We start from the raw sequence: 111,704 nt of genomic DNA, 5'->3' as shown, positions 1-111,704 counted from the left end.
CTGATGTTTCCGGCGGCGACGGCCATCTTGCCGCTGTTCATCCGCATCCGCGATCTGGGGCTGCTCGATACCTATTGGGGCGTGGTGCTGCCGCAGGTGGCGTTCGGGCTGGGCATGAGCATTCTGCTGTTCCGCAATTACTTCAAGAACCTGCCCTCTGAGCTGTTCGACGCGGCCTTTGTCGATGGGGCGGGGTATCTCAGGTTCTTCTGGCATATCTCGCTGCCGCTCAGCCGGCCGATCATTGCGACGGTGGGCATCATCTCCTTCGTGGGCAGCTGGAACAGCTATATCCTGCCGCTGATCATGCTCAATTCGGAGAGCAAATATCCTTGGCCGCTGGGCATCATGGTCTATCGCGGGGAATTCAGCACCGATTGGCAGCTGATCCTGGCCTTCATCACGCTCACCATTCTGCCCACCGTGATCGTGTTCTTCGCGGCACAGAAACACATCATTGCCGGCCTCACCGCCGGCGCAGTCAAATAGTCCGCGACGGCAGCGGCGCGGCAAGAGGAGGCATTTATGGCGGGACTGGAACTAAGGAACCTCAATAAGAGCTATGGCTCGGTTTCGGTGATCGAGGATATCAATCTCAGCGTCGAGGATGGTGAATTCGTCGCCCTGGTCGGCCCTTCGGGCTGCGGGAAATCGACCATTCTGCGCATGGTGGCGGGGCTGGAGGAGATTACCGGGGGCGATATCCTGATCGGGGAGAGGATCGTCAACGAGCTGACGCCGCGCGAGCGCAATATCGCCATGGTGTTCCAGAGCTATGCGCTCTATCCGCATATGAGCGTCTATCGCAATCTGAGCTTTAACCTCGAACTCTCGGGCAAGCCCAAGGCAGAAATCGAGCGCCGAGTGATGCAGGCGGCGCGCATGCTGGAGCTGGAGCCTTTGCTGGAGCGTAAGCCCAGCCAGTTGTCGGGCGGGCAGCGCCAGCGCGTGGCCATGGGGCGGGCGGTGGTGCGCGATCCCTCCGTGTTTTTGTTCGACGAGCCGCTCAGCAATCTTGATGCCAAGCTGCGGGTGCAGATGCGGGGGGAGATCAAGGCGCTGCACAAGAAGGTGGGGGTGACCTCGATCTATGTGACGCACGATCAGGTCGAGGCGATGACGCTGGCCGATCGGGTGGTGGTGCTCAATAGAGGCGTTATCCAGCAATCGGGTTCGCCGATGGAGCTCTATCGGCGGCCGGCCAATATTTTCGTTGCCGGATTTATCGGCTCGCCGGCGATGAATTTCGTCGAGGCGGTCATGCAGGGCGGGGTGGCGCGCACGGCGGATGGCACCCATTTCGTGTTCAAGCCGGCGCAGAGCCTGGCCGAGGGGCAGGCGGTGGTGGTGGGCGTGCGGCCCGAGCATCTGCTGCTGGCCGGGGAGGGTACGGCGATTACCGGCCAGGTGAGCTTTGTCGAGCCAACCGGTGGGCAGACCTTTGTGACGCTCGATGTGAGCGGCAAGCCGGTGACTGTGGTGGTGAGCGGGGAGGAGGATGCGGCATTCGATGGCGCGCTGACCGTGCGCGCGGCGCCGCACCATGTTTATGTGTTCGATGCGGCCGGTGGGGAGCGGGTCAGCGAGAATTGACCATCCACCGGGTCATTCCGGCGTAGCCCGGAATCCATGCTGAAGGCCATCCCGACGCTGGGTGGCGTGGTGAGCCACGGACATGGATTCCGGCCTGCGCCGGAATGACCCGGTGGGTGGGATGGATTGAGCGTGGATAGCATGAGGGCGGATGGGTCGGGGAGGGGCGATGGGAGCCCGGATTTCGCAGAAGCGCTCCTACCCAAACACACTCATCGTCTGCGCCTTATCCCGCGCGATAATCGACAACATTACCGCGACGGCCTCTGTTTTATCCCCGCGTTCCATGGCGCCGACCAAGGCGTTGTGCTGGTCGACGTAATTGGCGTGGCGCTGGCGGATATCATCCTGCGGGGCGAATTTGGCTGATAGAACCATGGTCAGTTCGACGACGCCCGTCACCGAGCGGAGCAGGGCATTGCCGGAGCTTTCGGCGATGGCGCGGTGGATTTCGAGGGCGGCCAGCAGGTGGGGTTCGATGCCGTCTTCGGCGATATCCATCTGGTGGGCCCAGTATTTCATGATGCGGATGTCTTCGGCGGTGCGGCGGTGGCTGGCGAGGTCGGCGGCGCGGGTTTCCAGCGCTTCGCGGATGTCGAAGAGGCTTTCGTAGAAGCGCCGGTCGGGCTTGGCTTCGAAATGCCAGAACAGCACCTGGGGATCGAAAAAGCTCCAGCGGCTGGCGGGGGAGACCTTGGTGCCCACCTTGGGCCGCGCCTCGACCAGGCCCTTGGCTTCAAGGGTCTTTAGCGCCTCGCGCAAGACCGTGCGGGAGACGCCATAGGTTTCCATCATCACCGCATCGCTGGCCAGAATCGAGCCGACGGGAAACTTGCCCGTGACGATGCCATGGCCGATCTCGTTGATGACGAAGGTGTGGTAATTCCGTGCAGCGGATCGCCCGGAAAGCGAGCGAATAAGGCTGCCTGGCTCGATCATGCTACACTTTCTCGGGCGATTTCTCTCCGGGGGCGGAGGCCGCAAATATGATCCGCTGCAGGACGATGAACAAGAACAGCAGCACGCCGATAACGATCTTGGTCCACCAACTCGACAGCGTGCCATCGAAGATGATGTAGGTCTGAACCAGGCCCAGCAGCATAACGCCGACAAAGGTGCCCAGTACAAAGCCATAGCCGCCGGTGAGCAAGGTTCCCCCGATCACCACTGCCGAGATGGCGTCGAGCTCGACCCCCACTGCCGCCAGCGGATAGCCGGCAGAGGTGTAGAGCGAAAAGACGATTCCTGCCAAGGCTGCCAGCACGCTCGAGAGCATATAGATCTGGACAGTGGTGCGCGCCACCGGCACGCCCATGAGCGAAGCCGAGGTGGCGTTGCCGCCCAGGGCATAGACGTAGGAGCCGAAGCGGGTGCGGTGGGCCAAGAGGGCACCGATGAGGAAGATGGCGATCATCAACAGGCCGATAAAGCTCAGCCTGCCGCCACCGGGCAGGCGGATGATGAGGCCGGTCAGGAAGCTGTAGAATTCGTGGTTGATGGGCACTGAATCCTGGGTGATCACCGAGGCGCCGCCCCGGGCCAGGAACATGCCGGCCAGGGTGACGATAAAGCTGGGCACCTGGAGATAGTGGATGGTGAGGCCCATGGCGGCGCCGAAAAGCGCGGCGATGCCCAGGGCAATGATGAAGGCCAAGAGCGGGTGGAGCCCCAGCCAGGAAATCAGCACGGCGACCAATACGCCGGTAAAGCCGATGACCGCGCCGACCGAAAGGTCGATGCCGCCCGAGATGATGACGAAGGTCATGCCGACCGCGGCAATGCCCAGAAAGGCATTGTCGGTGAGGAAATTGCCCAGCACGCGGGTCGAGAGCAGGCCGGGAAATTGCAGCACGGCGGCGGCATAGGCGATGATGAAGATGATGGCGGTGGCGGCCAGGGGGCGCAGGCTGCGTTTCATTTGGGGCCGGCCTTGGTGGGAACGAGGCGCTGCCGGGTGAAGAGGCGCGCGGCAAAGGGCGACTGGATCAGCAGGATCAGGATGATCATGCCGGCCTTGACGATGAGGTTGAATTCGGGCGGGAAGCCCGACATGAGGATGCCGGTATTCATGGCCTGGATAATGATGGCGCCGACCACGGCCATGGGCACCGAGAAGCGGCCGCCCAGGAGCGAAGTGCCGCCGATGACGACGGCGAGGATGGCGTCGAGTTCGAGCCAGAGGCCGGAATTATTGGCGTCGGCGCCGCGAATGTCGGCAGCGACGACAATGCCGGCAATGGCGGCGCAGAAGCCGGAGAGCGCATAGACCAGCATCAGCAGCATGCGGCTGCGAATGCCGGCGAGGGATGCCGCGGCGCGGTTGACGCCGATGGCCTGGATGAAGAGGCCGATGGCCGTTTTCCGCACCAGCAATGTCACCAGCACCAGTAGCGTCAGCGCGATCACGGCCGCCATGGGGAAGCCGAGGAAAGAGCCGGTGCCGATAAAGATCAGCGCGGGATCGTTGAACGTGACGATGGAGCCTTCGGTGATGAGCTGGGCAATGCCGCGCCCGGCCACCATCAATACGAGGGTGGCGACAATGGGCTGGATATCGAGCACGGCGACGAGAAAGCCGTTCCAGAGGCCGCAGGCTATGCCGACGGCGAGGGCCGCGAGCACGGCGACCGGCGTAGGATAGCCTGCTACCACCATGGTGGCGGCGACGGCGCCGCAGACCGCCATGATGGCGCNCCGCGAGCACGGCGACCGGCGTAGGATAGCCTGCTACCACCATGGTGGCGGCGACGGCGCCGTTTTTTAATGATACGGCGACCACCGAGAGATCGACGCCCTTGGTCGCGATGACCCCGGTCATGCCGATGGCGAGGATCGCCACGGGCGCGCCGCGATTGAGCACGTCGATCAGGCTGCCGAACAGCCGCCCATCCTGCCAGGTGATGCGAAAGAAATTGGGAAAGAGCAGCCAATTGATGAGGAGAACTCCCACCAGGGCCAGCAATTGCGGATTGGCGAGGCGTTCGAGATGCAGCCGCTTCATGGATGGGCCTCGTCGGCGGAATTGGCGATGGCCTGCACGATGACTCCGGGATTGATGTTCTTGCCGCGCAATTCGGCCACCATTTCGCGATCGCGCATGACGACGATGCGCGAGCTATAGGCGACCACTTCATCCAGCTCGGAGGAGATGACGACCATGGCCATGCCGTCGTCACGCAGCCGATTGATGGTGCGCACGATTTCGGCGTGAGCCCCCACATCGATACCGCGGGTGGGCTCGTCCAGGATGAGGAAGGCGGGGTCGGTGGCCAGCCAGCGCGAGAGAATGACCTTTTGCTGGTTGCCGCCCGAGAGGAGCTTTACCGGCATATCGAGCGAAGCGGCGCGGATATCCATGGCCTCGCCGAATTTGCCGGCGATTTCGAGCTGTTCGTCGCGGTTGAGCGCGCGGAACCAGCCGAGCTTGCCCTGGAGCGCAATGATGATGTTTTCGCGCACCGAGAGATCGCCCAGAATGCCTTCGGCCTTGCGATCCTCCGGGCAGAAGCCAAAGCCGTGACGGATGGCGTCGCTGGCGGTGCGGATGGCGGTGGTTTTGCCCGATATTGCCAGGCTCCCCTGATCAGCCGGATCGGCGCCGAACATGAGGCGGGCCATTTCGGTGCGGCCGGAACCGAGCAGGCCGGCAACCCCGATCACCTCGCCCTTGTGGATGGTGAGGTTGAAGGGATGCACGCTTTTCCTGCGGCCATAGCCGGCGAAATCGAGCAGCACATCGGTGGTGGGCCGCTCGGGCTCGAGGTCGGTGGCGCCGGAAAAGGCGATGTCCTTGCCCAGCATGAGGCGGACCACATCGGTACGGGTGACGCTATCGAGCTGGCGGGTTTCGACCAGCTTGCCATTGCGCAGCACGGTCACCCGGTCGGAAATGGCGAAGACCTGGTCGAGGAAATGGGTGATGAAGATGATGGCAAGGCCGCTCTTTTTGAGATCGGCAATGACCTCGAACAGGCGCTCGACCTCGTTGCGGTCGAGACTGGCGGTGGGTTCGTCGAGGATCAGCACCTTGCCGGAGAGTTCGACGGCGCGGGCAATGGCGACGATCTGCTGCACGGCCACGGAATGGCTGCCGAGGTCACTGGCCGGATCGATGGCCAGATCGTAGCGCTCAAGCAGTGCGCGGGCGGATTTTTCCATTTTGCGGTGGTCGACCAGGCCGAGCCAAGTGGGCTGGTGGCCCAGGAACAGGTTTTCGGCCACCGAGCGATTGGGCAGGAGATTGACCTCCTGATAGACCGTGCCGATGCCATGGGTCTGGGCGTGGAGGGGATTGTCGAGCGTCACCGGGGCGCCATGGACGAAAACGCCGCCGGCATCGGGCTGGTAGGCGCCGGTCAGGACCTTGATCAAGGTGGATTTGCCGGCCCCGTTTTCCCCCAGCAGGGCATGGACTTCGCCGGGCCGGAGGCCGAAATCGATGGCGTCAAGGGCGGTGTGATTGCCAAAGATCTTGGTCACGCCGCGCGCTTCGAGCACGTATGGGCTGTCGGTCATACAGTTCTCCCCCGCCAGATCGCCACGCCGAATTCTCAGTCGACACCCTCCCCCCTTGTTGGGTCTGCTTTTTCGCCACAAGCGAAAAAAGCAGGGTCAGGGAGGGGGTGATTGGCCCCGATATCGGGGCTTCCGCACCCCCTCCCAGCCTCTCCCATCAAGGGGGAGGTGCCGTCCGGTGACTAGCCGAGCTACTTAAGATTAGTAGCCCAGACCCTTGCGGGTGTCATATTCGCCCTGCGGATTGTCGGCGGGGGTATAGAGCTTGGACTCGGTGATGATGAACTTTTCGGGCACCGTGCCGTCCTTGAGATAGGCGACGAGCGCGTCGAAGGCGGGGCCGGCCATGTTGGGGGTCAGCTCGACCGTGGCATTGGCTTCCCCGGCGACCATGGCGGCAAAGATGTCCGGCACGGCGTCGATGGAAATCACCTTGATATCGGTGCCCGGCTTGAGGCCGGCATCCTTGATGGCCTGGATGGCGCCAACGGCCATGTCGTCATTATGGGCATAGACAGCGCAGATATCGGCGCCGCCATTTTCGGCCTTGATGAAGCCTTCCATCACTTCCTTGCCCTTGGCGCGGGTAAAGTCGCCGGTCTGGCTGCGGGCGATGGTGATGTTGTCGTGGCCGGCAATGGCTTCCTCAAAACCCTGCTTGCGATTGATGGCGGGGGTGGAGCCGACGGTGCCCTGCAGTTCGACGACCTTGCAGGGTTCGGTGCCCACCGCCTCGACCAGCCATTCGCCGGCAACACGGCCTTCCTTGACCTGATCGGAGGCAACGGAGGTGAGGTAGAGATCTTCAGGCGCATCGACGCCGCGATCAAGCAGGATGACCGGGATTTCGGCTTCCTTGGCTTCGGTCAGCACGTCTTCCCAGCCGGTGGCGACGACCGGGGCGACCAGGATGGCATCAACGCCCTGGGCGATGAAGCCGCGAATGGCCTTGATCTGGTTTTCCTGCTTCTGCTGGGCATCGGCAAATTTGAGATCGATGCCGCGTTCTTCGGCCTGCTGCTTGGTGACCGAGGTTTCGGCAGCGCGCCAGCCCGATTCCGAGCCGATCTGGCTGAAGCCGACGACCAGGCCGTCAAGGCTATCCTGCGCGAGGCTGACAGACGTCAAAGCGGTAGCGAGGCCCGCCGCGACGGCGAGCGTTTTGATGATGTTCACGATGTCCTCCCAATGTGGCCGCCGCGGCGTATTCACCTGCGGCGATGAAGGGACGATATATAAAGTACTATTATATGTAAAGTGACTCGGAGGGGAGTTTGCGAGCGCGTGCTAAAGGGATGAAAGGGCCGAATTTTTTGGGGCAACCAGTGTTGATATCCACCACCGGGTCATTCCGGCGTAGGCCGGAATCCATGCTGAAGGCCTCCCGGCGCTGGATGTATGTGGAGGGCCACGGACATGGATTCCGGCCTGCGCCGGAATGACATTGTGCTGAGGAGGGGCGGTGATCCGGAGCGCCCGCCGCGTCTCCCTCGGGCTTGATCCGAGGGTCGCTTTCAGCGCGGTGCACGTGGCGAGTGGTCCTCGGGTCGAGCCCGAGGAAAGCGATTGTGGTTAGGGAATGGATGGTGCCCGCCAGCTTACCCGGTGTCATCCCGGCGCGGGAGTGTGGCCCGTCCCCTCAGCTCCGCCATTGCGGCATCGGTTCGGCCAGGGTTTGCAGGGTTTCCACCGGCTCGCCGTCGATGCGCTTGAGCAGGAGCCGGGTCAGTTCCATGCCGGCGCCGAAGACGTCTTCCTGGATGCTGTCGAGCGTGGGAAAGAGGGTGGGCAGGATGTCGGAGGTCTGCTTATAGACCAGCTGGAAATCGCGGCCCATTTGCAGGCCGCCATCCTGCAGGCCCCCCACCAGGGCGATGGTGCGCATTTCGCTGTCGCTGACAATGCCGTCCGGGCGGTCGGGGGACAGGGCGAGGTCCTGGCCCAGCCGGCGCACTTCGGCGGGGCGGCCCAGGGCGACCGGGCCACCCAGCACCCGCGCCGTCATGCCGGCCTGAGCGGTGACGCGGTGAAAGGTGGTGACGATATTGTGGTAATTGGTGGTGCTGTCGTCGCCGATGACCAGCAGCACATTCTTGCAGCCGCGCCCGGCCAGCCGCTCCACAGCCATGGCGGCAAAGGTTTCGGAGTGGAAATCGTGATAGGGATGGGGGCTATAAAATTCGGTGCGGCCGTGGCTGACAAAGGGGAAATCGGCATCCATCAGCATCTGCACCCGGCGGTCGCGCGGGCCGGTATGGGTGATGATGACGCCATCGGCAGTGCGATTATCGAGGATATAGCGGATGGTGTCGGTGGAGAGCTGACGCTCGAATTCGGGCATGACGGTCAGATGGTAGCGCGTATTCTTGATGGCGTGACCGATGCCCTGGATCATCTGGCGGGAAAAATCGATGGAATCCTCGGCGCCATCAAGCACCAGGGCGACCACATTGGTCTTGCCGGTGCGCAGGCGCACCCCGGCGCGATCGGGCACATAGCCCAGCGATTGCGCCGCCTCCATCACGCGCTGGCGGGTTTCTTCCTTGAGCGTGGTGCCGCCGCGCAGCGATAACGAAACGGTCGAAAGGCTGAGGCCGGTCAATTCGGCCAGCGTCTTCAGCGTAACGCGCTGATGGGTGCTGCCCGGCCGTGCGCCCGGCGGTGGCTTCTGGTTCATGGCTTATCTGTCCCCAACCTCTTTTACACCGTCCGCCCGATATTCCAAATCCTGTAAAAGTTACAACGATGCAGAATGTATTCAACAGGCCAGGCCACGCGAAGGCACTGGCAATGCCTGGGAAAAATTCGCATCCGCGCGGCCCATTAGAGCATGGTGCAATTAGAATTTGCAACGTTGCATTGCTTGTGTTTACCTTGGGCCGCGCCGGGGGAGGGTCTGGCGCGAAAGGCCGCGCAAAGTCGCGGCGCGAGCACTCGAGGAGGAGTTGATGCTCAGAAAGAATCTGCTGACGACGGTTGCCGCCATGGCACTGGCCGCGACATCAGCCATGCCGGCGCATGCCGAAGTGACGATCATGTATGCCGAATGGCTTTCGTCCCTGGTCGAGCCGGGCATCAAGAATTTCGAGGAGGCGACGGGGGAGACGGTCAACGCCATCAAGCTGCCCGGCCAGGGCTATGACCAGCGCATCGCGCTGGATCTCAGCGCCGGCACCGCAGCCGATGTGATCCAGATGGACAGCTTCATGGTGTCCGAACTGGCTTCGGCGGGCTATCTGCACCCGCTCAACGAACAGGGCGCCGGCTGGGATCAGTTCCAGTATTATCAGCCCGGTCTGCTCGAAGTGGCGTCCTATGACGGCCAGGTCTATGGCCTGCCCACCGATACCGACGTACGCATGCTGTGGTACGACAAATCCAATTTCGAAAAGGCCGGCATTGCCGTGCCGTGGGAGCCCAAGAGCTGGGCCGACGTGCTCGATGCTGCCCAGAAGCTCAAGGATGCGGGCGTTCAGTATTTCTTCCAGCTGCCGGCCGGCACCAAGCAGGCAGAGGCTGCCACCATGCAGGGCTTCTACATGCTGCTGCTGGGTGCCGACGTTCCCGAGGGCGACCGCAATCGCCTGCTCAACCGGGAAACCGGCCAGTGGATTGGCGACAGCCCGGCTATCCGCCGGACGCTGGAATTCTACAAGAAAGTCTATGGCGAGCTGGGCATGCCGGCGGACCTCAACTATGCCGCCGATCCCGGTGTGGCCGTGCGCGAGGCCCTGGCCAATGACCAGTTGGGCATTCATGCCTCGGGCTCGTGGGAAGATGCGTGCCTGTGGGATTGCAATGGCGTGAACCTGCCGACCCGCGAAGAGCGCGACGCCATGGTGGGCTGGACCCCCTGGCCCGGTTCGGGCGAGCCCGGCGCCAAGGCCACCACCAATATTTCGGGTGGCTGGACCATCGGCGTCAATGCCAAGGCGGCCAATCCGGACCTGGCCTTCCAGCTGGTGACGACCATTTTCGATGTCGAGAACTTCAAGGCCTGGACGCTGGCCAACCACCGCATGGCAGTGCGCACCGATATCTCGGAATCGCCGGAATATATGGAAGATGCCTATCTCGCCAAGGCGACGGCTCTGGCGGCTGACACCACTGGCCGCGATACGGTTCCCGGTTACCAGACGGTTTCTGCGCTCGTGCAGCAGATGACGGCCCAGATTCTGGATGGGGCCGAAGTCGAAGACGTGGTGCAGGAATATCATGATGCCCTGGTCGACGAGTTCGGCGAGGACAAGGTCATCACCTACGAATAAGCGAACCTCCCCGACGCGGCGACCCCCAGAATAGGGGCCGCCGTGACGGGGTGTTTTTGGGTGTCGTCGCGACATCCGCCCCCCACGCGCGATGTCACTCCGGCGAAGGCTGGGGTCCATCCCGAGATCCACGAAGCGGCCAAATCTCAGGATGGATTCCGGCCTGCGCCGGAATGACACCGAGTAAGTGACAGGTTCGAGCGAATGAGTTTGATGAAAAACCAGGCCAATCCCTGGCTCACCAGCAATCTGCTTGTCCTGGGGCTGGGCATGCTGCCCGCCCTGCTGCTGATCGGGGTGCTGCTCTATTTCACCGCCTGGGCCTTTGCCTTCAGCTTTACCGATCTGGCCCTGGTGGGCCGAAAATCGGTGGAATGGAGCTGGGTGGGGCTGCAGAATTTCGAGCGGCTGTTTACCCGCCGTGGGTTCCTCGAGTCCCTCTGGACCACCGTCATCTTCGTGTTCTTCTCGGCCATTGTGGGCCAATCGGTGCTGGGCTTTCTGCTCGCGGCTTTGCTGCGCGGCACGCAATCGACGATCCGCACCGTGGTCGAAGTCTGCATCATGCTGGGCTGGCTGCTGCCCGATATCGTGGCGGCGTTCCTGTGGTCGGCGACGACCTCGCAGACCGGGCTGGTCAATTCGCTGATCATCGTGCCGCTGGGCTTTCCGCCGGTCAATTTCATCAATGATTATGCCCTGCCGGTGGTGACCATCGCCAATATCTGGAAGGGCACGGCCTGGTCCTATCTGCTGTTTTCGGCGGCGCTGGATTCGGTGTCGCGCGAAGTGGTGGAGGCGGCCAAGGTGGATGGGGCGACCCCGTTCCAGCGCATCTGGCTGGTCATGCTGCCGATCATCAGGCCGCATATCGCCACCAATATGCTGTTCATCACCATCTGGACCTTCACCTATTTCCCGCTGATTTTCGCCATGACCGGAGGCGGGCCGGGCACGCAGACGCAAACGCTGGCCGTGTTCCTCTACAATCAGAGTTTTTCGCGCGGCAATCTGGGCTTTGGCAGCGCCATTTCGGTGGCCATGCTGGTCATTGTGGGCCTGTTGTCGCTGGTCTATCTGCGCATGCTGCGGGAGCCGAAATAATGGAAGCCAATCCCGCTCATTCGCGGCTCACCGCGATTGCCCTCGCCTTCATGGCCGTGATCTGGGTCAGCCCGTTTTCCTGGCTGTTTCTCAATGCCTTCAACCCGGCGGCGACGGGGAGTCTCGCCATTCCTCAATCGATAGGGCTGGACAATTTCGCCCAGGCCGTCAGCGGCAATGCCGGGCGGCAGTTCCTTAATTCCATGCTGATCGCGGCGGGCACGGCGACGCTCAGCGTCGTGGTGGGCATTGCGGCCGCCTATCCGCTGTCGCGGCTTAAAATCCCCGGCCGCAATGCGTTCCTGTGGACGCTGGTGCTGCTGCGCATGCTGCCATCGGCGGGCGTGCTGGTGCCGCTCTATTTCGCCGCGCAGCGCGGCGGCCTGCTCAACCAGTTCGGCGTGATCGTCGCGCTCACCATTTTGAACCTGCCCTTCACGCTGCTGCTGCTGAAAAACTTCTTCGATACCGTGCCGATCGAGCTGGAAGAAGCCGCCTATGTGGAAGGGGCGTCGCTGTTCCAGATCGTGACGCGGATTGTCTTGCCCATGTCACGTGCCGGTATTGCAGTGGTGTGGTTCTTCAGTTTCACGGGCGCCTGGAACGAGTTCCTGCTGCCCCTGATTTTCTCCCGCGTCGAGGCCGGCTTTCCCATGTCAGTGGGTCTTTACGCGGCCTTTGGCCAGCAGGGTTCCGTGCAATACGGGTTCCTGGCGGCCTATTCCATCATCTACGCAGCGCCGGCGGTCGGCGTATATTTTCTATTGCGGCGAAACATGAACACAGGGTTCGCCGGTGTCGGAGTTAAAGGATGACCTATTCCAATCCCCTTTCGTCCAAGCTTGGCTTGCTGGACGATGATCTCAAGATGGAAGGCAAGCTCCTCAGGCTCTGCGCCGATCTCGAAAAGAAGATTCTGACTGCTATCCCCGACGCGCCGTTCCAGTGGCATGTGCTGCGCGATGATGTGATCACCGAAGCGGCGCTCAAGGCTGACTGGCGGGGCTGGGAGAAATTCGGCTCGCATTCCGTCTGGGCCAAGAAGCAGGGCCATACCTGGTTTGCCGCCGAAGTGACCGTGCCCGAAGCTGCCGCCGGCAAGACTTTCGTGCTCAAATTCACCAGCCAGTGGCAGGACCGACCGGGCTCGACCGATCCGCAATGCCTGGCCTATCTCGATGGCAAAATCGCCCAGGCGTTGGATGGCAACCACACGGAATTGGTCATCGAGCGCAATGCCAAGCCCGGCAATAAGCATGTGCTGCTGGTCAATGCCTTCACCTTTTTCGAACGGCCCCTGGTTGGTTTCACTGTCGATTTCTATACGCGCAGTGAGCGGGCCGAAAAGCTCTATTGGGATCTGCAGACCCCGCTGGATGTGGCGACGCGCCTCTACCAGAATGATCCGCGCCGTCAGGCTATCCTCAATATCATCGACCGTTCATTGCGCGCGCTCGATCGCCGTGCCGGTTACACGCCCGCCTTCGAGGCTTCGCTGGGCGATGCCGAAAAGATTGCCGCTGAAATCTATGCTTTGGTCGATACCGAGACGCAGCCGCAGATCACCGCTGTCGGCTCCACTCACCTCGATGTGGGTTGGCTCTGGCGTGTGATGCATACTCGCGACAAGACGGGCCGCTCCTTTGCCACGGTACTCAACCTGATGGAGGAATATCCCGAATTCGTCTTTATGTATAACCAGTCGGTGCTCTTCGACTTCCTCAAAAAGGATTATCCCGAGCTGTGGGAACGCCTCGTGGCCCGCGTCAAAACCGGCCAGTTCGAGATCGAAGGGGCCATGTGGGTCGAGCCCGACGTCAATATTGTGTCAGGCGAGAGCCTGGTGCGCCAGATCATGCGCGGGCGGCAGTTCCATCTGGCTGAATTCGGCGTTGATCCCAAGACGGTGTGGCTGCCCGACACGTTCGGCTATTCGGCCAATCTGCCGCAGATCATGGACAAGTCGGGGCTCAAATATTTCGTCACCTCGAAGCTCAGCTGGAACGATACCGACCGCCATCCCTATGATAGTTTCCACTGGCGCGGCATTGATGGCACCGTCACGAAGGCCCAGCTGATCACGGCGCAGCGCTATGAGAGCGAGGCAGTCTACACCACCTATAATGGCGATCTGTCGGTCTCCGAGACCATGGGCGCCTGGAAGCGCTACGAACCCAAGGCGGTCCATAATGAAGTGGTCATGTCCTATGGCTATGGCGATGGCGGCGGCGGCCCCACCCGCGGCATGATCGAGCGCGGCATCCGCCTCGAACGCGGCATTCCCGGCGCCCCGCGCGTCAAGCTTGAAGGCATCGTGCCGTTCCTTGACCGCCTCGGCGCCAAGATGGATGCGCCCGGCAACAGGTTCCCCACCTGGAATGGCGAGCTTTACCTGCAATATCACCGCGGCACGCTGACTTCGGTGGCCAAGAACAAGGCCAATAACCGGCGGGCAGAACGCCTGCTGCGTGAACTCGAGCTGCTTGGTGCCCTGGCGCTGGCGACGACTGGCGCGCCCTATCCCAAGGAGACGCTGGCCGAGTTCTGGGAACTGGTGCTGATCAACCAGTTCCACGACATCCTCCCCGGCACCTCGATCCCCGAGGTCTATGTCGATAGCGACAATGAATATGGCAAGATTTTCTCGACCCTGGGTTCGGCCAATGGCCCCTGGCACAGTGCGGCAGCCGCGCTGAGCAAGACGGGTGGCGGCGGGCTCAAGCTCTTTAACTTCACCGGGCAGACCCGTTCGGGCCTGGTGAGTGTCGGCACTGACGCGGGCCTCGAAGGGGCTTCGCTCAGCATTGCCGGCAATCAGCACAGCCTGCAAAAGGTCACCGGTGCCGGTGGCGAAATCGCCTACGTGGCGCCGGTTTCCGATCTGGCGCCGCTGGGCTGGACCGGGGCGCAGATCGTTACCGGGGCGACGGCCAATAGCTCGCCGCTCTCGGTGTCGACGAGCCATCTCGAAAACGAATTGCTCAAGGTCACCTTCGACGCCTCGGGCGAAATCACTTCGGTGTTCGACAAGTCGCGCAAGCGCGAAACCATTGCGGCGGGCGAGAAGGCCAATCGACTCATCGCTTATGAAGACAAGCCGATGGAATGGGACGCCTGGGATATCGATCGCTATTTCGAGGAACAGTTCTGGCCGCTGGCGGATGCCAAGGCCAAGATCACTGTGACGGAAACCGGGCCGCATCGTGCTGCCATCCGCATCGAGCGGAAGTATCAGGCGTCAACCGTGGTGCAGGTAGTGTCGCTGGCGGCCGGTGCGCGGCAGGTGGAGTTCGATACCTTTATCGACTGGCAGGAGCGCCAGACGGTGCTCAAGGCGCAGTTCCCCTTCGATCTCAACACCTCGGAAATCCGCTCGGAAATCCAGTTCGGCCATGTGCGGCGCCCCACCCATCGCAATACCAGCTGGGACAAGGCGCGGTTCGAAGCTTCCATGCATCGCTGGGTCGATTTGAGCGAGGCCGATTTCGGTGTCTCCCTGCTCAATGACTGCAAATATGCTTATGATTGCCTGGAGCAATCGGTGCGGCTGACCCTGGTGCGCGGCTCGACCTTCCCCAGCCCCGATGCGGATCTGGGCGAGCATCGCCTGCGCTATGCGCTCTTCGTGCATGATGGCGTGGCCGATCTCGCCGATGTGCATCGTGCCGCCGAGCGCTTCAACAATCCGGTGGCGGTGATTGGTTCGCTGCACGCGGTGGCCGATGCGAGCGAGGATGCTGGTAGCTTCTCCTTTGCCAGTGTCGATCAGTCCAATGTGACGCTGGAAACGGTCAAGAAGGCGGAAAAGTCCGATGCCATCGTGCTGCGCGTCTTCGAGCACGCCAATATCCGTGCCGAGGCGACCATCACGTTCGGCATCCCGGTCAAGTCGGTGCGGGTGGTCAATCTGATGGAAGAGGGCGCGGGCGACGCGCTGAAGCTGACCGACAATGGCGTGACGCTGTCACTGCGTCCCTTCGAGATCGCCACGCTGCTGATCGAAACGGCCTAAGGCTATTGGCCATCCCGGCCTTGTGCCGGGGTGGCCGCTATCGAATAGGGAGGAAAATCATGGCTGATGTTACCCTGCGCGGCATCCGCAAGTCCTATGGCTCGCTCGAAGTGGTGCATGGCGTCGATCTCGACATCAAATCGGGGGAGTTCGTGGTGTTTGTCGGCCCATCGGGCTGCGGTAAATCCACCTTGCTGCGGATGATTGCCGGGCTCGAGCCGATTTCGGGCGGCGAGATTTCCATCGGCGGCAAGGTGGTCAATGATGTGCCATCGCCCCAGCGTGGCATTTCCATGGTGTTCCAATCCTACGCGCTCTATCCGCATATGAGCGTCTACGAAAACATGGCTTTCGGGCTCAAGCTCGCCAAGACGCCCAAGGCGGAAGTGGACCAGCGGGTGCGCGAGGCGGCGCGGATCCTGCAGATCGAGAATTATCTCGATCGCATGCCCAAGGCGCTATCGGGCGGACAGCGCCAGCGCGTCGCCATTGGCCGCGCCATCGTGCGCAATCCCAAGGTTTTTCTGTTTGACGAGCCGCTGAGCAATCTCGACGCCTCGTTGCGTGCCCAGACCCGTATCGAGATCGCCAAGCTGCATGACACGCTCGACGCGACGATGATCTATGTGACGCACGATCAGGTCGAGGCCATGACACTGGCTGATCGCATCGTGGTGCTGAATGCCGGGCGGATCGAGCAGGTGGGTTCGCCGCTCGAACTCTATCGCAATCCGGTCAATACGTTCGTTGCGGGGTTCATTGCCAGTCAGCGCATGAATTTCATGCCGGTAACGGCCGAGGGCAATCAGCTGCGCCTGGCCGATGGCAAAGTGCTGGCCCTGTCGCATCCGCAATTGACCAAGGCCGTCACGCTGGGCGTGCGGCCCGAGCATCTGGAATTGGCCAGCCCCGAGACGGCTCATTTCAGCGGGACGCTGTCGGTGATCGAACAGTTCGGGGAATATGCCCTGGCCTATGTCGAGCTGGCCTCGGGCGAGTTGATGACGGTCAAACTGGATGGGGCGCCCGACCTGCAATTGCATGAGCAGGTGCATATCGGGCTGCCGGCCGATGGCGTGCATCTGTTTGACGCTGAGGGCAGGGCGCTAAGGTAGCCGTTGCGCGGAGCGACGATCCGCCCCGGACAACAAACAATCACCGTCTTTCCCTCGGGCTTGATCCGAGGGCCACTCCGGCTTTGCTCAAAGTGTCGTGCCTGGCCCAGCGGGCCCTCGGGTCAAGCCCGAGGGAGGCGATTGTGGGGAGGAGGGTTGGAGACCAATTACACGCCCTATGCGCCGGCCACTCAGTCAGGTCGTTTCCGGCCGCGGCAATACCGATTTGCGCCAGATCGGCACCGGTTTGATCGGCGGGACGGCGTGGGGCCAGTCGGCGGGGCCGGTTTGCGAGAGCAATTGGACGATGGCCTCGACCATTTCTTCCACCGGCTGGCGGAAGGTGGTGAGGCCGTAGGATTCCCAGCCGGCCTGTTCGATATCGTCGAAGCCGATAATGCTGACATCCTGGGGGACACGCAGGCTGAAGGCGTGGCGCGCCGCATCCATGAAGCCAAGGGCGAGCAGGTCGGTGACGCAGAAGACGCCATCGGGACCGCCGCTGCGGCTATAGAGCTGGCGGGCGGCCTCGGCGCCGGCGGCATAGCCGGTGGGCCCGGCCTTGACGACCGATGGGGCGAGGCCATCGGCCATGGCGGCAGCGAGGAAGGCGTTTTCGCGAGCCATAAGGCTTGGCGTGCCCGCGGTGGAGGAGACCACGGCAAGCTGCCGGCAGCCGGCGCGGCGCAGCAGGTGATAGGCTTCCTGCGCGGTCTCGGCATTCTCCACGGCCAGATTGGCCGGCCCCTCGATATGGTCGCTGCGGTTGATCAGGATGACGCGCTGGCCATTGGCGACGCAACTGGCGATCAATGAGGCATCGGGCGTGCCGGAGAGCACGATGACGCCATCGGCGCGGAAATTGAGCGTCTGGCGCAGGGCATTGGCAACGCTGGCGGCGTCGCCCGTGGTGTTGATCACCATGCCGATCTTGCCGATGGTCTGGAGCTGGCGGGTCATCTCGTCGAGCAGGCGCGCCTGATAGGGCGTCGGAATCTCGGAAACGATGATGCCGATGATATTGCTGCGGTCATGGGAGAGGCCGCGGGCCAGGTGGTTGACGTGGTAGCCCAGGGCGTCGGCGGCCTCGAGCACCTTCTTGCGGGTGGCTTCGGAAACGCTGGCGCCATCGGTAAAGGTGCGCGACACGGCCGAGCGCGACACGCCCGCCAGCCGCGCCACCGTCTCGGCGCTGACGAAACCCTTCTCCCTGGTATCCATCTGCTCTCCCACAGAATCTGCACGCCCGTGCATGGCAGCTTACTAACGCGGAGGGCAAAACTTGTCCAATACTGCCGATAGACCTGCTTAGCGGGGGTTAACGGCAAGTGGGACATTGACGCGCCATCGAAAGGGCGTAGTCTTTTGCAACCGTGTGCAACATTTGGATGTGCTTTTAACAGGTTTCAATGTCGTCAACCATTCATCTGATCGACCTTTTGGGGGCCGGGGCTCTCTTGATCTGGGGGCTGCGCCTGATCAAGACCGGGATCATGAATGCCTTTGGCGGCTCGCTGCGCCAATGGATCGGCAAGGGCACGGGCAATCGCTTCAAGGCGGCCATTTCGGGGCTACTGGCGACGCTGGCGTTGCAATCGAGCACGGCCACGGCGGTTATTACCGCCTCGTTTGCCAGCCGCGGCATTATTGCGCCGCGCATGGGCCAGGCGGTGATGCTGGGCGCCAATATCGGCACGGCAATCGCCGCGGTGATCCTGTCGATGGATGTGCATTGGGTCGGCTCTGCCATGATCCTGATCGGCGTCTTGACCTATTCGCTGAGCCATTATGCCAAGGGCAAGGGGATCGGCCGGGCCGCGCTGGGGCTGGGCCTCATGCTGCTGGCGCTGCAATTGCTCGGGCAGGTGACCGAGCCGCTGCGCGATTCCGAAATGGTGATCGCCGTGCTGTCGGGGTTGGGCGATGCGCCTGTCATTGCGCTGCTGCTGGCAACGGGCCTGGCCTTCATCGCCTCGTCGAGCCTGGCGGTGGTGCTGTTCGTCGCGCTACTGGCGCAATCGAGCCTGGTGACGCCGACACTGGCGGTAATCCTGGTGGCGGGGGCAAATCTGGGCGGAGCCATCCCGCCCTGGCTGGCCGTCTCGCGCGAGGGCGTCGAAGCGCGGCGGCTGACGCTGAGCAATCTCGTGGTGCGGGGCCTGGGCGCGGTGGCGCTGACCATTTTCGCCGCGCCGGTCGCCCATGGCCTCCTGGCCATATTGCCCAATGCCCATGTGCTGACCGTGGCCACCCATATCGGGTTCAGCCTCGTGCTGCTGGTGGTATTCCTGCCGCTGCTCGATCCGGTGGCGCGGCTGACGGCGCGGCTGGTTCCGGCCCCAGCGCATGCCGAGGAAGGGCCGAGCTATCTCGACGATGGCGCGCTCGATACGCCCGCCATCGCCCTGGCCGTGGCGGCGCGGGAAACCCTGCGGGTGGGAGACCTCGTCGGCAAGATGCTGGAAACCAGCCTCAACGGGTTGATGCAGAACGATCCGGCGCTGCGCGACAAGCTGGGCGGGTTCGACGACGATGTCGATGCGCTGCAGGAAGCGATCAAGCTTTATCTCGCCAAGCTGGGGCGGGGCGCTCTCGATGCCGAGGACGACCGGCGGGCGGGGGAGATCGTCTCCTATGCCATCAACCTTGAACATATCGGGGACATTATCGACCGGGGCCTGTGCGAACAGGCAATCAAGATGGCGCAGCGCAAGCTCAAATTCTCGCCCGAGGGCCTGGCCGAAATCCAGGAAATGTACGCCAAGACCATCGACAATCTGCGGCTGTCGCAATCGGTGTTCTTTGGTCGCGACCCCGAACTGGCGCGGGCACTGATGGCCGGCAAGGTCGAAATCCGCCGGCTCGAAGCGGCGTCGAGCGAACGCCATCTGCAACGGGTGCGGGCGCTGCGCAGCGAAACGCTCGAAACCAGCACGCTGCATCTCGATATCCTGCGCGATCTCAAGCGCATCAACGCGCATCTGGCTTCGGTTGCCGTGCCCATTCTCGAGCAGATGGGCGTGCTGAGCGAAAGCCGTTTGTTGCAGCCGGCAGGTCCGGCCGCCGAGGGACATGAATAATGGGGATCAAGGCACCGGTCATGGACAAACCGGGTATTGGCGAAACGCCACTCGATTTTGCCGAGCAGTTCGCAACCCTGCCCTGGCGGATCGGCCGGGCGGGTACGCTGGAAGTGCTGCTGGTGACCTCGCGCGTCAGCGGACATTGGCTCTTGCCCAAGGGCTGGCTGATGCGCGGTAAATCGGCGATGGAATCGGCCGAGATCGAGGCCTTCGAGGAAGCGGGCATCGAGGGCAAGATGCGCGGCGATCCGATCGGCAGCTTCAGCTATAACAAGGTGCTCAAGACCGGAGAGACATTGCCCTGCCGGGTTACGGTATTCAGTCTCAAGGTTAAGAAATTGCTCGATGAATGGCCCGAAAGCTGCCAGCGCGAAAGACGCTGGTTTGACCTCAATGCGGCGGCCGATGCCGTATATGAGCCGCAATTGCGGGATTTCCTTCTCGGCCTGAGCCGGGCCGAGCCTATCGCGTTGTTGCGGTAACACAATTCCGCGTTTCCGACGCCGTTCGCTTTACCGGCATGGCGGTGCCTTCTATGGTGGTGCCGCGAGTGGGTATGGAGAGGGCTGGGGTTATGGGCAAGCTGAGGGCAATCGGCTGGTTTGGCGTGCTTGCGCTTATGGGGCTGGGTCTCGTGAATGCGCAGGCGGCGGACGTCAAAGTGACGCTGCTGGAGAATACCGACCTGCCGGGGTTCGACTATTCCATAGTTCGGGATACCGAACTTGAGGCCTGCCGCACGGCCTGCGTGGATGACAATATCTGCCGCGCCTTTACCTTCAACGCGCAATCGAACTGGTGTTTCCTCAAGGGCAATGCCGGGGAAGTGGCCGAATTCAACGGCGCCACGTCAGGCCGGGTGAGCCGGGCGCCGACGCCCGCCGCCACCGAAGCGGCTCGCCAGTCCGAGCTGCCCTTTCCGCCGCAGGACCTGATCTACCAGGCCAAGGGCTTTGCCGAATCCCTGCCCAATACCGATGCCCCGCCGCCCAAGACCAGCTATGCCGAATTGATCGCGGCCGCCGAGCAGGCCGTTGCCGACGAAAATCCGGCCGGAGCCATGGTGGCGTTCCGCCAGGCGCTGGCGATCAACAGCAATGACCGCGATGTGTGGCAGCAGCTGGCCGATGTGGCGCTGGCCCGGGCGGAAGCGGTGGCCGGACAGGCCGAGGGCGACAATAGCTATGACATGGCGACGGTGGGCATATCGGCATCCATGAATGCCTTCCTGCGCTCGACCGAGCGCGACGACCGGGCCCATTCACTGGCCGCCCTGGCCCAGGGCATGGAATATCGCAGCATGTGGCGCGAGGTGATCGCGACCTATCGCGCGAGCCTGGCACTGGCGCCCAGCAAACAATTGCAGGCGCATCTGGACGATGTGATCGCCCAGCACGGCTTCCGCATTACCAGCCATGAGGTGGATTCCGAATCCGCCTCGCCGCGCATCTGCGTGGTGTTTTCCGATCCATTGCCTACGGGCGATACCGATCTTTCCGGCTATGTGGTGGTGCCCAATGCGCCGCAGGTGGCTGTGGAGACTGAGCAGAGCCAGATCTGCATCGATGGGCTGCAGCATGGCGCCCGCTATGCCATTCAGGTTCGGGCCGGACTGCCATCGGCCGATGGCGAGACGCTGCGCAAGGACGTCAAGCTCGACGTCTATGTGCCCGATCGCTCACCCTTCGTGGCCTTTGCCAATAATGCCTATGTGATGCCGGCTGGCCTTGGTGGCGGGCTGCCGATCACCTCGGTCAATGCCGAAACGGCCGATGTGATGATCTATCGCATCGGGGACCGCTCCATCGCTGCGGCGGTGCGCGACGGGATTTTCCAGGGCTCGCTCACCGGTTATTCGGCTGAGAATGTCGCCGACCAATATGGCGAGAAAATCTGGGACGGGAAGGTCGATCTGGCCAAGGGGGCGGCCAATGCGCTGACCACCACGGCCATTCCGGTTTCCGATGTGCTCAAGGATATTCCGCCCGGCGCCTATGTGGTGACGGCCAAGGTGGCCGATAGCGAGGCCGATTATTGGGATAGCCTGGCCACGCAATGGTTCATCGTCTCCAATCTGGGGCTGACCACGATTGCGGGCGATGATGGCGTGCATGCCTTTGTGCGTGGCCTGGACGATGCCAAGCCACGCGCCGGGATCGATGTGCGGCTGGTGGCGGTCAATAATGAGATTTTGGGCGAAGCGGTGACCGATGCCGATGGCCGCGCGGTCTTCGCGCCGGGCCTGGCCCGCGGCACGGGCGGCAAGGCGCCGCAATTGCTGGTGGCCGAGACCGAGGATGGCGACTATGCCTTCCTCGATCTGTCCAAGCCCGCCTTCGACCTGACCGACCGCGGCGTTGAGGGGCGGCCTTCGCCGGGGCCGCTCGACCTGTTCGCGACGACCGAGCGCGGTGTCTACCGGCCGGGGGAAACGGTCTATCTCACCGCCATCCTGCGCGATGCGCGGGCGCAGGCGGTCAAGGACCTGCCACTGACCATTGAAGTGGAGCGCCCCGACGGCGTGGTGGCGAGCCGCGATGTGCTGCGCGATGGCGGGGCCGGTGGCTATTTCACCGCGCTGCCCATGGTGGGCGATGCGATGCGCGGCTCCTGGACCGTGCGGCTCTATGCCGATCCCAAGGGGCAGGCGCTGACCAGCGTTGCCTTCCTCGTCGAAGATTTCGAGCCCGAGCGGCTGGCCTTCGATATCACTGCGCCGGATGCGCCGGTCGAGACCGGCGTCGAGACGCCGATCGATGTCACGGCAAAGTATCTTTATGGCGCCACGGCGCCGGGCCTGTCGGTGGAAGCCGATGCGGTGATCCGGCCGCGGACAACGCTGGCGGATTTCCCCGGCTATACGTTCGGCCGGGTGGATGACACGATCGAAACCAATCGCGAGCCGCTGGGCGTAGTTGGTACCACCGACGAGGCCGGCAAGGCCGTGGCGGCGGTGACGCTGCCTGAGCCGCAATCGACGACGCGGCCGCTGGAAGCCCAGATCATCCTGCGGCTGGTCGATAGCAATGGCCGCACGGTCGAGCGTTCGCTGACGCGGCCGGTATTGGCCGATGTCGATCGGATCGGCATCAAGCCGGCCTTTACCGATGCCTCGGGCCTGGAAGAAGGATCCAAGGCTGAATTCGATATCGTGACGGTTTCGCCCGAGGGTGAAATCATCGCCAAGAGCGGGCTCAACTGGACGCTGTCGCGCATCGAAACCAATTATCAGTGGTATCGTGACGGCAGCACGTGGAAGTGGGAAGCCATTACCACGACGCGCGAAGTCGCCAATGGCACGCTCGATACCGTGGATGGCGGGCCGGCCCGGATCGGCGCCAATGTCGATTGGGGCCGCTATCTGCTCGATATCGAGAGCGAGGGGCCCAACCCGACCTCGTCGAGCTATGATTTCTATGCCGGCTATTATTATGCCGATGCTGGCAGCGATACGCCCGATACCCTGCAGGTGGCGCTGGACAAGCCGGCCTATCGCGCGGGGGAAACCGCCAATCTCAAGCTCGATCCGCAATTTGCGGGGACCGCGCTGGTGATGGTGGTGGATAACCGCATCATCGACATGGTCGCCGTCGAGGTGCCCGAGGGCGGCACAACGGTGCCGCTACAGGTCACCGAGCAATGGGGGCCGGGCGCCTATGTGACGGCGGTGCTCTATCGTCCGTCCGACGCCAATGAAAAGCGTATGCCCTCGCGGGCGCTGGGGCTGGCCTTTGCCGATGTCGAGCCGGGCGATCTCAGGCTCGCCACGACCATCGAGGCGCCCAAGGAAACGCTGCCGCGCCAGAGCTTCACCGCCACGGTCAAGCTGGGCAATGTGGCGGCGGGGCAGAAGGCCTATGTGGCCGTTGCCGCTGTCGATCTGGGCATTCTCAACCTCACCAATTTCCAGGTGCCGGCACCCGATGACTGGTATTTCGGCCAGCGGCAGCTCGGCATGGAAATCCGCGATCTCTATGGTCTGCTGATCGACCCGACCCAGGGCCTGCCGGGCGCCATGCGCTCGGGTGGCGATGGCGGGGCCTCGCGGCTGGGCACGCCGCCGCCCACTTCGGTGCTGGTGGCGCTGCATTCGGGCATTGTCGAGGTCGATGCCGAGGGCAATGCGTCCGTCACCTTCGAGATGCCGGACTTTTCCGGCACGGTGCGGCTGATGGCCATGGCCTGGACCGATACGGCCGTCGGCCATACTTCGGCCGATGTCATCGTGCGCGACCCGGTGGTGGTGACGCTGAGCCCGCCGCGCTTCCTGCGCGTGGGCGATGAATCGCGCCTTCTGGTCGAGGTCAACAATGTCAGTGGGGCCGCGGGCAGCTATGGCGTTGCCCTCAGCACCGGCGAGGGCATTGCGACCGATGCTGAAAACCAGGATGTCGAACTGGCACAGGGGGCGCGAACTTCGCTCGACCTCAGCCTTACCGGCACGGGGATCGGCGATTGGCCCGTGGTGCTGACCATTACGGCGCCCGATGGCACGGTGCAGAAGAAGGAGCTGACGCTGGGCGTGCGGGCCAAGAGCGGTCCGGTGACGACCAGCCGGGTGGTTCCCATTCCGGCCGGACAGACGGTGCGCATCGAGGACAGCTATTTCGATAGCTATATGGCCAATACCGGGGCGCTCACGCTGGCCGTGGGTCCGCTGGCGCGGCTCGATGTGCCAAGCCTGCTGCTCTCGCTTGACCGCTATCCCTATGGCTGCGCCGAGCAGACCTCGAGCCGTGCCCTGCCGCTGCTGTATCTCAACGAAGTGGCCAGCATGATCGGGGTGGGCAATGACGACAAGCTCAACGAGACGGTGACCAAGGCCATCGCCTCGACCCTGGCCAAGCAGACGTCCACCGGCGGCTTCGGCCTCTGGGGGCCGTTCGATGGCGGGGATCTGTGGCTGGACGCCTATGTCACCGACTTCCTGATCCGGGCCAAGGCGGAAGGCTATGCCGTGCCGGAGGAAGCCATGAACATGGCGCTGGACAATCTCTCCAACCAGCTCTCCTACGCCACCGACTTCGACAATGGCGGAGAAGCCATCGCCTATGCACTGCACGATCTGGCCCGTGCCGGCCGTGCCGCCATCGGCGATCTGCGCTATTACCTCGAAGCCCGGCTCGATGCCTTCGCTTCGCCGCTGGCCAAAGCCCAGCTCGGCGCGGCGCTGGCGCTTTATGGCGATACGACCCGCTCGGAAACCGCGTTCCTGGCCGCTGTCGAGGATCTGCGCAAGGCCGACCAGCCCAATCGCTATCGCTCGGACTATGGCAGCCTGTTGCGCGACACGGCGGGCGTGCTGACGCTGGCGGCCGAGTTCAAGCCGGCCGGTGTCGATATCACGCTTCTGACCAGCCAATTGGCAAAGCTGCGCGACCGGGCCCGCTATACCTCGACCCAGGAAGACAGCTGGACGCTGCTGGCGGCTGCGGCCGTGGGCCGCGACAGCACGGATGGCTCGATCTCGATCGATGGGGAGGCCCTGACCGGGCCGGTCTATCGCCGCATCGAGCAGGAAGCGCTGGAAGCGGCGGCAGTCGAAATCACCAATAATGGCTCGACCGATACGGAAGCCAAGGTGACCGTAACAGCGATTCCGGAAACGCCGCCGCCGGTTTCGAGCAATGGCTTCACCATCACGCGGGAATATTTCCTGCCCGATGGCACGAGCATCGATCCGCAGGCCGCGCCAATTGCCCAGAACGAGCGGCTGGTGGTGCTGTTGACCGTCAAGCCGGAGCATCTGGGCTCGGGGCAATATGTGATTGCCGATCCGCTGCCGGCGGGCTTCGAGATCGAAAATCCCGATCTGTCGGCGGGCGGTGGTGTCTCCGATTTCGCCTGGCTCACGGTCGATGGCCCAACCCATGTGGAATCGCGCACCGACCAGTTCGTCGCCGCCTTCCGCTATTTCTCCGATATCGGGACGTTCAAGACTGCCTATATGGTCCGCGCCGTTTCGCCCGGCGGCTTCACCCTGCCGGGGGCGACGGTGGAGGATATGTATCGGCCCGAATTCCGGGCCAATAGCGCGGCCGGCCGGATCGAGGTTACCCAAGCGGGGCCATGACCGAGCAGGGGGCACCAGCCAAAGGCAGCAAATCGCGCTGGCGGCGGCTGGTGCTCGCCCTGTGCCTGGTGGCCGGCGGGCTCACCGCCGGCGGCGCGCTCTATATGCGCTCGGTGATCGGGGAGATATCAGCGAGCCTGCCGCCCACGCCCGAGCTGGCGAGCCTGCCGGTCTCGGTAGCGGTGGTGGATCGGGACGGGCAATTGCTGCGCCCCTTCACCACGGCCGATGGCCGCTGGCGGCTGCCGGTCACCATTGCGCAGGTCGACAGGCGGTTCCTCGATATGCTGGTGGCCTATGAGGATCGCGGCTTTGCCGGCCACCATGGCGTCGAATGGGGCGCCATGCTGCGGGCGGCCGGGCAATATGTTGGGGCAGGGGGCAATATCGTCTCGGGCGGCTCGACCCTTACCATGCAGGTGGCGCGGCTGATCGAGGGGGCACCGACGCGCAATCTCTGGGGTAAGCTGCGCCAGATGGTGCATGCCGATAGCCTTGAGCGGCAATTGAGCAAGGACCAGATTCTCAATCTCTACCTGACCCTGGCGCCTTACGGCGGCAATATCGAGGGCATCCGGGCCGCGAGCCTGGCCTATTTCGGCAAGGAGCCGACACGGCTGACCACGGCCGAGGCGGCGTTATTGGTGGCCCTGCCGCAATCGCCCGAGGCGCGGCGGCCCGACCGCGACCCCGATGCTGCACGGCGCAGCCGCGACATGGTGCTGGACCGGCTGGTGGCGGCGGGGGCCATTGCGGCGGAAGAAGCCGAGGCCGCCAAGCACGAGCCCATTCCGGTGGCTCGCAAGCAATTTCCCATGCTGGCCAGCCATATGGCCGAGCAGGCCCTGCGGGCGCAGCCAGGCGTGCAGCAGATCGGGCTCACCGTCGATAAAAGACTGCAGGATGCGCTGGAGCGGTTGGGCGCGGCGCGGGCGCGCCAGCTCGATCCCAAGGTTTCCGTCGCCATTGTCGCCGCCGATATCCAGACCGGGGAGGTCCTGGCCTCGGTCGGTTCGGCCGGATTGTTCAATGCCGAGAGCGCCGGCTATGTCGACATGACTTCGGCGGTCCGCTCGCCGGGTTCGACGCTCAAACCCCTGATCTATGGGCTGGCGTTCGAACTGGGCCTGGCCCATCCCGAAAGCCTGATCGAAGACCGGCCCACCGCCTTTGGCGGCTATGTGCCGGTCAATTTCGACGGCTTCAGCCGGGGCACGGTGACGATCAGGCAGGCGCTGACGGAATCTCTCAATATCCCGGCCGTAGTGGTGCTGGATGCGGTGGGGCCGTCGCGGCTGATTTCTCGCATCAAGCGGGCCCATGCCGATCCGCGCCTGCCGGTCAATACGGCGCCGAGCCTGGCCGTGGGCCTAGGTGGGGTCGGGATCACGCTACGCGATCTGGTGTCCATCTATGGCGCGATCGCTCGGGGTGGCTCGCCCATGGATCTGCATGACGGGGTAAGGCCCGATACGACGCTGGCCTTCGAAAAGGCGGCGCCGGTGCTCGATCCGGTTTCGGCCTGGTATGTCGCCGATATCCTGGCCGATGTGCCGCCCCCGCTCAACGGCTCGCCTGGCCGCATCGCCTACAAGACCGGCACCTCCTACGGCTATCGCGATGCCTGGGCCATTGGCTTTGACGGCAAGACGGTGATCGGCGTCTGGGTGGGGCGGCCCGATGGGGCGCCCGTGCCGGGGCTATCGGGGATTACCGGGGCTGCGCCGATCCTGTTCGAGGCTTTCGACCGGCTGGGCAATCGCGCGGCGCCCTTGCGCAAGGCGCCGCCGGGGGTACTCTTTGCTTCCAATACCCAATTGCCGGCGCCGCTGCGCCGGTTCCGCCACCCCAATGAAGATGTGGTGGCGCGCGATGCAGCGCCAAAAATCGCCTTTCCGGCCGATGGGGTGGATGTCGATCTGGGTCTGGCCTCGGGCAGTATGGCTTCGCTCATGGTGAAGGTGCGCGACGGCGTGCCGCCCTTCACCTTCTTTGCCAATGGCGCGCCTTTCGGCCGCTCCGCCTTTGCCCGCCAGAATGCCTGGCAACCCGATGGCGCGGGTTATGTAACGCTCTCGGTGGTGGATGCCGAGGGGCGGGGGGACAAGGTTACGGTGTTTTTGAATTAGGGGTGCTTGGATACGATGTGTCCCAACCCACCGTTGCGTCCTCGGGCTTGACCCGAGGATCACTCGCCGCTGGGTGCCGGGCTGACAGTGGCCCTCGGGTCGAGCCCGAGGGAGAGGCGGCGGGTGGGAAGGGTTCAGCGCGGGGACCTATTCTTCCCATAAGCCGTCAAAAACACCCGCACCCCCTCTGCCGCATGGCGGCGCAATTCGGCTTCGGAGGGGATGGCGTGATCGCCCAGCAGCATGGCGCGGTTGACCGGTTCGGCCATGACCAGCCAGTTGAAATTGGAGGCGGCGATGGCCGGATCGTCGAGGTCGAGCATGCCGCGCTCGGCCAGGCGGGCAAAGGCGGCGGCCATGGCTGCCATGGCGCGCTGGGGGCCGCGTTCGTAGAGCACCTTGGCCAGTTCCGGGAAGCGGCTGACCTCGCCGATCACCAGGCGCCGCAATTGCATGAGGCGCGGCGTCAGCACGATCAGGAGCTGGCGGACGGCATAATCGAGCAGGTAATCGGCGACATCGGCACCGTCGGGCAGGTCGGCGATCTGGTTGTGCACGCTATCACCGGCCCGGCCGGTCATGGAGGTGACGATCTCGATAAAGAGCGCTTCCTTGCTGGAAAAGTGCTTGTAGACCGTCTGCTTGGAGACTTCGGACAGGGCGGCGATCTCGTCCATATTGGTGCCGAGATAGCCGCTTTTGAGAAAGATCTCGGTCGCCGCCGCCAGGATGGCCTGGCGTTTTTGTTCGGAGCGGGTCGGGGGTGCCGAACCCTCAGTCGTGGTGCTCATTGTCCATCCGTCCATTTGCCGGGATCTCGACTCGGCTTGACAGAATAGTACTGGACAGTCTAGTTTGATGCAATATCAGTACTGGACGGTCTAGTACACGACAGGGAGATGACGATGCATATCCAGTTTGCCGAGCTTGCCGTATTCGACCAGGACCGGGCCAAGGCCTTCTATCTCGCCCATCTGGGCTGTTCGGTGGCGGCCGATGTGCCGATGAGCGCCGATGGCTGGCGCTGGATCGAGCTTAAGTTTCCCGGCGCCGAGACGGCGCTGCATTTCGTGCGGCGGCGGGACGAGACGCCGTCGGCCGAGCCGGTCCTGGTGCTGATCGATGCCGATGTCGCCGGCCGCACCGCGGCGCTCAAGGCCGGTGGCGTCGAGATCGTCACCGAGCCGCAGGCGGCGCCCTATGATCCGGGGCTGACTGTTGCTGAATTTCGCGACAGCGAGGGCAATCGTCTGGTGCTGAGCAGCCCGCGCGGGGAGGAAAAGCCATGAGCGGGGCGGTGACGCAGTCGGTGCTCAAGGTTCCGGGCGCCAATATCTATTACGAGAAGCGGGGAGAGGGGCCGCTTGTGCTTGTTATTCCTGGCGGACCGCAGGATGCGGGCGTCTTCGACGGGCTGGCCGGGCATCTGGCCGAGCATTTTACGGTCGTGGCCTATGATCCGCGCGGCAATTCGCGCAGTCATTTCGATGGCGTGCCCCAGCCGCTGTCGGTCGATGAGCAGGCCGACGATGCGGCGGCGCTGATCGCGGCTTTGGGGCAGGGGCCCGCTTTTGTGTTCGGCACCAGCGGCGGGGCGCAGATCGGGTTCAACCTGGCGGCCCGCTATCCGGACAGGGTGCGGACCCTGGTGGCGCATGAGCCGCCTGCCATGATGCTGCTCGATGATCCCAGCGAGATGCTGGCCGCCGACCAGGGCTTGTACGACACCTATCGGCGCGATGGCGTCGAGGCGGCCATGGGGCAGTTCTTCGCCGAAAACGGGCTGGGGGGCGAGGCGGGAGAGGATATGCCCGAATTCGACATGCCGCCCGAGGCGGCCGAAACCTTTGCGCGGGTCAGCGGGAATTTCGAATATTGGCTGGCCCATGGCATGCTGCCGCTGGGGCGCTATCGCCCCGATATCGCGGTTTTGCGGGCGGGTAGCCCCAAGATCGTGGTGGCGATCGGGGCGGAATCGGCGGGCCAGCCGATCGAGGCCATGAGCCTGGCGGTGGCAAAGGGGCTCGGCACGGAGCCGGTGGCGTTTCCGGGCGATCATATGGGCTTCGAACCGCATGCCGAGGCTTTTGCGGAAAGCCTGCGGGAGGCGTTTGCGAGGTAGGCTTTTGCCATCATGTCATTCTAGAGACGCGGTGGGTGCTGGAAGGTTTGCTCTGGCCCAATGAAAAAAAGGCCCCGGATTTTCATCCGGGGCCTGCTGGTCTTTACCAGTCGAATTGCTTGGCCAGGGTTACCTTGAAGGTGCGGCCCAGCGAGCGGTCGGGGGTCTGGTTGTCGCGGTAATCGGCATTGAAGATATTGTCGATACCGAAGCGCAGTTCGCTGCCTTCCAGCGGCCCGGTGGTGGGCTTCCAGGAGGCGAACAGATCGAGCGTGGCATAGGCGGGGGTACCTGCCGCGCCGCCGGCCGCCGGGGTCACACCGGTTTCGGTCGAGGCCGCGAAGGTGGCCTTGGCGCCATATTCGATACCATATTCCGGATCGCGCCCGCCCACGGTCACCACCAGCTTATGGGCCGGGATCGAGGTGAGGGCCGCGCCGGTAATGTCGTTCTTGCCGACGGTTGCGGTATAGGCGACACGACCGAACAGACGTTCGGACTCGTAGGCGCCTTCCACTTCTACGCCGTAGATCGTGGCTTCGCCGACATTGCGATAATAGGTATTGCCGGCAACGCGGGGCGAAACTTCGATGAGGTTGGTCAGGTCGCTGTAAAAGCCGGTGACCTTGACGCTGGCCTGGTCGCCTTCCTGGATCAGCTCATAGCCCGAAAGAGCGAAACCAGCCTCGTAATTGTTCGAGCTTTCCTTTTCGAGACCCAGGCTGGGTGAGCGCAGAGTGTCATATTGGTAAAGCTCGTCCAGTGTGGGCAGGCGTTGGGTGTGCGCCACTGAACCGAAGACCGAGAAGTTGTCGTTGACGTCGTAGATTGCCGCAATCTTGGGCGAGAGCGCGACGTCCTCGATATTATGTTCGCCCTTGGAGGTTTCCTCCGGAGTCTGCCAGACGAAATCGGCGCGGCCGCCGGCAATGATAGTCAGGCGATCATCATAGACGGCTTCGTTCTGCGCGAAGACGCCAAGACGCGTGTCCTGGCCTTCGGGATGGGTGGTGATGGCCGGGTTGGGAACCGGGAGCGTCGTGAAAGCGATGCGGTCCTGATAGCTGCCCTGAACACCATAGGTCAGGTAATGCATCCAGTCTCCGAGATCAAATTCGGAGGTATTCTGGATATTGGCCTGCCAGGTCCGGTAGCCATATTCGGCATCGCCGATATTGCCGACTGCCGAATTGGACTGGGTCACGTAGGTATCCGAGAAGGACAGATTGGCCTTGAGGTCGACCCAGGGATTATCACTATCGGCATTCTCGTAGCTCAGGACAGCGGTCTGGTCGACCACTTCACGGTCGACCAGACCGAACTGGGCCACGGTGCCGGTCTGGGCGTAATCCTGGTTGTCGGCATCGCTGCTCCAGCGCTGGTAGGACAGGCGCAGGACCTGTTCGTCGTTTTCGCCGAACCGGGCCGTACCCTTGATCAGGCCTGAAAGGGCGCTGAATTCGGAGCCGGAAAGCTCGTTGCCATTGGCCAGGTCGAAATTGTTCGAGCGACGCCAATTGCCGGCGGCGAGGATGTCAAAGCTCTCATTGACCTGCTGGGCGACGATGCCGGAAAGCAGCGTGCCATTGCCGTTGGAGCTGTACTGCGTCTTGAGGCGGGCGGCGCCGGTATGGCCGTCTGTGATGAAGTCGGAGGCGTCCTTGGTGGTGAAATTGATCACCCCGCCCAGCGCGCCTGCACCATAAAGAGTGGAGGAAGCGGGGCCGCGCAGCACTTCGACCTGCTTGTAAAGCTCGGGATCGGAGAAGAACGAGCCCATGCGGTATTGCTCGTAGAACTTCTTGGCGCCGTCGACATTGATGATGATGCGGGATTCATCGCCCGAGGTCTCGGCCGTGCCGATGCCGCGGATGTTGAAGGACTCGCCGAAAATGCGGTCCGAGCCGATGATGGAGACACCCGGCACGGTGCTCAGCACATCGGCAATGCTGGTGGCCTGTGTGGCATCGATATCGGCCTGATTGACCACCGTCACGGCCTGCGGCGTGTCGATGGCGACCTTGGGCGCCCCCGCCCCGATCACCAGACGCTCCAGCAGCGTGATATTGCTTGCATTCGTTGTGGTGGTGGATTGGGCGAAAGCGCCCATAGTTCCAACCACACCCAGCGCTGCGCCGCACATCAGTGCGGCCGCATGCGACCTGACCAGCCCCATCGTTAACTCCAATAGTCCTTTGTTTGTCGATTGGCTGGCGGCTGGCTGGCTGGTTCGTGATCCGGTCTTTAAAGCTGACTCTTAAAATCACCTATTGCGTCCTGTAATTAAGGTGACTAGTAGAGTCAAGAAAATGTGGATGCGGCCGCGCAAAACTTCCGGCGCCCCAAATCCCTGCTGCGACGAGAGTTTAGTGACGCAACAAAACGACCCATCACTGCCGGCTGAGCCGGCCGGCGCGCTGCCCCCGGGCACCCGAATCGTCACCACCGCCGAATTGTTCGGCGGGGCCGGGGAGATCGTGGTGCTGCACAATGGCACGCCCTACCGGCTGCGCATCACCCGCCAGGACAAGCTCATTCTGACCAAATAGGCCAATCAATGACCGAGAAAACCGCCAAGACTCCCGCCGAAATCCGCGACCTGCGGGCGCGTCACCCCGAAATGCGCGAGCGCGATTTTGCCCGTATCCACGGCATTTCCGAGGGCGAGCTGGTTGCCGCCGAAGTGGGCCGGAGCGCAGTGCGCCTGCAGCCCGATCTCGATCTGCTGCTCAATGGCCTGAGGGCTTGTGGCGAAGTCATGGCGCTGACCCGCAATGAGAGCGCGGTGCATGAAAAGATCGGGCCTTACGAAAAGGTGGTGATCGGCCCGCGCGCCTCGATGGTGTTGGGCGAACAGATCGATCTGCGCATCTTCCCCTCGTGCTGGGCCTTCGGCTTTGCCGTGGACAAGGTGGGTGAAGAGGGCGCGGTGCGCCGCTCGCTGCAATTCTTCGATTATCAGGGCGTGGCCGTGCACAAGGTACATGCGCGTCCCGCGACCAATTTCGAGGCCTGGGACCTGCTGATCGCCAATCTGCGCCATCCTGACCAGTCCGAGGGCATCACCGTTTCGCCCGCCGAGACGCCTGAACCGCTAGGCGAGGCCGCTGGCATTCCCGAGCTGCGCGAGCGCTGGTCGGCCATGACGGATACCCACCAATTTTTCGGCATGCTCAAGGCGCTCAACCTGCCCCGGCTCGATGCGCTCGAAATGGTGGGCGAGGATTATGCCTTCCAGCTCGATCACTCGGCTGTCGCCAAGCTCTTCGAAGAGGCTGCCGCGAGCGAATTGCCGCTAATGGCCTTTGTGGGCAATCACGGCTGCATCCAGATCCATTCCGGCCCGGTCAAGGAGATCAAGGCCATGGGGCCCTGGCTCAATGTGATGGACCCCACTTTCCACCTGCACCTGCGGCTCGATCAGATCGCCGCCGTCTGGGCCGTGCGCAAGCCGACCTCCGATGGCCATGTCACTTCGGTCGAAGTCTATGACGCCCAGCGCGAGCTGATCATCCAGTTCTTCGGCAAGCGCCAGGAAGGCCATGACGAGCGCGCCGCCTGGCGGACCATCGTCGAATCGCTGCCGCTCTTCTCTCAAACCCACGCCGCGTGAGCTCTGCCATGACTTTGTCCTTGAAGAATTTTTTGGCCGCTGGCGCTGTGGTAGCATTCGCTGCGCTTCCCGCGGCCGCGCAGGACCTGCATCCCTTCGCCGATAACTCGCGGCTGGTCTCGATCGGCGGCTCGCTGACTGAAATCATCTATGCACTGGGCGAAGAGGGCAAGCTCATTGCCCGCGACAGCACCGCGACCTATCCCGAGGCGGCGGTGGCGCTGCCCGATGTGGGTTACATGCGCCAGCTGGCGCCCGAAGGTGTGCTCTCGGTCAGCCCCAGCGCCTTGCTGGTGATCGAAGGCAGCGGCCCGCCGGAAGCGCTCGACGTGCTCTCTCATGCCGGGGTCGACTACCAGACCGTGCCCGAGGGCTTCAGCCATGAGGGCATCCTGGTCAAGGTACGGGCCGTTGGCCAGGCGCTGGGCGTGCCTGACAAGGCCGAGGTGCTGGCGGGCGAGATCGATGCGGCGCTCAAGGCGGTCGAGGCGCGCACCGCTGATATCGCCGAGCGCAAGCGCGTGCTCTTCATCCTCTCGGCCCAGGGTGGCAAGATCCAGGCTTCTGGCACCGATACGGCCGCCGATGGCATTATCGCACTGGCCGGGGCGGTCAATGCGATCGACGAATATTCGGGCTACAAGGCCCTGACCGAGGAAGCCATTATCGAAGCGGCGCCCGATGTGATCCTGATGATGGATCGCGGGGGCGACCATAGCGCCAGTGATGCCGACCTGATCGCCAATCCGGCCATTGCGCTGACCGAAGCGGGCCGCAACCACGCCATCGTGCGGCTTGACGGAGCCTATCTGCTGGGCTTCGGCCCACGCACGGCCGAGGCCGTTTCTGACCTCGTCGACGCGCTCTACGGGGAATAGGCGAGTGGCCCAGGTCATGTCCATCAATGGTGCCGTTGCGGAGCGCGCCGCAGGCGACCGCAGTGGCCTGGGGCGCCTGGTGGTCGCGGCGCTGGCCTTGTTGCTGGTTGCGACCATGGTCATTTCGATGACCACGGGTGCCTCGGGGGCTTCGGCATGGACCATTATCGGGGGCTGGTTTGGCCTTGTGCCGGAAAGCGAGCTGCAGGCGCTGCGCGATCATGCGGTGATCTACAATATCCGCCTGCCGCGCATGATCCTGGGCGTGCTGATCGGGGCGGCGCTGGCCGTATCGGGCCTGTTGATGCAGGGTCTCTTCCGCAATCCGCTGGCCGATCCGGGCCTGGTGGGCGTTTCGGCCGGAGCGGGGCTGGGCGCGGTGGGCATTATCGTGCTGGGAACGACGGCGCTGGCGCCGCTGACCGCGTTTCTGGGCATTTATGCGCTGCAGATCGCTTCGTTCATTGGCGGGCTCATCACCACGTTCATTCTCTATCGGGTGGCGACCCGCAGCGGGCAGACCGCCATTGCCACCATGCTCCTGGCCGGTATTGCGCTGGGGGCGCTGGCCGGGGCGGTGACGGGGGTGCTGGTCTATATCGCCAATGATGCCCAACTGCGCGACCTGACCTTTTGGGGCATGGGATCGCTGTCGGGCGCCAATTGGACCAAGATCATGGCCTCTGGGCCGATCATCATCGTGGCCCTGGGCGCGGCTGCCTTTATGGGCAAGGGGCTCAATGCGCTGACGCTGGGCGAGGCGACGGCCGGGCACCTGGGGGTGCCGGTGCAGCGCTTCAAGCGCATTGTTATCGTGGCGGTGGCAGCGGCGACGGGGGCATCGGTCGCGGTCAGCGGGGGCATCGGCTTTGTCGGCATTGTCGTGCCGCATCTGTTGCGGCTCGTGGTCGGGCCCGATCACCGCTATCTGCTGCCGGCCTCCGCTCTATTGGGCGCTTCGTTCCTGCTGATGGCCGATGCGGTGAGCCGACTTGTGGTCGCGCCGGCCGAATTGCCCATCGGCATCGTCACGGCTGCGGTGGGCGGCCCCTTCTTCCTCTGGATATTGCTGCGCAAACGCGCGGCTTTGGCCTGGTGACGCCATGATCGAAGTGGACAATGTCTCGGTCGAAATCGACCGCCGCCGCATTCTCGATGCCATCAGCTTCAGGGCATTGCCCGGGCAGGTGACGGCCATTATCGGCCCCAATGGTTCGGGCAAGTCGACGCTGCTCAAGGCGCTCTGCCGCGACTATGCCTTTGGCGGCGGCATTAGGATCAATGGGCACGATGTGGGCGCCATGGACCTGAGCATGGCGGCGACGCTGCGGGCCGTGCTGCCGCAATCGAGCAACCTGCCTTTCCCCTTTACCGTGCGCGAAGTGGTGGCACTGGGGCTGACGGCCGGCCGGCCGGGCGTGTCGCTGGGCGCGCTGCGGCGCCTGCCCGACGAGGCCCTGGCGCGGGTCGATCTCACCGGATTCGGCGGACGGTTCTATGGTGAATTGTCGGGCGGCGAGCAGCAGCGCGTGCAATTGGCGCGGGTCATCTGCCAGGTCTGGTTGCCGGTGCTCGATGGCGTGCCGCGGTTTTTGTTTCTCGACGAGCCGGTCTCGAGCCTCGATATCAAGCATCAATTGATGATCATGGATGTGGCCCGCCAGTTCGCCGCCGCCGGTGGCGGGGTGATTGCCATCCTGCACGACCTCAATCTGGCGGCCATGTATGCCGACCAGATCGTGGCGATCCGCAAGGGATCGGTCGCCGGCCGCGGCACGCCCGCCGAGGTGCTGACCGATGCGCTTATCGCCCAGGTCTTTGATTGCCCCATGCGGGTGGGCGCATTGCCCGCCGGCAATATTCCTTTCGTCTTGCCGCAATCGGCGCAGCTTCTGTCTGCCGCGGCACCATCCAGCAAGGTTGCCTGATGTCTAAAATCCTCTCCGCCCTTCTCTTCGGCGCGCTCGCGCTGACCGGTCCCGTGCTGGCTCAGGAGGCCGCGTCTGCGCCCGCCCCATCGCTGGCGCTCGAGCTCAATGCATTGCAGCCGGCCGATACGGGCTGCCGGGTGACGTTCCTCGCCACCAATAGCCTGGGCGGCGAGCTCAACCGGGCGGCGGTCGAAGTGGCCTTCTTTACCGTCGATGGCGCCATCGATCGTATCGTGACGCTGGACTTCAAGGGGCTGACCCAGGGCAAGACCAAGGTCTTGCAGTTCGAACTCAAGAACCTGGCCTGCGATGGCATCGGGCGGCTGCTGATCAACGACATCACTGCCTGCGAAGGCACCGATATTGCCGCCACGGCCTGCCTTGATGGCCTCGTTACCACAACGCGTCCTGAAATCGCGTTCGGCGTCTGAGGGGCGGAGCGATGGAAACGGCAGCTGCGCAAGCGCATGATTTTTCGATGTTCGCCCTGTTCATGCAGGCGGACTGGGTGGTCAAATCGGTGATGATCGGGCTGGTCATTGCCTCGGTCTGGGTCTGGGCTATCATCGCCAACCGGATGGCTGCTTATGGCAAGGCCAAGCGCGACATGGCCGCCTTCGACAAGGCCTTTGCCTCGGGCCGTCCCCTGGCCGAATTGCGGGCCGATTATGCCGGCAGCGGCCAGCACGGGCTTTCGGCGGTGTTTCTTGCGGCCATGGACGAATGGGACAAAAGCCATGCGGTGGATGCCGCCAATGCGGTGGGGCTACAAAGCCGGCTCGAAATCGCGCTCGACCTGGCGGTGAGCGAACAGAGCGCCGATCTCGAAAAGCGGCTGGGTTTTCTCGCGACCATCGGCAGCGCCGGACCCTTTGTGGGCCTGTTCGGCACGGTCTGGGGCATTATGAACGCCTTTACCGCCATTGCGGCGGCGGAAAATACCAGCCTCGCCGTGGTGGCGCCGGGCATTGCCGAGGCCCTTCTGGCGACGGCTTTGGGGCTGCTCGCGGCCATTCCCGCCGTTATCGCCTATAACAAGCTCAGTGCCGATGCGGGCAAGCTGATCGCGCGGCTCGAAGGCTTTGCCAATCGCCTGGTGGCGTTGATGTCGCGCCAGCTCGATGCCGGAAAGTCGCTCTGATGGGCATGGCTTTAGGCAATAACAAGGGCAAGCGCGGCCGGGGCCGGGCGCCGATCAGCGAGATCAATATCACCCCCATGGTGGATGTGATGCTGGTATTGCTGATCGTTTTCATGGTGGCTGCGCCGCTAATGACCATGGGCGTGCCGATCGACCTGCCCGAGACACGGGCGCAGGCCATGCCGCTGCAGACCAAGCCGATCACGGTGACGGTGGAACCCAGCGGCGCGCTCTCCATCGAGGGTGAGCAGGTGACGCTGGAAACGTTGGTTTCCAGCGTCGAGGCGCTGGCGGTGGAAGGCACCGATGAGCGGCTTTACGTGCGCGGCGACACCACGGCAGCCTATGGCGCGATCATGGAAGTGATGGGTGAATTGTCGGCTGCCGGCTATAGCCGCATCGGCCTTGTTACCGTGCCGGCCCGGACGCCCTGATATGCGCTATGCCCTTTCCGGTTCGGCCCTGGTGCACGCCGGCATTTTCGGCATTGCCTTTGTGGGCTTTGCCTGGCCGCAACCCGAAGATGCGCCGCCGCCCGGCGCAGTAACGGTCGATATCGTGTCAGTGAGCTCGGTTTCGAGCAACCTGACGTCGACGCTCGAGGAAGGCAGCGCGGAAAACCTGGTTTCGTCCGGCAGCGAGACGGTTTCGCCCGAGCCGTCCGAAACGCTTGAGCCAGTGGAGCCTGAGATCGAGACGGCGCAGCCCCCGGTCGAGGAGGCGCTACCGCCCGAGGCGGTCGAACCGCCGCCCCCCGAAGAGGCCCCGCCCGTCGAAACGGCGACTGCCGAGCCGGTCGAGGCCGAACCCATCGAACCGGTGACCGAGACGATGGAGGTGGCTGTGCTGGCGACGCCGATGAGTACACCTGCGCCCATCGATACGGTTGCGCCTATGGCGACGGAAACGGTCGAGCCGGAAGAGGTAACCGATTTCAATGCCGCCCCGGTGCCGCATGTGCTCAGCTTCGAGCGCCCCAGCGCGCCGACGCAGCGCCCGCGGCCGCAACAGCCGGCGCCAACGCAACAGGCCACGCGCCCGGCGCTCCAGAAGCCGCCACAACAGGGCAATAGCGGGCAAAGCAATGCCGATAGCGCGGCGGCACAAGCCACAGCCGGCCAGCAAGGGGCCCAGGGCAGCGGCGGGGCTGCCCAGACGGCAAGCTGGGAGCGGCAGGTGTCGCGGCGGCTCAACAATGCCAAGCGCTATCCCCGTTCTGCCGGCGGGGCCACGGGGACGGCCGTTGTGCGCTTCACCATCGCGGCCAATGGCGGACTGGGTGGGGTAAGCCTTATCCGCTCATCGGGTCATCCGGCGCTTGACCAGGCCGCCATCGATGCGGTCACCCGCGCAGCGCCCTTCCCCCCACCGCCTGACGGCACCAGCCGGGGGCTAGGCGTTCCGGTGGATTTCACACGGTAAAATCGCGTTTCCGGGCTCGGCCCGGGCGTCCATCACGGTGTCATTCCCGCGAAAGCGGGAATCCATTCTTTTATGCCGAGGTCCCCAGGAGGGCGGGAATGACGTCGCGGGTGGCAAGGTGTTGTGGCTCGCCATTTTTGATTGTCGACAAACTAAATACAATACCCTAAAACTGAAGGCAGCTCCCCCGCTTGCGACAAAGAGGATCAGGTATGCAAAAGAGTGATTTCCGCGGCGTATTGCCGGCGATCACCACCAAGATGACGGCTGACCAGCAGGTCGATCTCGAAGCCGTCAAGGCCGATGTGATTTTCCAGATCGAGGGTGGTGTCGATGCCATCGTAGTCTGCGGCTCGCTGGGCGAGGCTTCGAGCCTGACAGTCACCGAAAAGCTTGCCATCGCCAAAGCGGCCATTGAGGCGGCGGCGGGCCGGGTGCCGGTGCTGCTGACCATTGCCGAGGATTCCACGGCGGCCGGGGCGGCGCTGGCTGCGGAAGCCGAAAAGATCGGCGTCGAGGGGTTGATGGTGCTGCCGGCAATGCGTTACCTGGCCGATGACCGCGAAGTGGTGGTGCATTACCGGGCGGTGGCGGCAGCCTCGAACCTGCCGATCATTATCTACAACAATCCCCTGGCCTATGGCATCAACATCACCGCCGAGATGCTCAAGGATATGGCCGACGAGCCCAAATTCGTCGCCATCAAGGAATCGACCGGCGACACCCGCCGTATCAACGAGACCATCAACGCGGTGGGCGATCGCTATCAGCTGTTGACCGGGGTCGATGACCTCGCGCTCGAAAGCCTGGTGTTGGGCTGCCATGGCTGGATTGCGGGCCTGGTCGTGGCCTTCCCCAGGGAAACCGTTGCTATCTACAAGCTGGTGCAGCACGACCGCATCAAGGAGGCCATGGAAATCTACCGCTGGTTCCTGCCGCTGCTGCATCTCGATATCGGCCCGAAATTCGTCCAGAATATCAAGCTGTGCGAAGCCATTGTGCGGGGCACTTCCCCCGTGGTGCGCCAGCCGCGGCTGGAGCTGGTCGGGGATGAGGCAAAGGCCATCCGCGCGGTGGTCGAGAAGGGTCTCAAGACGCGGCCGGATTTGACGAAATACGGGTTCTAGTCTGCGGCGCTTTACACCCACGAAGTCATCCCGGCCTGCGCCGGAATGACGTCGTGGGGCGGAATGCTAAGGGTGTCCCCTCAGTTGACCGTAAACCCCTTCACGAACGGGTCGCGGTCATCGAGGAAAATCGTGTTGTACCCCGTGATCCAGGCCTGCCCCGCAATCGAGGGGACGATGGCCTCATAGGGCCCGACCCTGGTGGCAGACTCGACCCGCCCCACAAACAGGCTTCCGATAATCGATTCATGCACGAAGCTCTCGCCGACCTTGAGCTCGCCGCGCGCCGCTTTCTGGGCGAGGCGTGCCGAGGTGCCGGTGCCGCAGGGGGAGCGATCGATGGCCTTTTCGCCGTAGAACACCGCGTTGCGGGCGTCGGCTCTGGGGTTCACCGGCACGCCGGTCCACATGATATGGCGCAAGCCGTTGATGGTGGGAAATTCGGGGTGCTGGAAGGTGTATTTCTCGTTGATCAGCCGCCGCGCCACGGGCGAGAGCTGCTGGATATCGAAGGCCGAGAGCTGGTTCATATCGACAAAGCCCGGTTGGGGCTCGAAAATGGCGTAGAAATTGCCGCCGTAGGAAACGTCGAACTTGAGCGGGCCAAGGCCCGGCAGATCGATGTCGAGCCCGGTGGCATAGAGGAACGAGGGGACATTGGTGATGCGGACATCGACCACATGGCCCGCATTGTCCATGGTATATTCGGCCTCGATGATGCCGGCGGGCACTTCGAGCCTGAGCTTGCCTGGCGTCTTGGGGGTGACCAGACCTTCTTCGATCATCACCGTGACCGTGCCGATCGTGCCATGCCCGCACATGGGCAGGCAGCCTGAGGTTTCGATGAAGAGGATGGAGCCATCCACATCCCCGCGCAGTGCGGGATAAAGGATCGAGCCGCTCATCACGTCATGGCCGCGTGGCTCGAACATCAGGCCGGTGCGGATCCAGTCATATTCGGCCAGGAAATGCTCACGCCGGGCATTCATCGTATCGCCCTTGAGATCGGGGCCGCCCCCGGCCACGACACGGACCGGATTGCCGCAGGTATGGGCGTCGATGCAGAAAAAGCTCTTCTTGCTCATAATGGCCTATTGAAAGCGGGTAATGCTGAACGGGGCGAGCGCCGGATCGGCGGGTGCGTCAGCGATGAGAGTGGCCACCAGCCGCGCAGTGACCGCGCTCAGGGTCAGGCCCAGATGGCCGTGGCCAAAGGCATAGACAATGCGGTCGTCGCCGGGATGGCGGCTGATGACCGGGAGGGAATCGGGCGTCGAGGGGCGTCGTCCCATCCATTCCTTGCCGCCTTCGGGCAAGGCCGGCACATAGCGCCGCATCTTCGTGCGCATGGCCTTGGCGCGAGCGAAATTGGGCGCGGTGTCGGGCTTAGCCAATTCCACCGCGCCGCCGACGCGCAGGCCATCGACGAGGGGCGATGCGATAAAGCCGTGATCGGCAAAACCCACCGGCATGGGCAGGTTCCAATCGAGATCGGTGTAAGTGGTATTGTAGCCGCGCTCATTTTCGAGCAGCACTTTGGCGCCCAGCCCTCGTACCAGATCGCGTGACCAGACCCCGGAAGCCACGACGACTTTGTCGAAAGTTTCGTTGCCCGAGGCGGTGGTGACGACGATGCCGGCCTCGGATTGCGCCAGCCGGGTAACCCTCTCGGGAACCAAACGGCCGCGGCTGGCCAGGAAGGCCTGGTAGTGGCGCAGGATGGTCAGCGGATTGGAGGCAGTCCAATAGCTGGGCTGGTGGATGGCGCCGGCGAAATTGCCTTCGAGCTGGGGCACCAATTGGCGGGCGCGTTCGGGGGAGATAGCCTCGAAGTCATAGCCCAGATTGGCCTTGACCAATTCGGCCTCATGCACCCCGGCTGCGACACTCTTTTCGCTGTCATGCACCGAGACATAGCCGGTTTGCCGCAAATGACCGGTGAGATCAGCCTTGCGACCCAATTCCTCATGATCGGCCAAAGCCGTTGTCATCAACAGTGTCAGCGCCTTGCGAGCCTTGACGCCACGGGCCGGCGTGGCCGAGGCGAGGAAGGCCAGGAGCCAGGGCAGGAGCGCGGGCACGTCGGTCCAGCGCAAGGTCAGTGGTCCTAGCGGATCGAGCAGCCAGCCTGGCACGGCGGCCAGAATGCCGGGACTGGCCAGGGGCGCAATTTCCGGCAGGGCGATCAGCGAGGCATTGCCCGACGAGGTGGGCAGGCCATCGGGTTCGGGTTCGAAGACGGTGACATCATGGCCCTGATCGATCAGCCAGGTGGCAATGGCTGCGCCGATAATGCCGGCGCCGGCAATGGCAATGCGGGCCATTAGCGGGTTTCCGTCAGGGTAATCTGGGCGGCGGTGTCGCGCCCGATATAGCTCTGGATCTGCCGCACGATCTGGGCGGCATGCTCGGCACCCAGCTGGTCGGCGAGGTCCGCATTGCCGGCCTCGATGGCGGTGACCATGGCGCCGTGCTCATCCACATATTGACGCGGCAGCTTGTCGTCGAAGGAGGAATAATAGAGCCGCAGGATGCGCCGCCCCTCATCGAGCAGCCGGCCGAACAGGTTGGTGAAATAGATATTGCCGCCCGCTTCGGCGATGGCCATGTGGAAATCGCGATTGGTCTGGATCATGCCCAGGGCGTCGCGCCGGCCCACGGCCTCGGAATAGGCCGCCTCGAAACTGCGGATGGCCACCAGATGTTCGGGCCGGCGATGCACCGCTGCCGAGCGTGTGGTGACGCGATACATCAGCGTCAGCGCCTCGAAATAGAGAGGCAGGCGCACGAAATCGATGGTGGCGACGACCGTGTTGCGATTGGGCAGGGTAGTGACCAGCCCTTCTCCCGAAAGCCGCACCAGGGCTTCGCGAATGGGGGTGCGGGACATCTGGAATTGTTCGGAGAGGCTCGATTCGTCCAAGGGACTGCCCGGTTCGAGCTCGAGTTCGAGTATGGATTGGCGTAGCCGCTCGTAGACGGTCTGAGCGCCCTGGCCGCGCACCCGGCCATTGGCGGGGGTTTCGACGGCGGGCTTGATTTTCTTGGTCTTGGCCGTGGCCATTCAGCAGTGCTCCATAGGCTTGGTGCCCAATCACGGCCCGCAGCTTGTCAGCCGGACGCGCCGGATTCAAGCTGCCGATTTCATGGAGATGCTATATCGTATCCAGTTTGTCGACAATATACTCCCGGGCGACGCGGAACATGGGCGGCGGAATTTTTTCTTTCGTTGCGAACCGCTTCACCTTAGCTCTAGCCACGGCAAGCCGCATCGGGGAGACGAGACGCAATGGATGACGAACGGGCCGGGGCGCGGATCAAGGCGGTTGCGCGGAACGGAAATGCAAAGAACCGGTCCGGCGAGGTCACGCTCAATCAATTGCGGATTTTCTGGGCGGTGGCCCGTTCGGAAACGCTGACCAAGGCGGCCAAGCAATTGGGCCTGGCGCAGCCTTCGCTGTCCCAGCAATTGAGCAAGCTTGAAGCCAATGTGGGCACGCTGCTGTTTCACCGCCGCTCCAATGAAATGGCGCTGACCGAGGCAGGCAGCTATCTGCTGCCCAAGGCTGAGCAGGTACTGCGCAATATGCGCGAGTTGGAAGATGGGCTGGCCCAGTTCAGCGGCGGCAAGCGGCTGACTTTGCGGCTGGCCGGCATCAATTCGGTGCTGCGCGTGCTGCTGCCGGGTGCCATTGGCATGATGCAGAGCCAGTTTCCCGAGGTGGATTTCGATATCCAGGAAAGCGCGCCCGCCGATATTCTGGAACTGCTCTATGGGCGGCGGGTCAATATCGGCCTCCTGGCAGCCAATTCGGTGGCGCAGGCGGGCGTGGGGTTCGTGCAGATTCCGCTGATCGAGGACCCCTATGTACTGGTGGTGCCCGAGGCGTTGACGCTCGATGGGATAGCCGACCCGCAGCGTGACTTGCCGCAAGAACAATTGGGTTTGCTCAACCAATCCATCCAGTTCACCTTTGGCAGCCAGCAGGCCAATCGCGTGGCCGATTGGTATGATCGGATGCTGCCGCAGCATCGCGTGGTCGCGCAATGCCGCAGTTTCGAGACCGCGATCGGGCTGGTGCGGGCGGGGTCGGGCGTGTGCCTGGCGCCGGCTCTGGCCACTATTGCCGGCAATGGGCCGCCGGGCGGGGTGCGGCTCTATCGGGTCAAGGCGCCGCCGCGCCGGATCGTGGCGCTGGTGCCCTCGCAATACCGGCGGGCCGAGCCCTATGCGAGCCTATTGGAACTGCTGCAGCAGAGTGCGGCCGTTTATGCCACGCCGGGCGTGCTGCCGACGCCGCCCTTTCTGGCGGGGGATATGGCGGAGGATTTTTAGGTTTCGGGCGCAGCGCCCGCGGAAATTCCAGCAACACCAGCACTATAGGCAAAAGCTATTGCTGCCATAGAGTGCGTTCACGCCTTGCAGCGGTCACCCTCACAGGCAGCGGCAATCATGCCGCATTTGTGAGGAGACCTGAAATGGCCTGGAAGAAACCCACCATCATCGAGATTCCCGTCAGCATGGAAATCAACATGTACGCTTGCGCCACGCGCAAGTAGTTGGTGGCCTGCCGCGGACAGGGACAATGATCAAAATCGTCATCCTGGGCTCCGCGGCAGGCGGCGGCCTGCCGCAATGGAATTGCGGATGCAGCAATTGCCTGGCGGCGCGAAGCGAGCCGGGCCTGCGCGCGAGCCAGGCCTCCATCGCCATCAGCGGGAACGGCGAACATTGGTTCCTGATCAATGCTGCGCCCGATCTGCGCCAGCAGATCATCGACACGCCGGTGCTGCATCCCAAGGGCCTGCGCCACAGCCCGATTGCCGGGGTGATTCTCACCAATGGCGAAGTCGATGCGGTGACGGGCCTATTGTCGCTGCGCGAAGGCTCGCCCTTTGCCCTCTACGCGCATCAGCGGGTGCAGGAGATTTTGCGGGCCAACAGCATTTTCAATGCGCTGAACCCGGAAAAGGTCGCGCGCATCGCCATCGAGACGGATGTAACATTCGAGCCGAAACTGCCCGACGGCTCCGGTTCGGGCCTCCTCATCGAACCCTTTGTCGCGCCGGGCAAGACGGCGCTTTATCTCGAAGGCGCTGCGGAAAATGATGAGGGCGATACGCTGGGCTTGCGCATCACGCGCAATGGCAAAACCCTGGTTTTCCTCGCAGCCTGCGCCGCCATCACGCCGGATGTGACCAAAAAGCTGGCCGGGGCGGATCTGGTTTTCTTCGATGGCACGCTCTGGCGGGACGATGAATTGGTCGCGCTGGGCCTGGGCCAAAAGACCGGGCAGCGCATGGGCCATATCGCCATGGATGCGGCCATGCCGGCGCTGGCGGGGTTGGAGATCGGCCGCAAGGTCTTTTTGCATATCAACAATTCAAACCCGGCCTGGCGGCGCGATGCGCCTGAGCGGGGGCAAGTAGAACAGGCGGGATGGATCATTGCCGCCGATGGGATGGAGATGACGCTTTGACAGCCATGACAGCTTTTTCGGTCGCGTCCGACGCGGTGCTCAATAGCCCCGAAGACTTGGAAGCCCAACTGCGCGCCATCGGCGCCACCCGCTATCACAATCTGCACCCGTTCCATCACCTGCTGCATGGTGGCAAGCTGAACAAAGGGCAGGTGCAGGCCTGGGCGCTCAATCGCTATTATTATCAAAGCTCGATCCCGCTCAAAGACGCCGTTGTCATCTCGCGCTTCCGCGACCGGGCGACCCGCATTGAATGGCGCCACCGCATCGAGGATCACGATGGCGATGTGGGCAGCGAAGGCGGCATTGAGCGCTGGCTGCAACTGACCGCGGGGCTGGGGCTCGACAATGACTATGTCGAATCCGCCGAGGGCATTCTGCCGGCGACGCGCTTTGCCGTGGATGCCTATATCCATTTCGTGCGCGATCGCAGCCCGCTCGAGGCCATCGCCTCATCGCTGACCGAGCTTTTTGCGCCGAACCTGCATGAGGAGCGTATCTCTGGCATGCTGGAGCATTACGACTTCATCAATCCGGGCGTCATGACCTATTTCAAGCGCCGCCTGGAACAGGCCCCACGCGACGCCAATTTCGCGCTCGATTATGTCAAGGCCAATGCCAGGACGCCCGCCGAGCGGCAGGCGGTGTGCAATGCGCTGATCTTCAAGACCAATGTGCTCTGGGTGCAGCTCGATGCGCTTTATCACGCCTATGTCGAGGGGCATGTGCCGCCAGGCGCTTTCGTGCCGGCGGCGGCATCATGAGCGGGCTTGTTGCACCCGCCACACGGCGGCGCATGCAGGTTTCGGAGGAGAGCGTGCCGGCCCTGGCGCGCGGCACCAAATTGCGTCTCGATGAAACCCGGCAACGCTGGGTGCTGCTGGTGCCCGAGCGGGTGATGGCGCCCGACGAGATTGCCGTCGAAGTGCTCAAGCTCTGCGATGGGCAGCGCAGCGTCACTCTCATTACCGATCATCTGGCTGGCATCTACAATGCGCCGCGCGAAGAGATTGCGGGCGATATCATCGCCATGCTGCAGGACTTGGCGGATTCCGGCTTTCTGGTCGAGGCGGCCAAGCCATGAGCCCGACACTGAGCGATGCCAGCCCCGTGTTGGCCGACACCAATGATGGCCTGGCTATTCTCGAAGGCCAGTCCGTCGCGCAGGCCTTTGGCATTCCGCTGGCGGTGCTGCTCGAACTCACCCATCGTTGCCCGCTGCAATGCGGCTATTGCTCCAACCCCATCGAGATGGAGCGGGCGGGCAATGAGCTGACCACCGACGAATGGAAGAAGGTGCTGACCGAGCTGGCCGAGATCGGCGTGCTGCAGGTGCATTTTTCCGGCGGCGAACCCAGCGTGCGCAAGGACCTGGTCGAGCTGGTGCGCCATGCCGAGGGGCTGGGGCTCTATACCAATCTCATCACCTCGGCCGTGCTGATTACGCGAGAGCGGTTGGCCGAATTGGCCGATGCGGGGCTGGCCCATATCCAGATCAGCTTTCAGGCCAATGATCCCGTCTTGGCCAATCGCATTGGCGGCTTCAAGAATGGCCATGCCAAAAAGCTCGAGGTCGCGCGATGGTCGCGCGAGCTGGGCCTGCCGCTCACCGTCAATGCGGTGATGCACCGGCAGAACCTGCATCAGCTACGCGAGATGATCGGGCTGGCAGTCGAGCTCGACGCCGACCGGATCGAAGTCGCCAATGTACAGTATTATGGCTGGGCACTGAAGAACCGCGCCGCGCTGATGCCGACGATCGAGCAGATCGATGAGGCGACGGCCATTGTCGAGGAAGAGCGGGCCCGCCTGCATGGTATTCTCGATATCGATTTCGTGGTGCCGGACTATTATGCCCTGCGCCCCAAGAAATGCATGGGTGGCTGGGGGCGGCAGTTTTTCAACATCACGCCTTCGGGCAAAATCCTGCCCTGCCATGCTGCCGAGACGATCACCGACCTCAATTTTGAATCGGTGCGCTCCAATCACTCCATCGCCTGGATCTGGCAGAATTCGGACGCCTTCAACCGCTATCGCGGCACCGGCTGGATGCCCGAGCCCTGCCAGAGCTGCGCCTTCAAGGAGGTCGATTATGGCGGCTGCCGCTGTCAGGCCTTCGCGCTGACCGGCAGTGCGGGCAATACCGATCCGGCCTGCCATCTCTCGCCCATGCATGAGGCCATTTTCAAGACGGCCGAGCGGGAAGCCAGTGAAGGCGGGGACCGCTTCATCTATCGTAATTTCGCCGGCGGCACGCTGGAGCCGGAGCTTTGACAGCGCCCGATGGCGGGGCTGATCCGTTTGCCCCGCTGACATCGCAGATGCTCGATGTGGGCGATGGTCACAGCCTCTATGTCGAAACCGTGGGCCAGGTCGATGGCATCCCCGCAGTCTATCTCCATGGCGGGCCGGGCAGCGGTTGCCAACCGTCCCATCGGCGACTGTTCGATCCCGGTCGTTTTCGGGCCGTGCTGTTCGACCAGCGCGGCGCCGGACGCAGCCTTCCGGCCCGGTCGCGGGAGTACAATACGACCCAACACCTGATTGCCGATATGGAGCGGGTTCGGGTGGCGCTTGGTATCGAGCGCTGGCTGGTGGTGGGCGGTAGCTGGGGCGCGACGCTGGGCCTGGCCTATGCCCAGACGCATCCCGAGCGGGTCAGTGGCCTTGTGCTGCGCGCGACATTTCTGGGAACGCGGGCTGAACTGGACTGGGCCTTTGGCACGGGGCTTGCTGCCTTTCACCCCGGGCTTTACGAGGATTTCCTGAGCCTGCTCCCGCAAGACGAGAGGGAGCAGCCACTCGACGCCTATTTCCGGCGCATCCTCCATGCCGACCCGGCGATCCACGGTCCGGCGGCGCGAGCCTGGCACGATGTGGAGCGGGTTTTGTCGGAGGCGCGTCCGGCCAAAACCCGGCTCGATCTCGATGAAATCCATAATGGCACGCGGCTGCCCGCGACGGCTTTTATGGAGGCCTATTATTTCGCGCAGGATTCGTTCCTCACGTCCGCGCAATTGCTGGCCGGGGCAGGACGGCTCAAGGATATTCCCGGAGTGATCGTGCAGGGGCAGTTCGATCTGCTCTGCCCGCCGGCGATGTCCCATGGATTGGACCGGGCCTGGGGGAATGCCGAGATCGTGCTGCTTGAAGGGGCGGGGCACGCCATGTCCGAGCCGGGGGTGACCGAGGCGGTGATGGCGGGGGTTGAGCGGTTAGCCAAGGTCTAGCTTCCCCGATGTCGTTCCCCCGTCATTCCCGCGCGGGCGGTAGGCCACTCTACCGGTCGATCACCCGTTCCAACAGCGCCAGCCAATTGCCATGCGCCAGCCGCTTGATCAGCGCCTCGCCATAGCCATGCTTGCTCATCGCCTCGATCAACATCTGCAGCCCGGCCGAAGAGCCAATGGCGGCCGGCAGCATGGCGCCGTCGAAATCGGAGCCGAGGCCCACCCGCGTTTCGCCGACTGCTTCGATCATGGCGTCCAGATGGCGCAGCATGATTTCGATATCGGTATCGGTGCGCCAGGCTCCATCGGGCCGCAGGAAGCCGGTGGCGAAGTTGAGGCCCACCATGCCATCGCTATCGGCAATGGCCCGGAGCTGCCCGGCCGTGAGATTGCGCGGGGAGGGGCAGATGGCATGGACATTGGAATGGGTGGCGACCAGCGGGCCGGTCGAGACTTCGGCCACATCCCAAAAGCCCTTTTCGGTGATGTGGGAGAGGTCGACCAAAATGCCCAGCCGGTTGCAGGCTTCGACCAGGCGCCTGCCAGCATCGGTGAGGCCCGGACCGGTGTCGGGCGAACCGGGGAAGTTGAACGGCACGCCATGGCCGAAAATATTGTCCCGGCTCCAGACCGGGCCGAGCGAGCGCAGGCCCGCGGCGTAGAGCACATCGAGGAATTGCAGATCGGCATCCACGGCTTCGACGCCTTCGAGGTGGAGCACCGCGGCGATTTTACCCGCGGCCATGGCCGCTTTGATCTCGGCCGTGCTGCGGCAGACGGCGAGGGCCCCGGCGGCTTGGAGCCGGTAGAGCAGGCTGATCTGCTTGATGGCATCGGCCTGGGCGGGAACGAGGTCCAGCGGCAGGGGCGCCATGTCGAAAGCCATGCCCGGGGGCAGCGTACCGTCCGGCTTTTTCGGCGAAGGGCAGAAAACGGCGAACATGCCGCCGGCAAAGCCGCCCGCCCGGGCCTTGGGCAGATCGACATGGCAGGGAAAGGAGCCGGTGAGGAAGGCCGTTACAGGATCGGACACGTCCGATGTCGCCAGATGGCCCAGAATGTCATTGTGGCCATCAAAGACCGGAATAGGCTCGCTCATTACCCTGCCGTCATGCTGCGTCGTTGATCAGGTCCTCAGCCAGACCATATTCGTGCAGCTTGCGGTAGAGGGTAGAGCGGCCAATCTTGAGGGCGCGGGCCACGCGCGACATGCGTCCACCATGATGCTCGATGGCAAAGACGATGGCGGCGCGCTCGATTTCAGCCAGAGCCGCGATTTCGCCCGAGGCATCGAGAAAGCGGTCGGGCGCGGGCGAAAAATCCTCGTAGGCGCGCTGGCGGGCCGGGGCGGTGTCGATATGGACCGGCGCAGCAGGCACCGGCACGGTTTCGATATCCGATAGCGCAATGTCGCGCCCCGCCGACTGGGCGACGATCTGGGGGAAATCGACGGTTTCGAGGAAAGCGCCGTCGCTGAGCACGATGGCGCGGTAAACGGCGTTCTCGAGCTGGCGGACATTGCCGGGCCAGTCATAGGCGGTGAGCAGGTCGAGCGCGGCTGGGGAGAGCCCCAGCACGCGCTTGCCGGCTTCGGCCGAGAAGCGGGCGATGAACATGGCGACCAGGGCCGGCGCATCCTCCATGCGCTCGCGCAGTGGAGGCACATAGATGGGAAAGACATTGAGGCGGTAATAGAGGTCTTCGCGGAACTCGCCTGATTTGGCCAGGTTCAAAAGGCGTCTATTGGTGGCCGAGATAACGCGGACATTGACCTTTTCGGTGCGGCTGGCGCCGACTGGCTCGATCTCGCCATCTTGCAAGGCGCGCAGCAATTTGACCTGGGTGTCGGGCGGCAATTCGCCGATTTCATCGAGGAAGAGCGTGCCGTTATGGGCTTCGGCGAATTTGCCCGGCTGGTCGGCAATGGCGCCGGTAAAGGCCCCCTTCTTGTGGCCGAACAGCACGGATTCAACCAGATTGGGCGGGATGGCGCCGCAATTGACGGTGACGAAGGGCCTTCCGGCGCGCTCTCCCGAGCCCTGGATGATGCGGGCGATCAGTTCCTTGCCGACCCCGGTTTCCCCTTCGATCAAGACGGGAATGGTGGATTTGGCGGCCTTGGCGCAAAGCGTCAGCACGCGGCCCATGGCGGGGGCCTTGGCGATCATGTCGGCGGCGGTGAAAGTGCCGGTCCTGCGGGCATGCTCGGCGCGGATGGCCGCTTCGAGCGTATCGAGCTTCATGGCATTGCGCAGCGAGATGACGAGGCGTTCGGGCGATACCGGCTTGACGAAATAGTCCGCCGCGCCCTGGCGCATGGCGGAGATGACGGTTTCGAGCGAGGCATTGGCGGTCTGGATGATGACGGGTGTGGTCAGCCGCTCGCGGCGCATCGCCTCCATCACGCCCATGCCGTCCAGATCGGGCATGACCAGATCGAGGATCATGGCGCCGATATTGCGGTCCTCGCGCAGAATGGCCAGCGCCTGCTCACCCCCCGTGGCGGTCAGCGGCTTGAAACCGGCGCGGTTGGCGATTTCGGCGGTGAGCCGCAGCTGCACCGGATCATCGTCGACAACGAGAACACGCGTCATACTTACCTCAGGCATTGGTCCCGGCACGAATCTGGTGTGCCGTTTTGGGAGGAGGATGGGGCAAGGGGTTTAAGAGGGGATTAACCGTGTGGGATTTGGGGGAGACAGAGGACATTGTGGCCTTGCGCTCCCCCGAATGGACGCCCCGTCCTCCGCTCGTTAGGATCGCCCAAACCAAAAGGGAAGCATCATGGTCCTGAGCAGAATTTTCGCATCCTTGGTGGCGGGTATCGTCGCCCTTATCCTGTCCGGAGGAAGTGTAATGGCCGATGGTGCGGTGCTCAGCGGTACGGTGTTTTTCCGCGAACGCATCATGCTGCCCGACACGGCCAAGGTCAGCGTGGAGCTGGTCGATGTGTCCCTTGCCGATGCTCCGGCCAAGGTGCTGGGTCAGGCCGTGGCCAGCGGTAAATCGCCGCCCTATGCTTATGCCATCGCCTATGATCCTGATGCCATCGTGCCGGGGCATAGCTATGCGGTTTCCGCCCGCATCACCGAGGGCGGCCAATTGCTCTTCATCTCGACCACGCGCAACAGCGTCTTCGGGACTGGCCCCGATGCTACCGATATCCTGGTCGAGCGCGTCGCCGATGCGCTGTCGGCGGCCAGCGATGGCGGGCCCTACGGGCGGTGGCTGGCCGAGGATATCGACGGGCGTGGCGTCATCGATAACCTCCAGACCACACTGGAGATTGCGCCCGATGGACAGGTGAGCGGCATGGGCGGCTGCAACCGCTTCGGCGGCGCGGCCAACCACGATGACGCGGCGCTGAGCTTTGGCAATCTGTTCTCGACCGAGATGGCCTGTGCACCGGCCATCATGGACCAGGAGCAGAAATTTCTTGACGCTTTGGGGCGGGTGGCGAGCTACCGGCTCGACGTGGAACGCAACAAGCTGATCCTGCTGGATGCGACTGGCAGCGAGATCGTGGTGCTGGCCCGGCAGGATAGCTGAACAGGCGCAGCGATTTGACTCGCTGATTGATGGGGCACCCTTCACAGCGCCTCCACCGCTGGCTAAGGTCCGCCCGCAATTGGACCAGCCGGAGAGAGCATGCCATGACCGAAGCGACCAGCCAAAAGGGCCACAATCAATTCGGGAACCTGCCGGTATGGGACCTTTCCGATCTTTATCCCGGCAAGGACAGCAAGGAATTCGCCGTGGCGCTGGACGAGGCCAAAAATCTCGCGGCGCAGTTCGAGGCTACCTACAAGGGCAAGCTGGTCGAATTGACCAAGGCGGGCAAGCTGGTTGAGGCGATCAAGGCCAGCGAAGTGCTGGGCGACCTCTCGGGCAAGATCGGCTCCTTCTCCTTTCTGCAATATGCGCAGAAATCGACTGATCCGGATCGCGCCAAATTCATGGGCGACACCAATGAGGCGCTGACGAACCTGTCGACCAAGGTGCTGTTCTTCGAACTCGAGCTCAACCGCATCGAGGACGCTGATCTGGAAGCCGCCTTTGCCAAGGATGCGGAGTTGGCGCGTTACCGCACCTGGTTTGCCGAATTGCGCAAGGCCAAGCCCTATCAGCTCGACGACAAGCTCGAAGAGCTGTTCCACGACAAGTCGGTCACCGCCTATTCAGCCTGGAACCGGCTGTTCGACGAGACGCTTTCCAGCCTCATCTTCGAGGTGGATGGCGAACAGCTCAATATGGAAGCAACGCTCCATCTGCTGTCGGAAAAGGACGAGAAGAAGCGCGAATCCGCCTTCAAGGCGCTGGGCAAGACGCTCAAGGACAATTCTCGTCTCTTTACCCACATCACCAATGTTCTCGCCAAGGACAAGGAAATTTCCGATCGCTGGCGCGGCTATGAAGACATTGCCGATTCCAGGCACATGGCCAATTCGGTGGAGCGCGAAGTGGTCGATGCGCTGCAGCAGGCGGTGACCGAGGCCTATCCGCGCCTGTCGCACCGTTATTACAAGATGAAGGCCAAGTGGTTCGGCAAGGACAGGCTCAATGCCTGGGACCGCAATGCCCCGCTCCCCACCAGCGACGAGCGGACCTGGGATTGGGATAGCGCTGTTTCCACCGTGCTCGAAGCCTATGGCAAATTCTCGCCCGAGCTGGCGGAAGTGGCCAAGCCGTTCTTCAATTCGGGTTGGATCGATGCCCCGGTGGCCGAGGGCAAGCTGTCGGGGGCCTTCGCCCATCCCACCGTCCCCAGCGCCCATCCCTATCTGATGCTCAATTATCTGGGCCGCTCGCGTGACATCATGACGCTGGCCCATGAGCTGGGCCATGGCGTGCATCAGCGGTTGGCGGCGGCGCAGGGGCCGATCCTGGCCAATACCCCGCTCACCCTGGCGGAAACCGCCTCGGTCTTCGGCGAGATGCTGACCTTCCGCTCGCTGCTCGACAAGACCACCGATCCCCAGCAGCGTTTCGCGCTTTTGTCCTCAAAAGTGGAGGATATGCTCAACACCGTGGTGCGGCAGATCGCCTTCTACACGTTCGAGCGGCGCGTCCATACCGCACGCCGGCAAGGGGAATTGCGCACCGAGGAGATCAACCAGATCTGGCTCGATGTGCAGGCGGAATCGCTGGGCGACGCCATCATTGCCAATGAAGGTTATGACATCTTCTGGGCCTATATTCCCCACTTCATCCATTCCCCGTTCTACGTCTATGCCTATGCCTTCGGAGACTGCCTTGTGAACTCGCTTTACGCGCAGTATGAGAAGGCCAGTGAAGGCTTTGCGGAGCGGTATTTCGAACTGCTTAAGGCCGGCGGGAGCAAGCATCATTCCGAATTGCTGGCGCCCTTCGGGCTCGACGCGAAAGACCCCAAATTCTGGTCGCTGGGCCTGTCGATGATCGAGAGCTTGATCGACGAACTGGAAGCGACCAATCCATAATGCGCCTTAGCCGGCGCATCCGAGTTTGAGACGACTGGACTATTTGAGGACCACCATGGCAGCCAGCAAGCACGAACCGCTTCCGCCCCTGCGCGAAGAATCCCCGATGGATTATGCCCAGCACGAGGCCACCTATAGCGGCTTCGTCACGGTCACCAAATATACCATTCTGGGCATCGCCATCATGATGGTGGGGCTCTATTTCGCCATTATCGCGGACCAGCCGGTGCTGGGCCTGGTGCTGATCCTGGCCAGCTTCGTCGTGCCGCCCATCATGGGCATCCTGTCCAAGAAATAGCAGAATTGCGGGGCCGGTCCCCGGCAGTTGATCACTGCGCCGGACGATTGCCCGGCGCCGCTATATCGTCGCACCCCGCAGTGCGCTTTCCGCGCCCTGCCGCCGCAGGAGGCACCGCATGAAGATCGCCATCGTCCGTGAACGCTTCGAGGGTGAGAACCGCGTTGCGGCCACGCCAGAAACCGTGGCCAAGCTCGTGGGTCTGGGGGGCAGCGTGACGGTGGAGAAGGGGGCTGGGCTCGGCTCGCGCATTCTCGATGCCGATTATGTCGCGGCCGGTGCGACCCTGGTGGCCACTGCCGATGCGGCGCTCAAGGATGCCGAAATCGTGCTGACCGTGCGGCGGCCTGCCGCTGCCGGGCTGGCTGGCGTTGCCAAGGGTGCCCTAGTGATCGGGGCGCTCGACCCCTATGGCAATGACAAGGATGTGGCGGCGCTGGCCAAGGTGGGTGTCACCGCCATTGCCATGGAATTCATGCCGCGCATTACCCGCGCGCAGGTGATGGACATTCTCTCGAGCCAGGCGAACCTGGCCGGCTACCAAGGCGTAATCGAAGCGGCGGCCGAGTTCGACCGGGCGCTGCCGATGATGATGACGGCGGCTGGTACGGTGCGGCCGGCCAAGGCTTTCGTCATGGGCGCGGGGGTTGCAGGGCTACAGGCCATTGCCACCGCCAAGCGGCTGGGCGCTGTGGTTTCGGCTACCGATGTGCGTCCGGCGGCCAAGGAGCAGGTGGAAAGCCTGGGTGGCAAGTTCGTCGCCGTCGAGGACGAGGAATTCAAGCAGGCCGAAACCGCGGGCGGCTATGCCAAGCAGATGTCGGCCGAATATCAGGCCAAGCAGGCCGAGCTCACCGCCAGCCATATCGCCAAGCAGGATATCGTCATCACCACTGCGTTGATCCCGGGGCGTCCGGCGCCGCTTCTGATCACCAAGGCCATGGTGGAATCCATGGCGCCCGGTTCGGTGATCGTTGACCTCGCGGCCGAACGCGGCGGCAATGTCGAACTGACCCAGCCAGGCAAGGTCGTCGAGCATAACGGCGTCAAGATCATCGGTTACACTAACGTGCAGGGGCGCATCCCCACCACGGCCAGCCAGCTTTATGCGCGGAACCTCTTGGCTTTCGTCACCACGCTGATCGATGCCAAGGGCAAGGTGCTGGCGATCAATTGGGATGACGAACTGGTCAAGGCGACCATGCTGACGCGCGATGGCGCGGTGGTGCATCCGAGCTTTGCCGCGACGCCGGCGGCGCATGTGGAAGATCATTCGGCCGCCAAGCAGAAGCCGGCAGCAAAAACGGCCAAACCGGCTGAGCATGTCGAAGACCATGCCGCCGCCAAGGCGCCGGTGGCCCGCCGCAGCGGCACGGCCAAGCCGGCGACCAAGCCCGCCGAACATGTCGAGGATCACGCCCCCGCCAAACGCCCGGTCCGCAAGGCCGCGGCCAAGCCGGCAGAGCATGTGGAAGATCACGCTGCCGCCAAGGCGCCGGTGGCCCGCCGCAGCGGCACGGCCAAGCCGGCGACCAAGCCTGCTGAACATGTCGAGGATCATGCCCCGGCCAAGCGTCCGGCGCGCAAGGCTGCGGCAAAGCCTGCCGAGCATGTCGAGGACCACACGGCCGCCAAGCAGGTGCGTGCCAAAAAACCGGCAGCGGCTCCCAAGGATCACGAGGCGGACCATTCGGCCGCCGCTGCGCCCAAGCCGGCGGCCAAGCGCGGCACGCGCAAGCCGAGCGCCAAGCCCGGCGAGCATGTGGAAGACCATAAGCCCGCGGCCAGGAAAGCCGCGGCTCCCAAGGAGGCCAAGTAAATGGAAGCGACGGCAGAACAGGGCGCGGATGTGATCGCGGCGGTGGCGCATGGCGCGCTGGGCGGGGCGATCGATCCCTTTACCTTCCGCCTGGCCATTTTCGTGCTGGCGATCTTTGTGGGCTATTTCGTGGTCTGGTCGGTGACCCCGGCGCTGCATACCCCATTGATGAGCGTCACCAATGCTATTTCCTCGGTGATCGTGGTCGGGGCATTGCTGGCGGTGGGCGTGCATCTGGCGGCTGACGCCAGCTGGATTTCCAAGCTCTTCGGCTTCATCGCCCTGGTCTTTGCATCAGTCAATATCTTTGGCGGATTCCTCGTCACCCAGCGGATGCTGGCCATGTACAAGAAGAAGGGCTGAGCCCGATGATCTCTGCCGATATCGCTGCGCTGCTCTATCTTTTGGCCGGGGTGCTGTTCATCCTGGCGCTGCGGGGGCTATCGAGCCCGCGTACGGCCCGCCAGGGCAATCTCCAGGGCATGGTGGGCATGGGCATTGCCATCCTCACCACGCTCGCCGTCGCGGCTCCGTCCGATTGGATCAGCTGGCTTCTGATCATTGGCGGGCTGGGCATTGGTGGCGGCATCGGCGCCTACATGGCCCGCACGGTCAAGATGACCGACATGCCGCAATTGGTGGCGGCCTTCCACTCGCTGGTGGGCCTGGCTGCGGTCTTTGTGGCAGCGGCGGCGCTTTATGCGCCCGAGGCTTTCGGCATTGGCGCTGTGGGGGCCATCCATCCGCAGGCGCTGGTGGAAATGAGCCTGGGCGTCGCTATCGGCGCCTTCACATTTACCGGCTCGGTCATCGCCTTTGCCAAGCTCAACGGCAATATGAGCGGCAAGCCGATCATCCTGCCGGCGCGGCATGCCATCCATATCGCCATGGGCCTGGTGCTGATCGGGCTCGTCTGGGCCTTCGTCGTCACGGGCAATCCGTGGCTGTTCTGGCTCACCACGATCCTGGCGTTGGTGCTGGGCGGACTGATGATCATCCCCATTGGCGGGGCCGACATGCCCGTCGTGGTGTCGATGCTCAATTCCTATTCGGGCTGGGCCGCTGCCGGCATCGGCTTCACGCTGGGCAATACGGCGCTGATCATCACCGGCGCCTTGGTGGGCTCGTCGGGCGCGATCCTGAGCTACATCATGTGCAAGGCGATGAACCGCAGCTTCATTTCGGTGATCCTGGGCGGGTTCGGCGCCGATAGCAGCGCGGCGGCCGCCGCCGAGGATGACCGGCCTGTCAAGCAGGGTGCTGCCGAAGACGCGGCATTCCTCATGAAAAATGCCGGCAAGGTCATCATCGTGCCCGGCTATGGCATGGCCGTGGCCCAGGCCCAGCATGCGCTGCGCGAAATGGCCGACCTGCTCAAGAAGGAAGGCGTCACCGTCAAATATGCCATCCACCCGGTGGCCGGTCGTATGCCGGGGCATATGAATGTGCTGCTGGCCGAAGCCAATGTGCCCTATGACGAAGTGTTCGAGCTGGAAGATATCAATTCCGAATTCGCCCAGTCGGACGTCGCCTTCGTGATCGGCGCCAATGACGTGACCAATCCGGCGGCCAAGACCGACAAGACCTCGCCGATCTATGGCATGCCCGTGCTCAATGTCGAGGATGCCGGCACCGTGCTGTTCATCAAGCGCGGCATGGCGGCGGGTTATGCCGGGGTGCAGAACGAATTGTTCTTCCGCGATAATACCATGATGCTGTTCGGCGACGCCAAGAAGGTGACCGAGGATATCGTCAAATCGCTGGGGCATTGAGGGGATCGGAGTATCCCCTCAACGGGCCTAAAGCCCAGTCAAAAAATCCAATACCGCGCCATTGAACTGCGCCGGGCGCTGGAGCGGGGCGAAATGGCTGACGCCCTTGAGTTCGAGCAGTGTTGCGCCGGGGATGGTTTCGGCGAGATAGCGCGCATGCTCGGGCTTGATGAATTCGTCGTGCTCGCTTTGCACGATCACCACCGGAACCGCGATGGCGGCCAGATCGGCTGCCGAGTAATTGGGTTCGCTCGCCATCATGCGGCCAACGGCCTTGGTGAACGGCTCGAACTGGTCCGGGGTGGCCGAGAGCGCTGCATAGTCTTTGCCGTGGCGGCCGAAGCAACGATCGAGCAGGGGGCTGGCGGCGATCTCGACATTGGTGCCGCTGGGGTCCATGTTGCAGCCGAAAAAGAACAGGCCAGCCACGCGTTCGGGCGCCTGGCTGGCCAATACCATGCCGATGCAGGCGCCATCGCTCCAGCCGATCACCGCGGCGCGGGCGATGCTCAGATGGTCGAGCACGGCCAGCACGTCGGACGCCATCAATTGATAGCTATAGGGCCGCTCGTCGCGCGTGCTGCGACCATGGCCACGGCTGTCAATGAGAATGGGCTGGTAGCCGGCCTCGATCAGGGCGGGAACCTGATGGCCCCAATTGCCCGAATGTCCGAGGCCGCCATGCAATAGCAGCACCGGAATGCCGGTGCCGTAAGTCGCGTACCAGATGCGTGCGCCATCGTGCGACACGTGGCCCCGGGTCACGGCTGGGGGCAATGGCGCTGCGCCATGCTCGGCAAAGGCGAGCAGCTCGTCATCGGCAAATGTCATGTCTGGTTCCCCTCGGGCGGACGGCTCAATAATGCGGCGGCGGGGGCTCGGCGCTCGGGTCGGCAATATGGGTGCCCGAGCGGACCTGTTCCTCGAGCGTGGTCAGCTTGCGCGTCAGGCCATCGATCACCCGCCATTGTGCGGTGATGGTGGCGTTGAGTTCCTCGATGGTCTGGTCCTGGAAGGCAATGCGCGTTTCCAGCGCTTCCAGGCGCTCGACAAGATCGGTCATTGCGGGTCTCCGTCGCGGCCTTGGCGGTAAAGGCTCTGCCGCCTTTCGCCGGACAGGTCAAGCGCGGCTGCCATCACATGCTGGCGCCGATGCTTGTGGAAGGCGAACTGAACCCGGCCTCTGTTATCCAACAAAGGGTCCGCAATCGGCGAATGCCGGTGGAATCAGCCGATTATTATTCGGCCGGGGCGTGAGCCTGGAAGCCTGGACTGGGCGCGGTGCGTATCGCGGTAGCGTGTTCGAGGCGCCAGACGCGGTGCACCAGATAGGCCTGGACCAGCAGCAACGCCAGTTCGCACACCCAGAGCACGCCGATCAGCCCCGGCACGCCGTTGAAGATGGCGTTGAGCATGGCGATGGAGAAGAAGGCGCGCACGACCACATCGGTCAGCCCATTGGCCCAGCTGGGATTGATCAGGCGCAATACCGCCCAGATCGAAATCAGCGAGCCCAGGAAATTGATGAACATCATGGCCAGCGGCGACAATTCGCCCACATGGCCGCTGAGCCCGATAGCGCCGTTGAGCCCGTCCAATATGGTCAGGTAGATGCCCGCTATTCCCGGCAGGGCCAGCGGCAGACAGGTGACAAGATCATAGACCGCACTGGTCTTGACCGCGCGCGCCAACTGGGTGTTGAGCTCCGCCATCGACATACCCCCGAGCAATGACCGGGAGATAGTTACATATTTACGAAAGATTTACCATCCCGGCGATTCGGGCAGAAAAAAAGCGCCCCCGCTCCAAGGGCGGGGGCTCAGCGGCGGTCAACTTAGGGCAGGTCGAGGAAGCAGCACCCATGTGCGGCGGAAAGCGCCGCTCCCTCGATGGATGGGCGCCGGGGGCGGCGCCGCTATTCCGACTTCAGCACCGCAAGTCCGGTGCCCGTTGATTGAGGGAATATGGACTAATCGTCATGAGGGCGTGATGCCCGCACAGTAAAGGCGTGATTTACTCGTGATTTTTTATTGTATCTGCTAGCCTTCTTTCTGAGAAAGCGCAGGAACTGCCACTAGAGATGCACGCGCCGCACCTTTATCTTCGGCTTTTGGGACCGTTCGAGGCGCGGGCCGGGGATGGCCGCGCGCTGGTTTTCAAGCTCAAACGCGCCCGCATTCTGCTGTCCTGGCTGGCCTTGCGCCGTGGGCAAAGCGGCAGCCGGGAGGAAATCGGGGCGCTGCTGTGGAGCGAGCGCAGCGAGGCACAGGCCCATCAAAGCCTGCGTCAGACGCTGGCCGTCATCCGGGTGGCATTGGGCGATGCGGCCGATGAGGTCCTTGCCATCGATCGCGAGACCGTGGCCTTCACCGAAGGTTCGGTGCATTCCGATGTAGCCTTCCTGCTACGCTGCACGCCCGACAGCCCCATCGAGGAGCTGGAACGGGCGGTGGCGCAATATGGCGGGGAGTTTCTGGAAGGCGTCAGCATTCACGATCCCCTGGCGCAGGAATGGCTGCAGGGACGGCGTGCCGAGCTGCAGGCCATTGCCACCAGGCGCTTCGAATGGCTGCTGAGCGCCTATGCGCAGGCGGGGCGCCATAGCGAGGCCGAGCCGGTCGCCAATCGCCTCATCGAAATCGACCCGCTGGCCGAAGAAGGGCACCGGGCCCTGATCCGTGCCTTGCTGGCCAGCGGCAAGCGCGCCATGGCGGTGCGGCAATATCAGCGCTGCCGGGCCATTCTGGCGCGGGAATTATCGGTCGAGCCGTCGGCGGAGACCAAGGCCCTGTTGCGGGTATCGGCCGAATCGGTGCCCGAGCTGGGCGGACCGACGCCATTCCTTCATGATCAGTTCCGCACCCATAGGGCGCATAATCTGCCGCGGCAGATGAATAGTCTGGTCGGGCGCGGCGATGAAGTGGAAGAGGTGCTGGAGCGCCTGCGCCGCTATCGGCTGGTGACGCTGACGGGACCGGGGGGCGCCGGCAAGACGCGGCTGGCCATCGATACCGGGTTTCGGTTGGTGGGTTCCTATGCCGATGGAATATGGCTGGTGGAATTTGCCTCCATTGCCGATCCGCAATTGGTGGGGGAGGCGCTGTGTGGCGCCTTGGGCGTGCCCGTCGCGGGCGACCGGCCGGCGGTGGAAAGTGCTATTGCCTATCTCGCGCAGAAGGAAGCCCTGCTGATCTTCGACAATTGCGAGCATCTGGTGGCCAATTCGGCGCGGCTGGCCGAGGCCTTGCTGCGCAATTGCCCGGCCATCGCGATCCTGGCCACCAGCCGGGAGAGCCTGTCGCTGGGCGGGGAAAGCCTTTATCGCGTGCCGCGCCTGGCCTTTCCCGACCGCACCGAGGCGATCACGCCCGATGCGGCCATCGACTATAGCGCCGTGCAATTATTCGTCGATCGGGCCTCGGCCACCATCGAGGGCTTCGTGCTCGATGCGGCAACCGCGCCCGCGGTGGCCAGCATCTGCAAGCAGGTTGATGGCATTCCCCTTGCGATCGAGCTGGCAGTGGGACGGCTCAAGATGATGCGGCCCGATTGGCTGGCCGCCAATCTCAGCGAGTCGTTCCTCACCCTGCGCGGCGCGGCCCAGGCGACGCCGCCCCATCACCGCACGCTCCAGACCATGCTCGACTGGAGCTATGATCTGCTGCGGCCCGAGGAGCAGACCTTGTTGCGGCGCCTCTCCGTCTTTGCCGGGGGCTGTACGCTGACCTCGGCAAGCCGCGTCATCGGCGGCGCGCCGGTGGCCGAGCACCAGATGTTCGATCTGATTTCCTCATTGGTCGAAAAATCCCTGCTCACGGCTGACCTGTCGGAAGCCGAACCGCGCTACCGGCTGCTCGAGACCACGCGGCGCTACGCGCTCGACAAGCAGCGCGAGGAAGGCGAAGCGGGACGGCAGCGCCAACTCGCCGAATATCTGATCCATCGCTTTGCCGATGCCGGGGAAAGCTGGGCCGCAACCCCCAGCGTCACCTGGCTGGCGCGGTGCGAGCCTGAGCTCGACAATCTGCGCGCTTCGCTGGAATGGGCTTTCGGTGCCGATGGCGATGCCGTGCTCGGCGTGGAGCTGGCCGGACACAGCATGCGGCTGTGGGACGAGCTGTCGCTGTTTCGCGAGCGCGGGCGCTGGGTGGAAACGGCAATGGCGCATCGTACCGAACAGAGTTCACCTGCCATTGTGGGGCGTCTCTGCCTGGCGCGGACCTCCAATAGCGCCCATGGCGACCAATCGGGCTTTTCCTATGCCGACCAGGCCATAGGATTGTTCCGCTCGGCCGGGCGACCCCTGGATCTGGGGGAAGCGCTGGCGCGGGCGGGAGCGGCGCTGCTGACCCCGCAGACAATCGCCAGGTCGCTGCCCTATCTCGACGATGCATTGGCCGTGCTTGAGCCATTGGGCCCCACCAAGCCGCTGGCCAATTGCCTGCGCTCCAAGGGGGTGGCCGCCTATCTCGGCGGCGATTTTGCCGCGGCGCGGACCATGATCGGCCGGTCCATGGCGGTGTGCCGCAGCGTCGGGGACAGCCGGGGTACGGCCAGCGCCCAGATCGCCCTGGCCGAGCTCGATTTCGGCGCCGGGGAGGTGGAGAACGCCATTGACGGCATTCGCTTCATGCTGGAGGGGCGCGATCACAATCGGCGCCAGGCGACGCTGGGGCTGGCCAATCTGGCCTCCTATCTGCTGGCGGCGGGCAATGTCGAACAGGCGGCCCAGGTCGCCTCGGAGAGCCTGCGCGAGGCCCGGGCGCTGGGCTGGTCGGCGGCCATTGTCCGGGCCAGCGAACATCTGGCGCTGGTGGCCGTGCTGAGTGGCGACGCCGATTTGGGCGCAAGGCTGCTGGGGTTTTCCAGCGCCTTTTACGCCAGGGGTACGGCCAGCCGCGAGCTGACCGAGCAGGTCACCCACCAGCGGTTGACCGGCGAATTGGCGCGGCGCCTCACGCCCTATCGCCTCAATGCACTGCTTGAGGAAGGCGGTAGCCTCACCGAATTGCAGGCCGCCGAGGCTGCGAGCATGGCCGGGCGCATCCTGCGGCCGGTTTAGTCAAAGACCCGGCGATTGCCAGACCAGGATGACGCCCAGCCCGATCAGCATGGAGCCGCTGATGGCCGGCAGTAGGTGGCCACGCGCGGGAAGGCGGGCCGAGGCCAGCGAGGCTAGGCCAACCGCCGCCAGATCGGCCAGCGAGAGGGCGAGATTGACGATCATGCCCAGGGCCAGGAATTGCAGGCTCACCGGCAGGCCGGCCGCGGGATCGACGAATTGAGGCAGGAAGGTCACGAAGAACAGGGCGGTCTTGGGGTTGAGCATTTCCACCATGACGCTCTGACGGAAAATGGCACTCGGTCCGCCGGCAATGGCGCCGCCTGGCGCAGCGCGGGAGAGGTTCAGCAACATGCTCACGCCCAGCCAGACCAGGTAGCCCGCGCCCAGAAAGCGGATGGCGGCATAGAGCGTGGGAACATGTTCGAGCAGGGCCGCCAGTCCGATGGCTGCTGCAAGGATATGGACATAGCAGCCGATATGGATGCCGAGTGCAGCCATTATGCCGGCGCGGCCGCCATGGGCCAGGGTCTGTGCCGTCATATAGAGAATGGCCGGACCGGGCATGCAGGCGAATATCGCCGTGGCGATAATAAAGGGCATCCACGTTTCCATCATGGGCATGACGGTCCTCCCTTGGGACATTGCGGGGAGGACTAGATAGGTCGGCGCCGGCGCCGAGCGGGATACGACGCCCGCCGTATTTCGACGCGGGGGACCGGTTTATCGTCAAGAAAGGGTGAAGGGGAGGGGCGGTGGGTGGGATTGGTGCGGTTCCTACCCCGCCGGCAAGCCCAGGCGCATGGCATAGGCGGTGATTTCGGCGGCGTTGTGCAGGTCGAGCTTGCGCATCAGGTTTTCGCGATGCTTGCGGGCGGTGAGCGGGCTGATGCCCAGGCGCAAGGCAATGTCGGGTGTCGTGGTGCCGCTGGCGATGAGGGCCAGGATTTCGCGTTCGCGCCGGGTCAGCGGGATGGGTGAGATGGATTGAGAGGCGAAGCCCGTCGCCTGGCTGACATAGGATCTGTCCTCGCGCAGGGCGGCGATGGCCTGGCCGATTTCGGCGGCATCGCCATGCTTGGTGAGATAGCCATCGGCGCCCGCCTCCATGGCGGCGCTTACCATGCGCGGCTCGATATTGGCGGTGAGCACCAGGATGCGCAACTTTGTATGGGTTGCCCGCAGCTCGCGGATGAACTGGACGCCGGCAATGCCGGGCATGCCCAGATCGAGGACGAGCAGGTCCGCTCCGGTCGCGGCGAGCTGGTCCAGGATCTCGGCAGCGCTCGCTGCCTCGGCCACCACATTCACGCCATCCATGGTGGAGAGCAGGAGTTTGAGACCCTCCCTGACGATGGCATGATCGTCGGCCAGGACGACCTTCAGCGCGCGAATCATGGTTGCCTGATAATGGTTTGAACGAGACGGAGGCAGGATCGTGCAGGAAAGACCCCTTTGGGAAGCCCTTATCGACCTGCTCTATCGCCAGTCCTATGCAATCCTCTTCGCCAATTTCGTCATTCCGCTGCCTGTGGCCTATATGCTGCGCGATGCGGTGCCGGCGGCGGCGCTGTTTGGCTGGATCGGGGCCATGTATGGGCTGACCGTGGCGCGGATCGTTTTGGCGCGGCTCTATTTCCGCCGGGACAGCGGGGCGGGGCAGGCGCTCACCTGGGCCTGGCGCGCTACCGCCTTTTCCTGGGCTTCGGCCGCTTTATGGGGCGCGGTGGGCTGGGTCGGGTTCATTCCGGGCGAGCCCAATATGGCGGCTTTCACCTGCATCGTATTGACGGGGCTGGCCTGCGGCGCGGTGCCTTCGCTCTCGGCTTTTCCGCCTGCCTATGCGGGTACGGCGCTGGCCATGTTGCTGCCGCTGGCGGTGCGATGCGTGCTGGGGGAGGGCGAAGTCTTTCGCATCTATCTGTTCTTCGTGCTCTGCCTCATCGCGGTCAATCTCTATTACAGCCGGCAGACCTTCCGGACGCTGGCCGAGACCGTGCGGCTGCGGTCGGAAAACCTCGCCCTGATCGGCGATCTCGAACGGCAGCGCGATCTGGCCCAGGCGGCAAACCACTCCAAATCGCGGTTCCTCGCCGCGGCCAGCCACGACCTGCGCCAGCCGGTGCATGCCATGAGCCTGTTCGTCGAAACGCTGCGGACCATGGCGCAGCGAGGCGATGTGGCGGCGTCGGCAGCCCAGGCGATTGCCAGCCGGTTGCGTATGGTGATCGGCAATTTCGGCGGCGTGCTGAACGGGTTGCTCGACATTTCGCGGCTGGATGCCGGCGTGGTGCCGATCAAGGTGCAGGCGGTGCAACTGGCCCGATTGTTCGACGATCTCAAGGGTGAGTTCGAGGCCAGCGCCGGGGAGCGTGGCCTGGATTGGCGGGTGGTCTCTTCCGGCGCCTGGGTCGAGACCGATCCGGTTTTGCTGCGTCGCATTCTGGGCAATCTGCTGGCCAATGCCTTTCGCTATACCAATGAGGGAAAGGTCTTGCTGGGCGTGCGGCGGCGGGGTGACCAGGTCGAGATCGCGGTGCTCGATACCGGTCCGGGCATTCCCGCCGATCAGCTCGAGGCGGTTTTCGACGAATTCGTGCAGCTTCCCAGCGCTGAAAAGCATGGTCTGGGGCTGGGCCTCTCCATCGTGCGGCGCATGGCGGACCTGTTGGGGCACGCGCTGCGGCTCCGCTCGGTGGTGGGAAAAGGCTCGACCTTTTCCCTGCTGCTGCCGCTCGCCGCTCCTATCGCGGCGGCACTGGACCAGCCGGAAACGGAGAGCCAGGCGCCTCTGGCTATTGCCGTCATAGACGACGAGGCCGATGCGCTGGAAGGGCTGGTCCAGCTGCTCGAGGCCTGGGGGCATCAGGTCTGGGCCGGCCGCTCGTCTGGGCAGGTCATCTCGGCCATGGGCGAGGACGAACCGGACCTGCTTATTACCGATTACCGCTTGAGCGGCGGCCTGACCGCCAGGGATGCGGTGGCAATGGTGCGGCGGCATCTGGGCCGGGACCTGCCCGTCATCATCCTCACGGGCGACACTGCGCCCGACCGCTTGCGCGAGGCGACGGAAAGCGGCCATCGGCTGCTGCACAAACCCGTCGATCCAGATGCGCTTGGAGAGGCCATTGCCGGAAGCTTCCGGTAACCAGTCGGCGATGTCATGGCCCCATCCGCGGGCGAAATACGGCATCGGCCGTATCTGCCGGGCTGGTGCAGAGGGCTAGAACGGCCTTGGGACGGCAAAATGGCGCGGGCCGTTCCGCTTCGGCCCTGTCGCGCCGGGGCCCATGGCCCATTTCGAGGAGATGATCATGAAGATGATCCTGATCGTGGCGACGGCGCTTATGGCCCTGACCGTCACGGCCCACGCCGCGGGCAACAACAAGCCTACCACATCGAAGCCGGCAGTATCGTCGTCGCTGAACAAGACGCATTTCTTTGACTGATCGGTATTCCCCCGGCCATGGCGCTGGGGGAATTTTCCGGCGCCCGGAAGGCTTTCGGTAACCAATGCGCCCGGCCTGGCGGCGAAATACGGCATCGGCCGTATCTGCTCCAATCAGCCCGATGGCTAGAAGACCCCGGGCGGCTATCCGGGGCGGGGCCGCTCCGATCCAGTCTTACCGCGCCGGGGCTTCGGCCTTTTCTTAGGATATTGTCGATGAAGATGATGATGATTGTGGCGGTGGCCGTTCTGGCCCTGACCGCCACCGCGCAGGCCGCCGGTCAGAGCCGGCACATAATCGGGTATACCAGCTCGGCCTGGGGCAAGACGGTTTATTCCCCATAAAGCGAGCCCCGGCCATCGGGCCGGGGACTTTTTGCCTGCCTCTTGGCTGCCTGGACCTGGCACCATCACATAGCTGTGTTGACGTATAGGGAACTCATCTGCCGTTTTGGCCATTGGTTGGGCGGAACAACGCTCGACAGGTGCCGATATGGCGGCCAAGGCAATTGCGATCCCCCAGGTTTCGGCGCTCGATGCTGACTGGCATGATTTACTGAGTCTGATGGTCAGCGCTGCGCTGCCACTGGCGCTGTTCATCCTGGCTAATGGCGCGGCTCACCTTGCTGGCACGCAAGCATTGTTCTTTGCCCCATTCGGCATGCCCTCCTGGCTCGGCGCGGTGCTGCATCTGGGCGCTTTGCCGCTGTTCGGCGCAGCACGTTGGGTGGTAGCCGGCAAGGGCCGGGCCGGGCGCAATGCCGCCTGGTGGGTGAGCGGGCTGATGGCCGGCACGATCGCCTTTCCGTTCCTGGTGGCGCCGCTCGATTCCCTGACCTTGAGCGCAATTGCCATGGCTCTGCTGATCGTGGGCCTTGCCAGCATTGCGCGTGTCGCCCGGGTTTCGGCGCTCGCGGCACTGCTGATGGCGCCGGGGCTGCTCTGGATGGGGTTCAGCGCCTTGATCGGGCTGAGCTTTGCCGGCGGCTGGTCGCCGCCCTTCGGGCTCACCAACGGGCAGAATTGAGCTGGAAACGCCCTAGGTTACCTCAACGTGCGTTCTTGCAGGGGCGGGCATTCCGCGCCATGTGATTGGGCAATGTGAATTGGCAAGGATTGCCCGATGTCCAAAATCCTCAAGGTCGATGTGTTCACCGATGTCGTATGCCCCTGGTGCCTGGTCGGCTCGGCGCGGCTCGATACGGCCCTGGCCGCGCTGCCCGACGATGTCGAGGTGGTGGTGGAGAACCATCCCTTCTATCTCGATCCCAGCGTGCCGCCCGAAGGGGTCGATGTGGGGGAAATGCTGCGCGCAAAATATGGCAAGGACCCCCGCGAAATGTGGGCGCGCGTGGAAGGGGAGGCCAAGAAGGCCGGGATCGATCTCGATCTTTCCCAGCAGCCGCGCATGTTCAATACCGCCAAGGCCCATACCATTACGCGGCTGGCCAAGCCCATGGGCATCCAGCACGAATTGGCCAATGCCATTGCCGAGGCCTATTTCCTCGAGCACCGGCAGATCAACGACGATAATGTGCTGGCCGATATCGCCGTCGCATTCGGCTATGACCGGGGCGATGCCCTCGACGCCATGAATGACGAGAACGAGTTGTCGATCACCGAGCAATTGGCGAGCGATGCCGCCCAGCAGGGCATTCGCGGCGTGCCCTTTTTCATCTTCGGGGAAAAATACGCGCTCTCGGGCGCCCAGCCACCCGAAGTGTTCGAGCGGGCGCTGGCCCAGACGATCGAAGAGCTCTAGGGCGCATTTGCTTTCCCAATCACGACGTCATTTCCGCCTGCGCGGGACTGACATTGTGGGTAGCGGCACAGTTTGATCCTAGACGGAGCGGAAAACCGCATTAGTGTGTGGGCACCTTGCCCACCCTAGGATTCCGCCCCATGAAGCTCTTGCGCCGCATCATTCTTGCCGTGCTGGCCGTTATCGTCGTGCTCTACGCCGCCGTGGTCGTCTACATGTATGTCAATCAGCGGGCGCTGCAATACGATCCCACTGGCGAAGTGGTGGCCTTGGCCGACGCGGGATTGCCGCAGGCGCAGGAGGTGACCATTCCCTCCGGCGATGGCGTGGTCAATGGCTGGTATCAGCCGCCGCAGCCGGGCAAGCCGCTGATCATCTATTACAAGGGCAATGCCGGCAGCTTTTCCTCCGAACATGAGCGCTTCGAGCAATGGGTAGCCGATGGCTACGGCTTTTTGTCCTTCGACTATCGCGGCTTCCCGCTGTCGCCGGGAACCATCAGCCAGGACAATATTCTGCAGGACGCCCTGGCGGCCTTTGACTGGGCCGCAGGGCAAGGTGCGCCCATCGTCATCTGGGGCCGTTCGATCGGCACCGGGCCGGCCAGCTATGTCGCGAGCGAAAGGCAGGCTGATGCCCTGCTGCTCGAAACCCCATTCTATTCGGCGGTCAGCGTCGCCGCCGAGCGCTATCCCATCCTGCCGGTCTATTGGGTGATGCAGGACCAGTATCCCGTCAATGACTGGATGGCCAAGATCGACGAGCCCGTGCTGGTGGCCCATGGCACGGCCGACCAGACCATCACCGTGGGCAATGGCGAGCGCGTCTACGAACTGGCCAAGAACAAGGGCGAACTCTGGATCGAGCCCGGCGCCGACCATAACGACCTCTGGGACCGGGGCATCTGGAGCCATGCCGAGCCGTTCTTTGAACAGTCGGAGGTCGTGGCGGGGCGATAGATGTCTCTTCTAAAGGGGTTCTTATTTTTCCTGCAGAAGCCGTCGGCTCTTGCACTCCCTCCCCCTTGAAGGGGAGGGCCGGGGTGGGGGTGGTCTTGTGACCACTGATGCCGCTCGGCCCGCCATCTTTCTGCTTCAACTTATTGGACTCTTACCATGACATCCCCCACCCAGCCCATGAGCGCGCGGCGCACGGCCATTATCGGCGGGCTGATGGTGGCGGCGGGGCCGCTCAGCATCACGCTCTATGCGCCCGCCCTGCCGACACTGGTGGCCGATCTGGCGACCACCGAGGCCATGGGAAAGCTGACCCTTTCGGTCTATTTCGGCGCCTTCGCCCTGGCGCAACTGGTCTGTGGGCCGCTCTCGGACCGCTTCGGCCGCAAGCCCGTGGCCATCGGTTTTTTCGCGCTTTATGTGCTGGGAAGCCTGGTCGCAGCGCTGGCGCCCAGTATTGAAATGCTGCTGGCCGGGCGAGCGCTGCAGGGCATCGGCGTATCGGCTGGCGTCGCGCTCTCCCGCGCCATGGTGCGCGATCAGTTCGTGGGGTCGGAATCGATCCGCATTCTGACGTTGATCAACCTGATCCTGACTGTCGCGCCCGCGGTGGCGCCGACATTGGGCAGCGCGCTGTTGCTGGCGGGCAGTTGGCACTTGATGTTTGTGGTGATGGCGGGGTTTGGCTTGGCCATCATCGTCATGCTGTCCCTGGGCGCGCGCGAGACTCAGCCGGTGGCGGCGCAGGTGCCGCTCAATCCCATTCGCATTCTCGCCAATTACCGGCGGTTGCTGGCCTCTGCCCAGTTCATGGCGCCGGCTCTGCTGCTGGCGATCGCCTTTGGCGGCTTTTACGGTTTTTCGGCGCTGCTGCCCTTCGTGCTGCTCGACGATATCGGGCTTACCCCGTTTCAATTCGCCATGACCATGCTGATCCAGACCGGCTCGTTCATCACAGGCAATCTGGTGGCCGGGCAGGTGGCGCGGCGGGCCTCGGGCTTGCAGATGGTGCGGATCGGGCTGCTGCTGCTCGTGCTGGCCGGGCTTGGCTTTGCCATCGGGCCGCGACTGTTTCCCGATTCGCTGCTCGCGGTCATGATCCCCGTGGGGCTGTGGATGCTGGCGCTGGCCTTTATCGGCCCCAGCACCACGGCCGCCGCTATGGCCGGCTTCGGCACCATTGCCGGGGCGGCCGGAGCATTGACCGGGGTTTTCCAGGTGGGTGGCGGCTTTGTGGGTTCAACCCTGGCAAGCCTGCTCTTTCCCGATGCGCGCAGCGCCATCGTGACGCTGCTGCCGATCATGGCCGCGCTGGCGCTCGGGCTTGCCCTTTGGCGTCGTATTTCGGCCCGGCCCGTGGCGGACGCCCCGCCGGAGACGTGAGCGCCTGCCCCGCCGGGTCATTCCCGCGAAAGCGCGAACCCTCGTTTAGCGGGCTCTTCAGGAAAACGCAGGTTGTGGGTCGGAGTAGGACGCAGCCGCATCACTTGGCATAAGCCAAAACAAAAAACGCCGCCCCGAAGGACGGCGTTTGAAATCTTGATGCTGACAGCTTAGCTGCGGGCAGCCGGAGCGCCGGGACGAGCGGTCGTCGGACGGGCAGCGGCAGGAGCGGGCAGACCGCCCTCGCGCTGGGCGCGCTTGCGGGCCAGCTTGCGGGCGCGGCGCACGGCCTCGGCCTTCTGGCGTGCCTTCTTTTCGGAGGGCTTCTCGTAGTAGTTGCGCAGCTTCATTTCACGGAAGACGCCTTCGCGCTGCAGCTTTTTCTTCAGCGCGCGCAGCGCCTGGTCAACGTTGTTATCGCGAACGACTACTTGCAAAGGTCAACCGCCCTTTCGAAGCTTAGACAATGTGTTTGAATGATAGCGCCGAGGCCAAAACAACCACGCCGCCGACCAGCAGAGCCAGTCACCGTGGGTGGCTCTATAGCCCAAGCCCGCAGGCTTGTCCACTATCACGCTCAGAAAAACCGTGCATGGGCTTGCTCCTGTACCCATGGCGGAGCAGTTTGCGTCAGGTGTTTAACCTGTTGGAGATCAGGATGTCCCGCAATCTCGTGCTCTTGCCGGGCCTGTTATGCGATAGCCGGCTGTGGCGCGACCCGCTGGCGGCGATCGGAAGCGATATTTCGCCCATGGTCGCGGACCTGACGCAGGACGATTCGATTGCGGCCATGGCCGCGCGGGTGCTGGCGCAAGTGCCGGCCAGCTTTGCTCTGGCAGGGCTTTCGATGGGTGGCTATGTCGCCCTCGAAATCATGCGGCAGGCGCCCGAGCGCGTCACCCATCTGGCGCTGCTCGATACCAGCGCCCGGCCCGATGACGAGGAGCGACGGGCCAAGCGTCGCGCGGGCATTGAGAGCATCCGGCTGGGCAAGTTCATCGGGGTGTCGCGGGCGCTGCTCACCTCGCTCCTGGCGCCGCAGCATCTGGGTACGCCCCTGGCCGAAGAGGTGCAGGCCATGTCCGAGCGCGTCGGGCAGGAGGCCTATATCCGCCAGCAGACCGCGATTCTGGGGCGCCTCGATTCGCGGCCGGGTCTTGGCGCTGTTACGGTGCCGACCCTGGTTGGCGTGGGCGAGGCCGATATTCTGACCCCGCTGGAGCTAGCCGAGGAAATGGCCGGCGGCATTGCCGGGGCGGAGCTGGTGGTCTTTCCCGACAGCGCGCATCTGCCGACAATGGAAAATCCGGCCTCCGTGACGGCGGCTATGGAGAAGTGGCTGGGGCGGTAGGCCCACACCGTGCCACGATCCCTCAAGCGCCCCGCACGATCCTGTTCACATGACCCATTTTGCGGCCCGGACGGGTTTCCGTCTTACCGTAGAGATGGGGCTGGGTATTGCCGTCAATGCCGTCCGGCACGATGCCGACTTCGTCGCCAACGAGATTTTCCATCACCACATCGGCGAGCCGCGCCGGATCGCCCAGCGGCCAGCCGAGAATGGCGCGGATATGCTGTTCGAACTGGTCGGTGAGGCAGACCGCCTCGGTCCAGTGGCCGGAATTGTGCACGCGCGGGGCGATTTCGTTGACCATGAGGCTGGGCCGCTCGCCGGGCACGACGAAGAATTCGACGCCCAATACGCCCACATAATCGAGGGCGACCACGATCACCTTGGCCAGCATGGCGGCGTGTTTTTCCAGGCCCGGCGGAATATCGGCGGGCACGGTGCTGGTGAAGAGAATATGGTGCCGGTGCATATTTTCGGCGGCGTCGAAGCTTCTCACTTCGCCGGGCAGGTTGCGGGCAACGACCACCGAGATTTCCTTCTCGAAGGGCACGAAGGCTTCGAGCACCAGCGGCTTGGGTTCGAGCGCGGCAAAGGCTTCCGCCGCCTCGCTCCGCTCGCGGATGACGCGCTGGCCCTTGCCGTCATAGCCCAGCCGCGTGGTCTTGAGCACGGCCGGCAGGCCCAACTCCTCCATGGCGGCGTCGAGATCGGCAGGGGTTGCGACGGCGCGATGGGGCGCCACGGGAATGTTCTTGGAGGCGAGGAACGACTTTTCCGCCAACCGGTCCTGCGAGATGGCCAGGGCCCTGGCACCCGGCCGCAGCGGCTTTCTGGCGGCGAGGAATTCGGCGGTCGCCGCCGGCACATTCTCGAATTCGTAGGTGATGACGTCGACCGCATCGGCAAAGGCGGCCAAAGCCATCTCGTCGTCATAGGCGGCGACGGTCTTGTGCGGGGTCACCTCGAAGGCGGGACTATTGGCGTCCGGGCAATAGATATGGGTGCGCATGCCCAATTTGCTGGCGGCCAGGGAGAGCATGCGGCCCAATTGCCCGCCGCCCAGAATGCCGATCATGCTGCCGGGGGGCAGGGCGGAGAGGTCGCTGGTCACGGGCGATTACTCGGTATCGGAGGGAAAGAGCGGCACGCGCGCGCTTTGCTGGGCACGGTAGCTGTCGAGCCGATCGGCCAGATCCTCGTCGGACAGCGCCAGGACGGCCGCAGCCAGCAGGGCCGCATTGATGGCGCCGGGTTCGCCGATGGCGAGCGTGCCCACCGGAATGCCGCCGGGCATCTGCACGATGGAGAGCAGGCTATCCTGGCCGTTGAGCGCCTTGGATTTGACCGGCACGCCAAAGACCGGCAGCGGGGTCATCGCCGCGATCATGCCGGGCAGATGGGCCGAGCCGCCCGCCCCTGCGATGATGATCTTGAAGCCTTCGGCGCGGGCGCCGGCGGCGAATTCCACCATGCGCTCGGGCGTGCGGTGCGCCGAGATGATGCGCGCCTCATATTCGACTTCGAGCGTTTCGAGCGTTTCGGCGGCGAGGCGCATGGTGGGCCAGTCGGACTGGCTACCCATGACGATGGCGACAGCAGGTTTGGTGAGCAAAGGACCTCATCCCTATCGGTCGTTGCAAAGTCGGCACGTAGCGCAAATGCGGGCGCAACTCAAGCCGAAGCGGGCTCAGGCAATGATGTCGGGCAACAAAATATTCTCGAGCTGGACGATGCGGTCCTTGAGCGCCAGTTTGCGCTTCTTGAGACGCTGCAGCAGCATGCGATCGGCGACCTGAGACTGTGTCAGGGTGTCGATTGCAGCGTTGAGATCGGAATGTTCCTGGCGTTTGGTGGCCAGCTCCAACCCCAGACTGGCTTCCTGTTCCTTGGTCAGCGGCAACATCGAATTTAATGCTTCCCCAGCGCCTCAACCGTCATTCTTGGTTAACCGATCACAATAGGTTTTGCACCAGATTTCCCATGGGCAGCGGAAGGTGGTCGACAAAGCGTGAATTATTTGTGACCATCGCCATGTCCACCAAGCTTCAAGGAGTTGTTATGACGACTGAAGGCCATGTTGCGGCGCTTGAACGGCGCCACCAGGAGTTGGATCGCCAGATCCAGGCCGAGATGCAAAGCACGCGGTATGACGAATTGGCGATCAGCGCACTCAAGCGCAAAAAACTCGAAGTGAAGGACGAACTCTATAAATATACGGTAGGTTCGCAATAAAGCGAACGCTGTTCCCCCAAAGCGGAACAGGAAGGGTCACAGCACAGACGCTGCGGCCCTTTTTTATTGCCGGAAATCCTCTAGGCGCCGCCGAGCAGGCCCGTCGCACCTTTCCAGATGATGTAGAGCGACAGCACGAAAACCATCCAATAGGCGATGCGGTAGAACCAGACCATGGAGATGCGGCGCACCAGCCATACCCCGCCGAGCACGCCGATGAGCCCCACCGGGATCAGCGAAGCGGACAGGGTCAGGTTGTGCACATTGAGCTGGCCGAGGAAGAAGTAGGGCACCAGCTTGGCGGTGTTGACGATGGCGAAAAACACCGCGCTCGTGCCCGAATAGATGGCCGGCGACAGGCGCTGGGGCAGCACATAGATCTGGAACGGCGGGCCGCCGGTATGGCTGATAAAGCTGGTGAAGCCGGCAAAGCCGCCCCAGAACGTGCCCCAGGGTTTTGAGGGCGGCAGCCCCTCGAGCTTTTTGCGCAGCGGCAGGATGGCATCGAGAATGAAGAGCAGCGTCACCACGCCCACAAACAGCAGTACCGCATCGTCGGAAACGAAGGACCAGAGCACCCAGCCGGCAATGGTGCCGATGGCGGCGCCGGGCAGCATGATGCGGAGAATGTGCCAGTCCACTTCCTTGCGATAGGTCCAGACGGCAATGACATCCATGGCCAGCAGCACCGGCAGCATCATGCCTGCCGCGTCGCGGGCGGGCATGACCAGGCTCAGCAGCGGCACGCCGACCATGCCGAGACTACCCAATAGACCAGCCTTGCTGAGACCGACGATCAGCACCGCGATCGCGGCGACCGTGACGAAATAGGGGTCGAACATTGCTCTGGGAATTCCGGCAGGAGGGAGGGGCAGTCGAGGGCGAGATAAGCAAACTAGCACGATGTCATTCCCGCGAAAGCGGGAACCACCGTTTCCTGCGCAAAAACCGCTGTGCTGAACGACGGGCAATTGCGGGGTCTGTTCACCTCTCCCCTGAGGGGCGAGGGGACGATGGAGCCGCTGGATCAGTGTACGATGACGAAGGGCAAAAAACCTATTCCGCCCTTGGCGAGTCTTTCCTGTCCAGCGGCGCGGGCGGGCGGTCGCCCTGCATGGTTTCGTCGAGTAGGCTCATCGATTGGCGCACCATGCCGACATAGGCATCCTCGTCCTCGCGCACGGCAAAGGAATCGGTCAGCAGCTGATTGTCATGCCGCTCGAAGGCCTGGGCCATGTGCTGGGCGTCGATGGGGGCCACGCCCAGCTGCACCAGCACCTTGGTTCCCAGGCTAATGGCCGAAAGAAAGGTCTCGCGTTCGAAAACCTCGATCCCCAGCGCCATGAGTTCGTGCGCATGGCCCCGGTCGATGGCGCGGGCGGCAATGGTCACCTGGGGAAAATGCCGCCGCACCTTGCGGGCAATGTCCAAAATCCGGTCGGCACCGCCCACCGCGATCACAACGAGATCGGCCTGGCTGACGCCGGCGGCATGCAGCAGATCGAGGCGCGAACCATCGCCATAGAAGACCTTGACGCCGAATTTGCGCACCAGCTCGATCTGAGCCGGGTCGTCGTCGATCAGCGTGGTCTCGAACCCCTGTGCCCGCAGCATGCGGGTGACGATCTGCCCGAACCGGCCATAGCCGAGCACCACGATCTTGCGGTGTTCGGTAATCTCGTCGCTGTCGCGGGCGCTGCGCGCATCAAGCCGGGGCGCCACCAGCTTGTCGAAGGCCAGCAGCAGAAGCGGGGTCGTGGCCATGGAGAGCGCAACGGCCACGGCGAGCAAGCCGTGGTCCTCGGCGCTCAGCGCCCCCGTGCTTTGGGCAAATTGCAGGATGACGAAGGCGAATTCCCCGGCCTGGCTGAGCAGGATGGCCAGCAGCAGCCGGTCGGCCAGGTGCATGCGGAACAGGGTTGCAAGCGCGAACATGACGGCAATCTTGATGCCGACAAAGCCCCCAACCAAGGCGAGCAGGCGCAAGGGCTCGGACCACAGCACCGAAAAGGCGATGGACATGCCCACCGAAATGAAGAACAGGCCGAGCAGCAGGCCCTTGAAGGGCTCGAGATTGCTTTCCAGCTCATGGCGATATTCGCTATCGGCCAGCAGCACGCCGCCGATAAAGGCGCCGAGCGCGGGCGAAAATCCCTCGAGCTGGGTCAGCAATGCCGCTCCGAAAACGATAGCCAGCCCCAGCGCGGTAAACGCCTCGCGGACGCCGGTGCGCGCCACATAGGTCAGAACCGGCCGGACCAGATAGCGCCCGGCGATGATGGCGCCGATAAAGGCGCCGATCAGGATCAGCGGCGTCACCCAATCGAGCGGGTCGGCAATGACCTGCACGGCGTGATCGATTTCCTCATGCACGGCATGGCGGCTGCCCGATATGGCGAGCAGGGGGATGGCCGCCAGCACGGGAATGACAGCAACATCCTGCACCAGCAGCACGGCCAGGCTCGCCCGGCCGGCATCGGTGCGGGTGATGTCGCGCTGCTGGGTGGATTGAATGGCGATGGCGGTCGAGGACATGGACAGCGCCAGCCCGATGATGATGGCGGTGTTGAGGGTAAAGCCGGTCAGGGTCAGCGCCAGGGCGATGATGGTGGTGGTGATGAGCAATTGGGTGACGCCCAGGCCCAATACCTTGTGCCGCATGCGCCAGACTTCGGAAGGCTGCAGATCGAGCCCGATCAGGAACAGCATCATGACGATGCCGAATTCGGCGACCTGGCGGATCAGTTCGCTATCGGAAACCAGGCCCAGCCCATAGGGGCCGATCAGGATGCCAGCGGCCAGATACCCCAGAACCGTGCCCAGCCCCAGCGCCTTGGCCAGCGGCGCCAGCGCCACGCTGGCCGCGAGCAGAACGAAAATGGCGAGCAGGATATTGTTTTCCATTCGACCGCTTCTTTCGGCGAGGATCGCTGGGACAAATCATGCGGCTGGGAAGTGGCGCTGTCGAGATGGTGTCGCTGGTGACGGTGGCCTACGCCTCTCCCATGGAGAAAGCTAGCGGCTCTGCCCTCCCTCCCCCTTGAGGGGAGGGCCGGGGTGGGGGTCTGTCGGCCTCGGCGCAAAAGCCCCCGCGACCCCCACCCTCGATCCCTCCCCTCAAGGGGGAGGGAGGCGAAAGAACCAAAGTTCCGCGCCGACTAGTGGTCTGCCAGGCGGCCGCCCGCCGAGATCTATGCATTGCAAACAAAAACCCCCGCTTGCGCGGGGGTCTGATGCAGGCAGGAAACCTGGTTTAATTGTCCGTATCGCTCTTGAGCGACTTGAGCTTGGCAAAGACCGAGTCCGCGTCGAACTCTTCCTGGGCCGGGCTGTGCGGGCGATGGTCGCCTTCGGCGAATTCCTCGCCCTCTTGCTCGCTATGGCCGCGGCTGCCGGAGCGGGCCATGGCTTCTTCGGCGGTCATCAGCGTGGTGCCTTCATAGGCTTCGTCCACGCCCGGGCCGCCCTTGGAGGCGCGCTTGACTTCAAGGTCGAGGTCGATCTGGCTGCACAGGCCCAGCGTCACCGGGTCCATGGCCGTGAGGTTGGCGGCATTCCAGTGGGTGCTTTCGCGTACCGACTCGATGGTGGACTTGGTGGTGCCCACCAGGCGCATGATCTGCGCGTCCTTGAGTTCGGGATGGTTGCGCACCAGCCACTTGATGGCATTGGGACGCTCGTTGCGGCGCGAAATGGGCGTATAGCGGGGGCCCTTGCGCTTGGCAGCGGCCACGCGCACCTTGGGCTCGCTCAGCTTCAGGCGATAATTCGGATCGGCCTCGGCCTTTTCGATTTCCTCGCGCGTCAGCTGGCCGTTCTGGATCGGGTTGACGCCCATGATCCCGCCTGCGACGTCGCCGTCGGCAATGCCCTGGACCTCAAGCGGATGCAGCGTGCAGAAGGCCGCGATCTGCTCGAATGACAGCGCAGTGTTGTCGACGAGCCAAACGGCAGTCGCCTTGGGCATCAACAGGGGCTGGGTCATGATAAATAACTCCTCGTGGCGCGGCCGGTATTCCTCCGGACCGCTCCGCCTCGTGCTTCATTGCTGAGGGGAACAGGGCTTAATATATGGCTTGCTCGCGCGATCTGCAATGAGATTGTAACTATAGTGATGGGTGAGCAGTGGCTTGCGCCACGACCAGGCCAGCCCACCGGTGCGCCCGGAGTGCCGATCGCATTTACCCAAGCTCCGCCCCAAACGCGGTCACCAGCACGATCTTGCCCACATGCTGGCGCGCCTCCATTGCTACATGCGCCGCCGCCGCATCCTCCAGCGCGAACCGGGTCACCTGCGGCTTCACAAAGCCCGGCTCCGCCAGGGCCGGCAGCAGATCGGCCCGAATCCGCGCGGCGATCGCGGCCTTGGTCTCTGCGCTTTGCGGCCGCAATGTCGAACCCGACAGCGTCAATTGCTTGGCCATCACCAGGCCCAGGGAAATCTGCGCCTTGGCACCGTCCAGCGTCGAGACCTGCACGATATGCCCGCCTCGCGCACAGGCGGCGATATTGGTCTCTGCCATGGCGCCGCCGATAATATCGACGACGCGGTCGACGCCCCGGCCGTCGGTCAGCGCCAGAGCGCGGGCCGCCACGTCCTCGCTGGTATAGTCGATGCTGGCCAATGCGCCGAGGCGACGCGCATAGGCCGCCTTTTCGGGCGAGGAGGTTACGGCTATCGCCCGAGCCCCCAGAATCGTCGCGATCTGGATGGCAGCGCCGCCAATGCCGCCTGCCGCTCCATGCACCAGCACGCTCATACCCGGCGTCAGACCGGCCCGCATGACCAGCGTCTGGGTGATGGTGAACCAGGTTTCGGGCAGGGCGGCGGCGTCGATCAGGCAGCCCGCAGGGGCGGGCAGCACCTGCCCGGCGGGTATTGCGACATATTCGGCATAGCCTCCGCCATTGGTCAGCGCCATAACCCTGTCGCCGACCTGCCAGCCGGCGGTTGCCGGGCCGATTGCGGCGATCTCGCCGGCAACTTCCAGCCCCGGCAGGGGCGAAGCGCCAGGTGGCGGGTCGTAGCGGCCCTGGCGCTGGGCGAGATCGGGTCCGTTGACGCCGGCGGCAGCGACCCGGATCAGCACCTCACCCGCTCCCGGCTGGGGCAGTTGTTCGGGACGCGGCGCGAGGACTTCGGGGCCGCCGGGCCGGGTAATGGCGATAGCGGTCATGGTGGCTGGAAGGATCATGGCTCCATGCTCTGCGAACTGATCTTGCCCGGCAAGAGCGGCGCGCTAATCTCAGGGGGATGAACGAAAGGATGTTGGCGATGGATGATGAGGAGATCAAGCGGCCCAAGACCCACGAAGTGGGCATGGCGATCGACACCATGTCGGTGGAGGAGCTGACTGAACGGATCGGCCTGCTCGAGGCCGAGATTGTCCGGCTGCGCGAAGCCATCGAGGCTCGTGGTGCCACGCGCAAAGCCGCCGAGGCGGCGTTCAAGTTCTAGGTGGGCGCGGCAGGAGCGGCGCGGGCTCGGCCGCCAGCGGCTTGGTTCCGGCGGGTGGTGGCAATGGACCACTCGCCGGACGCGTTGCAACCACCATCAATGCTACCAAAAGGCCGGCAACGGCCCCTGCTTCCATACTGGTCATCGCTCGTCTCCCTCGCGGTAGGGCGATAGGAGCATGCCGCTGCTGCATGGCGGTGGAATAGGGCGGTCAGAAACCGTTCATCTTCATGGCAAATCTGTGACAATAAAAGCCGCGCGGCGTCCCATCCACCTTGGTCAACAGGGCGCAAATCTGCAGGGTTAAGAAATCGACACGCTTTAACCGGCAATTAATGTTTGCGCGGTAACCTTCCATTATTCAGGTTCTTCTGAATTTTTCAGAGTGGTTTCTCCCTCTGTTTGACGCCTCCCTGTTAACTTCGAGAGCCGTTCTTACGGCTCTTTTTCTTTTTCAGGGGTCATTTTCTCGCCGCTATCGGACTGTTCTTAAAGGTCTTTTCAGTTTGATGCGAACTGTAAGATGACGCGCGGGGGCTTTTGCGCCTAGCATGAGCCCAGCAGCCAGGAGGTCGCGTGACGGAACTGAACGAAAAGAGCCAGGCCATTGCCATCGGACCCCGCATCGTGGCGTCCGGGGGCTTCGATCTGCTGTATCGGGAAGGCATGGCGCTGATCGAGGAGGTTGCCGCCTATCTCGATGGCGACGGCCGCGCCGATAGCCGGATCCTGAGCCGGGAAGCCTCGTTCCTCTACGCCACCGAGTCGATGCGCCTCACCACGCGCCTGATGCAGCTGGCCTCGTGGCTATTGCTGCAACGAGCGGTAAATGAGGGTGAAATCACCAAGGAAAATGCCCGCTCCGAGAAGGAGAAGGTCAAGTTTTCGGCCACGCCATCGGAGCGCGGCGGCCCTGGCTATGGGCAATTGCCTGCGCTCTTGCGCGATTATGTCGACAAGGGTGATCGCCTGTTCGACCGGGTCATGCAGTTCGATACGCTGGAGCGCGGCAAGATGCCCGAACTCGATATCGGGGTCGCCAATGGCATTGCCGACCAATTGGCGCGGCTCAAGGCAGCATTCGGCCGGGCCTAGAGCGTTTCCAGCAAAAGTGGATACCACTTCTGCGGTTCAGAAGCGCGACCAACAGATTCTATACGCTACGCGGGCCGAAATAGATGACTGCCGCGCCCAAAAGGCAGATCAGCACGCCGGCAATATCCCACATATCGGGCCTGACGCGTTCGACAGCCACCATGAACAGGACGGAAGCGGCGATATAAATGCCGCCATAGACGGCAAAAATCCGGCCGGCACTGTCGGTTCCGGTCAAGGCCAGGCACCAGGCGAACAGACCCAGCAGGATCAGGGCCGGGGCCCAGAGCCAGAGTTGCCCCAGGCGCAGCGCCTGCCAGGCCAGGTAGCAGCCACCGATTTCAAAGGCAGCGGCGGCGGCAAACAACAGGGCGCGCATGGTCGGTCTCCAAATTCAGGCAAGGATAAGGGCCTGCACGGCAAAAAGAAAAGCCCGGCGCTAGGGCCGGGCTTTGCAAAAGCTCGTCGAAAGGATTTAGATGCCCAGACCCTTGAAGCGCTCCTTGAAGCGCGAAACGCGGCCGCCGCGGTCGAGCAGCTGGCCCGTGCCGCCGGTCCAGGCCGGATGGGTCTTGGGGTCGATGTCGAGCTGCAGCGTGTCGCCGGCTTTGCCGTAGGTCGAGCGGGTTTCGTACTTGGTGCCGTCGGTCATGACCACAGTGATGGTGTGGTAGTCCGGATGGATGTCAGCCTTCATCGGTATCGCCTCAAATCAAACGGGCGCCGCAGCGCCCGGAGAGCATCAAAACTGGTGTTGGCGGCTTCATACAGAAAGCGCGGGCAAACCGCAAGGCCGCCCGCGTGGCAAAATTGCGCGGGACAAAGCCGTTGCGGGGCTTTGGGCCAACGCCTATATCGGGGCAGCGATGTGGCCCCGGGATGTTCCGGGCCTCAACTCCATCAGCGTGGCGTAAGCGAGCGATGACAGATCAGGCTGCCCAGGCGCAGACCGGGGCCGAAAAAGTCCTTGAGACGCCCAATATCAATCCACAGAAATTGCAACCCCTGCGCCGCCTTGCGCCGTTCGTGCTGCGCTATCCGTGGCGGCTGACGCTGGCGCTGGTGTTTCTCCTGGTCTCGGCGATTTCCTCGCTGTCCATCCCGGCCGTTCTGGGCGGCGCCATCGACCAGGGCTTCATCGAGCAGAATCTGGAAAATGTCGGCCGCTATGGCTGGCTGATTGTGGGCATTGCGCTGGTAATGGCCGTGGCCAGCGGGTTGCGCTTCTATTTCATCTCGGTCATCGGCGAGCGCGTGCTGGCCGATCTGCGCCAGGCGGTGTTCTCCCATTTGCTGGGGCTGGATGCCCGCTTCTTCGATACCCATAGGGTCGGGGAACTCACCAGCCGCCTTAATGGCGATGTGGCGACGATCCGCGGGGCAGTTGGTTCCAGCATGACGCTGGCGCTGCGGTCCATCGTCACCATTATCGGCGCGCTGGTGATGATGCTGCTCACCAGCCCGGTCCTCACCATTGCGGTGGCCATAGCCGCTCCGGTAATCCTCTTGCCGCTGATCGCCTATTCGCGCCGTCTGCGCGGCATGTCGCGCAAGACGCAGGATGCGCTGGCCGATCTTTCGGCAATGGCCACCGAAATGCTGGGGGCGACCCGCACGGTCAAATCCTTCACCCAGGAGGCGGCCCAGGCAGGTCATTACGACAAGCGCAGCGAGGCGAGCTATCTGGCCGAAACGCGCCGTCTTGCGGCGCGCTCGGTGCTGGTGGGCATGGTGATTTTCCTGGGCACGGCCGCCATCGTCTTTCTCGTCTGGTGGGGGGCGCGTTCGGTATTCGAGGGCACCGTCACCGCCGGGCAGCTGGCGCAGTTCCTGGTCTATGCGCTGATGGCCTCGGGCGCCCTGACCAATGTCAGCGAAGTGCTGGGCACGCTGCAATCGGTGGCGGGGGCGACCGAACGGCTGACCGAGATTCTCGATACCCAGCCGAGCATTGTGGAAGTTGCCGCGCCGCTGGCGCTGCCGAACCCGCCGCTTGGCACCGTGGCATTCGAGCATGTCGGGTTCGGCTACGATACGGGCGGCTATGAGCGGGTGCTGACCGATATGAGCTTCAGCGTGGGGCATGGGGAAACCGTTGCCCTGGTCGGCGCTTCCGGTTCGGGGAAATCGACCACGCTGTCGCTGTTGCAGCGCTTTTATGACGTCAAGAGCGGAGCCATCCTGGTCGATGGCATCGATATCCGCCAGGTGCGGCTCAGCCAATTGCGCCAGCGGTTCGCCTATGTCGAACAGGAGCCGACCATTTTTGCCGGCTCGATTTCCGACAATATCCGTTTCGGCAAGCCCGATGCCAGCGATGCGGAGGTCGAAGCGGCGGCCAAGGCGGCGCTGGTGCATGACTTCGTCACCGACCTGCCGCTGGGTTATGACACGGTCGTCGGCGAGCGCGGGGTGATGCTGTCGGGCGGGCAGAAGCAGCGCTTGGCCATTGCGCGTGCCATCCTGAAGAATGCCCCGATCCTGCTGCTCGACGAGGCAACCAGCGCCCTCGACGCGCAGAGCGAACGGCTGGTGCAGACCGCGCTGGAGCATTTGATGCAGGGCCGCACCACGCTGGTCATTGCCCATCGGCTGGCGACGATCCGGGATGCCGACAAGATCCTGGTCTTCGACGGCGGCCAGATCATCGACCAGGGCACGCATGATGAATTGGTCGCCAAGGGCGGGCGTTACGCGGAACTGGCCAAGCTGCAGTTCCGGCTGGATGATGTCGGATAACCCTCAGACTTCGGCGATCTGATCATATAAATCCAGCCAATGTGGATTTTGCTGTTCGATCAGCTTTTCCTTCCATTGGCGACGCCATTTCTTGATCTGCTTTTCGCGGGTAATTGCCGAGTCCGCAGTCTCGTGGTGTTCGAACCAGATCAGGTTGTGCACGGCGTAGCGCTTGGAGAAGCCATCGACGAGGTCGTTGCGGTGGATGTAAATGCGGCTGACTAGATTGCTCGTAACGCCTGTATAGAGCGTGCCATTTTTGCCGCTGGCCAGAATGTAAACATAGAACCGTTTTTGTTGGTCCAATTTTCTCTACCACCCACCGCGTCATTCCCGCGCAGGCGGGAATGACGTTGTGGGTGGAGTGGATCGCGAACTACAACCTCGTGTCCCTCCGGTCCTGCCCCCTCACCCCTCGGTCAGCTTGAACTCGATGCGGCGGTTGCGGCGGTAGGCTTCGTCTGTGTCGGCGGGGTCGAGGGGGGTGAATTCGCCGAAGCCGGCGGCGACCAGCCGGTTGGGCGAGACGCCCTTGGTCACCAGGTATTGCGCCACCGAGATGGCGCGGGCGGCCGATAGCTCCCAGTTCGAGGGGAAGCGGGCATTGGAGATCGGGCGCTTGTCGGTATGGCCGTCAATGCGCAATACCCAATTGATATCGGGCGGAATTTCGGTTTCGAGCTGCAGGATGGCTGCCGCAAGGGCATCGAGATCGGGCGTGCCGCCGGGCTGGATATCGGCCTGGCCGGCATCGAACAGCACTTCGGACTGGAAGACGAAGCGGTCGCCCACCACGCGCACATCGGCGCGGCCTTCGAGGATCTGCCGCAGGCGGCCGAAGAAGTCGGAGCGGTAGCGGCTCAAATCCTGCACGCGCTGGGCGAGGGCCAGATTGAGGCGGCGGCCGAGATCGGCGATCTGGGTGCGCGATTCGGTATCGCGGGTCTCCGACGCCTCAAGTGCGGATTCGAGGGCCCCGATCTGGGTGCGCAAGGCGGCCAATTGCTGGTTGAGGAGGGTGATCTGGGCATTGGCCTCGTCGGAGAGGTCCTGTGCGTCGGTCAGCTGGGATTGCAGCCCGGCAATGGTTTCGTCCTTACCGGCGAGGCCCGTACCGATGCCCGAAAGCTGGCCGGTGAGCTCGGCATTGTCGGATTGGGCGGTAGCCAGGGTCGCGGTCAGATTGGCGATCTGGGAGGTCAGATCGTCCGAATTGGCGCGTTCGAGCTGCAGCAGGTCGGTCAGTTCGGCGATCTGGCTGTTGAGCCGGGAGAGCGCGGTGTCACGCCCCTGCAGCTCCTGGCCCAGGAAAAACTGGGTCAGCATGAACAGGCTTAGAAGGAAGATAATGACGAGCAGAAGGCTCGACAGGGCGTCGACGAAGCCGGGCCAGTAATTGGCCTCGATGCGCCGGCGGGAGCGCGCTCCTGCCATTAGTTCCGCCGCTCGGTATCGGCCTGGGAAAGGACCGCTTCGATCAGTTCGCGCAGCTTCTGATTGGTCTCGGCCTGTTCATTGATATGCTTGCGCAGATCGTCCTGCTCGGTGCGGATATGCTTGACCAGGCCATCGATGCCGCGCGCCAGCTCGGCCATGGCGCGGATGGCGTTCTGGGAGGAATTCTGGTTCTGCATCGAGCTGCCGAGCTTATCGAACATGGCCTGCATATCCGGTCCACCAGCGTTGGCCTGCATGGCCGAAACGGGATGGTCGAGCTCCGTCATCGAGGTCATCCAGTCTTCCAGATCCGTATAAAAGGCGTTCTGCGCCTGGCTGGTCTGGAGATCGAGAAAGCCCAGCACCAGCGAACCGGCAAGGCCGAAGAGCGAGGAGGAAAAGGCCGTGCCCATGCCAGCCAGCGGGGCGGACAGGCCCTCGCGCAGACTCGAGAATTGGGAGGCGCTATCGGTATTGGTGACGTCGAGCGAATTAATCACCCCGGCGACGCTGGTGACGGTTTCCAGCAGGCCGTAAAAGGTACCCATCAGGCCCAGAAAGACCAGCAGCCCGGTGAGATAGCGGGAGGTGTCCTTGGCCTCATCGAGCCGGTTGCCGACGCTGTCGAGAATGGAGCGCATGGAGGATGGGGTGATGACCGCTTCCCCGATCCGCTCGCGCAACAGGCCCGCCACCGGCGCCAACAGCACCGGCGGGCGGACGTTGGACACATTGCCGTCCTGCAGGGAATTGACCCATTTCACCTCGGGAAAAAGGCGGAATATCTGGCGGAAGCTGAGGAAAATGCCGATGAACAGGGCCAGGAAGATCATCGAATTGATAAAGGGATTGGCCCAGAAGAAGGTGACGATGGTGGTGAACAGAATGGCTGCCACCAGCGCCACAAGCACCAGGAAAATCAGGATCTTGATGAGATAAACAGTGGGGCTAGCGAGATGGTATGGATCATAGCCTTGCGTCATCTTTGCCTGAACCTTGCCTCACGCGCGCAAATCACCACCAAGACTAGTCAGTGCCGCGTGGCAGGGCAATGACAAAGGTTTGTGTGCGGGCACAGCTGTCACAGAGGTTTCGTTTAGGGCGCGTAGCGCTGTGCCGAACCGATCTTTCCCGGAGCCTGCCATGTCGATGGCCATGATTTCTCCCCAATTGCAGATGTTTTCCCGCAGCCAGCAGCCGGTCGCGCCACGCCATCTGGGAACACGCTATAATCGCGACGGCATTTTTCTGCCGGAGCGGGGCAATACCGTGGTGTGCCATCTGCAGGAGGGCACGGATACCGAACGGGTGCTGCGCGCCGCGCGTCAGCGATATCTCGCCATGCCACAGGCACGGCAATTGGCCTTCACCGCACCCGAAAGCCTGCATATGACGCTGTTTCAGGGCATTCTCGAAGGCAATAGAGCGCGCACCTATTGGCCCGATGGCGTGCCGCTGGATGCGCCGGTCGATGTCATGACCGAGCTTATGCTCGAGCGGCTGGCGCCATATTCCGGTGGCGCACCCTTTGCCGTGGAGGTGATCGGCGCGGTTCCGACGGGGCTGGTGGTCGCGGGCATTACCGAGGCCGACCGCCGCGCCATGGCCGGCTGGCGCAATGATCTGGCGGCCCTGCTGGGCTATCGGCATCCCGATCACGACAGCTACATATTCCACATCACCTTTGCCTATCTCATCGACTGGCTCGACGATGGGGCGCTGCCGGAATGGCAGGATATGCTCGATGACGTGCTGGCCATGATCCGCGTGCAGGCGCCGGTGCTGCAATTGCGCGCACCGGCCTTCTGCAGTTTTGAGGATATGAACTGGTTCGAGGAATTGCTGCCGCTCGGTTGAGCGACAGGCTACTGGATCGGCTTGAGCTGCTTGAGCAGGGCGGCGTGCAGGGCTTCATTGCCCGCAACCACCTGGCCGTTCCAGATCGAGCCGGGGCTGCCGGCGAAATCGGTAACGGTGCCACCGGCTTCCTTGACCATGAGCAGGCCCGGGGCCACGTCCCAGGGGGCCAGACCCGCTTCCCAGACCGCATCGTAACGGCCGGCGGCCAGCCAGGCCAGGTCCATGGAGATCGAGCCGGAGCGGCGGATGCCGGCAACGGCTGGATTGATGGCGGCGAGCTGGCGCAGTTGCAGCGTGTCGTTGGCGGTGCCCTGCGTCTTGATGCCGGTGCAGACCACGGCATCGGCGAGGTGCCGACGACCGCCAATGCGCAGGCGGCGGCGATCGTTGACCCAGGTGCCGCCACCCTTTTCGGCGGTGTAGAGCTCGTCCAGCACGGGATTGTATATCACCGAGGCGACGATCTCGTTGGCGCGTTCAAGGGCGATTGCCACGGCAAATAGCGGGATCGAGTGCAGGAAATTGGTGGTGCCGTCGAGCGGATCGATGATCCAGCGGTGCTGGCCATCGGTGCCGGCGACTTCTCCGCCTTCTTCCATCAGGAAAGCATAGGTGGGGCGGGCCTTTTTGAGTTCGTCGAAGACGATCTGTTCGGCGCGCAGGTCGGCCTTTGAGACGAAGTCTGCCGGCCCCTTGCGGGACACCTGCAGGTTTTCGACTTCGGCAAAATCCTTGGTGAGCGAACGGCCGGCCTTGAGAGCGGCGCCGACCATGACGTTGAGAAGAGCTGAACGGGCCATGATCAGTCCGCCCGGCGCATATAGGTGGCTTCGGCCGTATCGACCACGATGCGTTCGCCGACCGCGATGAAGGGGGGCACCATGACCCGCAACCCATTGGACACCTTGGCGGGCTTGAACGAATTGGCCGCGGTCTGGCCCTTGACCACCGGGTCGGCCTCGATGACTTCAAGCACCACATTGGGCGGGAAGCGCACGCCGAGCGGGGTGTCTTCGTGCATTTCGAGCGTGATCTTCATGCCGTCCTGGAGGAAGGCGGCGCGTTCGCCGACAAATTCCTTGTCCAGTTCCACCTGCTCATAGCTGTTCTGGTCCATGAAGACCAACTGATCGCCCTGCTCGTAGAGATAGGTGAAGTCGCGGAATTCGAGTTCGACCTGTTCCACCGTCTCGGCCGAGCGGAAGCGCTCATTGAGCTTGGTGCCGGTCAGGATGGCCTTGAGCTCGACCTGGGCATAGGCGCCGCCCTTGCCAGGCTTGACGTGATCGACCTTGACGGCGACCCAGAGCCGGTCCTGGTGATTGATGACGAAGCCGGGGCGGATTTCGTTGCCGTTGATCTTGGCCATTGGGAGTTTTTTCTCGCGGTGGGCAGCGGCCGCCGGCAACAACCTCATCCTGGGCTTGCCGGAAGGACAGGGCCGGGCGGTGTTGTGCCCTTGCGGTCCGCGACATGCTCGACATGAGGCCGGATAACGGCCTGCAGCGCTTCATTCGTGTGTGGCGGGCTTATTGCCCCAGAATGCCCAAAGGTTCAAGGGTCTTGCGGTGGCGTCACCTGATCGGCGGGCGCGACCGGCGCTTCTCCGGCATCGGTGGGCGCTGGCAAGACGGGTTCGCTGGGCGCCGGTGGCGGCGTGGTGGTGGGAATGGTAGCGATGGTCTCGGCCGTCGGTGGCGTTGTCGGCCAGAAGCGCGCGCGCTCCTCCGCCTTGGCCAATTCATCGGCCGGTATGGACACCAGCAGCCGGTCGAGCGATGGATCGGAAAGCCCCTGGCGCCGTGCCAGAGCACGCCACATGGCAGCGTCCTCAAGACTTAGCGGCAGGCCTTCACCAACCGCCAGCAGCTTGGCGTAACGGTTCTGTGCCACGGCATTCCCCGCGTCGGCGGCCCGCCCATACCAGCTCGCCGCTTCTTCGATATTCTGTTCGACGCCCTGGCCGAGATAGAGCAGGGTCGCATAATCGATCTGGGCGGCGATGAGGTCCTGTTCGGCGGCGAGCTTGATATATTTGGCGCCTTCGACGTCATTGGGCGCGAGCCCCGCGCCTTCGATCAGCATTGTGCCATAGTCATATTGCGCCTCGGGCAATTCGGCGTCGGCGGCCTCTTTCATCAGGCTGGCGGCCTCGGTGAGGCTGGGGGAGGCGTAGATGCCCTCAACATGGAGCAGGGCCATGTTGTATTTGGCCGGGATATAGCCGCCCTCGGCCGCCTTTTTGAACAGGTCGGCGGCACGGGCGCGGTTTTTGGGAACCCCGATCCCGTCCTGGTAGTAGAGAGCCAGCTCGAACATGGCGAGCACACCGCCATTGTTGACGGCCAGCTGGTACCAGCTGGCGGCGCGCTCATCGTTCTGGGCCACGCCCAGGCCCTTGGCATAGATCTCGGCGATCAGCGTCTGGGCGGGGGCATCACCCTTCTCGGCACGCGGCAGCGCATATTCGAGGGCGGTCAGGAAATAGCCGCGCTGGAAAGCGCCGAAGGCGTAGTCGACATTGGCACGAGGCCCGAAGATTTCGGAGCTGATGGTTTCGGCCGCTTCCTCCTGCGCCAGGGCAGGTAACGGGGCAAGAGCCAGCAGCAGGGCAATGGCAGGGAGCAGCCGGATCATGCAGTTTCCTCGAACGAAGCGGCGATCGCGGCAAGGGCCGCGGCCGGAGAAGGGGCAGACCAGATGCTGGTCGAAAGGGCGAGGAATTCGGCGCCATGATGCTCGCCGCTGGTGGCGGCCGGATCGCTGAACGTGGCCGGTATTTCGAAGGTCTCGGCCCACCATTGCGCCAGATCGGCGGCCGCGGCGCTGGCCGGGCCATCGAGCGGCCCAAAGAACACATAGTCGACGCCGAGCTCGCCCATGGTCATGGCGTCGTGCCGGCTATGCAGGTCGCCAGCGCCGACAATGGCGGCGGGCTTGAGCGCCGTGATGGCGGCCTGCACATCCTTGCTGCCGGTGGTCACATGCACGCCGTCGGCGCCAATCTTCTTGGCGAGCGCCACATCGTTTTCCACCAGCACGGCGCAGCCGGCGCCCTGGCCGATATTGACGATCTTCTGAGCGAGTGCCGCATAGGCCGCATCGTCCTGCCCGCCACGGCGTACCAATAACGCGGCAACTTCGGCGGCGCTCAATGTGGCCATCAGGAGAGCGGGAAAGCTTTCCGGATCGGCGGCAGCGGGGGTGATGAGATAAAGCTGAGGGGCCATGGGCTTCCGGATACTCGACGCGCGTGCTCACTAAACCGCCATTTTGGCGACAAAAGGGACGGCTCTTGCAATAGGCGAAGTGGCATGGCTCGCGCAAAGGAAATGCGCGCCCCGGGAGGGAGGCGCGCATTGGAGGCGTAAGATCGCTACGCCGCAGGGAGCTCTATAGGACAGCCCGTTGTTAGGCTGCGCGGTCCAGTTCACCGGTCCAGGTGCCCAGGGCGGCCAGGGAATTCATATGGGCGCGATGGGTGAAGGCGGCTTGTGCCTGGGGGAAATTCTCGCGACGGCCGGCCCAGGTCCGCAGTGCCACATTCTGCAATGCGCGGCCGTAGGAGAAGGTCAGCGGCCAGGGTTTCCCGCCAATCTGGTTCATCGCGGAAAGGTGGGCTGTGGCTTCTTCATCGGTCTGGCCGCCGGAGAGGAAGGCGATGCCCGGCACGGCAGCCGGAACATGTTCGCGCAGCACCTCGACAGTGCGCTTGGCGACGTCCTGCACCGAAGGGCGTTCGCGCGAATTGATGCCCGGCAGCACCATATTGGGCTTGAGCAGCATGCCGGAAAGATCAACGCCGGCCAGGCGCAGCTCTTTGAAGACGTTTTCCAGCACTTCGCCCGTCACCGTGGCGCAACGCTCCATTGAATGATTGCCCGGTTCGCCATCGCCAACGACTTCGGGCTCGACTACCGGCACGATGCCGGCCTCCTGGCAGAGAATGGCATAGCGGGCCAGCGAATGGGCATTGGCGCGGATATTGTTACGGGTGGGAGCGATATCGTTGATGGTGATGACGGCGCGCCACTTGGCAAAGCCGGCGCCGAGGCCGGCATAACGGGCCAGGCGTTGGCGCAGGCCATCGAGACCCTCGGTGATCTTTTCGCCGCTGTCACCGGGCATGGGGAAGGCGCCGCGATCAACCTTGATGCCGGGAATGACATCGGCATCGGCCAGAATGGCGCGGAAGGCCGTGCCATCGGCGGCTGATTGCTCGAGGGTTTCCTCGGTCAGGATCACGCCGGAAATGTAATTGGTCATCGCGCCGGTCGAGCGGAACAGCATTTCGCGATAGTCGCGGCGCAGATCGAGCGAATTGGGCAGGTTGATCTTGGCGAAGCGCTTGGCAATGGTGCCTTCGGACTCGTCGGCGGCCAGGATGCCCTTGCCGGGCTCCATCAATTTCTGGGCGATGGCATTCAGCGACTTCGTCATGGATAAGCCTCGGAGGGTGAATTTCGAGGCAGATTAGACTTTCGTTTTCCGCAGTTCGATTAGACCTAGGGTTATAAGACGAAAGGTGTATCTTGTATGGTAGATTAACTCACCAATGGCGGATTAGTCCGGCTCCGGCCAGACGCGGGCGGTATGCATGATCCGAAGCACCCAGACATGGTCGGACTGCACCCGATAGACGAACATGTAGCTGCTTCCGGCAATCGAAAGCTCGCGCGTTCCCGGCACACGCCCCACTCGTCCCAGGCCAGGAAGCTGCCTTAGTTGATCAGCGCGTTCCTGAAACCGCTCGTCAAGCTGCAACGCGGCAGCCGGATTGCTGACTTCGACATAGGCATAAATGAGTTCGCGGTCCCGCCTAGCAGCCTTCGTCCACCGCAGCTTCATTTCGTGCTGAGCGCACGCAGCGTTGCCGCTCGTTTCTCAGCGAAAAATGCTTCTACTTCTTCTGAGGAATACCCTGGATGCGGGTCATCCAGGGCTTCCTGCACTTTCGCGCGGAACCATTTGTCATAAGCGTCGGGGTCGGTGGTGAGGCCCGCCGGTAGTGCGCCTTCATTGGCAACACGCGTCAGCAGAATCCGCACCGCATCGGAGACGGTCAAACCCATAGTGTCGAGAACTGCCGTTGCACGATCCTTGATGTCGGCATCAATGCGAGTCTGGATGAGTGCGTTCGCCGCCATGAGAAAGCTCCTTTGCGGACAATGTAATGCATCTGCATTACATTGTCGAGGTTACCAATAGCGAAACACGAGACACGCATCGCCGTTTGGCGTTGCGGCCGCTTTGTCCAATTGGCCACCTAGCCGCTGGGCGAGTTTGATCGAGGGAGCATTGTCGGGGTCGATATAGGAGACCAGGCTCGTTGCGCGGAGCGTGTCGCGCGCCCAGTCCCGAGCGGCAGTCGCTGCCTCGAAGGCAAAGCCCTTGCCTTCAAAGCCATCGAACAGCACCCAGCCGATTTCGATCTCGGGATATTCGGGAGGCTGGCATATGGCAACTTCGCCAATGCATTGGCCGGTGGCTGAAATATCGATAGCCCAGCCGCCCATGCCAAGAATGGGCCAATGGCCCGCTGAGTTCATGAAGTCGCGCCAAACCTCAGCCCTGGACCTGTAACCGCCGACAAAGCGCGAGCGATCCGTCGTATAGAGTTCAACCAGCAAGTCGAAGTCGCTGCGTCTTTGCGGGCGCAGCGTGAGGCGTTCGGTGGTCAGGATTGGTGCGACCGTAAACTGCTGCAATGACTTTATTTCTTCAGTGCTTCGACGCCGGGCAGAGGCTTGCCTTCCATCCATTCGAGGAAGGCGCCGCCGGCCGTGGAAACATAGGTGAAAGCGTCCTTGACGCCCGCATGGGCGAGGGCCGACACGGTGTCGCCGCCGCCGGCGACCGAGATCAGCTTGCCGGCATGGGTGCGCTCGGCGGCATATTTGGCAATGGCGACGGTGCCGGCATCGAAGGGGTTCATTTCGAAAGCGCCCATCGGGCCGTTCCAGACCACGGTATGGGCTTCATCGATCGCGCCCTTGATGCGCTCGACCGAGGAAGGGCCGATATCGAGGATCATGCCATCGGGATCGATGGCGTCGACGCCATAGAGGCGGGAAGGCGCATCGGCCTTGAAGTGCCAGGCGACGACGGCGTCGATGGGCAGGATGATGGCGCAGCTGGCCTTGTCGGCCTTGTCCATGATGCGCAAGGCGGTTTCCGCCAGGTCCTTTTCGGCCAGTGACTTGCCGACGCCATGGCCCTGGGCATGCAGGAAAGTATTGGCCATGCCGCCGCCGATGACCAGGCCGTCGACCTTGGTGACGAGGTTTTCGAGCAGGTCGATCTTGGAGGAGACCTTGGCGCCGCCGACCACGGCGATAACCGGCTTTTTGGGCTTGCCCAGGCCCGCTTCGAGCGCTTCGAGTTCGGCCTGCATGGCGAGGCCCGCCGCAGCCGGCAGCAGGTGCGCCAGCGCTTCGGTCGAAGCATGGGCGCGGTGGGCGGCCGAGAAGGCGTCGTTGACATAGACGTCGCCGAGGCTGGCCATGCGCTGGGCCAGTTCGACATCATTGGCTTCCTCGCCGGGGTGGAAGCGGGTGTTTTCCAGCACCAGGACGGCGCCGGCGGGCGCCTCGTCGATCGCCTTTTTGGCGGCGCTCACATCGGTCCAGTCGGTGGCGACAAAGCCCACGGGATGGCCGGTTTCGTCGGCAATGGCCGAGCAAACCTGTTCCAGGGAGAATTCGGGATCAACCTTCCCCTTGGGCCGGCCGAAATGGCTGAGCAGGATGGCCTTGCCGTCATGCTTGACGATTTCGCGGATGGTGGGCACCAGCCGCTCGATGCGGGTTGCGTCAGTGACCTTGCCATCGGCGACCGGAACGTTGAGGTCGGCCCGCAGCAATACGCGCTTGTTGGTCAGGTCGAGTTCGTCGAGGGTCTTGAAGGTTGCGGTCACAGTCGGGCCTCCGGGCAAGTATCAGCCGTGGCGTAGCAGAGCGGGCGAGGAGGGGGAAGCCGGGACGGCAAAAATCTGCGGCGTCAGGCGCCGCCGACCATGCCGCGCAGCAGGGTTCCGAGGAAGAAAAGGGGCAGACCGGCCAGCGTCAGAAACAGCAGCCAGCCCAGATCGTCGACCAAGACGTGACGGGCAAAGCCATCGCTGGGCCATGCCGCGAGACCGACACGGCGGCGGATGATGCGGTCCCGGATCAGCACGAAGCCGGCCGTCAGCGCCGGCGGCACCGCCAGCACGGCCGGTTGTCCGGCAAAGCCGATCAAGACCGAGGCGACCGGCAGGCCCGCAAAAATGTGCCGCATAATCTGGAACATGGCTGGTGCCCCCAACGACATGAACGAGGCCGATTCTGGGCTGATTTGATGACTTTGCAATGACGGCGCTAGGAGGCCAGCGCAAACAGGCCCGGATAGTCGACGACGAGGCCGTCACCATCGACCTCGAGGATACGCTCAAAGCCATTGGCGCCCTGGAAACGGAAATGGCCGGTATCGAGCTGGGTATAGATCTGCTCGTTGCGCTGCACCGTCATCTCGTCCCCGTCGATCCAGGCCATGGCGAAGCGCTGCGGGGTACCGATGGTCCATTGGCTGCGCCAGATGGGCAGCGAATTGGTCAGCGGGGTGGGCCAGATATCGATGTCGATACAGCCAGCCAGATTGGGCAGCGGCTCGGCCCGGTCGTCCGACCAATTGCCCGCGCCATCGGAAAACAGTTCAAGCAAAGTCCCATCGGTGCGCTCGAGCCTGGCGGTGCGGACCCGCTCGGTATCGTCGAGCTTGATCCGGTAGAAGAGGCCGTAGGTGGGCGTGACAATGGTGCCGCGAATGCGGGTGTCGCGTGGTGTCGAGATGACGTGGCAATGCTCGAGGGTCACCGGGTCGAGCCCGCGCCACCGGATGGATCGATCTAGGCTCATGGGCGCCTCAGTTCTGGGACACCATCATTGCCGCGCGAAGAGAGAAAAGCAAAGACCCCGCCGTGGATCACGACGGGGTCTTTGCTATCATGCGGGCAAAATCTAGAGCGTCTTGCCGAGCGCCACGGCGGTGTCGGCCATGCGGTTGGAGAAGCCCCATTCATTGTCGTACCAGGAGAGGACGGTAACGAAATTGCCGTCCATCACCTTGGTCTGGTCGAAAGCCACGGTCGAAGAATGGCTGTCGCCATTGAAATCGATCGAGACATTGGGGTGGAGGGTATAGCCCAGGATGCCCTTGAGCGCGCCTTCGGCATAGCCCTTGACGATCTGGTTGATCTCGTCGGCCGTGGTCGAGCGCTTGGCGATGAACTTGAAGTCCACCAGCGACACATTGGGGGTCGGCACGCGGATCGAGACGCCGTCCAGCTTGCCCTTGAGCTCGGGCAGCACCAGGCCAATGGCCTTGGCGGCGCCGGTCGAGGTGGGGATCTGGCTCAGCGCCGCGGCGCGGCCGCGATAGAGATCCTTGTGCATGGTGTCGAGGGTCGGCTGGTCACCGGTATAGGAATGGATGGTGGTCATCATTCCCTTTTCGATGCCGACGGTCTCGTTCAGCACATAGGCGAGGGGAGCCAGGCAATTGGTGGTGCAGGAGGCGTTGGAGACGATGATGTGCTCCTTGGCCAGCTTCTGGTGGTTGATACCATAGACCACGGTGAGATCGGCGCCTTCGCCGGGAGCCGAGATCAGCACCTTCTTGGCGCCGGCCTTGAGGTGGGCCGAGGCCTTTTCCTTGGAGGTGAAGATGCCGGTGCATTCGAGCGCAATATCGACGCCCATGGCGGCATGCGGCAGCTCTTCGGGATTGCGGACGGCGGTCACCTTGATCGGGCCGCGGCCGACATCGATCGTGTCGCCATCCACCTTCACTTCGCCGGGAAAGCGGCCATGGACGCTATCGAAGCGGAACAGATGGGCATTGGTTTCAACCGGGCCGAGATCGTTGATCGCAACGACTTCGATATCGGTGCGGCCGGATTCGATGATGGCGCGCAGAACATTGCGGCCGATACGGCCAAAACCATTGATGGCGACGCGAACTGCCATAGGAGGCTCCTCAAAGGTGGGAGGTGGGAAAGGGAGGCGCGGCTCTCTTACAACTGTGCGGTGACGGCTTCAACAACGGCTTTGGCCGTAAGACCAAAGTGATCATAGAGCGCGTCGATCGGGCCGGAGGCGCCGAAGGAGTGCATACCGACAAAGCGGCCCTTGTCGCCCAGCAGCTTGCTCCAGCTCATTTCTATGCCGGCTTCGACAGCGACCCGGACCTTGGCATTGCCATAGAGCTCTGCCTTGTAGGCATCGGATTGCTTGGCCAGCAATTCCATCGAAGGCACCGACACGACCTTGGCGGCAATGCCCTGCTCGGCCAGTTGCTTCTGGCCTTCCACGGCGATGGCCACTTCCGAGCCGGTGGCGAAGATCACGACGTCAGCTTGTCTGTCGCCAGCGATGACATAGGCGCCCTTGGCCGACAGGTTTTCGGCCTGGTATTCGGTGCGCAGGGCCGGCAGGTTCTGACGCGACAGGGCCAGGATCGACGGCGAATGGGTCGCTTCCAGTGCCAGCTGCCAGCATTCGAGCGCTTCCACGGCATCGGCCGGGCGGAAGACCAGGAGGTTCGGAATGGCGCGCAGGGCAGTCAGGTGTTCCACCGGCTGGTGGGTCGGACCGTCTTCGCCCAAGCCGATCGAGTCATGGGTCATGACATAGATCGAGCGTACCTCCATCAGTGCGGCCAGGCGGATCGAGGGGCGGGCATAGTCGGTAAAGACCATGAAGGTGCCGCCATAGGGAATGAGCCCGCCATGGAGCGCAATGCCGTTCATGGCGGCCGCCATTTCATGCTCGCGGATGCCATACATCATGTAGCGGCCAAGGTAATTATCGGCCTGGAAGGGCACCATTTCCTTGGTATTGGTCAGGTTCGAGTGGGTCAGGTCGGCCGAGCCGCCCTGGGTCTCGGGCAGCACGGCGTTGATCACGTCCAGCGCCATCTGGCTCGACTTGCGGGTCGCCACCTTGGGCTTGTCTTCGACGAGCTTTTTCTTGAAGGCGTCGATGGCGGGCTTGAACGCGGCGGGCAGGTCGCCCTTCATGCGGCGTTCGAACTCGGCCTTATTGGGATGGGCGGCGAGGCGGGACTGCCATTCACCGCGAATATTCTGGCTGCGGGTGCCGGCAGCGCGCCAGGTGGCGAGAATTTCGGCCGGGATTTCGAACGCCGGATAGGTGATGCCGAGCGCGGCCTTGGCGCCGGCCAGTTCCTCGGCGCCGAGCGGGGCGCCATGCACCTTTTCGGTGCCGGCCTTTTTGGGCGCGCCAAAGCCAATGGTGGTCTTGGCGGCGATCAGGGTCGGCTTGTCGGATTTTTTGGCGGCAAGCAGGGCCTTTTCGATGGCGTCCTGGTCGTGGCCGTCGATCTCGATCGTGTTCCACTGCACCGCCTTGAAGCGGGCGATCTGGTCGGTGCTGTCGGAATTGGACACAGCGCCGTCGATGGTGATCGAGTTATTGTCCCAGATGACCGTCAGCTTGTTGAGCTTGAGGTGACCGGCCAGGGCAATGGCTTCCTGGGAAATGCCTTCCATAAGGCATCCGTCACCGGCCAGGACCCAAGTGTGATGATCGACAATGTCGGAACCGAATTCGGCGGCGAGCTTGGCCTCGGCAACGGCAAAGCCGACCGAATTGGCGAGGCCCTGGCCGAGCGGGCCGGTGGTGGTTTCGATGCCGGTGGCGTGGCCATATTCGGGATGGCCGGCGGTCTTGGAGCCGAGCTGGCGGAAGTTCTTGACCTGGTCGATGGTCATGTCCTCGTAGCCGAGCAGGTAGAGGCTGGAATAGAGCAGCATCGAACCATGGCCGGCCGAGAGGATGAAGCGGTCGCGGTCAGCCCACTTGCTGTCGGCGGGATCGAACTTCATGACCTTGGTAAACAGCACAGTGGCGATATCGGCGCAGCCCATGGGCAGGCCGGGATGGCCGGAATTGGCTTTTTCGACGGCGTCCATGGACAGGGACCGGATCGCATTGGCCAAATCGTTCTGCTGGGCTGTATTCGTCATCGCGGCTTCCGCTCTCTTGAATTGCTCTAAAACTGGGGAGAAGAGGCGTCGGGCGCCTCCTCCCAAAAGGCGGTTCGAGGCATAACAGGTTAGGATTGCCTGTCAATGACGGCCGATTTGCTCCTTTGGCGGAGTGGTTGCATTGACGGCATGGCTGGGGCAGGATTCGTCAGGGGCCCGATGAGCCGGAAAGGCATTGACGGCGATGAGCGACAACGAACTTGAAGACGGGCTGATGGCCGCCACCGCGCGGTTCGACCGGGCCATGGCGCGACTGGATCAAAGCGTCAAAAATCTCGGTACACGGATGCGCCAGCATAATCGCATTGAGGTCGATACCCAGCGCCTGGTGCAGGAGCGGGCGCGGCTGGCGACCGAACTCGACAAGGCCTCTGCACGGGCCAAGCGGCTCGATGACAGCGCCCATGATGTGTCGCGCCGGCTGGTCGAGGCGATGGAAACGGTCCGGCACGTGCTGGCCAAGGCGGAGTAGACCGGTGCCTGAAGTCAATGTCGAAATCAATGGCCGCAAATATCGCATGGCCTGTGAAGAGGGCCAGCAAAAGCACCTGATCGGGTTGGCCGAGCGGTTCAACACGCATGTCGAAGGGCTCAAGGGTGCGGTGGGTGAAATCGGCGATAACCGCTTGACGGTGATGGCCGGCATTGCCGTGCTGGATGAGTTGGCCGAGGCCGAACGCAAGATCAAGGCGCTTGAGACCGAGGTCACCGTGCTGGCCCGGGCCGGCCAGGAAGTGGCGGCCGAATATGAGGCGCTGGAGCACAAATTCGCCGCCAAACTGGGTGAGGCCGCCCGAGCGCTGGAAGGCGCTGCCGTGGTTCTGGATGAAACCGCGCCGCTGCCGCACGGCTAGGGGCGATTGGTCCTAGTCGCCGTTCTTGCGCACCACGCAATTGCCGCCAGCCCTGAGCAGCGCGGTGCAGAGGCTTTGTGCCTCGGCGCGCGTCGGCCTTCCGACCATGGCCGAGAACCGGGTTTGATTGCCGAAATTGGGGTTGCGCGCCGTGATCAGCATCATGGGCTCGCTGCCGAGCACGTCTGGAAATCTGGCTTGTACCGCCTCGAAACGATGGGTCACGATCTGGCGCGAAGCATTCTGGAAGATCAACACGCCCCAGGGCTGCCAGCCGGCCGGTTCGGGGCCGAAATCGGGCATGGGCGTGGCGCTGGCCATGTCGACACAGGCCGCATGAAAATCGCGTTCGGGGTGGAGCGTATAGTCCACCGCTTCGCTGGGCTCGTCCAACCAGTAATCGATCGGCCGGCCGGTAATGATCGAGACAAAGGCGCGGGTTTCGCGCGGCACGCCGCGGCCGATCTGCACCACGCCCGATATGCGGTTCTCACCGGCATTATAGGCGGCCGCCGCCAGCCCCAGATTGCCATATTTGAGTTCGAGCTCGCGCAGATATTCGGCCGATTTGGCGAGGGCGGGGCTGGGGTCGAACGGATCGTCCAGGCGGCGCAGCCGGGCGGTGCCGGGCATGAACTGGGCTATGCCCTGAGCGCCGGCAGGACTGATGGCGAAGGGGTCGAAGCGGCTTTCCTGCCAGATCAGGCGGGCGAAAAACGCTTCCGGTAATTGCCAATGCCCGGCATAGGCGGAAATGGCCGTACAGACATCGGCGACATAATCGGGCTCGGTGATGCAGACGTTTTCCTCTTTGCTCAGCGTGAAGCAGGACTGGGTCGGCTCGTTGCTCTCGGGCGTGGCCGCGCGCGGCGCGATCAATCCGGACAGCAGCGCCAGAACAACCAGCCCCAATCGCCTCATCGCCGCACTCCTAACGCATCCGGCTCTGCATATTGTCGGCAACGGCCTGTTCGAGGTCCATCTGCTCGAGCATTTCGCGCACCACGCTATCGTCCAGCTCCATGGCGTCACGGGCCGCGATCAGGCGGTCGCGGCGGGCGGCAAGCATAGTCTGGCTCAGTGCCAGCATCTTGGTGCGGTCGAGGTTGTGGTCGGGGTCGGCCTGCTTCTGGTTACCCGGCAGGCGCCGGCGCATCATATCGCCCAGGCGCTGGTCGGCCTCCGAGGTATTGTCGCGCAGATAGTCGTCGACCGCGGCATTGGCTGCCGCCCGCGACAGCGTGCGGGCCAGCGTGCGCTGCTGCTGTTCGTGCTCGGCATCGTGGGGATCGGACACGTCGAGCTTTTTGATCAGCCAGGGCAGGGTGAGGCCTTGCAGCAGCAGGGTGCCGATCGTGACGAGAAAGGCCAGTGCCAGGATGGCGTCGCGCCAGGGAAATTCCGCCCCGCTCGCGGTCAGCAGGGGAATACCGGCGGCGGCCGCCAATGTCACCACGCCCCGCATGCCGTTCCAGGACAAAACCAGATTTTCCTTCCAGCTGAAGGGGCGCATCAATTCAAACCGGCGGCCGGGCGGAGCCTTGACCCGGCTGATGCGCTTTTCAATGCCGCGATGCCGCCATCGGCCCAGAATGGCGGTGCCGTAAATCCAGGCGAAGCGCACGAGAATGGTGGCGAGCAGGATGAGGGCCGCCGTACCCAACAGGGTCGGCAGCTCGAAACCGGCGCCATGGGCGTCGTCGATGACGAAGCGCAATTGCAGGCCGATATAGGCAAAGACGAAGGTTTCGAGCAGGGTGTCGATCGTGCGCCAGAACTGGCGTTCCTGCATGCGCTCGGCATAGCTCACTTCCGCCGCGTTATGGCCCAGGGAAAAGCCGGCCGCGACCACGGCGATAACGCCGGAAGCGTGGAATTCCTCGGCCAACAAATAGGCTGCGAACGGGGTCAGTACGGAAACGACGGTGGCGAGCGATGGATTGCTCAACCGGACGCGGAAGGACTGCACCGCCCAGCCCAGTGCGACCCCCACGATGATGGCGACTATGGCCGAATAGGTGAAATAGAGCGTCAGATTGTCGATGAAGGCGGGCGTGCCGGCCACGGTGGCGACGGCGGCGCCGAACAGGGTCAGCGCTGCCGCGTCATTGATAAGGCTTTCGCCCTTCAGCACCGTCATCAGTCCCGATGGCAGGCCTGCCTTGCGGCCGATGGTGATGGCAGTGACCGCATCGGGCGGTGCAATGACGGCGGCCAGCACCAGGGCGACGGGAAAGGTCATGCCGGGAATGGCGAAGGTGGCAATTCCGGCCACGGCAAAAGTCGTTGCCACGACCAGGAATACGCCCAGATTGACGATCGAACCGAGCCGTTTGACGAAACTGAAAAAGGAAAAATCGGCGGCCGCCGAGAACAGCATGGGCGGCAGCACGAGGCCCAGAATGATTTCCGGTTCCAGCTCCAGCCGCGGCATGCCGGGGATGAACGAGGCGGCCAGCCCCACCATGGCGACCAGCAGCGGCGGCTGGATATCGCGCCGTTCGGCAAAGACGGTAACGGCGATGGCGGCGATGATGACGATGAGGATTTGAGCAATCATGAGCGGGCCCAGCACTAGCGCTGGCGATAGTGGGGTGGCCCGCGCCGGGCGGCAAGGGGAATGCCATGCAATTGCCAGTCTTGGCAAAGTTTGCCAATGGCGTTATTTTAGAGCGAAAGGAGATCGCTCATGGCCACGATGAATGTTTCGCTGCCCGACGCAATGAAGGAATGGGTCGAGGCCCAGGTCGAGACCGGCCGCTACGGCAATTCCAGTGATTATGTGCGTGATCTGGTCCGGCGGGATCAGGAGCGGGCCGACAAGATTGCCGAGTTCGAACGCTTGGTGCAGGAAGGTATCGATAGCGGCATCAGCCCGCTGACGGCAGAGGAAATTCTCGATGAGGCCCGCCGCAGAACTGCCCATATCAGGCCTGACGCGGCCTAATCATGGCGTTTCATTTTGCTGAGCAGGCGACCCAGGACCTTTATGTAAATACGAGAATGGCAAGCGCGAGTTCGGCGAAAGGACTGCCGAGCTTTACTACATGTTGTTTCTGGATGCTGCGGAGCTGGCCTCGCGCCATCCTTTGGCGTCACCGATCCGCGACTACCTGAGCATGGAGGTGCGGGTCCGATATTACGGGTCGCACGCAATGGTTTATCGGTTCGATGATCCGGACATCGTTATTTTGCGCGTTCTGCACCAATCGCAAGATTGGCTGGATCAAATCTAATTCCACCTTTGCACCGGCCGCGCGAAGCGCCTATATCTTGGCTGCTGCCCGGTGCGTGATGGATAACAATATCCCCGGGGCCTTATCGATTCCTAAGGGAGCTGTCCCTGACCGGACCCGTGGGTTCGGACATACGGCGCCCACCTACGTTGTAGGTTCCCGGGATCGACTATCCCACGGCCAGGGTGGCACCTAGTTTTGAGTCGAGCGGCGCCTATGGCAGACGATCACATCGAAGATGCCAAGGCCGTGTTGCGCGACAAGGCGCGTCTGGCACGGGCGTCGGTTGCCGCCGATATCCGCACCGATGCCGGCGCGATTGCCGCCAATGCCTTCTTCAATGCTGTTACCCTGGAACCGGACTGGATCGTGGCCGGCTATTGGCCGATCCGCGACGAGTTCGATTGCCGGCCGATCCTGGTGCGGCTGATGGATTCCGGCCAGCCGGTCTGCCTGCCGGTGACGGAGGGCGACCAACCCCTCATCATGCGGCTCTGGGGCGATGATGAAGCGCTTTACCCCTCCGGCTTCGGAACGCTGGCGCCGATCGAGACGGCGCCGGTGGTTGAACCCGATATCGTGCTGATTCCGCTTTTGGGCTTTGACAGCACCGGGACCCGGCTGGGATATGGCAAGGGACATTATGACAGGACCATCGTGCGCATGAAAAAGAAGCCGCAATTGATCGGGCTCGCCTTTGCCGCGCAGGAATTTCCGCTATTGCCGCGCGAAGCGCACGACATTCCGCTCGATGCGATCATTACCGAAGCCGGTATCCGCCATTTTGGCGCCAGCCAATGAAGTTCCTGTTTCTGGGAGATGTGGTCGGCCGGTCGGGCCGGGATGCGGTCGCCGAGCGCCTGCCGGGCATTATCGAGCGCTATGGCTTTGATTTTGTCGTGGTCAATGGCGAGAATGCCAGCCATGGCCGTGGTCTGACGGAACCCCATTTCAACGGCATTCGCGATGCCGGGGCCGATATCGTGACGCTGGGAGACCACGCCTTCGACCAGCGCGATACGCTGAGTTATATCGAGCGCGAGACGACATTGCTGCGGCCCATCAATATGCCGGGGGGCACGCCGGGCCGCGGAGCCATGTTCGTCGAGGGCCGCAATGGCCACCGGGTCCTGGTCATCAATGCGCTGGGCCGGGTCTTCATGGGGCCGGTGGATGATCCGTTCCGGGCGGTCGAAGCGGCGGTATCAGCCTGTCCCCTGGGCGAACAGGCCGATGCGATCATTGTCGATTTCCATACCGAGGCTACCTCGGAAATCCAGGGCATGGGCTTTTTCCTCGATGGCAAGGTCAGCCTTGTGGTGGGCACCCATACTCATATTCCCACTGCCGATCACCGCATCCTTAGAGGTGGCACGGCGCTGATGGCCGATGCCGGCATGTGTGGGGATTTCGACTCCATTATCGGGGTGGAAGCCGACGAGCCGCTCAACCGGTTCCTTACCGGCATTCCCAATGGCCGCTTCACCCCGGCCGAAGGGGAGGCGACCCTGTGCGGCATAGCGGTGGAGACCGATCCGCGCACCGGCCTCGCCCGCAAGGCGCTACCGGTGCGGATCGGCGGCGTATTGGGGCAGGCCGAACCCGACTTCGGCTAGCCACGCTTTATTTTTGGGCGGCCTGCCCCTATAAGCGGGCCAAATTCAAGTTATGACCGTTTCCGAGGTTTCGAATGGCAGGCCATTCCCACGCCAAAAACATCATGCACCGCAAAGGCAAGTCCGACGCGGTGCGCTCCAAGATCTTCTCCAAGCTGGCGCGTGAAATCACGGTTGCGGCCAAGCTGGGCATGCCCGACCCCGCCTTCAATGCCCGCCTGCGCCTGGCGGTCACCAATGCCCGCGCCCAGTCCATGCCCAAGGACAATATCGACCGCGCCATCAAGAAGGCCATCGGCAGCGATGGCGAGAACTATGATGAAATCCGCTATGAGGGCTATGGCCCGGGCGGTGTCGCCATCATCGTCGAGGCGCTGACCGACAATCGCAATCGCACTGCCTCCAATGTCCGCTCGTATTTCTCCAAGAATGGTGGCGCGATGGGGGAAACCAATTCGGTCGGCTTCATGTTCGACCGTATTGGCGAGATCACCTATCCGATCGCTGCCGGCACTGAAGACAAGGTGATGGAAGCGGCCATCGAGGCAGGCGCCGACGACGTCGAGAGCGACGAGGAAGGCCATTATATCTACACGTCCTTCGAGGCGATGGTGGAAGTTGCAGCGGCGCTGGAAAAGGTGCTGGGCGAGGCTGAATCGGTCAAGGCGATCTGGGAGCCGCAAAACAAGACGCCGATCGATGCGGAAAAGGGCAGCACCCTGATGAAGCTGATCAATACGCTCGAAGAAGATGACGACGTGCAGAATGTCTATTCGAACTTCGAAATGAGCGAAGAGGACATGGCCAAGCTCGCCAGCTGAGGCCTTCCGGTTTTGCGAAAGGGCGGTGCCGCGGCGCCGCCTTTTTCATGCGCTCTTTTTGAGATCCACCACCGGATGGTCGGTGATATGGGCAATTGTCACGCGATTGCGTCCGGTTTGCTTGGCGCCGTAAAGCCGCTGATCGGCGATATGGAATAGCTCGGAAAAGCTGGTGGGCTGGTCGAACACCGCCCCGCCTACACTGACCGAAAGCGGCCGGGACCGCCCATGGGGCAGGAAGACGGCCAGGTTGACCGAACGGCGGATACGCTCGGCAATGACCTCGGCGCTGCGCATGTCGGCGCCCGGTAGGTAAACGCCGAATTCCTCGCCGCCCATGCGCCCGACAATGTCGCCGCCGCGCAAGACGGCGCGGATCGAGCGGGCGATGATGGTCAGGGCCTCGTCGCCCGCATCATGGCCGAAGAGATCGTTGATGGCCTTGAAATTGTCGGCGTCGATCATCAGCAGGGCGCCGCTCGGCCTCTTCTGTTCCTTGGCCAATTGGGTTGCGACCTTGGCGGTGAAGGCGCCACGATTGAGACAGTCGGTCAGGCTGTCGGTCCGGGCGACCAGCCCAAGGCGCCGGTTGGTTATGGCCAGGCCCCGCAAACGCAGGCTGACATAGCCGAAAAGCGGCAATCCTAGGATGATCGGCAATATCGTGGCGCTGGCAATCGAGCGATGCAGCGCCTGCGTTCCCAGATCGTCGAAAAACAGCGCGTTGAAAGTGACTGAGACCACGATGCAGGCGAGGGTACCGAACAAGGTCGAGCGGGCAACGCCGGACCAGCTTTGCAAGGCGATCAAAGTCTTGGAAGGCAACATGAGGAACTCGCAAATGGGAGAAATCAAGCGCTGAAAATTTTTGGGGCAGTCCGGTTACATACTGGTCTCCAGGATCAGGCGGCTTGCATCATGGCGACGCGGTCCCGCCCGGTATTCTTGGCGTCGTAGAGCCGCTGGTCGGCGAGGCGGTAGAGGTCGGCAAAACGGGCTCGGCTCACATAGGCCGCGCCCCCGATGCTGACCGAAAGCGGGCAGGGCGTGTCGCCCGGAGCAAAGACAATCGCGCCGACGGCCATGCGAACCCGTTCGGCAGCCAGATCGGCCGTTTCCAGGCTCGCTTCCGCAAGGAAAATGCCGAATTCCTCGCCCCCGAGCCGCCCCACCAGGTCATGCCGGCCCACCGCGCCGCGAATGGCCTGGGCCATCAGGCGCAGGGCTTCGTCGCCATTGTGATGGCCGAAGGTGTCGTTGACGCGCTTGAAGTCGTCCGCATCCACGATCAGCAGCGCGCCGCCGTCGCCGGGCTGCTGATTGCGCCGTTCCAGATAGGTGGCGACCTTGCCGGTGAAGGCGCCGCGGTTCAGGCACCCGGTCAGCCAGTCGGTGGTCGCCATATGGGCGAGCTGCTCGTTGGCGAAGCGCAATTGCTCATGCTTGAGCACGAGGAAGAATGTCATCGGCCCGCCCAGAACGATCGGCATGATTACCGAGACCGCCAGCCCCTGCACATTCACGCCATTGGAGGACACTTCCATGATGACATTGGTCAGGATGACGGAAATGACGATTGAAACGGCGATGATCCCTCCGGTTACACGATAGACGTGAGCCCAAGCCCGCTTGGGGAGGCCCCTTCGTAATCCGGTCATCTGGTTCGTCCTTGCATTCCCGGATGTGAAGGTAGGAGGGGCTGCTGAACATGGTCTTGTCGGCTTGGGGACAATTTTATCGTTTCGCAGTTTTCCACCGGGTTCTGTTGCCTTTTTGTTCACATTCGGCTTGGTAAGTTGCCGTAGCCACACTAAGGATGTGCCTATGAATGCGAGCGTACGAATCATCGGCATCGATCCGGGCCTGCGCCGCTGTGGCTGGGGCGTGATCGAAACGCAGGGCAATCGGCTGAGCTTTGTGGCGGCAGGGACGCTGACGCCGCCAACCGATGGTGCGCTGGCCGACCGGCTTGCCGTACTCTTTGCCGGGCTTGGCGATGTGCTCGACCGGTTCAACCCGCATGAGGCGGCGGTGGAAGAGACTTTCGTCAATCAGGGCGCGCGCTCGGCGCTGATCCTTGGGCAGGCGCGGGGCGTGGCTCTGTTGACGCCGGCGGCCCGTGGCGTGCCGGTTGCCGAATATGCGGCCAATCTGGTCAAGAAATCGGTGGTGGGCACGGGCCATGCGGAAAAGGGGCAGGTGGAGCTGATGGTGCGAACCTTGATGCCGGCGGCGCAGTTCAAGGGCGCTGACGCGGCCGATGCGCTGGCGATCGCGATCTGCCATGCCCATCACCGGGTGGCCGCGCAGCGGTTGAGGGCGCTGGCATGATCGGGAAGCTCAAGGGGCTGGTCGACAGTTTCGGCGACGACTTCGCGCTGATCGATGTGGGCGGGGTGTGCTACGAAATCTTCTGCTCCAGCCGTACATTGCAGGCATTGCCCCGCGTGGGCGAAGCCTGCGTGGTGTTCATCGAGACTTTCGTGCGCGAGGACATGATCCGGCTCTACGGCTTTGCCACGGAAACCGAGAAGGCCTGGTTTCACCTGCTGATGACGGTTCAGGGCGTGGGCGCGCGTGTGGCGCTGGGGATATTGTCGGCCCTGTCGCCCGCCGAGATTTCGAGCGCCATTGCGCTGCAGGACAAGGCCATGGTCGGCCGCGCCAATGGCGTGGGGCCAAAACTTGCCGTGCGTATCGTCACCGAACTCAAGGGCAAGGTGCCGGCCGGACCGGGGATCGACGCCGGAACGCTGGGTCTGCAGGCCGCATTGGGCGAGGGACGGGCCGCGGGCAATGTGTCCGACGCGGTGTCCGCCCTGACCAATCTGGGCTATTCGAGCGCCCAGGCCTCGGCCGCCCTCGCCCGCATCGTGGCGCAAGAGGGGGACACGATATCAACCGAAAGACTGATCCGGCTGGGGCTGCGGGAGCTGAGTAGTTGACCGACCTGACTTCCCCCGCCGCCGGGCGTGACGATCCGCTTGATGTCTCCCTGCGCCCTTCCGGCTTTTCCGAATTTGTCGGGCAGGCGGCGGCGCGGGCCAATCTCGAAGTGTTTATTCAGGCGGCCAAGCAACGCGGCGCGGCGCTCGATCACGTGTTGTTCGTCGGCCCTCCGGGCCTGGGCAAGACCACGCTGGCGCAGATCATTTCGCGCGAGCTGGGGGTCGGCTTTCGCGCCACTTCGGGTCCGGTGATCGCCAAGGCAGGGGATCTGGCGGCGCTGCTGACAAATCTGGAAGAGCGCGATGTGCTGTTCATCGACGAAATCCACCGCCTCAATCCGGCCATCGAAGAAATCCTCTATCCGGCGATGGAAGACTTTCAGCTCGATCTGATCATCGGGGAGGGGCCGGCCGCCCGCTCGGTGCGGATCGATCTCGCCAAATTCACCCTGGTTGGCGCGACCACCCGCGCAGGGCTTTTGACCACACCGCTGCGCGATCGTTTCGGCATTCCCGTGCGGCTCAATTTCTATACGCCGGAAGAACTGGTGCAGATCGTGACGCGCGGCGCGCGGCTCTTGGGCATGCCGATGGCGGCCGATGGCGCCCTCGAGATCGCCCGCCGCTCGCGGGGGACGCCGCGTATTGCCGGGCGCCTGCTGCGCCGGGTCACCGATTTCGCGCTGGTCGACGGCGCTGCCCAGATCGACCGCAAGCTGGCCGACAAGGCGCTATTGCGGCTTGATGTCGATGCGCGCGGCCTTGATCAGCTCGACCGGCGCTATCTCACGACCATTGCCGATTTCTACAATGGCGGGCCGGTGGGCGTTGAAACCATCTCGGCGGCGCTAAGCGAGCCGCGTGACGCCATCGAGGAGATCGTGGAGCCCTATCTGATCCAGCAGGGCTTCATCCAGCGCACGCCGCGCGGCCGCATGCTCACCGGGCTCGCCTTCCAGCATCTGGGCAAGGTAGTGCCGCAGGGCTTTGTCGGCCTGCAGGCGAGTCTTTTCGAGGAGCCGGAGGAGTGAGCCTGGCTCTCCGGTTCGCTCACGGTGCCTCGTGACCCTGCATGTCACCCATTATGCGCCCAAGCCGCCGGCCTGGCCGCAGGACATGTCTCTGCGCATCGTGGCGCTGGCGGATCTCCACGCCTGCACGCCCTGGACGAATCCGGGGCACGTCGCTGAATTCTGCCGGCGCGCGAATGACCTCATGCCCGACATAATCCTCCTGCTCGGCGACTATGCCTCCGGCCCCCGCCTTTCGCTCGAGCTGGACCCGTCGCGTTGGGCCGCCGCGCTGGGCGCGCTATCCGCGCCGCTCGGCGTTCATGCCATTTTGGGCAATCACGACTATGACGGCTATAGCCGCGCCGATATTGCCCGCGGCCCCACCAGGGCGGAAACGGCACTCGCGGCAGTGGGCATTCCGGTCCATATCAATCGGGCAGTCCGCATCGCTCATGGCGGGCGCTATTTCTGGCTAGCGGGCCTGGGCGACCAGTTTGCCTTCTCGCCCAAGCACTCCAGGCGCTATGACCGGCTGGATGGCGTCGATGATCTCAAGGGCGCGCTGGCGCAGGTCAGCACGGACGAGCCCGTGGTGCTGATGGCCCATGAGCCCGATATTTTTCCCGAAGTTCCCGGCCATGTTGCACTCACCCTTTCGGGACACACTCATGGCGGGCAAGTGCGCCTGTTCGGCAAAACCCCGGTGGTTCCCTCGCGCTATGGCAGCCGCTACGCCTACGGCCATATCGTCGAGGAGGACCGCCATCTCATCGTTTCCTCGGGATTGGGCTTTTCCGGGTGGCCGGTGCGGCTGGGAACGAAATCGGAGATTGTAGTCGTCGACCTCGGCAAGGAAGGCGCGACATGACGCAGCATAGTTTTCCGGTCCGCATCTATTACGAAGACACCGATTTTTCGGGTAATGTCTATCACGCCGCCTATCTCAAGTTCTTCGAGCGCGGCCGGACCGAATTTCTGCGCGACGAGGGCATCCATCATTCCGAGCTGGCTGCGCAGGGCATTGCCTTTGCCGTGCGCTCGATGGAGCTCCAGTTCGATGGCGCCGCCCATATCGATGACCTGCTGACGGTAACGACCGAAGTTGCGACCATTTCGGGCGCCCGATTGACGCTGCGTCAGGCAATTTTACGTGATCAGACGGTGCTGACGCGGGCCAATGTTGTGGTCGTTGCCATCAAAACCGCCGGCGGACCGGCCCGGATGCCGCGGGAAATCCTCGCGCGCTTCGCCGCCAAGGCCTAGGACCATCCACCGTGTCATTCCCGCGAAAGCGGGAACCTCCGTTTGCTTGGAGAGCCCTAAAAACAGGGGTTCCCGCTTTCGCGGGAATGACACCGGGGGAACCTATGGCCTGGAGAATACTCAGGGGCGAGGCATTGGTGAGCCGCCGCCAAGACTCTCTTTGTTAACTACTCCTTGACCATAATTGCGGCAAAGGGACGCTGATCCCGTTTGTCGAGCCGCAAAGCCCGGCAAATGGGGCATTTCTCTTAATTTTGACAGATTTCGACGCCATCGGCTTGCGCTGTGGGTCGGGCATGTGGACCGGGCCGAAAAGGATCACTTCATGGAAGCCATGGATGCTGTGGGGGCGGTTGCCCCGCACGCTGACTTGTCCATCTGGGGACTGTTCTGGGCCGCTGACTGGATCGTCAAGGCCGTTATGCTTGGTTTGCTGGGCGCCTCGATCTGGTGCTGGGCGATCATCATCGACAAGACCATCACCTATCGTCGCACGCAGTCCGAGATGAACCGCTTCGAGCGCGTCTTCTGGTCCGGCCAGTCGCTGGAAGAGCTCTATCAGCAGCAATCTGAGAAGACGAGCGGGGGCATGGGCGCGGTTTTCGTTGCAGCCATGAAGGAGTGGAAGCGCAGCCACGAGCAGAATGCGGCGAGCTTCGTGGGCATGCAGCAGCGGCTCGACAAGGTGCTCGACGTGGCCATTGCCCGCGAGAGCGAGACGCTGGAAAAGCGCCTGGGCTTTCTGGCCACGGTCGGTTCGGCCGGTCCCTTTATCGGCCTGTTCGGCACGGTCTGGGGCATTATGAACGCCTTTACCGCCATTGCCGCCTCGTCCAATACCAATCTGGCCGTGGTGGCCGGGCCGATTGCCGAGGCGCTGTTTGCGACCGCCATTGGCCTCGTCGCGGCTATCCCGGCGGTTATCGCCTATAACAAGCTCTCGGCCGATGCCGGCAAGATGATTGGCCGGCTGGAAGGCTTTGCCGACGAGTTCTCGACCATTCTCAGCCGTCAGCTCGAAGCACGGAGCCGCTAGCATGGGTATGGGTGTCGCATCTGGCGGTGGAGGCGGAGGCGGTAGCCGCCGCCGTCGCCGTCGCAGCCGCGGGGTGATGAGTGAAATCAATATTACGCCGATGGTGGACGTGATGCTGGTGCTGCTCATCATCTTCATGGTGGCGGCGCCCATGATGACGTCGGGCGTGCCGATCGATCTGCCCAGGACCGCTGCCGCCGAGCTTTCGAGCCAGACCCAGCCGATCACCGTTGCGGTGACGCCGGAAGGCACCATCTATGTCGGCGACGACGTGGTGGCGGAGGCTGAGCTCATCAATACGGTGACCGCATTGGCTGTGAACGGCACGGAAGACCGCATCTTCCTGCGTGGCGATACCACAGCCAATTATGGCTCGGTAATGCGGGTCATGGGGCTGCTATCGGCAGCCGGGTTCACCAAGATCGGCCTTATCACCCAGCAGCAGGACCAATAGGCCCGCCCCATGCGCATCGGCCTCACCGTCTCGATTGTCGCCCATATCGCGGTTCTGACCATCGGCCTCATCAATCTGGGGCTGGCGGAGCCGTTGACGACGGTTGAGAACGCGATTGCGGTCGATCTGGTGCCGGTCAGCGATTTCAGCAATATCCGCATGGGTTCGCTCGATAGCGAAGTGGTCGATACGCAAACTCCCGCCATTGCCGAGTCCGATCAGCCGGCCGAACTGGCCCAGCCCACCGGCAATACCGAACAGGACCAGGAAACTCCGTCCGAGGCCGATAGGCCGACACCCATGCCGGTAACCAATAGCGCTCCGGCGCCCGAATCGACGCCCCCGCCGCCCGAACCGGAGCCCGAGCCCGAACCAACCCCGCCCGAACCGGCGCCGCAGCCCCAGCCTGCGCCCGAACCCGAGCCCGCGCCGACCCCGCCCACGCCGCA

At 63.3% G+C, this 111,704-nt stretch carries 110 protein-coding genes, 1 other RNA gene and 4 pseudogenes (1 of these 115 running past the window's edge); 66 read left to right on the top strand and 49 right to left on the bottom strand.

Features of this window, described 5'->3' with window-relative positions:
* Positions 1-489, top strand: the 3' portion of a protein-coding gene (locus QQL79_RS19100) for a carbohydrate ABC transporter permease (RefSeq protein ID WP_284393977.1). It extends 294 nt beyond the left edge of the window; the window shows 489 of its 783 coding nt (coding positions 295-783); the start codon falls outside the window, past its left edge; it ends in the stop codon at positions 487-489.
* A 36-nt stretch (positions 490-525) separates the two neighbouring features.
* Positions 526-1,593, top strand: a complete 1,068-nt coding sequence (locus QQL79_RS19095) for an ABC transporter ATP-binding protein (RefSeq protein ID WP_284393564.1) — start codon at positions 526-528, stop codon at positions 1,591-1,593.
* Positions 1,594-1,791: 198 nt separating this feature from the next.
* Here the strand turns inward: QQL79_RS19095 and QQL79_RS19090 are convergent, their stop codons facing one another.
* The 6 genes and pseudogenes from QQL79_RS19090 to QQL79_RS19065 all read right to left on the bottom strand — a co-directional run bounded on the left by QQL79_RS19090 (position 1,792) and on the right by QQL79_RS19065 (position 8,785).
* Positions 1,792-2,532 (bottom strand): FadR/GntR family transcriptional regulator, encoded by a 741-nt coding sequence (locus QQL79_RS19090; protein WP_284393562.1) that lies wholly within the window; start codon positions 2,530-2,532, stop codon positions 1,792-1,794.
* 1 nt (position 2,533) lies between these two features.
* The gene (gene yjfF, locus QQL79_RS19085; protein ID WP_284393560.1) at positions 2,534-3,511 is read right to left on the bottom strand and encodes a galactofuranose ABC transporter, permease protein YjfF; all 978 of its coding nucleotides are present in this window, start codon (positions 3,509-3,511) and stop codon (positions 2,534-2,536) included.
* A pseudogene (locus tag QQL79_RS19080) lies at positions 3,508-4,594 on the bottom strand (ABC transporter permease). The gene yjfF and the pseudogene QQL79_RS19080 overlap by 4 nt, the downstream one beginning before the upstream one ends.
* Positions 4,591-6,108: a sugar ABC transporter ATP-binding protein gene (locus tag QQL79_RS19075; RefSeq protein WP_284393559.1), complete on the bottom strand. Its 1,518-nt coding sequence runs from the start codon at positions 6,106-6,108 to the stop codon at positions 4,591-4,593. Before QQL79_RS19075 ends, QQL79_RS19080 begins: the two are co-directional and overlap by 4 nt.
* A 201-nt stretch (positions 6,109-6,309) precedes the next feature.
* Positions 6,310-7,236 (bottom strand): galactofuranose ABC transporter, galactofuranose-binding protein YtfQ, encoded by a 927-nt coding sequence (gene ytfQ / locus QQL79_RS19070; protein ID WP_284393975.1) that lies wholly within the window; start codon positions 7,234-7,236, stop codon positions 6,310-6,312.
* A 511-nt stretch (positions 7,237-7,747) separates the two neighbouring features.
* Positions 7,748-8,785, bottom strand: a complete 1,038-nt coding sequence (locus tag QQL79_RS19065) for a LacI family transcriptional regulator (protein WP_284393558.1) — start codon at positions 8,783-8,785, stop codon at positions 7,748-7,750.
* Between the two features lie 271 nt (positions 8,786-9,056).
* Between QQL79_RS19065 and QQL79_RS19060 the strand changes: the two genes are divergently transcribed.
* From QQL79_RS19060 to QQL79_RS19040, 5 genes are all read left to right on the top strand, one after another.
* Positions 9,057-10,376: an extracellular solute-binding protein gene (locus QQL79_RS19060; protein ID WP_284393556.1), complete on the top strand. Its 1,320-nt coding sequence runs from the start codon at positions 9,057-9,059 to the stop codon at positions 10,374-10,376.
* A gap of 204 nt (positions 10,377-10,580) precedes the next feature.
* Positions 10,581-11,480, top strand: coding sequence for a carbohydrate ABC transporter permease (locus QQL79_RS19055; protein WP_284393554.1), 900 nt, complete (start codon positions 10,581-10,583; stop codon positions 11,478-11,480).
* Complete coding sequence (locus QQL79_RS19050) at positions 11,480-12,295, top strand: carbohydrate ABC transporter permease (RefSeq protein WP_284393552.1); 816 nt, start codon at positions 11,480-11,482, stop codon at positions 12,293-12,295. The genes QQL79_RS19055 and QQL79_RS19050 overlap by 1 nt, the downstream gene beginning before the upstream one ends.
* Positions 12,292-15,492 carry an alpha-mannosidase gene (locus QQL79_RS19045; RefSeq protein WP_284393551.1) on the top strand — a complete coding sequence of 1,067 codons (3,201 nt, stop codon included), beginning with the start codon at positions 12,292-12,294 and terminating at the stop codon, positions 15,490-15,492. Before QQL79_RS19050 ends, QQL79_RS19045 begins: the two co-directional genes overlap by 4 nt.
* Positions 15,493-15,551: 59 nt before the next feature.
* Positions 15,552-16,607, top strand: a complete 1,056-nt coding sequence (locus QQL79_RS19040) for an ABC transporter ATP-binding protein (RefSeq protein ID WP_284393549.1) — start codon at positions 15,552-15,554, stop codon at positions 16,605-16,607.
* Positions 16,608-16,802: 195 nt separating this feature from the next.
* On the opposite strand, the gene QQL79_RS19035 is transcribed toward QQL79_RS19040, so the two are convergent.
* Positions 16,803-17,828, bottom strand: a complete 1,026-nt coding sequence (locus tag QQL79_RS19035) for a LacI family DNA-binding transcriptional regulator (protein ID WP_284393548.1) — start codon at positions 17,826-17,828, stop codon at positions 16,803-16,805.
* Between the two features lie 188 nt (positions 17,829-18,016).
* Here QQL79_RS19035 and QQL79_RS19030 point away from each other — a divergent pair, with 188 nt between their 5' ends.
* From QQL79_RS19030 to pbpC, 4 genes are all read left to right on the top strand, one after another.
* Complete coding sequence (locus tag QQL79_RS19030) at positions 18,017-19,687, top strand: Na/Pi cotransporter family protein (protein WP_284393547.1); 1,671 nt, start codon at positions 18,017-18,019, stop codon at positions 19,685-19,687.
* On the top strand, positions 19,687-20,172 hold the full coding sequence (locus tag QQL79_RS19025; protein ID WP_284393546.1) for an NUDIX hydrolase: 486 nt from the start codon (positions 19,687-19,689) through the stop codon (positions 20,170-20,172). The genes QQL79_RS19030 and QQL79_RS19025 overlap by 1 nt, the downstream gene beginning before the upstream one ends.
* Positions 20,173-20,264: 92 nt before the next feature.
* Positions 20,265-25,763, top strand: a complete 5,499-nt coding sequence (locus tag QQL79_RS19020; RefSeq protein WP_284393545.1) for an alpha-2-macroglobulin family protein — start codon at positions 20,265-20,267, stop codon at positions 25,761-25,763.
* Positions 25,760-27,892 (top strand): penicillin-binding protein 1C, encoded by a 2,133-nt coding sequence (gene pbpC, locus QQL79_RS19015; protein ID WP_284393544.1) that lies wholly within the window; start codon positions 25,760-25,762, stop codon positions 27,890-27,892. Before QQL79_RS19020 ends, pbpC begins: the two co-directional genes overlap by 4 nt.
* Before the next feature lie 134 nt (positions 27,893-28,026).
* On the opposite strand, the gene QQL79_RS19010 is transcribed toward pbpC, so the two are convergent.
* Positions 28,027-28,683: a TetR/AcrR family transcriptional regulator gene (locus QQL79_RS19010; protein ID WP_284393543.1), complete on the bottom strand. Its 657-nt coding sequence runs from the start codon at positions 28,681-28,683 to the stop codon at positions 28,027-28,029.
* 114 nt (positions 28,684-28,797) lie between these two features.
* Between QQL79_RS19010 and QQL79_RS19005 the strand changes: the two genes are divergently transcribed.
* Together QQL79_RS19005 and QQL79_RS19000 are read left to right on the top strand one after the other, a co-directional pair.
* Complete coding sequence (locus tag QQL79_RS19005) at positions 28,798-29,181, top strand: VOC family protein (protein ID WP_284393541.1); 384 nt, start codon at positions 28,798-28,800, stop codon at positions 29,179-29,181.
* On the top strand, positions 29,178-30,014 hold the full coding sequence (locus QQL79_RS19000) for an alpha/beta fold hydrolase (protein WP_284393539.1): 837 nt from the start codon (positions 29,178-29,180) through the stop codon (positions 30,012-30,014). The genes QQL79_RS19005 and QQL79_RS19000 overlap by 4 nt, the downstream gene beginning before the upstream one ends.
* A gap of 103 nt (positions 30,015-30,117) precedes the next feature.
* Here the strand turns inward: QQL79_RS19000 and QQL79_RS18995 are convergent, their stop codons facing one another.
* Positions 30,118-32,190 (bottom strand): TonB-dependent receptor domain-containing protein, encoded by a 2,073-nt coding sequence (locus tag QQL79_RS18995; RefSeq protein ID WP_284393537.1) that lies wholly within the window; start codon positions 32,188-32,190, stop codon positions 30,118-30,120.
* Positions 32,191-32,383: 193 nt separating this feature from the next.
* Here QQL79_RS18995 and hemP point away from each other — a divergent pair, with 193 nt between their 5' ends.
* The 10 genes from hemP (at position 32,384) to QQL79_RS18945 (ending at position 40,126) form a co-directional block, all read left to right on the top strand.
* Positions 32,384-32,563 carry a hemin uptake protein HemP gene (gene hemP, locus QQL79_RS18990; protein ID WP_284393535.1) on the top strand — a complete coding sequence of 60 codons (180 nt, stop codon included), beginning with the start codon at positions 32,384-32,386 and terminating at the stop codon, positions 32,561-32,563.
* 8 nt (positions 32,564-32,571) lie between these two features.
* Positions 32,572-33,627: a hemin-degrading factor gene (locus tag QQL79_RS18985; RefSeq protein WP_284393532.1), complete on the top strand. Its 1,056-nt coding sequence runs from the start codon at positions 32,572-32,574 to the stop codon at positions 33,625-33,627.
* Positions 33,628-33,635: 8 nt separating this feature from the next.
* The gene (locus tag QQL79_RS18980) at positions 33,636-34,505 is read left to right on the top strand and encodes a heme/hemin ABC transporter substrate-binding protein (RefSeq protein WP_284393530.1); all 870 of its coding nucleotides are present in this window, start codon (positions 33,636-33,638) and stop codon (positions 34,503-34,505) included.
* A 16-nt stretch (positions 34,506-34,521) separates the two neighbouring features.
* Complete coding sequence (locus tag QQL79_RS18975; RefSeq protein ID WP_284393974.1) at positions 34,522-35,604, top strand: FecCD family ABC transporter permease; 1,083 nt, start codon at positions 34,522-34,524, stop codon at positions 35,602-35,604.
* A 4-nt stretch (positions 35,605-35,608) separates the two neighbouring features.
* Positions 35,609-36,433, top strand: a complete 825-nt coding sequence (locus tag QQL79_RS18970; protein WP_284393528.1) for a heme ABC transporter ATP-binding protein — start codon at positions 35,609-35,611, stop codon at positions 36,431-36,433.
* On the top strand, positions 36,433-36,867 hold the full coding sequence (locus QQL79_RS18965; protein ID WP_284393526.1) for a hypothetical protein: 435 nt from the start codon (positions 36,433-36,435) through the stop codon (positions 36,865-36,867). Before QQL79_RS18970 ends, QQL79_RS18965 begins: the two co-directional genes overlap by 1 nt.
* Positions 36,868-36,878: 11 nt before the next feature.
* Entirely contained in the window at positions 36,879-37,577 is a 699-nt protein-coding gene (tolQ, locus tag QQL79_RS18960) for a protein TolQ (RefSeq protein WP_284393525.1), read from the top strand.
* Positions 37,577-38,011 carry an ExbD/TolR family protein gene (locus tag QQL79_RS18955; RefSeq protein WP_284393524.1) on the top strand — a complete coding sequence of 145 codons (435 nt, stop codon included), beginning with the start codon at positions 37,577-37,579 and terminating at the stop codon, positions 38,009-38,011. The genes tolQ (QQL79_RS18960) and QQL79_RS18955 overlap by 1 nt, the downstream gene beginning before the upstream one ends.
* 1 nt (position 38,012) lies before the next feature.
* On the top strand, positions 38,013-38,999 hold the full coding sequence (locus tag QQL79_RS18950; RefSeq protein ID WP_284393523.1) for an energy transducer TonB family protein: 987 nt from the start codon (positions 38,013-38,015) through the stop codon (positions 38,997-38,999).
* 212 nt (positions 39,000-39,211) lie between these two features.
* On the top strand, positions 39,212-40,126 hold the full coding sequence (locus QQL79_RS18945; protein ID WP_284393522.1) for a dihydrodipicolinate synthase family protein: 915 nt from the start codon (positions 39,212-39,214) through the stop codon (positions 40,124-40,126).
* 80 nt (positions 40,127-40,206) lie between these two features.
* Here QQL79_RS18945 and QQL79_RS18940 read toward each other — a convergent pair whose 3' ends face one another.
* The 3 genes from QQL79_RS18940 to QQL79_RS18930 are packed head-to-tail and all read right to left on the bottom strand — an operon-like array spanning position 40,207 to position 43,190.
* Entirely contained in the window at positions 40,207-41,211 is a 1,005-nt protein-coding gene (locus tag QQL79_RS18940) for a 4-hydroxyproline epimerase (RefSeq protein WP_284393520.1), read from the bottom strand.
* Between the two features lie 6 nt (positions 41,212-41,217).
* Entirely contained in the window at positions 41,218-42,450 is a 1,233-nt protein-coding gene (locus QQL79_RS18935) for an NAD(P)/FAD-dependent oxidoreductase (RefSeq protein ID WP_284393517.1), read from the bottom strand.
* The gene (locus tag QQL79_RS18930; RefSeq protein ID WP_284393515.1) at positions 42,450-43,190 is read right to left on the bottom strand and encodes a GntR family transcriptional regulator; all 741 of its coding nucleotides are present in this window, start codon (positions 43,188-43,190) and stop codon (positions 42,450-42,452) included. Before QQL79_RS18930 ends, QQL79_RS18935 begins: the two co-directional genes overlap by 1 nt.
* A gap of 225 nt (positions 43,191-43,415) precedes the next feature.
* On the opposite strand from QQL79_RS18930, the gene QQL79_RS18925 reads away from it, so the two are divergent.
* From QQL79_RS18925 to pip, 7 genes are all read left to right on the top strand, one after another.
* Entirely contained in the window at positions 43,416-44,462 is a 1,047-nt protein-coding gene (locus QQL79_RS18925) for a LysR family transcriptional regulator (protein ID WP_284393514.1), read from the top strand.
* Positions 44,463-44,605: 143 nt separating this feature from the next.
* Positions 44,606-44,686 (top strand): pyrroloquinoline quinone precursor peptide PqqA, encoded by an 81-nt coding sequence (pqqA, locus tag QQL79_RS18920; RefSeq protein WP_081917371.1) that lies wholly within the window; start codon positions 44,606-44,608, stop codon positions 44,684-44,686.
* Between the two features lie 26 nt (positions 44,687-44,712).
* Positions 44,713-45,606, top strand: a complete 894-nt coding sequence (gene pqqB / locus QQL79_RS18915; protein ID WP_284393512.1) for a pyrroloquinoline quinone biosynthesis protein PqqB — start codon at positions 44,713-44,715, stop codon at positions 45,604-45,606.
* A 5-nt stretch (positions 45,607-45,611) separates the two neighbouring features.
* Positions 45,612-46,370: a pyrroloquinoline-quinone synthase PqqC gene (gene pqqC, locus QQL79_RS18910; RefSeq protein WP_284393973.1), complete on the top strand. Its 759-nt coding sequence runs from the start codon at positions 45,612-45,614 to the stop codon at positions 46,368-46,370.
* Complete coding sequence (gene pqqD / locus QQL79_RS18905; protein WP_284393511.1) at positions 46,367-46,690, top strand: pyrroloquinoline quinone biosynthesis peptide chaperone PqqD; 324 nt, start codon at positions 46,367-46,369, stop codon at positions 46,688-46,690. The genes pqqC and pqqD overlap by 4 nt, the downstream gene beginning before the upstream one ends.
* Positions 46,687-47,880: a pyrroloquinoline quinone biosynthesis protein PqqE gene (gene pqqE / locus QQL79_RS18900; protein ID WP_284393509.1), complete on the top strand. Its 1,194-nt coding sequence runs from the start codon at positions 46,687-46,689 to the stop codon at positions 47,878-47,880. Before pqqD ends, pqqE begins: the two co-directional genes overlap by 4 nt.
* Complete coding sequence (gene pip / locus QQL79_RS18895; protein ID WP_284393508.1) at positions 47,877-48,836, top strand: prolyl aminopeptidase; 960 nt, start codon at positions 47,877-47,879, stop codon at positions 48,834-48,836. Before pqqE ends, pip begins: the two co-directional genes overlap by 4 nt.
* Before the next feature lie 49 nt (positions 48,837-48,885).
* On the opposite strand, the gene QQL79_RS18890 is transcribed toward pip, so the two are convergent.
* Both QQL79_RS18890 and QQL79_RS18885 read right to left on the bottom strand, forming a co-directional pair.
* Positions 48,886-49,935 (bottom strand): dipeptidase, encoded by a 1,050-nt coding sequence (locus QQL79_RS18890; RefSeq protein ID WP_284393506.1) that lies wholly within the window; start codon positions 49,933-49,935, stop codon positions 48,886-48,888.
* A 10-nt stretch (positions 49,936-49,945) separates the two neighbouring features.
* Entirely contained in the window at positions 49,946-51,430 is a 1,485-nt protein-coding gene (locus QQL79_RS18885; protein WP_284393504.1) for a sigma-54-dependent transcriptional regulator, read from the bottom strand.
* 262 nt (positions 51,431-51,692) lie between these two features.
* Between QQL79_RS18885 and QQL79_RS18880 the strand changes: the two genes are divergently transcribed.
* The 6 genes and pseudogenes from QQL79_RS18880 (at position 51,693) to QQL79_RS18855 (ending at position 58,184) form a co-directional block, all read left to right on the top strand.
* Positions 51,693-52,385, top strand: coding sequence for an META domain-containing protein (locus QQL79_RS18880; RefSeq protein WP_284393502.1), 693 nt, complete (start codon positions 51,693-51,695; stop codon positions 52,383-52,385).
* A 104-nt stretch (positions 52,386-52,489) separates the two neighbouring features.
* The gene (locus QQL79_RS18875; RefSeq protein ID WP_284393500.1) at positions 52,490-54,295 is read left to right on the top strand and encodes a M3 family oligoendopeptidase; all 1,806 of its coding nucleotides are present in this window, start codon (positions 52,490-52,492) and stop codon (positions 54,293-54,295) included.
* A 55-nt stretch (positions 54,296-54,350) separates the two neighbouring features.
* Positions 54,351-54,593: an aa3-type cytochrome c oxidase subunit IV gene (locus QQL79_RS18870; RefSeq protein ID WP_284393498.1), complete on the top strand. Its 243-nt coding sequence runs from the start codon at positions 54,351-54,353 to the stop codon at positions 54,591-54,593.
* A gap of 118 nt (positions 54,594-54,711) precedes the next feature.
* Positions 54,712-55,914: pseudogene (locus QQL79_RS18865) on the top strand (Re/Si-specific NAD(P)(+) transhydrogenase subunit alpha); the annotation flags it as partial.
* A 498-nt stretch (positions 55,915-56,412) separates the two neighbouring features.
* Positions 56,413-56,775: a proton-translocating transhydrogenase family protein gene (locus QQL79_RS18860; protein ID WP_284393496.1), complete on the top strand. Its 363-nt coding sequence runs from the start codon at positions 56,413-56,415 to the stop codon at positions 56,773-56,775.
* A gap of 5 nt (positions 56,776-56,780) precedes the next feature.
* The gene (locus QQL79_RS18855; protein ID WP_370461266.1) at positions 56,781-58,184 is read left to right on the top strand and encodes an NAD(P)(+) transhydrogenase (Re/Si-specific) subunit beta; all 1,404 of its coding nucleotides are present in this window, start codon (positions 56,781-56,783) and stop codon (positions 58,182-58,184) included.
* Positions 58,185-58,211: 27 nt separating this feature from the next.
* Here QQL79_RS18855 and QQL79_RS18850 read toward each other — a convergent pair whose 3' ends face one another.
* From QQL79_RS18850 to QQL79_RS18840, 3 genes are all read right to left on the bottom strand, one after another.
* Positions 58,212-59,015 carry an alpha/beta fold hydrolase gene (locus QQL79_RS18850; protein ID WP_284393492.1) on the bottom strand — a complete coding sequence of 268 codons (804 nt, stop codon included), beginning with the start codon at positions 59,013-59,015 and terminating at the stop codon, positions 58,212-58,214.
* 25 nt (positions 59,016-59,040) lie between these two features.
* On the bottom strand, positions 59,041-59,247 hold the full coding sequence (locus QQL79_RS18845) for a SlyX family protein (RefSeq protein ID WP_284393490.1): 207 nt from the start codon (positions 59,245-59,247) through the stop codon (positions 59,041-59,043).
* 175 nt (positions 59,248-59,422) lie between these two features.
* Positions 59,423-59,896: a hypothetical protein gene (locus QQL79_RS18840; RefSeq protein ID WP_284393488.1), complete on the bottom strand. Its 474-nt coding sequence runs from the start codon at positions 59,894-59,896 to the stop codon at positions 59,423-59,425.
* Positions 59,897-60,264: 368 nt separating this feature from the next.
* Between QQL79_RS18840 and QQL79_RS18835 the strand changes: the two genes are divergently transcribed.
* Positions 60,265-63,246 (top strand): ATP-binding protein, encoded by a 2,982-nt coding sequence (locus tag QQL79_RS18835; protein WP_284393487.1) that lies wholly within the window; start codon positions 60,265-60,267, stop codon positions 63,244-63,246.
* Here QQL79_RS18835 and QQL79_RS18830 read toward each other — a convergent pair whose 3' ends face one another.
* Both QQL79_RS18830 and QQL79_RS18825 read right to left on the bottom strand, forming a co-directional pair.
* Complete coding sequence (locus tag QQL79_RS18830) at positions 63,247-63,870, bottom strand: LysE family translocator (RefSeq protein WP_370461265.1); 624 nt, start codon at positions 63,868-63,870, stop codon at positions 63,247-63,249.
* Positions 63,871-64,023: 153 nt separating this feature from the next.
* Positions 64,024-64,644, bottom strand: coding sequence for a response regulator (locus tag QQL79_RS18825; RefSeq protein WP_284393484.1), 621 nt, complete (start codon positions 64,642-64,644; stop codon positions 64,024-64,026).
* 40 nt (positions 64,645-64,684) lie between these two features.
* Here QQL79_RS18825 and QQL79_RS18820 point away from each other — a divergent pair, with 40 nt between their 5' ends.
* The 7 genes from QQL79_RS18820 to QQL79_RS18790 all read left to right on the top strand — a co-directional run bounded on the left by QQL79_RS18820 (position 64,685) and on the right by QQL79_RS18790 (position 70,795).
* Complete coding sequence (locus QQL79_RS18820) at positions 64,685-66,394, top strand: ATP-binding response regulator (RefSeq protein WP_284393483.1); 1,710 nt, start codon at positions 64,685-64,687, stop codon at positions 66,392-66,394.
* Between the two features lie 166 nt (positions 66,395-66,560).
* On the top strand, positions 66,561-66,695 hold the full coding sequence (locus tag QQL79_RS18815; RefSeq protein ID WP_284393481.1) for a hypothetical protein: 135 nt from the start codon (positions 66,561-66,563) through the stop codon (positions 66,693-66,695).
* Between the two features lie 215 nt (positions 66,696-66,910).
* Positions 66,911-67,039 (top strand): hypothetical protein, encoded by a 129-nt coding sequence (locus tag QQL79_RS18810; protein WP_284393479.1) that lies wholly within the window; start codon positions 66,911-66,913, stop codon positions 67,037-67,039.
* A gap of 148 nt (positions 67,040-67,187) precedes the next feature.
* Positions 67,188-67,721, top strand: coding sequence for a hypothetical protein (locus tag QQL79_RS18805; RefSeq protein WP_284393477.1), 534 nt, complete (start codon positions 67,188-67,190; stop codon positions 67,719-67,721).
* Between the two features lie 96 nt (positions 67,722-67,817).
* Positions 67,818-68,456, top strand: a complete 639-nt coding sequence (locus QQL79_RS18800; RefSeq protein ID WP_284393476.1) for a DsbA family oxidoreductase — start codon at positions 67,818-67,820, stop codon at positions 68,454-68,456.
* 140 nt (positions 68,457-68,596) lie between these two features.
* Complete coding sequence (locus tag QQL79_RS18795; RefSeq protein WP_284393474.1) at positions 68,597-69,415, top strand: alpha/beta hydrolase; 819 nt, start codon at positions 68,597-68,599, stop codon at positions 69,413-69,415.
* 156 nt (positions 69,416-69,571) lie between these two features.
* A complete protein-coding gene (locus QQL79_RS18790) occupies positions 69,572-70,795 on the top strand; it encodes a multidrug effflux MFS transporter (protein WP_284393472.1) in 1,224 nt (407 codons plus the stop codon).
* A gap of 170 nt (positions 70,796-70,965) precedes the next feature.
* On the opposite strand, the gene rpsU is transcribed toward QQL79_RS18790, so the two are convergent.
* Entirely contained in the window at positions 70,966-71,232 is a 267-nt protein-coding gene (gene rpsU / locus QQL79_RS18785) for a 30S ribosomal protein S21 (RefSeq protein WP_284393470.1), read from the bottom strand.
* A 221-nt stretch (positions 71,233-71,453) separates the two neighbouring features.
* On the opposite strand from rpsU, the gene QQL79_RS18780 reads away from it, so the two are divergent.
* Positions 71,454-72,146, top strand: coding sequence for an alpha/beta fold hydrolase (locus QQL79_RS18780; RefSeq protein WP_284393468.1), 693 nt, complete (start codon positions 71,454-71,456; stop codon positions 72,144-72,146).
* A gap of 22 nt (positions 72,147-72,168) precedes the next feature.
* Here the strand turns inward: QQL79_RS18780 and QQL79_RS18775 are convergent, their stop codons facing one another.
* From QQL79_RS18775 to QQL79_RS18765, 3 genes are all read right to left on the bottom strand, one after another.
* Positions 72,169-73,257, bottom strand: coding sequence for a 5-(carboxyamino)imidazole ribonucleotide synthase (locus QQL79_RS18775; protein ID WP_284393466.1), 1,089 nt, complete (start codon positions 73,255-73,257; stop codon positions 72,169-72,171).
* A gap of 6 nt (positions 73,258-73,263) precedes the next feature.
* On the bottom strand, positions 73,264-73,728 hold the full coding sequence (gene purE, locus QQL79_RS18770; protein ID WP_370461274.1) for a 5-(carboxyamino)imidazole ribonucleotide mutase: 465 nt from the start codon (positions 73,726-73,728) through the stop codon (positions 73,264-73,266).
* Positions 73,729-73,833: 105 nt separating this feature from the next.
* Positions 73,834-74,040, bottom strand: a complete 207-nt coding sequence (locus QQL79_RS18765) for a YdcH family protein (protein WP_284393970.1) — start codon at positions 74,038-74,040, stop codon at positions 73,834-73,836.
* A gap of 125 nt (positions 74,041-74,165) precedes the next feature.
* Here QQL79_RS18765 and QQL79_RS18760 point away from each other — a divergent pair, with 125 nt between their 5' ends.
* Entirely contained in the window at positions 74,166-74,378 is a 213-nt protein-coding gene (locus tag QQL79_RS18760) for a YdcH family protein (protein ID WP_284393462.1), read from the top strand.
* Between the two features lie 80 nt (positions 74,379-74,458).
* Here the strand turns inward: QQL79_RS18760 and QQL79_RS18755 are convergent, their stop codons facing one another.
* From QQL79_RS18755 to QQL79_RS18740, 4 genes are all read right to left on the bottom strand, one after another.
* Complete coding sequence (locus tag QQL79_RS18755) at positions 74,459-75,220, bottom strand: sulfite exporter TauE/SafE family protein (protein ID WP_284393460.1); 762 nt, start codon at positions 75,218-75,220, stop codon at positions 74,459-74,461.
* Between the two features lie 214 nt (positions 75,221-75,434).
* Complete coding sequence (locus QQL79_RS18750; protein WP_284393458.1) at positions 75,435-77,282, bottom strand: monovalent cation:proton antiporter-2 (CPA2) family protein; 1,848 nt, start codon at positions 77,280-77,282, stop codon at positions 75,435-75,437.
* 349 nt (positions 77,283-77,631) lie between these two features.
* The gene (locus tag QQL79_RS18745) at positions 77,632-78,363 is read right to left on the bottom strand and encodes a DUF1013 domain-containing protein (RefSeq protein WP_284393456.1); all 732 of its coding nucleotides are present in this window, start codon (positions 78,361-78,363) and stop codon (positions 77,632-77,634) included.
* A 196-nt stretch (positions 78,364-78,559) separates the two neighbouring features.
* Entirely contained in the window at positions 78,560-79,573 is a 1,014-nt protein-coding gene (locus QQL79_RS18740) for an NAD(P)H-quinone oxidoreductase (RefSeq protein ID WP_284393454.1), read from the bottom strand.
* Positions 79,574-79,653: 80 nt separating this feature from the next.
* Here QQL79_RS18740 and QQL79_RS18735 point away from each other — a divergent pair, with 80 nt between their 5' ends.
* Positions 79,654-79,836 (top strand): DUF1192 domain-containing protein, encoded by a 183-nt coding sequence (locus QQL79_RS18735; protein WP_284393452.1) that lies wholly within the window; start codon positions 79,654-79,656, stop codon positions 79,834-79,836.
* A gap of 576 nt (positions 79,837-80,412) precedes the next feature.
* Positions 80,413-80,931 carry a protease adaptor protein RcdA gene (rcdA, locus tag QQL79_RS18730; RefSeq protein WP_284393450.1) on the top strand — a complete coding sequence of 173 codons (519 nt, stop codon included), beginning with the start codon at positions 80,413-80,415 and terminating at the stop codon, positions 80,929-80,931.
* A gap of 58 nt (positions 80,932-80,989) precedes the next feature.
* Here the strand turns inward: rcdA and QQL79_RS18725 are convergent, their stop codons facing one another.
* Both QQL79_RS18725 and rpmE read right to left on the bottom strand, forming a co-directional pair.
* Complete coding sequence (locus QQL79_RS18725; protein ID WP_284393449.1) at positions 80,990-81,310, bottom strand: YnfA family protein; 321 nt, start codon at positions 81,308-81,310, stop codon at positions 80,990-80,992.
* A 96-nt stretch (positions 81,311-81,406) separates the two neighbouring features.
* Complete coding sequence (gene rpmE, locus QQL79_RS18720; RefSeq protein WP_056235684.1) at positions 81,407-81,628, bottom strand: 50S ribosomal protein L31; 222 nt, start codon at positions 81,626-81,628, stop codon at positions 81,407-81,409.
* A gap of 224 nt (positions 81,629-81,852) precedes the next feature.
* On the opposite strand from rpmE, the gene QQL79_RS18715 reads away from it, so the two are divergent.
* Positions 81,853-83,670: an ABC transporter transmembrane domain-containing protein gene (locus tag QQL79_RS18715; RefSeq protein WP_284393444.1), complete on the top strand. Its 1,818-nt coding sequence runs from the start codon at positions 81,853-81,855 to the stop codon at positions 83,668-83,670.
* A 3-nt stretch (positions 83,671-83,673) separates the two neighbouring features.
* On the opposite strand, the gene QQL79_RS18710 is transcribed toward QQL79_RS18715, so the two are convergent.
* The 3 genes from QQL79_RS18710 to QQL79_RS18700 form a co-directional block, all read right to left on the bottom strand.
* A complete protein-coding gene (locus tag QQL79_RS18710) occupies positions 83,674-83,976 on the bottom strand; it encodes a GIY-YIG nuclease family protein (protein ID WP_284393443.1) in 303 nt (100 codons plus the stop codon).
* 102 nt (positions 83,977-84,078) lie between these two features.
* Complete coding sequence (locus tag QQL79_RS18705) at positions 84,079-85,104, bottom strand: peptidoglycan -binding protein (protein WP_284393442.1); 1,026 nt, start codon at positions 85,102-85,104, stop codon at positions 84,079-84,081.
* Positions 85,104-86,090: a flagellar motor protein MotA gene (locus QQL79_RS18700; RefSeq protein WP_284393441.1), complete on the bottom strand. Its 987-nt coding sequence runs from the start codon at positions 86,088-86,090 to the stop codon at positions 85,104-85,106. Before QQL79_RS18700 ends, QQL79_RS18705 begins: the two co-directional genes overlap by 1 nt.
* A 160-nt stretch (positions 86,091-86,250) precedes the next feature.
* Here QQL79_RS18700 and QQL79_RS18695 point away from each other — a divergent pair, with 160 nt between their 5' ends.
* On the top strand, positions 86,251-86,964 hold the full coding sequence (locus QQL79_RS18695) for a DUF1868 domain-containing protein (RefSeq protein WP_284393440.1): 714 nt from the start codon (positions 86,251-86,253) through the stop codon (positions 86,962-86,964).
* An 8-nt stretch (positions 86,965-86,972) separates the two neighbouring features.
* Here the strand turns inward: QQL79_RS18695 and QQL79_RS18690 are convergent, their stop codons facing one another.
* The 13 genes from QQL79_RS18690 to tkt all read right to left on the bottom strand — a co-directional run bounded on the left by QQL79_RS18690 (position 86,973) and on the right by tkt (position 97,993).
* A complete protein-coding gene (locus QQL79_RS18690) occupies positions 86,973-87,767 on the bottom strand; it encodes an inositol monophosphatase family protein (protein WP_284393437.1) in 795 nt (264 codons plus the stop codon).
* A gap of 2 nt (positions 87,768-87,769) precedes the next feature.
* Positions 87,770-88,336: an elongation factor P gene (efp, locus tag QQL79_RS18685; protein WP_284393436.1), complete on the bottom strand. Its 567-nt coding sequence runs from the start codon at positions 88,334-88,336 to the stop codon at positions 87,770-87,772.
* A 185-nt stretch (positions 88,337-88,521) separates the two neighbouring features.
* Complete coding sequence (locus tag QQL79_RS18680; RefSeq protein ID WP_284393435.1) at positions 88,522-89,604, bottom strand: tetratricopeptide repeat protein; 1,083 nt, start codon at positions 89,602-89,604, stop codon at positions 88,522-88,524.
* A complete protein-coding gene (locus QQL79_RS18675) occupies positions 89,601-90,197 on the bottom strand; it encodes a thiamine phosphate synthase (protein WP_284393434.1) in 597 nt (198 codons plus the stop codon). The genes QQL79_RS18680 and QQL79_RS18675 overlap by 4 nt, the downstream gene beginning before the upstream one ends.
* 181 nt (positions 90,198-90,378) lie before the next feature.
* Positions 90,379-91,407 carry a class I fructose-bisphosphate aldolase gene (locus tag QQL79_RS18670; RefSeq protein ID WP_284393433.1) on the bottom strand — a complete coding sequence of 343 codons (1,029 nt, stop codon included), beginning with the start codon at positions 91,405-91,407 and terminating at the stop codon, positions 90,379-90,381.
* Positions 91,408-91,530: 123 nt separating this feature from the next.
* A complete protein-coding gene (locus QQL79_RS18665; RefSeq protein WP_284393432.1) occupies positions 91,531-91,815 on the bottom strand; it encodes a type II toxin-antitoxin system RelE/ParE family toxin in 285 nt (94 codons plus the stop codon).
* The gene (locus tag QQL79_RS18660) at positions 91,812-92,114 is read right to left on the bottom strand and encodes a type II toxin-antitoxin system RelB/DinJ family antitoxin (RefSeq protein WP_284393431.1); all 303 of its coding nucleotides are present in this window, start codon (positions 92,112-92,114) and stop codon (positions 91,812-91,814) included. Before QQL79_RS18660 ends, QQL79_RS18665 begins: the two co-directional genes overlap by 4 nt.
* A 51-nt stretch (positions 92,115-92,165) precedes the next feature.
* Positions 92,166-92,675, bottom strand: coding sequence for a GNAT family N-acetyltransferase (locus QQL79_RS18655; protein ID WP_284393430.1), 510 nt, complete (start codon positions 92,673-92,675; stop codon positions 92,166-92,168).
* 5 nt (positions 92,676-92,680) lie between these two features.
* A complete protein-coding gene (locus QQL79_RS18650) occupies positions 92,681-93,883 on the bottom strand; it encodes a phosphoglycerate kinase (RefSeq protein ID WP_284393429.1) in 1,203 nt (400 codons plus the stop codon).
* Between the two features lie 83 nt (positions 93,884-93,966).
* The gene (locus QQL79_RS18645; RefSeq protein WP_284393428.1) at positions 93,967-94,257 is read right to left on the bottom strand and encodes a hypothetical protein; all 291 of its coding nucleotides are present in this window, start codon (positions 94,255-94,257) and stop codon (positions 93,967-93,969) included.
* A gap of 68 nt (positions 94,258-94,325) precedes the next feature.
* Entirely contained in the window at positions 94,326-94,862 is a 537-nt protein-coding gene (locus QQL79_RS18640; RefSeq protein WP_284393427.1) for a putative glycolipid-binding domain-containing protein, read from the bottom strand.
* A 102-nt stretch (positions 94,863-94,964) separates the two neighbouring features.
* Positions 94,965-95,972: a type I glyceraldehyde-3-phosphate dehydrogenase gene (gap, locus tag QQL79_RS18635; protein ID WP_284393426.1), complete on the bottom strand. Its 1,008-nt coding sequence runs from the start codon at positions 95,970-95,972 to the stop codon at positions 94,965-94,967.
* Between the two features lie 47 nt (positions 95,973-96,019).
* The gene (gene tkt, locus QQL79_RS18630) at positions 96,020-97,993 is read right to left on the bottom strand and encodes a transketolase (protein ID WP_284393425.1); all 1,974 of its coding nucleotides are present in this window, start codon (positions 97,991-97,993) and stop codon (positions 96,020-96,022) included.
* Between the two features lie 205 nt (positions 97,994-98,198).
* Here tkt and QQL79_RS18625 point away from each other — a divergent pair, with 205 nt between their 5' ends.
* Entirely contained in the window at positions 98,199-98,486 is a 288-nt protein-coding gene (locus tag QQL79_RS18625; protein ID WP_284393424.1) for a DUF4164 family protein, read from the top strand.
* Between the two features lie 4 nt (positions 98,487-98,490).
* Positions 98,491-98,868: a cell division protein ZapA gene (locus tag QQL79_RS18620; protein WP_284393423.1), complete on the top strand. Its 378-nt coding sequence runs from the start codon at positions 98,491-98,493 to the stop codon at positions 98,866-98,868.
* Positions 98,869-98,880: 12 nt separating this feature from the next.
* Here QQL79_RS18620 and QQL79_RS18615 read toward each other — a convergent pair whose 3' ends face one another.
* Positions 98,881-99,789, bottom strand: coding sequence for a lytic transglycosylase domain-containing protein (locus QQL79_RS18615; RefSeq protein ID WP_284393422.1), 909 nt, complete (start codon positions 99,787-99,789; stop codon positions 98,881-98,883).
* Between the two features lie 10 nt (positions 99,790-99,799).
* A complete protein-coding gene (locus tag QQL79_RS18610) occupies positions 99,800-101,428 on the bottom strand; it encodes a Na+/H+ antiporter (protein ID WP_284393421.1) in 1,629 nt (542 codons plus the stop codon).
* A 129-nt stretch (positions 101,429-101,557) separates the two neighbouring features.
* Here QQL79_RS18610 and QQL79_RS18605 point away from each other — a divergent pair, with 129 nt between their 5' ends.
* From QQL79_RS18605 to QQL79_RS18580, 6 genes and pseudogenes are all read left to right on the top strand, one after another.
* Positions 101,558-101,815, top strand: coding sequence for a type II toxin-antitoxin system ParD family antitoxin (locus QQL79_RS18605; protein WP_284393420.1), 258 nt, complete (start codon positions 101,558-101,560; stop codon positions 101,813-101,815).
* Between the two features lie 82 nt (positions 101,816-101,897).
* Positions 101,898-102,104: pseudogene (locus tag QQL79_RS18600) on the top strand (type II toxin-antitoxin system RelE/ParE family toxin); the annotation flags it as partial.
* Positions 102,105-102,142: 38 nt separating this feature from the next.
* Positions 102,143-102,299, top strand: a non-coding RNA gene (gene ssrS, locus QQL79_RS18595) — 6S RNA.
* Positions 102,300-102,320: 21 nt separating this feature from the next.
* The gene (locus tag QQL79_RS18590; RefSeq protein WP_284393418.1) at positions 102,321-102,905 is read left to right on the top strand and encodes a 5-formyltetrahydrofolate cyclo-ligase; all 585 of its coding nucleotides are present in this window, start codon (positions 102,321-102,323) and stop codon (positions 102,903-102,905) included.
* Positions 102,902-103,720 (top strand): TIGR00282 family metallophosphoesterase, encoded by an 819-nt coding sequence (locus QQL79_RS18585; RefSeq protein WP_284393416.1) that lies wholly within the window; start codon positions 102,902-102,904, stop codon positions 103,718-103,720. Before QQL79_RS18590 ends, QQL79_RS18585 begins: the two co-directional genes overlap by 4 nt.
* A gap of 74 nt (positions 103,721-103,794) precedes the next feature.
* The gene (locus QQL79_RS18580; RefSeq protein WP_284393414.1) at positions 103,795-104,541 is read left to right on the top strand and encodes a YebC/PmpR family DNA-binding transcriptional regulator; all 747 of its coding nucleotides are present in this window, start codon (positions 103,795-103,797) and stop codon (positions 104,539-104,541) included.
* Positions 104,542-104,586: 45 nt separating this feature from the next.
* Here the strand turns inward: QQL79_RS18580 and QQL79_RS18575 are convergent, their stop codons facing one another.
* On the bottom strand, positions 104,587-105,369 hold the full coding sequence (locus tag QQL79_RS18575) for a GGDEF domain-containing protein (protein WP_284393413.1): 783 nt from the start codon (positions 105,367-105,369) through the stop codon (positions 104,587-104,589).
* A gap of 74 nt (positions 105,370-105,443) precedes the next feature.
* Entirely contained in the window at positions 105,444-106,199 is a 756-nt protein-coding gene (locus QQL79_RS18570; RefSeq protein WP_284393409.1) for a GGDEF domain-containing protein, read from the bottom strand.
* Positions 106,200-106,365: 166 nt separating this feature from the next.
* Here QQL79_RS18570 and ruvC point away from each other — a divergent pair, with 166 nt between their 5' ends.
* The 8 genes and pseudogenes from ruvC to QQL79_RS18530 form a co-directional block, all read left to right on the top strand.
* Positions 106,366-106,872 carry a crossover junction endodeoxyribonuclease RuvC gene (gene ruvC / locus QQL79_RS18565; RefSeq protein ID WP_284393407.1) on the top strand — a complete coding sequence of 169 codons (507 nt, stop codon included), beginning with the start codon at positions 106,366-106,368 and terminating at the stop codon, positions 106,870-106,872.
* On the top strand, positions 106,869-107,486 hold the full coding sequence (ruvA, locus tag QQL79_RS18560) for a Holliday junction branch migration protein RuvA (RefSeq protein WP_284393406.1): 618 nt from the start codon (positions 106,869-106,871) through the stop codon (positions 107,484-107,486). Before ruvC ends, ruvA begins: the two co-directional genes overlap by 4 nt.
* Positions 107,483-108,520: a Holliday junction branch migration DNA helicase RuvB gene (gene ruvB, locus QQL79_RS18555; RefSeq protein WP_284393405.1), complete on the top strand. Its 1,038-nt coding sequence runs from the start codon at positions 107,483-107,485 to the stop codon at positions 108,518-108,520. The genes ruvA and ruvB overlap by 4 nt, the downstream gene beginning before the upstream one ends.
* Before the next feature lie 31 nt (positions 108,521-108,551).
* A complete protein-coding gene (locus QQL79_RS18550; RefSeq protein ID WP_284393404.1) occupies positions 108,552-109,370 on the top strand; it encodes a metallophosphoesterase in 819 nt (272 codons plus the stop codon).
* A complete protein-coding gene (ybgC, locus tag QQL79_RS18545) occupies positions 109,367-109,765 on the top strand; it encodes a tol-pal system-associated acyl-CoA thioesterase (RefSeq protein WP_284393403.1) in 399 nt (132 codons plus the stop codon). Before QQL79_RS18550 ends, ybgC begins: the two co-directional genes overlap by 4 nt.
* A gap of 334 nt (positions 109,766-110,099) precedes the next feature.
* Positions 110,100-110,801 carry a protein TolQ gene (tolQ, locus tag QQL79_RS18540; protein WP_284393969.1) on the top strand — a complete coding sequence of 234 codons (702 nt, stop codon included), beginning with the start codon at positions 110,100-110,102 and terminating at the stop codon, positions 110,799-110,801.
* Between the two features lies 1 nt (position 110,802).
* Positions 110,803-111,255 carry a protein TolR gene (tolR, locus tag QQL79_RS18535; RefSeq protein WP_284393402.1) on the top strand — a complete coding sequence of 151 codons (453 nt, stop codon included), beginning with the start codon at positions 110,803-110,805 and terminating at the stop codon, positions 111,253-111,255.
* Between the two features lie 9 nt (positions 111,256-111,264).
* A pseudogene (locus tag QQL79_RS18530) lies at positions 111,265-111,704 on the top strand (hypothetical protein); the annotation flags it as partial.

It is taken from the genome of Devosia yakushimensis, from assembly GCF_030159855.1.
Lineage (GTDB): Bacteria > Pseudomonadota > Alphaproteobacteria > Rhizobiales > Devosiaceae > Devosia > Devosia yakushimensis.
The sequence above is the reverse complement of the archived record's forward strand: the minus strand, read 5'-3'. Positions and strand labels throughout refer to the sequence as shown.

Excerpts from the sequence above, each read along its gene's own strand:
- QQL79_RS19095 (WP_284393564.1), top strand. The coding sequence starts at position 526 with ATGGCGGGACTGGAACTAAGGAACCTCAATAAGAGCTATGGCTCGGTT.
- QQL79_RS19090 (WP_284393562.1), bottom strand. The coding sequence starts at position 2,532 with ATGATCGAGCCAGGCAGCCTTATTCGCTCGCTTTCCGGGCGATCCGCT.
- yjfF (WP_284393560.1), bottom strand. The coding sequence starts at position 3,511 with ATGAAACGCAGCCTGCGCCCCCTGGCCGCCACCGCCATCATCTTCATC.
- QQL79_RS19075 (WP_284393559.1), bottom strand. The coding sequence starts at position 6,108 with ATGACCGACAGCCCATACGTGCTCGAAGCGCGCGGCGTGACCAAGATC.
- QQL79_RS19065 (WP_284393558.1), bottom strand. The coding sequence starts at position 8,785 with ATGAACCAGAAGCCACCGCCGGGCGCACGGCCGGGCAGCACCCATCAG.
- QQL79_RS19060 (WP_284393556.1), top strand. The coding sequence starts at position 9,057 with ATGCTCAGAAAGAATCTGCTGACGACGGTTGCCGCCATGGCACTGGCC.
- QQL79_RS19055 (WP_284393554.1), top strand. The coding sequence starts at position 10,581 with ATGAGTTTGATGAAAAACCAGGCCAATCCCTGGCTCACCAGCAATCTG.
- QQL79_RS19050 (WP_284393552.1), top strand. The coding sequence starts at position 11,480 with ATGGAAGCCAATCCCGCTCATTCGCGGCTCACCGCGATTGCCCTCGCC.
- QQL79_RS19045 (WP_284393551.1), top strand. The coding sequence starts at position 12,292 with ATGACCTATTCCAATCCCCTTTCGTCCAAGCTTGGCTTGCTGGACGAT.
- QQL79_RS19040 (WP_284393549.1), top strand. The coding sequence starts at position 15,552 with ATGGCTGATGTTACCCTGCGCGGCATCCGCAAGTCCTATGGCTCGCTC.
- QQL79_RS19035 (WP_284393548.1), bottom strand. The coding sequence starts at position 17,828 with ATGGATACCAGGGAGAAGGGTTTCGTCAGCGCCGAGACGGTGGCGCGG.
- QQL79_RS19030 (WP_284393547.1), top strand. The coding sequence starts at position 18,017 with ATGTCGTCAACCATTCATCTGATCGACCTTTTGGGGGCCGGGGCTCTC.
- QQL79_RS19025 (WP_284393546.1), top strand. The coding sequence starts at position 19,687 with ATGGGGATCAAGGCACCGGTCATGGACAAACCGGGTATTGGCGAAACG.
- QQL79_RS19020 (WP_284393545.1), top strand. The coding sequence starts at position 20,265 with ATGGGCAAGCTGAGGGCAATCGGCTGGTTTGGCGTGCTTGCGCTTATG.
- pbpC (WP_284393544.1), top strand. The coding sequence starts at position 25,760 with ATGACCGAGCAGGGGGCACCAGCCAAAGGCAGCAAATCGCGCTGGCGG.
- QQL79_RS19010 (WP_284393543.1), bottom strand. The coding sequence starts at position 28,683 with ATGAGCACCACGACTGAGGGTTCGGCACCCCCGACCCGCTCCGAACAA.
- QQL79_RS19005 (WP_284393541.1), top strand. The coding sequence starts at position 28,798 with ATGCATATCCAGTTTGCCGAGCTTGCCGTATTCGACCAGGACCGGGCC.
- QQL79_RS19000 (WP_284393539.1), top strand. The coding sequence starts at position 29,178 with ATGAGCGGGGCGGTGACGCAGTCGGTGCTCAAGGTTCCGGGCGCCAAT.
- QQL79_RS18995 (WP_284393537.1), bottom strand. The coding sequence starts at position 32,190 with ATGGGGCTGGTCAGGTCGCATGCGGCCGCACTGATGTGCGGCGCAGCG.
- QQL79_RS18985 (WP_284393532.1), top strand. The coding sequence starts at position 32,572 with ATGACCGAGAAAACCGCCAAGACTCCCGCCGAAATCCGCGACCTGCGG.
- QQL79_RS18980 (WP_284393530.1), top strand. The coding sequence starts at position 33,636 with ATGACTTTGTCCTTGAAGAATTTTTTGGCCGCTGGCGCTGTGGTAGCA.
- QQL79_RS18975 (WP_284393974.1), top strand. The coding sequence starts at position 34,522 with ATGTCCATCAATGGTGCCGTTGCGGAGCGCGCCGCAGGCGACCGCAGT.
- QQL79_RS18970 (WP_284393528.1), top strand. The coding sequence starts at position 35,609 with ATGATCGAAGTGGACAATGTCTCGGTCGAAATCGACCGCCGCCGCATT.
- QQL79_RS18965 (WP_284393526.1), top strand. The coding sequence starts at position 36,433 with ATGTCTAAAATCCTCTCCGCCCTTCTCTTCGGCGCGCTCGCGCTGACC.
- tolQ (WP_284393525.1), top strand. The coding sequence starts at position 36,879 with ATGGAAACGGCAGCTGCGCAAGCGCATGATTTTTCGATGTTCGCCCTG.
- QQL79_RS18955 (WP_284393524.1), top strand. The coding sequence starts at position 37,577 with ATGGGCATGGCTTTAGGCAATAACAAGGGCAAGCGCGGCCGGGGCCGG.
- QQL79_RS18950 (WP_284393523.1), top strand. The coding sequence starts at position 38,013 with ATGCGCTATGCCCTTTCCGGTTCGGCCCTGGTGCACGCCGGCATTTTC.
- QQL79_RS18945 (WP_284393522.1), top strand. The coding sequence starts at position 39,212 with ATGCAAAAGAGTGATTTCCGCGGCGTATTGCCGGCGATCACCACCAAG.
- QQL79_RS18940 (WP_284393520.1), bottom strand. The coding sequence starts at position 41,211 with ATGAGCAAGAAGAGCTTTTTCTGCATCGACGCCCATACCTGCGGCAAT.
- QQL79_RS18935 (WP_284393517.1), bottom strand. The coding sequence starts at position 42,450 with ATGGCCCGCATTGCCATTGCCGGCGCCGGCATTATCGGCGCAGCCATT.
- QQL79_RS18930 (WP_284393515.1), bottom strand. The coding sequence starts at position 43,190 with ATGGCCACGGCCAAGACCAAGAAAATCAAGCCCGCCGTCGAAACCCCC.
- QQL79_RS18925 (WP_284393514.1), top strand. The coding sequence starts at position 43,416 with ATGGATGACGAACGGGCCGGGGCGCGGATCAAGGCGGTTGCGCGGAAC.
- pqqA (WP_081917371.1), top strand. The coding sequence starts at position 44,606 with ATGGCCTGGAAGAAACCCACCATCATCGAGATTCCCGTCAGCATGGAA.
- pqqB (WP_284393512.1), top strand. The coding sequence starts at position 44,713 with ATGATCAAAATCGTCATCCTGGGCTCCGCGGCAGGCGGCGGCCTGCCG.
- pqqC (WP_284393973.1), top strand. The coding sequence starts at position 45,612 with ATGACAGCTTTTTCGGTCGCGTCCGACGCGGTGCTCAATAGCCCCGAA.
- pqqD (WP_284393511.1), top strand. The coding sequence starts at position 46,367 with ATGAGCGGGCTTGTTGCACCCGCCACACGGCGGCGCATGCAGGTTTCG.
- pqqE (WP_284393509.1), top strand. The coding sequence starts at position 46,687 with ATGAGCCCGACACTGAGCGATGCCAGCCCCGTGTTGGCCGACACCAAT.
- QQL79_RS18890 (WP_284393506.1), bottom strand. The coding sequence starts at position 49,935 with ATGAGCGAGCCTATTCCGGTCTTTGATGGCCACAATGACATTCTGGGC.
- QQL79_RS18885 (WP_284393504.1), bottom strand. The coding sequence starts at position 51,430 with ATGACGCGTGTTCTCGTTGTCGACGATGATCCGGTGCAGCTGCGGCTC.
- QQL79_RS18880 (WP_284393502.1), top strand. The coding sequence starts at position 51,693 with ATGGCCGATGGTGCGGTGCTCAGCGGTACGGTGTTTTTCCGCGAACGC.
- QQL79_RS18875 (WP_284393500.1), top strand. The coding sequence starts at position 52,490 with ATGACCGAAGCGACCAGCCAAAAGGGCCACAATCAATTCGGGAACCTG.
- QQL79_RS18870 (WP_284393498.1), top strand. The coding sequence starts at position 54,351 with ATGGCAGCCAGCAAGCACGAACCGCTTCCGCCCCTGCGCGAAGAATCC.
- QQL79_RS18860 (WP_284393496.1), top strand. The coding sequence starts at position 56,413 with ATGGAAGCGACGGCAGAACAGGGCGCGGATGTGATCGCGGCGGTGGCG.
- QQL79_RS18855 (WP_370461266.1), top strand. The coding sequence starts at position 56,781 with ATGATCTCTGCCGATATCGCTGCGCTGCTCTATCTTTTGGCCGGGGTG.
- QQL79_RS18850 (WP_284393492.1), bottom strand. The coding sequence starts at position 59,015 with ATGACATTTGCCGATGACGAGCTGCTCGCCTTTGCCGAGCATGGCGCA.
- QQL79_RS18845 (WP_284393490.1), bottom strand. The coding sequence starts at position 59,247 with ATGACCGATCTTGTCGAGCGCCTGGAAGCGCTGGAAACGCGCATTGCC.
- QQL79_RS18840 (WP_284393488.1), bottom strand. The coding sequence starts at position 59,896 with ATGGCGGAGCTCAACACCCAGTTGGCGCGCGCGGTCAAGACCAGTGCG.
- QQL79_RS18835 (WP_284393487.1), top strand. The coding sequence starts at position 60,265 with ATGCACGCGCCGCACCTTTATCTTCGGCTTTTGGGACCGTTCGAGGCG.
- QQL79_RS18830 (WP_370461265.1), bottom strand. The coding sequence starts at position 63,870 with ATGCCCATGATGGAAACGTGGATGCCCTTTATTATCGCCACGGCGATA.
- QQL79_RS18825 (WP_284393484.1), bottom strand. The coding sequence starts at position 64,644 with ATGATTCGCGCGCTGAAGGTCGTCCTGGCCGACGATCATGCCATCGTC.
- QQL79_RS18815 (WP_284393481.1), top strand. The coding sequence starts at position 66,561 with ATGAAGATGATCCTGATCGTGGCGACGGCGCTTATGGCCCTGACCGTC.
- QQL79_RS18810 (WP_284393479.1), top strand. The coding sequence starts at position 66,911 with ATGAAGATGATGATGATTGTGGCGGTGGCCGTTCTGGCCCTGACCGCC.
- QQL79_RS18805 (WP_284393477.1), top strand. The coding sequence starts at position 67,188 with ATGGCGGCCAAGGCAATTGCGATCCCCCAGGTTTCGGCGCTCGATGCT.
- QQL79_RS18800 (WP_284393476.1), top strand. The coding sequence starts at position 67,818 with ATGTCCAAAATCCTCAAGGTCGATGTGTTCACCGATGTCGTATGCCCC.
- QQL79_RS18795 (WP_284393474.1), top strand. The coding sequence starts at position 68,597 with ATGAAGCTCTTGCGCCGCATCATTCTTGCCGTGCTGGCCGTTATCGTC.
- QQL79_RS18790 (WP_284393472.1), top strand. The coding sequence starts at position 69,572 with ATGACATCCCCCACCCAGCCCATGAGCGCGCGGCGCACGGCCATTATC.
- QQL79_RS18780 (WP_284393468.1), top strand. The coding sequence starts at position 71,454 with ATGTCCCGCAATCTCGTGCTCTTGCCGGGCCTGTTATGCGATAGCCGG.
- purE (WP_370461274.1), bottom strand. The coding sequence starts at position 73,728 with ATGGGTAGCCAGTCCGACTGGCCCACCATGCGCCTCGCCGCCGAAACG.
- QQL79_RS18755 (WP_284393460.1), bottom strand. The coding sequence starts at position 75,220 with ATGTTCGACCCCTATTTCGTCACGGTCGCCGCGATCGCGGTGCTGATC.
- QQL79_RS18750 (WP_284393458.1), bottom strand. The coding sequence starts at position 77,282 with ATGGAAAACAATATCCTGCTCGCCATTTTCGTTCTGCTCGCGGCCAGC.
- QQL79_RS18745 (WP_284393456.1), bottom strand. The coding sequence starts at position 78,363 with ATGACCCAGCCCCTGTTGATGCCCAAGGCGACTGCCGTTTGGCTCGTC.
- QQL79_RS18740 (WP_284393454.1), bottom strand. The coding sequence starts at position 79,573 with ATGATCCTTCCAGCCACCATGACCGCTATCGCCATTACCCGGCCCGGC.
- QQL79_RS18735 (WP_284393452.1), top strand. The coding sequence starts at position 79,654 with ATGGATGATGAGGAGATCAAGCGGCCCAAGACCCACGAAGTGGGCATG.
- QQL79_RS18725 (WP_284393449.1), bottom strand. The coding sequence starts at position 81,310 with ATGCGCGCCCTGTTGTTTGCCGCCGCCGCTGCCTTTGAAATCGGTGGC.
- rpmE (WP_056235684.1), bottom strand. The coding sequence starts at position 81,628 with ATGAAGGCTGACATCCATCCGGACTACCACACCATCACTGTGGTCATG.
- QQL79_RS18715 (WP_284393444.1), top strand. The coding sequence starts at position 81,853 with ATGACAGATCAGGCTGCCCAGGCGCAGACCGGGGCCGAAAAAGTCCTT.
- QQL79_RS18705 (WP_284393442.1), bottom strand. The coding sequence starts at position 85,104 with ATGGCAGGAGCGCGCTCCCGCCGGCGCATCGAGGCCAATTACTGGCCC.
- QQL79_RS18700 (WP_284393441.1), bottom strand. The coding sequence starts at position 86,090 with ATGACGCAAGGCTATGATCCATACCATCTCGCTAGCCCCACTGTTTAT.
- QQL79_RS18695 (WP_284393440.1), top strand. The coding sequence starts at position 86,251 with ATGTCGATGGCCATGATTTCTCCCCAATTGCAGATGTTTTCCCGCAGC.
- QQL79_RS18690 (WP_284393437.1), bottom strand. The coding sequence starts at position 87,767 with ATGGCCCGTTCAGCTCTTCTCAACGTCATGGTCGGCGCCGCTCTCAAG.
- efp (WP_284393436.1), bottom strand. The coding sequence starts at position 88,336 with ATGGCCAAGATCAACGGCAACGAAATCCGCCCCGGCTTCGTCATCAAT.
- QQL79_RS18680 (WP_284393435.1), bottom strand. The coding sequence starts at position 89,604 with ATGATCCGGCTGCTCCCTGCCATTGCCCTGCTGCTGGCTCTTGCCCCG.
- QQL79_RS18675 (WP_284393434.1), bottom strand. The coding sequence starts at position 90,197 with ATGGCCCCTCAGCTTTATCTCATCACCCCCGCTGCCGCCGATCCGGAA.
- QQL79_RS18670 (WP_284393433.1), bottom strand. The coding sequence starts at position 91,407 with ATGACGAAGTCGCTGAATGCCATCGCCCAGAAATTGATGGAGCCCGGC.
- QQL79_RS18665 (WP_284393432.1), bottom strand. The coding sequence starts at position 91,815 with ATGAAGCTGCGGTGGACGAAGGCTGCTAGGCGGGACCGCGAACTCATT.
- QQL79_RS18660 (WP_284393431.1), bottom strand. The coding sequence starts at position 92,114 with ATGGCGGCGAACGCACTCATCCAGACTCGCATTGATGCCGACATCAAG.
- QQL79_RS18645 (WP_284393428.1), bottom strand. The coding sequence starts at position 94,257 with ATGTTCCAGATTATGCGGCACATTTTTGCGGGCCTGCCGGTCGCCTCG.
- QQL79_RS18640 (WP_284393427.1), bottom strand. The coding sequence starts at position 94,862 with ATGAGCCTAGATCGATCCATCCGGTGGCGCGGGCTCGACCCGGTGACC.
- gap (WP_284393426.1), bottom strand. The coding sequence starts at position 95,972 with ATGGCAGTTCGCGTCGCCATCAATGGTTTTGGCCGTATCGGCCGCAAT.
- tkt (WP_284393425.1), bottom strand. The coding sequence starts at position 97,993 with ATGACGAATACAGCCCAGCAGAACGATTTGGCCAATGCGATCCGGTCC.
- QQL79_RS18625 (WP_284393424.1), top strand. The coding sequence starts at position 98,199 with ATGAGCGACAACGAACTTGAAGACGGGCTGATGGCCGCCACCGCGCGG.
- QQL79_RS18615 (WP_284393422.1), bottom strand. The coding sequence starts at position 99,789 with ATGAGGCGATTGGGGCTGGTTGTTCTGGCGCTGCTGTCCGGATTGATC.
- QQL79_RS18610 (WP_284393421.1), bottom strand. The coding sequence starts at position 101,428 with ATGATTGCTCAAATCCTCATCGTCATCATCGCCGCCATCGCCGTTACC.
- QQL79_RS18605 (WP_284393420.1), top strand. The coding sequence starts at position 101,558 with ATGGCCACGATGAATGTTTCGCTGCCCGACGCAATGAAGGAATGGGTC.
- QQL79_RS18590 (WP_284393418.1), top strand. The coding sequence starts at position 102,321 with ATGGCAGACGATCACATCGAAGATGCCAAGGCCGTGTTGCGCGACAAG.
- QQL79_RS18585 (WP_284393416.1), top strand. The coding sequence starts at position 102,902 with ATGAAGTTCCTGTTTCTGGGAGATGTGGTCGGCCGGTCGGGCCGGGAT.
- QQL79_RS18580 (WP_284393414.1), top strand. The coding sequence starts at position 103,795 with ATGGCAGGCCATTCCCACGCCAAAAACATCATGCACCGCAAAGGCAAG.
- QQL79_RS18575 (WP_284393413.1), bottom strand. The coding sequence starts at position 105,369 with ATGTTGCCTTCCAAGACTTTGATCGCCTTGCAAAGCTGGTCCGGCGTT.
- QQL79_RS18570 (WP_284393409.1), bottom strand. The coding sequence starts at position 106,199 with ATGACCGGATTACGAAGGGGCCTCCCCAAGCGGGCTTGGGCTCACGTC.
- ruvC (WP_284393407.1), top strand. The coding sequence starts at position 106,366 with ATGAATGCGAGCGTACGAATCATCGGCATCGATCCGGGCCTGCGCCGC.
- ruvA (WP_284393406.1), top strand. The coding sequence starts at position 106,869 with ATGATCGGGAAGCTCAAGGGGCTGGTCGACAGTTTCGGCGACGACTTC.
- ybgC (WP_284393403.1), top strand. The coding sequence starts at position 109,367 with ATGACGCAGCATAGTTTTCCGGTCCGCATCTATTACGAAGACACCGAT.
- tolQ (WP_284393969.1), top strand. The coding sequence starts at position 110,100 with ATGGATGCTGTGGGGGCGGTTGCCCCGCACGCTGACTTGTCCATCTGG.
- tolR (WP_284393402.1), top strand. The coding sequence starts at position 110,803 with ATGGGTATGGGTGTCGCATCTGGCGGTGGAGGCGGAGGCGGTAGCCGC.